This is a genomic window from Entomobacter blattae, from assembly GCF_014672835.1.
GTDB classification, from domain to species: Bacteria; Pseudomonadota; Alphaproteobacteria; order Acetobacterales; family Acetobacteraceae; genus Entomobacter; species Entomobacter blattae.
The window spans coordinates 385,001-500,343 of the sequence record NZ_CP060244.1 but is presented as its reverse complement, the minus strand read 5'-3'; the positions used below and the strand labels follow the sequence as shown (position 1 = coordinate 500,343).

Sequence of the window (115,343 nt, the reverse complement as noted above, 5' to 3'; positions counted from 1 at the left end):
TATTATCGGCAGGGCGGAATTTTATCGGCGATTCTTAGGGAGATGGCGCGGGAGAAGGCCTAAAATTATTGAACGAAAAAGTGTTATGGAAGAGGAAATGGAAAAATAGCGTTTGTAGTTTTTCTAAAACTGTGTCTTTCATGTCAAAAAAATGAATAAAACAAATAATAAGAGAAAGGTGCTCTATACGACTGACTATAAAGTAAATAAATTCAAGACGTCAAAATACTCAGACTTTGAGAGTTGAGCATTTGTTTTTGGGTTTAAGCCCGTTCAGTTTCTGTTTAAAGATATATTGAGGGAGAGAATTAATGGGAGATTCTGACGTTTTAAAGGCATTGGCGCGGCTAATGCTTGGATGGTTATACGTCTATTTTGGTTATATAAAGCTTGCCGTATTTGGTATTGCTGGTACAACAGGGTATATGGAGTCCCTTCATCTTCCTATGCCAGCAATTGCAGCTGTCGCTGCCATTGTTATTGAGCTAGGCTTAGGGACAGTTTTTGTTCTTGGTCTTTGCACCCGTTGGTTAGCGCTGCTCTTTACGCTTTACTCTGTGGTCACAGCGGTGACAGGCCATCAATACTGGACAATGACAGAAATGATGCCCCATCTCGATGCCATGGAGCATTTCTGGAAGAATGTTGCCATTGCAGGTGGTTTTCTTATGTTCTTTATTTATCCTCGTTGTTCCATTTCTCTTGATAGACTTTTGTTTAAAAATAATTAGTCTATCTTAGCTTTTGTTCGACTTTATTCTGGGGTTTTTGGATTCTTTAAGAGTTTTTATAGGTCATACCCCAGAATAGATTGCAAATATATTGTAAATTAGGATGAAATAGACTACACTAACCAAAATTTACTTTCCGTGTTGTTGGGGGGTGGCCAAATGGTCACCTTTTTTATTGTGAGTAAGAGTTTGATTAGCCAGACTGGCCTAGAAAGAGATATTGCAAATCTTGTTGCTCCCACTTTGGAAGATATGGGGTACGAACTGGTACGAGTCTCTGTCTTGGGGAAAGAAGTGCCCACCATTCAGATTATGGCGGATAAAGCCGATGGGTCCCTGATTTCTATAGAGGATTGTGAGGCTATTAGCCATGCTGTAGGGGCTGTTATGGATGTCGAAGACCCCCTTCCAGGAGCTTGGAATCTGGAGGTTTCTTCTGCGGGAATAGACCGTCCTTTGGTGCGCCTGAAGGATTGGCAGCGTTTTGCTGGCCATATTGCCAAGGTGGAGTTGGAATTGCCAATAGAAGGGCGTAAACGGTTTAGGGGTTATATTTATTCAGTAGAGGATCAGCAGGTCAGTTTGCGCCTTGACAATGGAGAGACTGTTTCCTTTTTATTTCCAAACCTCCGTAAGGCACGTTTGGTGCTAACGGATGATTTAATAGAAGCGTCGTCACGAATGGTTGGGGTCAAGAAAAACTAAATCAGCCTTACTTGTTGTAAATAGGCTGTCATTTGTTAAGTGAGAGGTATTATGGATACGTCTGTTGTTCGTCCGGAGCTCCTTTTTGTTGCTGAAGCAGTCGCAAGGGAAAAATCCATTGACCGAGAAGAAGTTCTTGAAGCCATGGAGCAAGCCATTCAAAAAGCGGGGCGGGCAAAATATGGCCACGAAAAGGATATTCGGGCCAATATAGACCGCAAAACAGGCGAGGTTCGCCTTTCTCGATGGACCCAGGTGGTAGAGCATGCTGAAAACGAAGATACGCAGATACCTGTGGCCATTGCTCGCAAATTTCAACCTGAAATTGAAGTTGGGGAATATTTGGTAGACCCTCTGCCCCCAATTGATTTTGGACGAATCGCTGCTCAAACAGCAAAACAGGTTATTGTTCAACGCGTTAGGGAGTACGAGCGCAAGAAACAATATGAAGATTTTAAAGATCGGGTCGGCGAAGTGGTGAACGGAACTGTCAAACGCACGGAATACGGGAACCTGATGGTTGAGATTGGGAGTGCAGAAGCATTACTTCGTCGAGATGAGCTTATCCCTCGTGAGAGTTTTCGCAACTCCGATCGTGTAAGGGCTTATATTTATGATGTGCGCAATGAGTCCCGTGGACCACAAATTTTTCTCTCCCGCACTCATCCAGCCTTTTTAGCAAAGCTTTTTGCCCAGGAAGTGCCAGAGATTTACGACGGAATTATCGAAATTAAGGCTGTTGCGCGGGATCCAGGGTCTCGTGCCAAAATGGCTGTGACCTCCAAAGATTCTTCTATTGACCCTGTCGGGGCATGTGTTGGGGTAAAAGGTACACGTGTGCAGGCCGTTGTGCAGGAACTTCAAGGGGAGAAAATCGATATCGTGCCATGGAATGCGAATCCTGCCACTTTTGTGGTGAATGCCCTGGCTCCGGCAGAGGTGAGTAAGGTTGTTATGGACGAAGAGGCTGGCCGGGTTGAAGTGGTTGTTCCTGATGAGCAGCTCAGCTTAGCGATTGGGCGGCGGGGGCAGAATGTGCGTCTGGCAAGCCAGCTTACTCGCTGGGATATTGATATTTTAACAGAAGTTGAAGAATCTGAGCGTCGCCAGGAAGAGTTCATGCGAAGGACAAAACTCTTTGTTGAAAGCTTGGATGTCGATGATGTTATCGCAGGGCTTCTGGTAACAGAGGGGTTCTATACAATTGAGGAATTAGCCTTTTCTCCTCCAGAAGAGCTCGCAGAAATTGAAGGGTTTGATGAAACCCTGGCGGGTGAACTGGTGCAACGGGCCGAGGCCTTCCTTGTTAAAAAGGAAGAAGAGCTCGATGATAAACGCAAAGCCTTGGGTGTTACTGATGAGGTGGCCGCTATTGAGCATTTTACGGCGCAAATGCTTGTAACATTAGGAGGGAAGGGGGTTAAAACCCTTGATGATCTTGGTGATTTGGCCAGCGATGAATTGCTGGAAATTGTGGGGGAAGAGGCATTTTCCCAAGAAATTGCCAATGAGATTATTATGGCAGCCCGTGCCAGCTGGTTTGAGTCAGAAGAGGGGACGTCATAAAAAAATAGGGATTTATCAATATTATCAGTAAAAAAGAAAACAGGAACCAGAATGGGTCTTGACCTAACAGCAGAAAAGCTTATGTCTTTAACGCAGCAACGAGAGAAAAAGTCTGAGCGCCGTTGTATTGTTACAAAAGACATTCTGCCACCAGAGCAGATGTTACGGTTCGTCATCTCCCCTGAAGGGGTAGTGGTTCCTGATTTTAGCAGAAAGTTGCCAGGAAGAGGTTTTTGGTTGAATCCCACGCGAGAAATATTGCATACTGCCCTTAAACAAAAAGCGTTTGATAGGGTAGCAAAGCGTAGGGTTGTTCTGCCAGAAAATTTGGAAGAGATTTTAAAAAAAGGCTTTTTGGGAAGAATTCTGGAAAAAATTGGTTTGGCCCGTAAATCAGGCCAGGCAGTCAGTGGATTTACAAAAGTTCGGGAGTGGGTAGTTCAAGGGCGGGCAAACCTGGTTATACAGGCCAGCGATGGTAGTGCAGCAGAGCGTAACAGGGTGCTTTCAGGGCATTCAGAAATTAAGGTTGTAGCCGTCATACCCGCTGTGGAAATAGGAAAAATATTTGGGCGAGAGCATGCTGTGCACGCAGCAATTTTGAAGGGTACCTTGGCAGATCAACTCCAAGGTGAGGTGGAACGCTATATTGGGCTGGTTGGCTAGTTTTCTTGGTAAAAGAAGGGCCTCCCACCAGGATGAGAACAGGCAGAGAATATGAGTGAAAGTAAAGACCAAGAAAAAGCTAAGGGGCGTTTGTCTTTACGCCCAACAACTCTCGAGGGAAGGGAAGCGGGCCATACGGTAGATGCTGGTTCTGTAAGGCAGAGCTTTAGCCACGGGCGGTCGAAGGTTGTACAGGTAGAGGTTAGAAAAAAACGGAGTGTTCCCCCTGCAGCAGCGGGGGGAAGAAGGTTATCGGCGCTTTCAAAAAACAATGGAAAGGCCAGAGCCCTGACAGCTGAAGAGCTTGCGACACGTCAACGCGTGCTTGAAGAGCAGAAAGAGGCGCAAAAGCGTGCAGAAGAGCGCCTGGAGCAGGAGAAGATCTCTATTCTGTCCGCTGCGGAAGAAGAAAGAAAACGAGAAAAAGAGCAGTCTGCCCTCTCTAAAGAGGAGGTTTTTTCTTCTGCTTCTTCTGTTGAAGAAGAAACTTCTCCGTCAATTGCCGCCAAAGCTGTTTCTGAAAAGAAAGATCTCTCAGAAAAAATGTCTGAGGGCGTCAGTAAAGACTTATCTACTGATGAGGGAGAAAGTTCTGCCCAGCCTGGTGAAGAGAGCCAGTTCTCTGAAAATGATGAAGGCGCAAAGCTGGGTGAAATAACGTTAGCTCCTCGGCCAAAAAGGTTAAGGCCGTTAGCAGAACGGGCCATCATGCCTGCCACTCCTTCAGTAATCCAGGCCGATAAGAATGCTGTCAAAGCTAGGAGCAAATCCCAACCCATGGAGAATGATGGGGGAGAAAGTGCTTCGACCAAGGTACGTGCTCATGCAGAGACTTTACGGATGAAGGCTCCAAAGAACCAGGACTTTGATGAAGAAGGCCGGGGTTCTTTGCGCAAGGCTGGTGGTGCACCCGCAAAAAAATCCAATGGCTCACGCCGGAGTGGTGAGGGGAAACGCCTGGGTCGTATAGATGTGCAGGCTGCTATTGATGGAGATGATGACAAGACGCGTTCTCTGGCCTCGGTTCGCAGGCAAAGGGAGCGTGAGCGTCGCCAGGCTGAGCTGGAAAGGTTACGCTCCGATCAGGTTCGTGTGGTTCGTGAGGTGGTTTTACCTGAGACAATTACTGTTCAAGAGTTGGCTAACCGTATGGCTGCTCGCCAGGGTGAGGTTATTAAAGCCCTTATGAAGATGGGGGTCATGGCGACAGGGCCACAAATTATTGATGCCGATACTGCAGAGCTCGTGGTAGAAGAATTTGGCCATCGGGTTCGTCGGGTGGCTGAGAGTGACGTGGAAATCGGGATTGAGGGGATTGAAGATACCCCTGATCAGCTCAAGAAACGCCCTCCTGTCATTACCATTATGGGCCATGTTGACCATGGAAAAACCTCACTTTTGGATGCCTTGCGGACAACCGATGTTGTAGCAGGGGAAGCTGGTGGAATAACCCAACATATTGGGGCTTACCAGGTGACAATGGAAAATGGGGAAAAGATTACCTTCCTTGATACACCCGGTCACGAAGCTTTTACCTCCATGCGCATCAGGGGGGCTTCGGTAACAGATATTGTGGTGTTGGTGGTTGCGGCCGATGATGGGGTTATGCCTCAGACTGTAGAGGCCATTAAGCATGCCAAGGCCGCTAATGCCCCTATTATTGTTGCGATTAATAAATGTGACAAGCCTGATGCGAAGCCAGATCGTGTTCGTCAAGAGCTTCTGAATTACGAGATTGTGGTGGAAGCTATGGGGGGAGATACACAGGACGTAGAAATTTCTGCCAAAAAACGTGTAGGCTTAAAAGAATTAGAGGAGGCCATTCTTCTTCAGGCTGAAATTCTCGATCTTAAAGCCAACCCTAACCGCGTTGCAGAAGGAACCGTTATTGAAAGCCGTTTGGATAGGGGGCGTGGACCTGTTGCGACGGTTCTGGTTCAAAAAGGCACTTTACACCAAGGCGAAATTGTTGTGGCTGGTACAGAATGGGGTCGTGTTAGGGCTATGCTGGATGATAAAGGCCGCCAGCAGAAGCTTGCTGGGCCTTCCGTTCCGGTTGAGCTGCTTGGGATTACCGGCGTTCCTTCTGCTGGGGAACCTTTTGTGGTTGTGGAAAATGAAACCCGCGCTCGTGAGATTTCTGAATTCCGCCAACGCAAGAAAAAAGAAAAGCTAGCGGCTCAGCAAACAGCTGCTCGTGGTACAATGGATCAGATGTTTGCGCGTATTCAAGCTGGCGAACAAAAAGAAGTCGTCGTTCTGATTAAGGCTGATGTTCAGGGTTCTGCAGAGGCCATTCAGGCAACGGTTTTGAAGTTGGAACATGCAGAAGTAAAATTGCGGGTTGTGAATTCCGCTGTTGGTCAAATTACAGAAAGTGATGTGCAGCTGGCCAAGGCTTCAGATTCGATTATCATAGCCTTTAACGTGCGGGCAACCAGCCAGGCGAGGGAGCTCGCTGATGCAGAAGGGGTTGATATACGTTATTACTCTGTGATTTACCAAGTCGCAGATGATATTGAGCAGCTTATCAAAGGAAAGGTCGCCCCTAAACATAGGGAGAAATTCCTTGGTTATGCAGAAATACGCAAGGTGTTTGAAATTAGCAAAATTGGTAAGGTTGCCGGGTGTTTCGTTACCGAGGGTGTTGTAAAGCGTGGGTGTGGGGTTCGTCTCTTGAGGGATAATGTGGTCATTCATGAGGGTGAACTTAGCCAGCTTAAGCGCTTTAAGGATGATGTTCGGGAAGTCAATCGTGGCTATGAGTGTGGTTTATCCTTTACTGGGTATAACGATATTCGGGAAGGCGACGTGGTCGAATGCTATGAAATGGAAGTTATTCCAGCTTAAATTTATATTAGCTTTGACAGATAGAGAGAATAGATGAAACACGACTTATGGCAGTCGTCGGCCTCGCAAACGGCTTCTGGGCGTTCCCAGAGGCAATTGCGAGTGGCGGAGGAGATCCGTCATATATTGGCTGACTTGTTTATTAAAACAGAATTTCGGGATCCAGACCTTGTTAATGAGACTATTACTGTAACAGAGGTCAGAGTTTCACCGGATCTTAACCATGCAACCGTATTCGTCTCTAGATTAGGGCAAAAGGATGTGGAGGTTCTTCTTCCTGGCCTTAAGCGGGTGGCATCTTTTTTGCGCACCTCTTTGGGGCGCACTTTACGGTTAAGAACTGTTCCAGAGCTGCATTTTCAGCCTGATACCTCGCTAGATTATGCAATGGAAGTAGAAACCTTGCTTAAAGATCCTAAAGTGATGAGAGATATTACGAACAAACAAGTAAAAGGCTAGAGGAGTAAACGGTCTTTCTTTCTTGAGTTCAATTCTTACAAACAAAGCCTCTTTCCTAAAAGGAAGAGGCTTTATTGTTGATAGAAAATCGTATTGTTTTTTATGGTAAAGTGATACGGTCCGCTAGTTGTGTCAGGAGATTTTGCCCCATTTTTACGGTATCATCATCTGTAGCCGTTGGCCCGTGTGCAGTGAAATTGCCACTTTGGCGGGTCACCGGGATGGCCTGGTTTTTGGGAATAAGAGCCCAAGTCGCACTGAGTGTTCCATTCCCCTCCTCAGTGATGTCAAAACGGTTAATATTAATTTGGAGCGTATAGTTATATTCCTCCAATAATGGCTGGCTTGTTACATATAGGTTGAGATGTCGTTGGGCCAGCCTTGCAGTGATCAGGTCAGTAGCCCCAATGGAAAAGCGGCTTGCCAGTCGGCCTTCGCTGCTATGATCAAGAAGAACACCTCGCCGAACAGTAATATCAACGGTATCGAGGTAACTTGGCACTGCGACACGACTGACGGCAACCACGGTAGAGCTACTGGAGATGGGCAGGGCCCCTGTGGCAATAGCAGGCGAACCCAAGGTATAGAGTTTAATAGGGGGTGAGGCACACGCACTTATAGCGCCAAGAAGCAGAAAGGAAAAAATTTTAAAGGGTTTTACGTGTATCATTGGCGGCGTCCCATTAAAAGGAGTTGTGGGTTACGTTCGATTTCATTGGCAAACCCACGAAGGGATGCGGCGGTAGCGGCCAGATCATTAATACCAGCATTGAGATTCATACGTATTGTAGAACGGGGAGAAGAGATTTCCTGTAAGGCTTTGATCACCACTTGCGAATCCTTGATGGTCTGGTTTGAAGTAACAAGGAGGGTATGAAGTTCAGCCCCTCTCGCATTAATTTGGGTATCACTGTTTTTTGCCAGACGAGAGAGGTTGACCAATGTTAAGTCAAGCTTTTGGCTAACATCTCCCATCACGGTTTCTGATTTGCTTAGGGCCTTGTGAGCTTCCTCGGATGTTCCTTTAAAGCTTGCCAAAAGGTCTGGTAGGGTTGTGTCAAGCTTGTCTGCGAGGGACTTAATACTATGAAGAGAATTAACCAGGTTATGGGAAATTTCTTGTAAAGGGAGTTGGCTGATCTGTTTTGTAACCTGCTCGAAGGTAGAAGGTTCCGTTGGAATTTCCGGAAGAGAGGTAACATTTGGATGAAAGACAGGGGCAACGTCTCTTGCAAAATCAAGGTTAATTTGTGATTGGCCCGTTACAAAACTTTGCAAATTGAGCTGGGCCCGTAAGCCCAGTTCAATAAGCCTGGAAAACCGAATAGGAGAATCGTTTTCCGTATCCTTGTCTCGGCCGGTTACAGTAATTTTTGAAGGGTCGAGCTGAACAATAACGGGAATATAGGCAGTATGGGCTTTTCGGTCAAACTTAATGCTGATACTTTGAACAGAACCTACCTTTACCCCACGAAAAGTCACAGGGGCGCCTATACTCAGGCCGCTGATAGAGTCTTGGAAAACAACAGCGGCTCGGAAAGGCGATGAAAAAATATTAAATTTTCCAAAAAAGAAGATAACGCTTAAAAGGAGTATAAACCCACCCAGTACAAAAGCGCCAACAGTAGTTTTATTTGGTGATCCCATTAGACAGTTACCTTTATTCGTTATTTTCGAGACGTTCGCGGTTCATGAAAGCCGAGATAATTGGATTGGTACTATGCTCTTTTAAATATTCTGGTGCACCCAAGCCAATGGACGTTTTTGTTTCCGCATCGAGAAAAACACCGTCATCGACAATTGAAAACAAACTAGGCAGTTCGTGGCTAACCATAACAATGGTGGTACCCAATCCATCGCGAATGTTAAGGATAAGGTCATCAAGCCGTTTGGAGGTAATCGGATCCAGACCCGCTGAAGGCTCATCAAAAAACAGCACATCGGGGTCCAGGGCAAGGGCACGCGCTAAGCCTGCCCGTTTACGCATTCCCCCACTGAGTTCTGAAGGGTAAAGGTCAATCGCATAGTCCAACCCCACAAGAGCCAGTTTTAAGGCCACAAGTTTGCGGATATTTTGAGGGCTGATTTTTGTAAACATTTGTAAGGGAAGGGCCACATTCTCCCCAACGGTAAGAGAACTCCAAAGTGCAGGGTTTTGAAAAAGCACGCCAAACCGACGGCTAATTTTATCTCGCTCCTGTAAAGGGGTTTTCCAGAAATTTTTATCGCCAACAAAAAAGGCTCCTGCTTTGGGCTGTAAAAGGCCGATCATGGATTTCATGACGGTGCTTTTTCCACACCCACTAGGTCCCATAATGGCAAATATACTACCCTTTTTAATAGAAAAATTCAGATCATGCTGTACTATTTTACTTCCGAATCCCAAGGTCATATTCTGGACTTTTAATATGATATCTGGGTCTTTATGCGAAGAATTCTCGGCAGCCTGGAGAGAATTAGGTACGGCGGTCATTATATTCCAACCATATCAGCGATAACAGCAAAAACGGCATCAAGCGCAATTACACCAACAATACCCACAACAACGGCCTTTGTCGCAGCAATTCCTACATCAGCAGCGCTTCTGCCGGCAATAAGGCCAATACGGCAGCTGGAAATACCAATAAAGGCGCCAAATACAATACTTTTAGTAAAGCCAAAAACAAATTGGCTGAAAGTCACAGCTCCTAAAATGGCATTGATATAGCCAATAAGCGGATTCCCCAGCATAATGGCAATAATGGTATAGCCGCCAATTAACCCAATAAGACAGCCAAAAAGGTAGAGAATGGGCAGCATAAACACAAGCCCGATCATCGCTGGCAGAATAATATATTCTGAAACCGGAATTCCCATCACTGTTAAGGCATCAATTTCTTCGTTACCGAGCATGGTTGAAATTCTGGCTGCATAAGAGCCGCCTGTTCGTCCAGCCATAACAATGGCTGTCATGACAGGGGTCATTTCTCTAACCAGGGCAATACCAATCATGTTGGGGGTATAGGCTTCGGCGGCAAAACGCTGGAGCTGCAATGTTCCCACAAAAGCGAGAATGGCCCCGATCAGGAAATTGACAACCCCTACAATAATCAAGGCCGATGGCCCAGAATCCTGAAGATTTTGCCAAATATCTACTGTTCGTAGCTTGGCTTTTCGTAAAAAGGCCTTGTGAAGACCCATGAGACTTTGCCAAAAAATTAGGGAATTGGCACCAATTTCTGTTATCGCGAAAAGGGAGACATCTCCTAGCCACGCCAGTGGTGAGAGTTTTTTACGCTCTGTTGGATGGACGGTGTTGGTGTGGTCAGGAAGCAATTCAAACAGTTTTCGGGCGGAGTCTGTGATGCTGCTATGGTTGAAGGAAAGATGGGCATCTGCCGCCACCTGTTTTACTTCCCATAAAAAAGCAATTAAAGCAGTATCCCATTCTTGTATATTGTGCATATCAATATTAACGGGAACCCCTTGATGGGCTTCCTTGAAGCCATCTTCCGGGAAAGGTGGAATTTTGTTGGCCTTGGCTAACCACACGCCTGAGAGAACTAACGTATTCTTTCCTGAAGCGGTATCTAACGACCAGTCTGGCTGGGTTGAAGGCATAATTCTATTCCGAAAACAAAAAATTATAGATTTTGGTTTATAATAACCCGGTTATTTGTGCAAAATAAAATTTTACTCATAGTCTATTTTCACATTAACTAAAATTTAATAATTTTATCATGATGGTTAAAAAATATATCGCAGGCTCATTATCTTTGTCCACTCGTCATCTTTGTCCACTCGTCATCTTTGGCCAACGGGGGATCATCAAGGTAAGGATAGCTTCTATAGATAGACCTTAAGATAATAGGCCTTATAGCAGAAGGGGTAAATCATGTTACCTTGGCATATCCCTTTTTGAACTCTTATCGGCAAAGTTGGGTTTTGTCTTAAATAAAATACGATTATAAATATAATAGCGCCTTTTGGGGAGAATTTTGTAGTGATCATAAAAGAACGATGAGACGGCGGAGGGGCGAAGATATTCATGGCTGGCTTGTGGTGGATAAGCCGCTCAATATCAGTTCTGCTGCGGTAGTAGGCCAATTGCAAAAATATTTTAATGCTAAAAAAGTCGGTCATGGTGGGACGTTGGATCCGTTGGCATCCGGTTTGCTTCCCATTGCTTTTGGGCGAGCCACAAAAACAGTCCCTTACGTTATGGATGGCCTGAAAACTTACCGATTTACCCTAAAAATGGGGGAAGCACGTGATACAGACGATGCAGAAGGAAAAGTGATTGCGGTCTCCGATAAACGTCCCAGTGATCATGACCTCCACAAGGCCCTTGAGAATTTTCAAGGAACGATTATGCAAATTCCCCCGATCTATTCTGCATTAAAGGTTGGTGGGAAGAGGGCTTATGCGCTGGCCCGTGCCGGACAGGAGCTAGATATGGTGGCTCGGCCTGCCTATATCGACAGTTTCAAGCTTATTGAGCGCCTCACTGCAGATCTGGCGGTTTTTGAGGTGGTCTCAGGCAAGGGGGTCTATATGCGAGCTTTGGCCCGGGATATCGCCAAAAGCTGCGGGACAGTTGGCCATATTGTGGCATTAAGGAGACTGCATATTGGCCCTTTTTCAGAAAGCCATGCGATTTTACTGGACAAAATCCTTTTAAATGAAGAAAAAGAACAGACTCTGTCATTACTTTACCCTGTTTTAGTCGCGCTGGCCGACATCCCGGCGGTGTCTTTATCAGATGGTGAAGTGTTGCGTTTGAGAAATGGCCAGGCCTTAAACCTCCATCTCCAACAAGACCGTTTGCTACAGCTCTCTCCAGAGAAGGGGAAGGTTGTTCGAGCAATGAATGGGCAAGAGGTCATAGGATTGTGCTCTCTTGAAGAGGGATGGCTCAAGCCGAATCGGATTTTATAAAAGATATGAAAAGATGAAGGAGAGTATTGATGTCGATTACAGCGAACCGCCGCCAGGAATTGATAGGGGAATATAAACAAGGTGAGAAAGACACCGGTTCTCCAGAAGTGCAGGTAGCGCTTTTGAGTGAGCGCATTGTTAACCTGACTGAACATTTAAAAACCCATGCCAAGGATTTCCACTCACGTCGTGGGTTGCTTATTCTGGTTGGCCGCAGACGGAGTTTGCTGGACTACGTAAAGCGTAAAGATGTTGCACGTTACGAAGCTCTTATTCAGCGTTTAGGCTTGCGTCGGTAAATTTTGGGTTAGGTCCCCTTAGATTTTGCAGGCTGTCTTTGGTCAGTTACACATTCTTTACGCTTTATGGCTTGATTGGGATGGGTAAGTGTGGTGAAGTCAGCCTGTTTCAGCTCTGGAGAAAATCCGCTTTATCTCATGAGGTATCAGCGTTTCAGGCCACATGGTGCATTCTTAAAAGATTGTCCCACCATGCCGTCCGAGACGTTGAGAAAGGAACAACTGATGTTCCGTAGGATTTTGGCAGAATTTTCTTGAGAGTATGAATTGTTTAGTAAAATTATTTGGTAAATTTTTTATTCTATAAGCAGAACAGAAAACCAGCTCTATCAGCTATCACTGTTTATGCTGCATGAAAGAGGAATATGTTTAACTACTACCGCAAGGAAATTCAATGGGGTGGACGTCCCCTTATTCTTGAAACCGGCAAAATTGCCCGCCAGGCCGATGGCGCTGTCATGGCAACTTATGGGGACACCATTGTTCTGTGTACAGCTGTGGGGGCAAAATCGGTAAAACCTGGTCAGGATTTTTTTCCGCTAACCGTCAACTATCAGGAAAAGGCCTTTGCTGCAGGGAAAATTCCAGGGGGTTTTTTTAAGCGTGAAGGACGCCCCAGTGAAAATGAAACGCTCGTTTCTCGTCTGATTGACCGCCCCATTCGGCCGCTTTTTCCTGAAAACTTCAAAAATGAAGTTCAGGTTATTGCGACAGTCCTGAGCCATGATATGGAAAATGATCCCGATATCGTAGCCCTGATCGGGTGTTCTGCGGCGCTAACGCTTTCTGGTATTCCGTTTTTCGGCCCTGTAGCCGGTTGTAAAGTAGGCTATAAAGATGGCGCCTATATTCTGAATCCTACTTTAGAAGAACGGAAAACTTCACAGCTGGATTTGGTTGTGGCGGGCACAGCAGAAGGTGTTCTGATGGTTGAGTCCGAAGCAAAGGAACTCAGTGAGGAGATAATGCTGGGGGCTGTAACTTTTGGCCATGAGGCAAGCCAGGCTGTCATTGATGCTATTATTTCCTTGGCTGAACATGCGGCAAAACAGCCTTGGGATTTACCAGAGCCAACAGATGAAGAGCTTTCTCTTAAAGCGAGGGTGGAATCTCTGGCTCGTAAGCCTTTGATGAAAGCTTATAAGGAAAAAGCCAAACAGGCACGGCATGAAAAAATTGATGCTGTTAAAAAAAGCGTCATCGAAAAGCTGGATAGTGAGGAGCTGGATGGAGAGTCTGCTCTGCCTTTTCTTAAAGATCTGGAAGCCGATATTGTTCGTACCGCAATTCTGGAAACTGGAAATCGTATAGATGGCCGAGACCTGGTTACCGTTCGGCCCATTATATCAGAAGTAGGGGTTTTACCGCGTGCGCATGGTTCTGCCTTATTCACCCGGGGTGAAACTCAGGCGCTGGTAGTGGCCACTTTGGGGACAAGCCAAGATGAGCAGGTGGTTGATGCGCTTGAAGGTGAGAGCCGTTCTAACTTTATGCTTCACTATAATTTTCCGCCTTACTCTGTTGGCGAGTGTGGGCGGATTGGCTCTCCCGGGCGGCGGGAAATTGGCCATGGTAAACTAGCCTGGCGGGCCATTCATCCTTTACTGCCGGAAAAAGAAAGCTTCCCTTATACAATGCGTATTGTTTCTGAAATTACAGAAAGCAATGGCTCTTCTTCCATGGCAACAGTTTGTGGAACATCCCTGGCGTTAATGGATGCTGGCGTGCCTTTACATCGCCCAGTGGCTGGAATTGCCATGGGGTTGATTAAAGAGGGGGAAGGGTTTGCCGTTCTTACCGATATTCTCGGTGATGAAGACCATCTCGGCGATATGGACTTTAAGGTTGCCGGAACAGACCGTGGTGTTACGGCCTTGCAGATGGATATTAAAATTACATCCATCACGGCTGAAATTATGAAAATTGCCTTAGAGCAGGCCCGTGCAGGGCGGATGCATATTCTGGAGGAAATGGCCAAGGCCCTTACAGAGGGGCGGGAGCAGGTTGCTGCTACAGCACCACGCATTACCATTATTACCGTGCCAAAAGAAAAAATCCGCGATGTGATTGGAACAGGTGGTAAAACCATTCGCGAAATTGTGGAATATTCCGGTGCTAAAATCGATATTAGCGATGATGGTACTGTGAAAATTGCTTCCACCTCAGAAGAGCAAACCCAAAAAGCAGTGGAGCGGATTCAGTCTTTAACGATGGAACCCGAAGTGGGTATGGTTTATGCTGGTAAGGTTGTAAAAACAGCTGATTTTGGTGCCTTTGTGAATTTTATGGGTGCGCGTGATGGCTTGGTTCATATTTCTGAACTGGCCGCAGGGCGTGTGGCCAAAACAACAGATGTTGTTAATATGGGCGATACGGTTTGGGTCAAGGTTATCGGGTTTGATGATCGCGGCAAAATCAAGCTTTCAATGCGGGTTGTTGACCAGCAGACCGGTAAAGATATCAGCAAGGAAGTTGGCGCCAAACCTACCCGTACACGGGAATAACCCATTGTAACAAGGGTATGGAAAGGCGGTATTCCTATGGTTGTTATCCCTATTCAAAGCTGGTTTTGTTTGTGTATGGGTTATAACCTCCATAGGGGTTTCAAAGGGTCTGTTTTGCTCTAAGGGGCGTAAAAGGGAATGAGAGCGATCAATACGATTCGCATGGGAGGCATTGAGGTTCTACCTTTAATTGAAGGTGGAAAAGGGATTTCTGCTTCTACAGGACTTTCAGCAGGGCACTGGGCTTCGACTGGGGGGGTTGGTACCCTTTCAGCTGTTAATGCGGATAGTTATGATGGGAATGGGAACATTATCCCGCAGATCTATAAGGCAAAGACCCGCCGAGAGCGGCAGCTGGAATTGATTGATTATGCGGTAGAAGGGGGGATTGCCCAGGTTGAAATTGCTCATGAGCTTTCTGGGGGACGGGGGCGGGTGCATGCCAATTTCCTTTGGGAAATGGGTGCTGCTGAAACCATTGTCACGCGTATCCTCGAATCGACTAAAGGTCTGGTTCATGGCCTGACATGTGGGGCAGGAATGCCCTATAGGCTTTCAGATATCGCTGCAAAATTTAATATTTATTATTATCCAATTGTCTCATCTGGCCGTGCCTTTCAAGCATTATGGAAGCGTTCCTACCATAAAACGGGGGAACTGCTAGGAGGGGTGGTTTATGAGGACCCCTGGCGGGCAGGTGGTCATAATGGTCTGTCTAATAGTGAAAACCCGCTAGAACCTCAAGATGCGTATCCTCGCGTTGTAGAGTTGCGCCGGGTCATGACTCTTCTGGGGTTAAAAGATGTACCTATTATTATGGCAGGGGGGGTATGGTGGTTGGAGGAATGGGAACACTGGCTAGATAATCCAGAGATTGGCCCTGTAGCTTTTCAGTTTGGTACACGCCCCCTTCTTACAAAAGAAAGCCCCATTCCCATGGCTTGGAAAAGGCGTTTGAGAACCTTAAAGAAAGGGGATGTGTATTTAAATCGCTTTTCCCCTACGGGATTTTATTCTTCAGCTGTGAATAATGCCTTTATTCAAGAACTCAGGGAGCGCTCAGAAAGACAGGTCGCCTATTCTTCTGAGCCTACAGATCTTCATACTGTACCCTATGGGGTAGGCCCACGAAAAAGGCTGGTTTTTATCACGCCTGAAGATGTGGTACGAATACAGGAATGGGAAAAAGAGGGGTTTACCGAGGCATTACGAACACCCGACTCGACCCTAGTTTTTGTTGCTCCTGAAAAGGCCTACGAAATTCAGCAAGATCAGGCCAATTGTATGGGGTGTCTTTCGGAATGCCGTTTTTCTAATTGGCAGCAGAAAGCGCCCAATTATACAACAGGGCGCCGGGCGGATCCTCGTTCTTTCTGTATTCAAAAAACCCTGCAGACGATTGCCCATATTGAAGGTGATGGTGGTGAAGAGATAGCTGACCATAACCTTATGTTTGGCGGTACAAATGCCTGGCGTTTCGCAGAAGATCCCTTCTATGCCAATGGTTATATCCCTACAGTAAAAGAACTCATCGAGCGGATTTTAACAGGGAAATAGATCCAATCTTGTTTTTTATAAAACTCGTTCTATTCTAATAGACTGTCCTTTTAAAAGCGGCGGTGAGGAATGGTGCTTACCTTACACACCCTAAAACACAGTGAAGAGGGGTGACCAGGTTTTTGATCCCTGGCCATTCTGCTTTCTCTCCAAGGAAGAGTCGTTACAGATCCTTAGGGGTTGTCTGTAAAGGCCATGCTTGCGCCTAAGGCTAGGATTTCCTCTGTCATCTGATGGTCTGAGACTCGGTATGGAAGGACTATTCTTGGAAGCAGAAAATGATGCCAACCGTTTTCTTCTTTCATGCTCATCTTTCCATTAAGGGGTCTATCACGTTATTTCTGTCGCGCTACTTTTGTGAGGGTGCGGAAAGTCTCGGTGACAGATAGGGTATTCTGAGTATTCCTGTAGATGACGGGGTGATATCTCAGATTGGAGAAGTTATTACGCATACCAATTCTGCTAAATGGTTATCCGTGAAGGAATGGTTTGCCCTGGAAAAGACCTTCTCGCCTCTAGAAGCTTACGATTGAGAGAGACGATCCTAAACAAGGGATGATTTTTAGAGCCGCAGAACGTATGCCATAAATACGCAAGAGGGCAATGGAGAAGAGAACCTCGTAAAAAAGAGCAAAAGGCTTTCCACCAAAAGAGTTATGAAAGGTGGGGTTTTTGCGCGCTCACTTACTCGCATGCTGAAGTATCCCTAACCCGTAGCAATGATTGGTTAAAATAGGGGACTTACCCCATGCGTGTTATTCTGCTTAATTTATGAGGAGAAGGGGGGTGTAACAAACATTTTCTTATAGTTTCTGGTGTTTCTTTGTCAGCTAGTATTCCATTTGGGTGGCAAAACCCGGCACCTCTAGTGTTTGGTTGTATAAGGGAAAGGGGTTATCTGAGTTCACGATAACTCTCTTACCATATAATTCCCTCATCATGGAGCCAAAGGGCATCAGTGATTACTATTTTGTCGAGGGAATGGCTTCGGTTTTTTAAACATCTTGGGCAATCCCGTAGTCTATCCGTTCATGATCTCTTTTCGAGGTCAGCCGGTTTGGTTCTTGGCCATAGGGGAAGGGAAACCAGAAAAACCCTTGTCATAAGGGTGAAAAAATCTGAACGCTTGCTAAAGTGGGCTTTCAATAAGAAGACAGGCAATGAAACAGAATTCATCGAGGGTATGCTTCAGAATCCTTTTTCGGGGGGATATAACGATAATAGCGGTAAAACCCTATAGGCGTAATGGGGCAAAGCCGGTAAGCTTAAGTTCCAGTGTTGAGTTTGAAAAATAATAAAAACTCTTCTCAATATTACCCTGCCTCATCCGAGAATGCTTCCTCAACCCTGAAAAGCAAGCCTTCCTCTGGCTGTCATGTGCACTATTGACTCTTTTTGGGTAACGGAATGATAGGCAAAATCTTGAGTAACAGAGCGAGGCGCTGAACGTTATTTTCTCCTTCGGCACCATAAATCATAGTGGGATGGAGCAGAACACCCTTTCGGTTTGACTGGAGAAAGGCTTTTTCATCGGCTATAACTCCCTTCCCATTCTAGCATGCTCTCACCATTGGCGGGAGCTAGGCCAAAAGGGGAAAGAAGGGATGATGTTCTCCTAACAACGCTTCATCCTCACTGAAGACCTGCTCAAAATTTATATTCCAATCTCCTGATCATGCCAAACTCATAAGCGGACTTTCACAGCTAGGGGACACAGCCAGGGGATGTGAATTATAATGATGCTAGGGGAGATTATGGGTTGTTAAGATGTTGAGGCTCGGAATGAAAGTGGGCCATAGCCTTTGCTCCAATATCTTGGCGCCAAATACCATCTTGCCAGTGGATTTTCTCAATCGCTTGGTAGGCTTTTTTAAGGGCTTCACGCAGCGTTGGCGCTGTGGCACAAACGCTGAGTACGCGCCCTCCATTGCCGATAAGGGTATTGTGCTCATTATATTTGGTGGCGGCCTGGAAAATAAAGACATCTGGTAGAGAAGCGGCCTCTTGGAGGCCCGTGATTGGCGAGCCTGTGGCAGGTTTCCCAGGATATCCTCTTCCTGCCAAGACTATGCAGGCGGAAAAATCTTCTGAAAATTGAACAAGTTTTGTGGGGAGGTGTCCTTGCGCTACCCCATAAAGAGCTTCCAGAAGGTCGCTTTTAAGACGGATAAGAAGGGTTTGTGCTTCGGGGTCACCAAAACGGGTATTATATTCAATCAATTTCGGGCCATTTTGGGTGAGCATGAGGCCAGCAAAAATAATACCTCGAAAGGGGATACCACGGCGTTTCATTTCCGTAAGCATAGGAGTAATGACACTTTGAAGGGCTTTTTGCTGAGCCTTATGGTCAAAAAAAGGTGGAGGAGAAATGGCTCCCATCCCTCCGGTATTGGGGCCGGTATCGTTCTCTCCAATTCTTTTATGGTCTTGGGCTGCCCCGATGAGAGAGGCACTCTGGCCATCACAAAACGCAAAAAGGGAGACTTCTTCCCCTTGTAAAAACTCTTCTATAACGATGGAATGCCCCGCATGGCCAACTGTTTTGCCATCCATCATATCCGATATTGCTGCTAGAGCCTCCTCTCGGGTGGAGGCAATGATGACGCCTTTTCCTGCAGCAAGTCCATCGGCTTTAATCACCATGGGAAGGGGATGTGTTTGGGCATAGGAAAGGGCATCGACCTTGTTGGTAAATTGTTTCCATTGGGCGGTGGGAATATGGGCAGAATCACAAATGGTTTTGGTAAAATGCTTGCTTCCCTCCAATTGTGCAGCCTGCTGGGTAGGACCAGCACAAAGAATACCAGCTTGAATACACAAATCGGCCAGGCCAGCCACTAAAGGAGCTTCGGGACCTGGAACAACCAGATCAATCTTTTCTGCCTGGGCAAATTTTATAAGGGCAGGAACATCTTCAGCCTGAATGGGAATATTTTGCCCTAAGGATTCAGTGCCTGGATTACCTGGGGCTATAAACAGCTTTTCCAATAAAGGGGATTGGGCAATTGCCGCTGCCATAGCATGTTCACGTGCTCCAGACCCAACCAGCAAGACCTTCATAATGTTCTCCCCAATGCTTAAGGACTAGTGGAAATTATTTTAGAAAACAGGTATTCTTTTCTTGGTAATGGTAGAGAGATGTAGCATATTCTGCCCCTATGAACGAAGAGATATTTCCCCCCCCATCCCAACTTGAAGCCGATAATATCCCGCAATATAGCGTGTCTGAAATTTCAGGCTCTATTAAGCGTGTGCTTGAAGGAGCGTTTGGGCGAATACGGGTGAGGGGAGAAATTACGGAGTTCAAGAAATATTCCTCTGGCCATATGTATTTTTCATTAAAAGATGAAGGAGGAAAGATTGCCGCCGTGATCTGGCGTGGCGTGGCATCGCGCTTAAAGCTGACACCTGAAAATGGGTTGGAAGTGGTTGCGACAGGGAAAATTTCTTCCTATGGCGAACGCTCATCTTACCAGTTAATGGTCGATATGCTGGATTATGCTGGTGAAGGGGCTATTTTGGCCCGTATCGAACGATTACGGCTTAAGCTTGCCGAGGAAGGGATTTTTGATGAAGCGCATAAACGCCCCCTTCCTTTCTTACCGAACGTTATCGGGGTTATAACATCTCTGCAAGGGGCAGTGCTGCATGATATCCAGATTACTTTGGCCCGGCGGTTTTCGCGACATCTTATAATATGGCCAGTCGCTGTCCAGGGTGCAGGCGCAGCAGAACAAATTGCCGCTGCGGTAGAGGGGTTCAATATCATGGCAGAAAAAGAAGCCATACCCCGTGTTGACCTGTTAATTGTGGCTCGTGGGGGGGGCTCTCTTGAAGACCTCATGGCCTTTAATGACGAGGCCGTGGTCAGGGCTGTTGCGGCCTCTCATATCCCTGTTATTTCAGCAGTTGGACATGAAACAGATACCACCCTGATAGATTTTGTTGCCGATCGTAGGGCCCCCACTCCTACGGCTGCAGCAGAAATTGCTGTGCCCATTTATACAGATCTTCTGGCGGATCTTACCCAAAAGCAGGCTCGGTTGATGGGGGGAATAGGGAAAACCTTGCAGCAGGCGCATTTGCGTTTAAGCCGGATGGAGTCCGCCTTGCCCGATCTTCCTGCGATTTTGCAGGGTTTTCGCATGCGTCTGGATGATCGTAGCCACAGGTTGGGTCTTGCTCTGCCCATTTTGATAGAAAGAAAAAAAACGCAACTGGAAAGATCTGGAAAAGAGCTTATCGGATCTTTTCAGGGAATAGAGCGCAACAGGCACAAAGTTTTTCTTCTCCATGCTCGCCTTGAAGGCGCCATGCAAGGGTGCTTGCAGCTGGCTGAACGGAAATATCAACGATGCTCGCTTGCTCCTTCACTTTTACAAATGGTTTTACGACACTCTCAGGCGCGTTTACAGACAGCCTCTTCCGTATTGGAGGCGACCTCTCCGTTAGCGGTGTTATCGCGGGGGTATGTGGCTGTTAAAAACATCAGTGGGAAAATGGTTGTGGCCGCAAAGGGAATACGAGCAGGGGCCAAACTGATACTGGTTTTTGCAGATGGCAAAAAAACTGTTACAGTTCAGAAGGATCCTGCAAAAAATGCACAGCAGAACCTAGAATTGTAATTTGGTAGAGAAGAGCAAGTCCATTATAAAGGAAAAACTTTATCATAGCGAATGGGTGCAAGCCTCTTTTGTGACAGGGAAAACTTTTTTAGCCAAAGAAGCAAGGAGCTAGGCTTTTTTAGAGTGATGAACATTCTGGAGTTATGATAAGCAGGCACAAAAACATAATATATTTCAAGGATATGTTTTGTGGAAACGATGTTGAGTGAGTTTAATATATTTGGTGTATTTATTGCCCCTGTCGCTGTGTATGCAGTTGCTGCGCTTTTTGTTTTCCTCATTGTCAGAAACCTTATTCGTCTCTTGGGCTTAGCTGGGTGGTTTTGGCATTTTTCCTTGTTTGAAGTCTCACTTTATGCATGCATTGTCTGTTTGTTGGTGAAATATCTGTAGGGCGATCTCTATTATGGAAAGAGTTTAAGCGATACTATGTTAGTGTTTAAAGCGATCGTTCGTATTGGATTAACCCTTTTTGTTGTAACTTCGGCTATATTTTTAGCCATAGAGCTGTGGCAAACCTATATGTTGGCCCCATGGACACGCGATGGTCGCGTGCGGGTGTATGTGGTAGATATTGCCCCGGAAGTGGAAGGTACGGTTGTTCGCCTGCCTGTCGTTGATAACCAATATGTCCATAAGGGAGATCCTCTTTTTGTGCTTGATCCGGTTCGTTTCCGAATTGCCGTTCGGGCAGCCCAAGCTAGCCTTGACCGTGCTGAAGAACAGCTTAAGATTAACCAAAGGAATTCTCGCCGCCGCATGGGGCTGGGGGGAATTGTTTCTGCAGAAGAGCAGGAAAATTTTAACACAACCGCAGCCATTTCTGTTGCAGAGGTTAATGCGGCCAGGGCCAATCTGGACAAGGCCAAGATCGACCTTCAGCGTTCTGTGCTCTATTCCCCTGTGAATGGATATGTTACAAACCTTAACTTACGGGTGGGAGATTTTGTAACGGTGGGGCAAAGGCGTCTTGCCGTTATCGACTCCGATTCCTTTTGGGTAAATGCTTATTTTGAAGAGACAAAAATGTGGGGCGTTCATGTGGGGGATGCCGTAAGGGTAAAGCTTATGGGATATAAGCAGATCATTCCTGGCCACGTGGTGAGTATTGCCCGCGGGATTAACGACCAAAACAGCAATCCAGATGGGTTGGGCTTACAAGATGTTAACCCCATTTTTACCTGGGTACGGTTGGCACAGCGTATTCCCGTTCGCGTGCATTTGGACCATGTTCCTGAAACGATTGCCCTGACTGCCGGAATGACAGCAACGGTTGTTGTTGGCCCAGAGGACAGAAATCGAAGAGGTTGGCTTACAACCTGGTTGCAATATCATTTATAAGAACAAAAAACGAGCTGCTGTGTTTGAAATTTTTAAACAAAAAACAAAAAAAAACATTCTTGCGCTAGGAACATCTTTTGTTCTGTCGGCCTGTACTGTTGGTCCCAATTTTGAACCCGACCACATGAAGTTACCCGAAAATTGGAAAGAGCACAAAGCCACTCCTGAAGAGATTGAACGTACGAATAAGGAGATGATCTCCTGGTGGTCGTTGTTTCATGATCCCCTTTTGGACCAATTGGTAAAAAGGGCGGTGGAGGGGAACTATAATTTACAAATTGCTGGCCAACGTATTCTTGCTGCCAAGGCCATGAGAGATCGTTATACGGCTGAGTGGTATCCTCAAGGGGAAGTGGTGACTTCGGGCGGTGTGGATCGGTTTTCAACATCTCTGGGAAATTGGCCTATTGCTGGTTATCCAAGCACATATCCCTTTATGGCGTATGGCCCAAACGTTACCTGGCAGCTGGATGTTTTTGGTCGTATTCGCAGAGAGGTAGAAGCCCAAGAAGATGTTATCGGGCAGAATATAGAAGCCCGCCGCAGTGTGATGGTCACGATTCTGGCTGAATTAGCCAGTGATTACATGCTCTTGCGTTCCACCCAGCTCCAGTTAAAAATTGCTGATGACAATATTAGAGTTGCCCAGGACAACGTCAATCTTGTCAGTAAGCTTTACCAAAAAGGGGTGGGCAATACTTTGCAGATTGCCCAGGCCAATTCGGAATTACATGCCCAACTTGGGGCAAGAGAGCCGTTAAAAACAAGGATTTCCCAGGTTACGCATGCAATTGATGTTCTGCTTGGTCAGATGCCAGGGACGTCCGAAGATATGCTTAAAATTGCAGGCCCAATGCCGGTCGTGCCAGAACTCCCCGCGACGCTTCCTACCATTGTCGTAGCAAACCGCCCAGATATCCGCCAGGCTGAAAGGCGGTATGCCGAAGCTATGGCTCGTATTGGGGTGGCTGTTTCCAATATGTATCCCAATTTCACCTTGCCTTTATCTTTTCAACCGCAATTTTCAGCTTTTCATCAGTTTTTTAATGCGTCGAGTTTCTTTTGGCAGTTTATTCTCTCTATTTCCACTCCCATCATGCAGGGGGGAAAATTAACGGCAGAAGTCCAGTCTGCACAGGCAGAGGCAGAAGCCACTAGGCTGGCCTATCGACAGACAATTTTGACAGCGTTTAAGGAGGTAGAGGATGCTTTTGCAGCTTGGAACGATGACGAAGAACGGGAAAAGTTTTTGCGAAGATCTTCTGAAGACAGTCAGTTAGCGAGCGATCGGGCGAAAAAACTGTATAAAGCTGGTCTTACGGGCTATTTAGAAGTGCTTACAACCCAACGTACAGCACTTTCTGCACAAAATGCTCATGTTTTATCGCGGCTAGAGCGTTTACAAGATGCCGTAAGGTTATATTCTGCCTTAGGGGCAGGGTGGCGTGGAATAGCCTTAACGAGCACAGAACTTCCCATTAACACGACAGAGCAAAATATATTGGCAAAAGCATTTACCCAGTAAACTTATCAGTAAGACGTAAACTCATAAGCAAGGCAAAAAGGGTGAAGTTTTGAGTGCGGATTTAGAGCCCGTGGTGGAGCAAAATCTTCTAGGCAGACAATCTCTCTCTAGGCACACAAAGAGTACAGCATGGCCGAAACAGAGAAGACCCCAAAGATAAGAACAAAAAGAACCTTGCCCGTACTTTTATAGGGTTTAAGGGCGGGGATGGTGAAGAGAGCATAAGCGGGCATTATAAAAAGCAATATCGCAATGATAGGCCCACCCAGTGTTTCTATAATGGTGAGAATTCCAGGGTTGAGAGTAGCCACTAGCCAGCATGTGATAATAATAAACACCACTGAAATACGCTCAACATTTTGTTGTATAAAAGGATATTTTTGGGCGTTCAGACCCGTCAGGATAAGGCTATTTATTCCCTCTCGTGCACCAAGGAAATGGCCTAGAAACGACTTTGATATCGCAACAATCGCCACAAGGGGTGCAATGATGGCAATAAGTGGAGCATTAAAATGGTTGGCCATATAGGTGAGAATGGAAATATTCTGTTGCTTGGCCTCTGCCAGGTCAGCAGGGCTTAAACTTAGGACACAGCTCAAAACAAAGAATGATACGGTTATGACCATCATCAAGGTTGCGTATCGTAAAATTTGTGCACATTTCTGGGCAGCCCGGTCTTTATATTCCTGTTTCTTGACAACAGTAAAAGAGGAAATGATGGGCGAGAAATTAAAAGAAAAGACCATAACCGGCAATAGCAGCCATAATGATCCCAAAGTCTGGCTCGTACTAACGGGCGCAGAAAGGGCTACTATTGACCAATAGGGGGTAAGATATAATGAGAAAAGGAGGAGGGTAATCACAAACGGAAAAACCAGTAGGCTCATAGCCCTTACGATAATGTGTGTGCCCATGTGGGCAATGCAGGCCAGAAATAAAACAAGGCTAAGGGCCAGCAAGGGCCTAGCAGGTGGGACTAATCCAAGCTGGTTCAGCATAAAGCTTTGCACGGTATTGGTTATGGCCACACTATACACTAGCAGAATGGGGAAAATGGCAAAGAAATAGAGAAAAGTAATAAGGTGGCCTATTTTTTTTCCAAAAAATTCCTTAACCACATCTGTAATATCTGCGGAATTCCCTTTTCCGGCCAGCACAAAACGGTTTAATCCCAAGTGGGAGTAATAGGTCATGGGGTAAGCCAAGCATATCATAAAAATAAGGGGAATAAGCCCCCCCATTCCGGCATTAATGGGTAAAAACAGTATGCCAGCACCAATGGCTGTGCCGTAAAGGCTCAGCATCCATGAGGTATCAGATTTTTTCCAAGGAAGAGATGGAGAAACTGGTTTGGACTGCGAAGAAGATAACAAAATAGAACCGTAAGCCCAAAAAGGTCATTCTTTTTCCCCAAAAAAGAGAAAAGGGGAGCAAAGAATAAAAAAGATACATGAAAATTGGTGCGAACTGCGGGACTTGAACCCGCACGCCCTAAACGGACCCGAGATTTTAAGTCTCGTGCGTCTACCATTCCGCCAAGCTCGCATGGTGGTACACTCTCTAGCATATTCTTATGCCGACGCAAATACCCAAATGGAGGATAATCTTCATGTGGTTTTTATTTTTTAAGGTTTTCCAGCTTTTAATAACGCAAGACCGTGTTTTTTCAGCCAGAGCTCTGCCTCTTTTCTGTTTGGGGCAAGTTTATCAACCAGCTGCCAGAAAAGAGGACCGTGGTTGAGATGTTGTGTATGAGCCAATTCATGAGACATCACGTAATGAAGGATAAGTTCTGGTGCAAGGATAAGGCGCCATGAGAGGCGAATAGCTCCTGTACTGGAGCAGCTCCCCCACCGGGAGACGGTCTCTGTGATAGAAAGTTTTTTAAAGGGAAGTCCGTGTTCCTCAGAAAGGGTTCTGAGGCGGGGATATATAATGGTATAGGCGTGGGTTTTTAAAAAATCATACACACGGCGGCTAAGAAAGCTGGTTTCTCCACTGACATAAATTTTATGATTTTCAATCCAAACGCCTCTTCGAGCTGTAGGAGAATGGCAAATAGTATATCTATGCCCTACGATGGAAACGACCTCTCCATTTTGAAAAGATATGGCAGGAGAAGCCTTCGCTAAATGGAGCTGGTTGAGCAGCCATGCCTGATTTTGCCTCACAAAGGCCCTTCCTTTATCCTGAAAGGAAGGGGCTGGTACTACAACTATAATGGTATTGAATATGGGGTGGATATGGAGGCTTATTCTTCTTGCGCGCTTGATAATTTTCCATTGAAGGGGATAGAGATTACCCTCAAGGGCAAGAAACTCTTGGGGGTAGGCTTCTTTTTTGCTCTTTTTGGGAGATAAGCGAGGAGGGGGGAAGAGTGGTGGGATGTGGTGCATCATATGCAGAGGAATGTTAGGTCTTTTTTTTCTTCTGGGTTTTTTTTCTGTGGGGCCAGGTAACGATATGATCCTCTAATGGGCCTGCGTGGTGTTCGCTAATACAGCGCCCTTTTACAGATATCCCCGCTTCAATAACTGAGTCTATCCTGCCCGAAATAAGAGGATGCCAGGGGGGAAGGTCTTGGCCTTCTTGCAGGAGTCGGTAGGCACAGGTGGGGGGAAGCCAGTCTATGGTTTTCAGGTTTTCAGGAGTGAGCTCGATACAATCAGGAACATAATTATGTCGACGAGAGTAGTGGCGACATTGGCCTGTTTTGGTGTTCAGCAAAAAACACGAAACCTCTGTGTAGTGGATCTTTTCTGTTTCTTCATCTCTAAGCTTATGTAAACAGCATTGACCACATCGGTCACATAGGGATTCCCATTCCTCCCTACTCAGCTGCTCTAAAGAACGGGAACGCCAGAAAAAAGGTTCAGACATAACAGGGGATCAGGACTAAAGGAATTTTTAAACTGGATTTTTTAAGGAGAAGAAAACCATACCATAAACCTTCTTTGAAGGTCACTATAATGGTTTTGCCAGAAATTTTGATCGATTTGAAAAGACGGGGGTAAGAGCTTCTTGGTGGTAGTATGATCTGGCTTTTCAATTGAAGGGGGGTCTTTGTCAGCAGCTTTGGTAGAGAGTGTAAACAGCTTGTTGAACAAGGTTTGCTGGCGGGGTGCGGAAATAAACGTTACGACATTATCAAGGCCTGATGCCAGCGGGCGCCCGTAAGGGGCCGGAACGCTCCAGGCCAGGTTTGTAACAAGGCTTTCGTTTTTCTGGATGCCTAATTTATTTTGAGCATTTACATTATAAGCCTCTATTTCTTCTGCAGCCGCACTGGTCATTAAAACCTGTCCTTCTCGCAGAAGGGTAAGGGAATCAGTATAAGAAGACCACCAACTAATGTAAGGTCGAATTTGGTTCAATTTCCGAAAAGCCCTTCTTACACCAGCAGATGTTGAGAGCACGGCGTAGATATCTTCTGGGGCAACGTTATCAGCCAGCAAGGCAATTTCCAGGGTTCCTTTAGCGCCTTTAAAAAGGCCTCTACGACCTGGATTTCGGCTAATATCCCAAAAATCCCGCCAGTTAGGCTTCCGGTTAAAACGTTTTGTATCCCAACTTAAGACAAGATGAATGGGTACGGCTGTATTTTTAATGATGCACGGCGAAATGGTACTGGCAAGCGCATTATCTGGCGTGGAGGAAGGATGTTTAGGGCTGCTTTCCGGGAGAGCTGTGTTGGTGAATTGATCCATTTGGATCAAAAGCCCTTTTTGGCAGGCGATATCAATGTCACTTTCATCCATCATAACAAGATCGGCGGCATTTTTCCCATGAATAATGATATCTTGGAGAACCTCCAGCTGACCAGACCATGTTGCGATATTAAGACGGGGGGAAGAATGAAGGGTCGTAAATGGCAAAAAAAGACTTAGCCGTTGGGCTTCCTGCAAGGCTCCGCTAATCGTCATGACTTTGATGGGGCTATCGCTTGTTTTTTTGGTACGAGAGGCAGCAACCTGTGTGGAAAAGAGAGAAGAGAGAAGAGAAAAAGAAAATAAAAAGCGGGAAAAGCGGGGTAACATACTAACCAGTTTTATTATGGTGTTTTATATTTTATGCAAAATACTTAATCTTTATAAGTTATATAGAAAAATAAATTATATAGAAAAGCATGGCCTAAATAGAAAAAAATAGCCATACTTCAACCTATCGACATCCCCACAAAAAGGCAAGCTGCTTTCCTCTATAGAAAGGGTTATCAGGGCAGATTTTATGGTGGTTCAGTTAAAAACTTTAATAAAAACAAACGAAAACAGAAATGGTTTGGCAAGGCAGGCCGTGTGATTTCTGGCTTATTGACAGGTGTGGTTGAAATAGAGTTAATAATATGCACTAAAAATACATATAAAATTATTTCTGAAGATAGATTGCTACTCGTGAAACTCTATTTTATCAACGTTATGCTGTGTTGGGATAAGACAGGCTTCTGGCTACCCATTGATTGACAGAATAAAGTGAAGGAACGCCGAAATGAAGGTAATAGAGCAGGGTAAATCTGTTATAGACTCTCAGTTAGAGTATTTAAAATATTCGGGGTTCCGAATAGGTCAGCAAGGGTTGTATTGTTGTGTAGCAGCTGTGTTTGGCGTGTTTTTTCTTATTTCTCTTCATGCCTTATTCTGGACTGTTATGATGAGCGTTTTATATTTGCCCGCTTGGCTTGCAGCTCTCATTGTGTTGTTTTTTGATGGTATTGTCGCTGTATTTTTTATTTTTCTTGCTCGAAATAAAAAAGCCTCGGAAGCTGAAGTTATGGTGTTGAAGCAAAGGGATAACGCCTGGGATGGCTTTAAAGAGTCTTTGGCCTTTACTGCATTTTTAGGTGCAACTGCAGGGCCACTTGGGCGTTTTCTTTTAAAAAGTATTATGAATTTAGTAATAAAGAAAATAAGCGGAAAGCATAAAAAAAATAAGAATTAATTTCTGTTTTTTTTGTGAAATGGGTTATTATTACTTTAAGGTTCGTTAATAATATTATATTTATTGGTAAAATTTATTTTTTATATAATAATACGGTGTAAACTCAATATTGTTGCTAATTTAGTACAAACACATTTATTAAGCGAAATAATTGTTGTTTTTTAATTTTTTTTATAGATTTTTTCTTAATATCAGAATATAAAATATTATAAATACAATCTAAGGTAGCAATTATGCGTATTCTGCTCGTAGAAGATGATCTTGCGATGCAGCACTCAGTCTCTAAGGCGCTTGATTTGGTAGGTTTCGTAGTAGAGTGCTGTTCGACCAATCAGGAAGGTCTGGAAAGAATTAAATATTATGACTATGATGTCATAATCGTTGATCTGACCGAAGATACTCTTGGTGAGGACCTGATTAGAAAGATCAGGGGCTGTCAGATTGATAGTCCTATCATATGCCTCTCATCAGTGGATAAAGCTCAGATCAAGGTAGGTGTTTTTGCCGCTGGTGCAGATGATTATCTGGTCAAACCTTTTGCCTCGGTAGAGTTGGTGGCACGGGTACAGGCTGTTTTGCGCAGATTTCATGGGTTTAGTGAATCTGTTTTAAAGGTGGGAGATGTCCATCTCAACCTTAACACCAAAGAAGCCGCTATTGGTGATATGCCCTTGCACCTTACTGGGAAAGAAAGTGCTATTCTTGAATTGCTTATGCTCAGGAAAGGGACTGTTCTCAGTAAAGAGACTTTTTTGAATCATCTTTATGGGGGAATGGATGAGCCCGAAATAAAGATTGTTGACGTTTTTATCTGTAAAATCAGGAAAAAAATGCAACAAGTGGGTTTGCATAACGCCATCACCACCCTATGGGGCCGAGGCTATATGCTAAGAGAGGAAAATGCCATGCGTTACCCTTACAAAAAACGTGATGCCCAACAGCTGTCTTCTTCGCTTTCCATGGAAGCCGATTAGGAAGAGAGGTCTTTCCTTAACTTTTATGACATGAGAACATGACCGTTTAAACCTTAATAAGCAAGGTTTAAACGGTAAATTGTTCGGCAATAATTCTTTCTGCCAAACTATGGTTTTGGTCAAAGAGTACGCTGATATAGGCGCTTTTATCTTCTTTGACGCCCACGGTTACGACATTTCTGATTTCTGTAAAATCAGCTACGGCCGCAACAGGGCGTTTTTCAGGCTCTAAGACAGTGAATTCTACATCTGATGAAGAAGGTAAAAGAGCCCCTCTCCATCTCCTCGGTCTAAAGGCACTAATGGGAGTTAACGGTAAGAGCTCTGCAGAGAGGGGAACAATCGGGCCATGACTGGAGAGATTATAGGCCGTAGAGCCCGCAGGGGTTGCTATAAGTACCCCATCTGCCACTAGTTCTTCAAGCCTAACCGTATTATCGACTGTAATTTTTATTTTGGCTGTTTGGCGGGTTTGCCGGAACAGGTAAACGTCATTGAGGGCCAAGGCTTCCTCTACCGTACCCGAAGCGCTTACGGCGTACATACGCAAGGGATGAAGAAATGATTCTTGTGAATTAACCAGGCGTTGGGGAAGATTTTCAAAAAATGGGGGGTTCATAAGGAAGCCTACGGAACCACTATTAACCCCGTAAACGGGAAGGGAAAGAAAAAAATTCTTGTGTAAGGTTTCCAGCATAAAGCCGTCACCCCCAATACTGATAATAACTTCTGCCTCTTCTGGTGCGAAGTTGCCATAAAGGGCTGTAAATTTCTTTCTATATTGTTGGGCAAGGGGGGTAGGAGCGGCAACAAACGCAAGACGCGTTGGAGGTGTTTTTGGTTTTCTTGAAAGAGGTTGCGGTGCAGATGATAGCGTAGGATCCATAGACGGAGCGCTTCCTGTACGGAAAAAACAGTCTTATTCTCATTGAAAGGAGATAAAGATAATCAAACACTAGCAGGTTTATAAGGCTCCCACTAGGGGAGATAGGTTATATCTTGAGTAGCTTTCATATAAAAAACCCATTGTTAATGGGGTTGTGATTATGGTGAGAGGTTTTTGCTGAGGATTGTACTGTTTGTTAAAGCAAAAGTCCAGAATGCCATACTGCTTGCCCTAAAATGTTTGGTAAAGGAAAACTCTCTGTTGGCGCTGTAGAGATTACCTGGGAGGGGTAGCGATCATTGTCATTCATCAAGCGTATTTCTCCCGAGGCTAATAAAATAAGCCGCTTTACTAAAATAGTGTTGTTGACCACAAGCGTATAGATGGCGCCATCTACGATTTGGGTACTCGTTGTATCAATCAGTAAAATATCATGATGGCGCAAGGTCGGTTCCATAGTTTGCCCTAATCCTGTTAACGCTAATAAACTGTTTGGCGGACGAGGTATTGTACTATCAAGCCAGTTTTGCTGAAAATGGCAATAACCATGCACGTTTGTACGAGTTATAATATCAGTATAAACGGCCGAAGAGATTTTGTAATAGGGGATATTCGTATACCCTTCAGGTGCTTGAATTGTTGTGGGATTGAAGCCGTAATGCATCATATGGACATTGACTGGCTGGGGAGATTGCTGCGGAAAGGTAGTGTCTGGAATAGCTTTACCTGTGGCAAGCCATTCTATTGTGATATTGCAAATTTTACATAATTCAATAGCTGTAGAAAGCTTGAAGTCGCGCCCACTCATATAACTATTTAATGTACTAAGGGGAATTCCGCTGAGTTGGGCAACCTTAAGGTTACCGCCCGCGTTTTTTACGGCCTGGCGCAAACGCGCTACGCGTTCATGAGCTTGGATATCTGATTGCGTCTTTTCCACCGTAGCTTTGGCGTGGGTAATAATGTTGTGAGACATATTAATCAGAAACTACACTATATTTGTAAATTTTTTGAAATATGTTTTGCATATTTATCAAGAAAGGCTTTCAAAAATACATTTTTATATATTATATGATTTATGATAGTAAACTATTAACGAATCTATAAAAACAGATAACACCTTTAATTTTAAGGGAATGGTGGGGCTGGCTGTAAAATATGAATTTTTTCCTTCTTCCGTTATTAAAACCTGAAGTTACTACGAATAAGTTAACAAAAACTAATTTTCAAAATTTTCTTGAACAGAAAGCGGCGTTTCAAGAAATGAATAGAAGATTTAAATGTAACCTAATGAATGGCCTGTGTGAATAATGACCAGAGAAAAAAAAGGCCGTATCCCTTCTGTTAAGGTAAAAAATAGCTCCTCACACGCTAATCCCATTGATGTATATGTTGGAAGGCGTATTCGCCAACGGCGAATGTTTCTTGGAATCTCGCAAGAAAAATTGGGTGAGGCCTTGGGGCTGACTTTCCAACAGGTGCAAAAATACGAGAAGGCCATAAACCGGGTTGGTGCTTCACGTTTGTTTGATTTATCAAGGGTGTTAGGGGTTGGTATCTCCTTCTTTTTTGAAGATGCTGAACATGAAGCTTTTGATATATCTTCCCTTTCAACTGAGCAACAAAGCGGTATCTGGGTTGTGCATGAGGAGAAAAAATCATTCTCTCGAAAAGGAGCCGTAAATACCTTGGTAGAAGATAAGCATGCATTTGACACATTATTTTTTTCAAGTAAAGAAACGATAGATCTTTTAAAGGCTTACTATAAAATTGAGGATCAGAATATAAGAAAAAAGATCCTTGAACTTGTAAAGACCTTGTCCATAAAATAATTCGTTACCATCATTCCCGCTTTAAAACGCGATCAACCATGAAAGAAGAGAGTTTACTGGTTGTAAAGCTATGATAAAGTGCTTTTTCGTTATAGTGGTAGGTAACCCATTCTAGAAAAGGTATTTTTCCTTCTGCCTCATTCATATAGTGGTAAAAAAAGGCATCAAGTATGCCAGTTCTAGAGCGATTAAAGTGCCCGAATTGCCAATGCAGTTGCTTAAGGGCATCGGCAGCGCGACCCCCTTCAAAAAGAATGACCAGTCCGGATGCTAAACCGGCTCTATCGGCGCCTGACTTGCAGTGCATTAACATAGGAAATTCAATCGTTTTGTAAATTTCTGAAAAACGCAGAATACGATCTCTATGAGGGGCACCACGACTTTCAAAAGCCATATCAATATGGGAAAGCTTTATATCTTGACTTGCTTGCCGGGACAGGGCATCTGAGCCGCACATTCTATGTCCGCGCAGGTTGATGAGGGTTTTGAGCTGGTAGGTTTCCGCCATTTTTTTCAGCCGTCTTGGCGTGGGGTGATTACTACGGTAAACTTTTTCCTCAATGACGGGAGAGAAATTAGTCCAGACAAGCCGAAAAATAGCGTGATCGAGAAATAGACTATCCTTCCAGGCATGCAGATAGTCTTTTTTTGTAATGAGTGGCCCTTTAAACATAGCGTATGATGTGTTGATTGGCTGATCTTAAGGGAAAAGAAAGGGAATAAACTGAGGATTATTCCCCTATAAAGGAGCATACTGCGCTAGCTTACTCTCAGGGCCAGGGCAGGGGAAAGAGCATTAACTAAAGATTTTTTGAGCTTCTTTGTTTCCCAGAATATCCAATGCAATAAGAGCCTCGGCAATTTGTATGGCATTTAAAGCTGCCCCTTTGCGCAAATTGTCTGAAACACACCAGAAGGAAAGGCCATTTTTCACGGTTGGGTCAACCCGTAAACGCGAAACATACGAAGCATCTTCCCCCACACATTCCAAGGGGGTGACATAACCACCATCTTCCCTTTTATCATGAAGGATAACCCCTGGCGAAGCATTTAATGTTTTGCGGGCCAGGGCAAGGTCAACTGGATCTTCGAACTCCACATTGACAGATTCACCATGGCCAATAAAAACAGGAACTCGTACACAGGTGGCGCTTACGGAAATATCCGGGTCGAGAATTTTTTTGGTCTCAACCATCATTTTCCATTCTTCTTTGGTAAAGCCATCTTCCATGAAGCGGTCGATATGGGGGATACAGTTAAAGGCAATCTGCTTGGTAAATTGTTCAGGCTTTATGGCATCTCCTACCAAGCTGGCCCGTGTTTGGTGAAGGAGTTCATCCATGCCACTCTTTCCAGCGCCTCCGGTAGCCTGATAGGTTGAGACCACGACCCTTTTTATGGTAAAAAGATCGTGCAAGGGTTTAAGGGCAACCACCATTTGTATGGTAGAGCAGTTGGGGTTGGCAACAATACCTCGTTTTATTTTCTTGAGGGCCTCGGGGTTGACCTCTGGCACAACGAGGGGAACATCAGGCTCCATTCGGAAATAGGAGGTATTGTCAACAACAATACAGCCTGCCTGAGCTGCTTTTGGCGCATAAACAGAGGAGACTGAGGCCCCAGGAGAAAATAAGGCTACATCCCATCCTTTGAAATCAAAGTTTTCGAGGCTTTGAACTTTCAGAACCCTATCTTCACCAAAGGAAACTTCACGCCCTGCCGAGCGGCTGGAAGCAAGGGCTACAATATCTTTTATAGGAAATTGCCTTTCTGCCAGGGTTTTTAGCATTTCTCTGCCAACAGCACCTGTCGCACCAACAACGGCAACACGATAAGACATTTTTATGCTTCCTTGTGTATGGTCTTTTGAATCTGCAAGATGGAATAGTTGTTAATACTATATAATTTTTTACTTATATACCACATTATAAAGTTACAACACTTTATTTATTAAGAGAAGTTCAGCAGGAGGCAAAGAGTGGAGGGATGATAGCGAGAGCAGGGATAATTCTAAGCCCAGATGATTCTTTGGAAATATGACGACTCCTTGGGAATATCCGGTGTCAGCATAAACGAAGGCGCGCTATAAAGTTTTGAAATATGCAATAACAATAAAGAGTAAACACCCCATATCTTGCTCTCACCAGGTTTTGTTACAGTCCGATATGGGGAGGGTTTTTAAAGGGTGAGCTTTAGTGGGTCAGAAGAGAGATTTTTTTTGTAAAAGCAGAGAGTTTATGGCGGAATAGTTCACTTTGCGCCTTGCTATCGCGGTGCATGTAATTAAGCTGTATGGAAAAGCGGGGGCCTACATAGGTATGGTAGCCGTGCCATGAAGTGGAACTATTGGGAAAGACCACCAAAGTGCCGTTTACCGGACGAATTTCTGCACTATAATCATCAAGATTGTCAGGGGAATTCAAGAAACGTAGGCAACCGTGGTGGCTGTCCCATTTGGGGCTATCTTCATTCAGAAAAAGAAGGATGGTAACTTTTTTAGAAAGAGAGTCTGTATGGATTTGTCCGTCCTTTTCTCGGCTATATCCGCGTAAGGTGAGCATTGATGGAGCATTGGCAACATCAATGGAAAATTTTTTGCTGATGGCTTCGCGCAGTTTAGGGCTTTCCATTTCAGCAATTAAAGCTTTCATGGGGGCAGAAAGGGAAAGGGCCCCTGGCGGGTATGAGCCCCCTTTAGAGATTGTAGGAAGGGCGGGAAGAATTTTTTTTAAATTTTCTGAGTTAAGAAAGTGGGGAACAACAATATGAGGGGAAGGCTTTGTGGCAATAGGAGCTTCCTCAAAAGCTTGGTAGTTCAGGGTAATAAGGGGTGTGATGCTGGCCATTTTGCCTCTCTTTAAAGGGGGTTAGTTGTAAAAAACAACCATCCTTGCTTCTGAACCATAGTGGGAGCAAGCCCATAGGGGGAGAAAGCAGGGGAAACATAGTTAGGAATGTACTTCAGGATAGACGATACTCTTCATAAGAAAAATAAAAAATTTGATCAATTTTTATAAAAAATTCCTATGTAATAGTGATGAGGAAATAAATGAATTTTGCCATTATTTTAGCAGCTCTCTATGATAGAGGCTTTGACTCTGAAAGGGAATAATGATCACTTTTTATTTCCAAGAAATACAAAAGAAAACTTGAAAGAGTGGTTTGCTGCAGGAGATGGAATGGGAAGGGTAAGAGGGGATAAGAAGAAGCTTTATAAAAGCTCTCTTCTCCCATAGCAATCCCGCCTCTGGCAAGAGAGGCTTCGTTTGTTGGGTTGGAAGGTTTGGGAGTGTGCCTGATTGGAGTGATAGGCCTTTTAGGAAGGCTGCCGTGTAATAAATGCCGTCTGGCATAAGATAGCGTGAAAATAATGCTGAAGAAGTTGTTAGGAAAGGGGCTTTATGTCCGGTAAAGATGTTCTGATGGAGGCATTGAATGCTGAAAATGCCGCCTATGTGGCCGAGCAATATTTACAGTGGGCAAAAGACCCCCACACGGTTGACCTCACCTTTGCCCAATTTTTTAAAAATCTTGGCGATGAAGCCTCTGTGGTGTTTGAAGATGCACTAGGGGCTTCATGGTCATCTTTATCAAGGGGAAGAGAGGCAAAAGAAGAGGACCAGGGCGTGCTCGGGCCGGCAAAGGACGCTTCGCAAGCGCTCCAAAATCAAGAGGCTGTATCAGATAGTGTCTATGCTCTTCAGTTGGTAAGAGCTTATCGAGTGAATGGGCATCTTGAGGCCCAGCTCGATCCTTTAGGGTTACAACGCTCGCAAGTTCATCCTGATTTGGCTCTACAGACCTATGGCTTTAGTGAGCATGATTTGGATCGTCCTGTTTTTACAGGCAATAGTACCCAAGACCTCTTAAAAAGTGAAGTGGTCACCATACGTCAGCTTTATCAGGCCCTTCGTACAGTCTATTGCGGTGCTGTAGGGGCCGAGTTTATGCATATACAGAATGTGGAGCAGCGGCGGTGGCTCATGCATCGGTTAGAAAAGGCAGAATGGTTACAAAACAGGCCCCGAGAAGACCAGTTAGCTATTCTTGCCCAGTTGACAGAAGCGGAAGCTTTTGAAGTTTTTTGTCAGAAAAAATATGTAGGCACTAAACGTTTTGGGCTGGAGGGAGGGGAAAGTAGCATTGTGGCCCTTCATGCTATTATTGATCGGGTTGTCTCTGGGGGCGTTCGTTCTGTAGATTTGGGAATGGCTCATAGAGGCCGATTGAATACGTTAGCCAATGTGGTTGGCAAGCCCTATGAGGCGATTTTTTCCGAATTTTCTGGTACTTCTACCCAACCAGATGGTTTGCTGGGGGCTGGAGATGTGAAATACCATCTTGGGGCGCAGGCAACCCGTACGATCAATGGCCATGAAGTGACATTGGTGCTCCACCCCAATCCTTCTCATCTGGAAGCTGTGGACCCGGTTGTGGTTGGCAGTGTCAGGGCTATTCAAGATGCTGATAGTGAGCCTCATAGCCGTTATCGGCATATGGCACTGCTTATCCATGGGGATGCCGCTTTTTCCGGTCAGGGCGTTGTTTACGAGACCATGGCCATGTCCCAGTTAATCGGCTATCGTACAGGGGGAACAATCCATGTGGTTATTAATAACCAGATCGGGTTTACAACGGTTTCGGCCCATGCCTTTTCTGGTCAGTATTGTACAGATATTGCAAAATCTGTGCAGGCTCCCATTCTTCATGTGAATGGGGATAACCCAGAAACTGTACAATATTGTGCTCAATTAGCAGCAGATTTCCGCCAGAAATTTGCAGCAGATATAGTTTTAGAAATTGTCTGTTATCGTAGGCATGGGCATAATGAGGCTGATGAGCCGTCCTTTACCCAACCGGTTATGTATCAGGCCATTCATTCTCACCCTAGTACGCGCAATCTTTATGCCCAACATCTTGTGCAGGAAGGAGCCTTAACTGCGGGAGAGGTGCAGACGTTATGGGAGATGTTTTATCATCGGTTGGAAGAGGCCTATCAGAAAACCCAAAATTTCCAGCGTCAGCCTGTTCAGGCCAGTGCGTTAGCCTGGGCTGGTCAGGGTAGGCAGGGAGAAGACTCGAGCAGCCCGGTAACAGGGGTTGCTGAGGAAACCTTGCAGAAAATTGGGGTGGCGTTAAATACCCGCCCGGAAGGATTTTCTGTCCATCCGAAAATTGTACGCCAAATGAAGGCTCGATCAGAGATTTTTCGTCAGAATGGCCCTATAGACTGGGCTACAGCCGAGGCCCTGGCTTTTGGGAGCCTATTGTTGGAGGGGGCTCGAGTCAGGCTTTCTGGTGAAGATTGCCAAAGGGGAACCTTTAGCCAACGCCATGCGGTGTTGATCGATCAAAAAAACCAGAATGAATATATGCCCCTTAATAACATTGCTCCTGGGCAGGCCTCCTTTGAGGTGTATAATTCCTTGCTTTCAGAGTTTGGGGTTTTGGGTTTTGAGTATGGTTACTCTCTTTATAGCCCGGGGGTTTTGGTCTTGTGGGAAGCCCAGTTTGGTGACTTTTCAAACGGTGCACAGGTTATTATTGATCAGTTTTTGGCCTCGGGTGAGTCCAAATGGCAACGTTTTTCAGGCTTGGTCATGCTCTTACCCCATGGATATGAAGGCCAAGGCCCCGAACATTCTTCTGCCAGGGTCGAGCGGTTTTTGCAGCTTTGTGCACAAAATAATATCCAAGTTTGCATGCCCACCACGCCTGCCAATTATTTTCACCTTCTGAGGCGGCAATTATGCCAATCTGTACGGAAGCCTTTGGTGGTGATGACGCCTAAGTCACTCTTGCGCAATACCCTAGTGACCTCTTCTTTGAAAGAAATGCAGACGAATACGGCGTTCCAGGCGGTTATACAAACATCACTGGGCAGCAAACCAGTCAGGCGCGTTGTCGTCTGTTCGGGTAAGGTTTACTATGATTTGCTTGTTGCCAGTCAGGAAAGACAGGTTGATGATATTGTGCTAGTTCGCCTAGAGCAGTTCTTTCCCTTTCCCTTACAGGAAATGACGAGAATTCTTGCCCATTATCCTGAGTCTGAAATGATGTGGTGCCAGGAAGAACCACAAAATATGGGAGGATGGTTTTTTGTTGAACCTTATCTGGAATCCATCCTTTTGTCCTTAGGCCGTAAGGAGTATTTCCCTCTCGGGGGCCCATATTCGACACGGTTTGCTTATGCCGGCCGTAAAGCTGCGGCAAGTCCTGCTGCGGGGTTATTAAGTATTCACCAGCAAGAGCAGCAAGCATTGTTGGAAAAAGCTCTATTGTAAAAAGCCCTATTATAAAATGTGCTATGATGAGACTGTAAGCGCAGTTATGGTGCTTTAAATGGGTGCATTTTAGATGGGGTACATAGGGTTAGATAGGGTACATAGAGAATGGGTTGTATTGAAAAGATAAGCCCTGGCAAAAGGGGTCGCCAAAAAATATGATAAAGTCAGTAGAGATAAAGCCCAGAGAACAGACCAAAACAGTAAGCCAGAACAAGGCGATGATGAGAGTAAAAATAGGGAATGGATATGTCGGTTGAAATTAAGGTTCCAGAGTTAGGGGAAAGTATTACAACAGCTCTTGTGGCCCGCTGGTTAAAGCAGCCAGGTGAGGGTGTTAAGGTGGATGACCCCCTTGTTGAACTAGAAACTGATAAGGTGAGTATTGAAATCCCTGCCCCCGTTTCAGGCATAATGGGAGATATTTACGTCAATGAAGGCGAAGAAGTTGAGGTGGGTGCCCTCTTGGCTATGATGACAGCAGGAGAGGCTCCATCTCCTGAAGAGGATGATCCCCGTAAACAGGTTCATCGCCCATCAGGTGGGGTGCACCCGCCCCAGCCTAATGTTGGCTTGGTTTCGCGCCCGGCACCTGCCCCCAATCCTGAGGATCTGCAGAAAGGTCCTCAGGATTATGATGGAACGGGAACGGCTTTTTCTCCTCATCCCATGCCCGCTGCCAAAAATTTAATGCAAGAACATGGGGTAGAAGTGGGGGCCATTACTTCTCCAACAGGTCGGGGGGGGCGCATTACCAAGGCCGATGTTTTGGCGTTTCTGGAACGTGAAAAACATTCGGTTGCTAGCCAGCAAGCTGGGGTTGGAGAAGGGAAAGCTTCTCGGGAGTCAAAGCCTGTAGGGTCAAGAGAAGAGCGTGTGAAAATGACGCGTTTGCGGGCAACCATTGCGCGCCGGTTGAAAGAGGCCCAAAATACAGCGGCCATTCTAACAACTTTTAATGAAGTGGATATGTCCGCTATTATTGGCTTGCGTAAAAAATACAAAGAGCCTTTTGAAAAGCGCCATCAGGGTGCACGTCTTGGTTTTATGTCCTTTTTTGTGAGGGCTGCTGTCAAGGCTTTGGCAGAATTTCCCGTGCTGAATGCTGAAATTGATGGGGAAGATATTATTTATCGTGATTTTATGAATATTGGCATTGCTGTGGGGGGGGCAAATGGGTTGGTTGTGCCTGTCTTGTGCAGGGCAGAGCAACTATCATTTGCTGAAATAGAGGCCGGTATTACGCAATTGGGCCAAAAGGCTCGGGCCGGCCAGCTTAAGCTTGAGGAATTGGCGGGGGGAACTTTTTCCATCACCAATGGCGGTATTTATGGTTCCATGATGTCTACTCCCATTTTAAACGCGCCCCAATCGGCTATTTTGGGAATGCATAGTATAAAAGAGCGCCCCATGGCTGTAGAAGGACAAGTGGTGATACGCCCCATGATGTATTTGGCCCTCTCTTATGATCACCGTATTGTAGATGGTAAAGAGGCTGTAAGTTTTCTGGTTAAAATTAAGGACTATGTTGAAGATCCTATGCGCCTCTTGCTTGATGTATAGCCTTTGCATTGCGGGAGGTTACGTTTGTTTTTTGCTCCATCCAAAAGAGGCTTTATGTAGATGGTAGATATTATCTATTAAGAAGAATGTTTTTTATGGTTTAGGTTAATTGACAACTATATTGTAAAAACTTCTCTATTTGCGTGGGACAAGAGATATGGTGGAATCATTAGAGGTTATGGATATTGTGGTACCAGCCCTTGGTGAGGGGATAGAACAGGCCAAGCTTGGGCGTTGGGTAAAAAATAGTGGTGATGCGGTTAAGGTGGGTGAATTAGTCGCTGAACTGGAAACCGATAAGGTAACTGTAGAGATTGTGGCCCTCCATAGTGGGACATTAGGGGAGATCGTTGCTCAGGAAGGGGCATTTGTTAAAGAAGGGCAGGTGCTGGCGAAGCTGGATGTTAAAGATTCTGCAGAGAACGAGCCCGCCCAGTTTCATTCCCCAGATATAGCCGATCAGGCACAGGCACCTGCTACCATACAATCTTCCTCTGAGCAGACCTCTTCTGAGGCAGCGCCTTTTGTTGACCATACGGGGGCTTCAAGCCCTGCTGATAAAGAAAATATTTTTGATCTGGCCGTTATCGGCGGGGGACCTGGGGGGTATGCGTGTGCCATACGGGCAGCTCAGCTGGGTATGAAGGTGGCGTGTATTGAAAAACGTACCACTTTGGGGGGGACTTGTTTGAATGTGGGTTGTATTCCTTCAAAGGCGCTGTTGCAGTCTTCTGAAAATTATCATGCCCTCATGCATGACTTTGCAGGGCATGGCATTGAGGCAGACTCTGTAAAAATCAGTATTGAGAAAATGCAGCAAAGAAAGGCTTCTGTCGTTGAGGCTAATGTCAAGGGGGTAGAGTTTCTCTTTCGTAAAAATAATGTCACCTGGATTAAGGGTGAAGGCGTGATCGAGAGCCAAGGCCGCATTCGCGTAGAAGACCGTATCATTGAAGCCAGTAAGATTGTTATTGCCACAGGGAGTGAAAGTGCAGATCTCCCAGGGATAAAGATTGATGAGGTCGATATAGTCACTTCAACGGGAGCGTTGGCTTTTTCAGAGGTTCCCCAACGGTTAGCTGTTATTGGTGGCGGGGTAATTGGGGTTGAGCTGGGCAGTGTTTGGAAGCGCTTGGGTGCTGAAGTCACGGTGATTGAATATGCAGACCATCTTATTAATGGATATGATGGAGAAATTGTTACCCTGTTTGAGCGTTTAATGAAAAAACAGGGCATGGCCCTTAAAATGTCCTCTCGGGTGATAGAAATCGAAAGAAAGGATAATGGCCTTGTCTTGCAAGTCGAGCATGTTAAAAAGGGCACCTATTCAGAAGTGACTGTCGATAAGGTTTTGGTCGCTGTGGGCCGTAAAGCCTATACGGCTCGGTTAGGGCTAGAAAAAGTAGGCGTTGTGCTGGATGAGCGAGGCCGCATTAAGACCGATGCGCATTTTGCAACCTCTGTTCCAGGTCTTTATGCCATAGGCGATGTTATTGCTGGTCCAATGCTGGCGCATAAAGCCTCAGAAGAAGGGGTTGCTGTGGCAGAGCATCTTGCAGGAAAGCCTTTCCATATTGATTATAATATTATCCCGGCTGTAATTTATACATGGCCAGAAGTTGCTTTTGTCGGTAAGACTGAAGAGGCCCTTAAGGCGGCCGGGCAGGATTATAAAGTGGGTAAATTTCCTTTTACTGCCAGTGGTAGGGCTCGGGCCTTGGGCACAACAGAAGGGATGGTAAAAATTTTGGCTGATGCGAAAACAGATCAGGTTTTAGGGGTTCATATTCTGGGTCCTACGGCTAGTGAGTTGATCGCAGAGGTTACCATGGCTATGGCTTTTGATGCGTCTTCTGAAGATATTGCTAGCGTTTGCCATGCGCACCCTACATTGAGTGAAGCCGTAAAGGAGGCGGCTTTGGCTGTAACAGGTCGGGCTATCCATATTTAGCCATAATTCTGTTGACAATTTTACGAAATGTTCTTTTCCTCACCTTTAGGTGAGGAAGGCTTTTGAAGAAACCTTTTCTCTTGTGGAGTGTTTCGAAACTGTGTCAAAGACAGTTTTTCTTTGGTGTTTATTTTCCTCTCCACGGGGGAGGGGTCTTTAGCTTTTTTGTGGATATGTTTTTGAAGTTCGTCATGCCTTTACATATTAGAAATGATCAGTATCCCTATAACTTTATAAAAAACCTTATGCGGGTTTCCAGCATTGGGCTGTTGGTTTTGGTCTATGGCCATGGGTATGGGAGGGCTGCCATAGAGACCGCTCATTCAGAAATATCATCGCATAATGAGGAAGACAGAAAAGAGAGCCAAAAAGATTTTCATAAAAAGCAAGAGAATGCAGGGCTAAAGGCAGCGTCTACGTCAGAGAAGGTGGCAGAAGCCAAACCGGCCTTTTCGCCTGATCCCTTAGAAGGAGGGAGTGCTCCTGTTGAGATTCCTCCTTTGCCCTCCTTAGGCGAGAAAGAAGCGGAAATTGAGGCAGTTCACCTTGCCAAGCAGATGCGCCACGATATTCCCCACTTTAAAGCTTATAGCTCTTCGCAAAAGCAACACTGGATTGCCATGGCAAAAGCCATGATCAAGGCCACCCAAACCCCAATTGAGCGCCCTCAGATTCTTACGGTGGTAGATCGTAACCCACATGCCCAGGCCTTAGCCTTTATTCTTGCTCAACCAGAGGGGAGTTGGCTTGTTTTAGGGGGAACGCATGTTTCTACTGGCCAATCTGGCCGCAAATATTACTATATCACTCCTACGGGGGTATTCCATAATACGACCGAGCGCTTGGGCTATCGTGCATTGGGAACGAAGAATGAAAATGGCGTACGTGGCATTGGCTTAAAAGGGATGAGGGTATGGGATATGGGGTGGCAGTGGGCAGAGAAAGGGTGGCTTTCGAGCCGTGAAAAGGGCCAGATTCGCCTAGAGATACACGCTACAGACCCTGCCTTGCTGGAGTGGAAAATTGGGCATCCTGCATCCGAAGGGTGTATCCGTCTTCCAACGGCTGTAAATGTGTTTATGGATAAGCACGGTCTTATAGATGTTCTTTACGAGCAAGCTGCCAGTTATGATATACGCTTTCGTGCGCTTTTACCGAAAGATCGCATTCCTAGCCTTATTGCGGGGGATGCGCTGGTGGTGGTAGACTCGGCAGAGCACGTTCAACAGCCTACGTATGAAGATCATGTATGATGCTTGTTCTCACTATGGGAGACCCCGCAGGAATTAGTGCAGAAATTACGGCCAAAGCCTGGGCCAAGCTTCGGGAAACCGAAGTGGCCTTCGCCTTGGTTGGTGACCCTTTGTGGTTTTCTAGTATGTGCCCCGATACCCCTATTGTTGTGGTAGAAGAATCCCTTGGGGATGCGAGAAGGGTGTTTAAAAATGCTGTTCCTTGCATTCCTGTTGTGCTTAAACACCCTGCCCAGGCAGGGATTCCCTCTGTTAAGAATGCCCCCAGTGTGGTGGAAAGCATTGAAAAGGCCGTTGTCTTAACTCTTTCCGGAAAAGCTCAGGCCGTTGTGACCAACCCTATTAGCAAAACAACCCTTTGCCAGGCGGGCTTTATGTATCCTGGCCATACAGAGTTTATCTCTTCTTTGTGTGGTGCTGAGCGTGAGGAAGTGATGATGATGGTGGGGCCAACCCTAAAGGTTGCTTTAACCAGCGTGCACGTGCCGTTAAGACAGGCGATAGACGGGTTAACAATCGAACGCCTTGTTTTTGTTGGTAGGAAAACATGGCGTGCTCTTAAGGAGGATTTTGGAATTCCTCACCCACGGTTGGCCATAGCAGGGTTAAATCCCCATGCTGGAGAAAGTGGATATATGGGGCGTGAAGAAATTGAGATTGTTGTCCCTGCCATAACAACGCTCAGGGCAGAAGGAATAGATATTTCTGGCCCATGGGCTGCCGATAGCATGTTTACACCATTTTCTCGCAAACAGTACGATGCAGCGGTATGTCTTTATCACGATCAGGGGCTTATTCCGTTTAAAACGGTTGAAATGGACCTGGGAGTGAATGTTACGACTGGTTTACCCTTGGTAAGGACCTCGCCTGATCATGGAACGGCCTTTAACATTGCTGGTCATGGCTTGGCTGATGAAACCAGCCTTGTTGAGGCGTTGAAGACAGCGGTAGAAATTGCAGCAACACGGAAAAAATACCACGAAGCCATGTTGGCAAATAGCCAGTAAAGGGGTGGAGATCGCGTGCAGGGGAAAAAACGCCTTGGGGTGAATATTGACCACGTTGCAACATTACGAAATGCCCGTGGAGAAGGGTATCCTAATCTTATTCATGCAGCAGAAATTGCCATACAAGCTGGTGCTGATGGAATTACTGCTCACTTGCGTGAAGATAGACGCCATATTCGTGATGAAGATGTGTTTCTCTTAAAAGAAAAGCTTTCTGTTCCCCTTAATCTGGAAATGGCAGCCACCGAGGAGATGGTTGGGGTTGCCCAGCGTTTAAGGCCTCATGCCTGTTGTATAGTCCCTGAACGTAGAGAGGAGCTGACCACGGAAGGGGGGTTAGATGTCCTTGCCCTTAAGGAGAGGCTGAAAGAGCAGATCCCCCTCCTTCAGCAGGCAGGTGTGCGGGTTTCGCTTTTTGTGGCCCCCAATGATAGGCAGCTGGAAATGGCTGCTCAATTGGGTGCAGATGTTGTAGAGCTTCATACGGGCGTTTACTCTCATGCCCCTGCCCAAGAGCTTTCTGTAATAGCTAAGGCGGCCCGCAAGGCCTATCAATTAGGGCTGGAAGTGCATGCGGGCCACGGGTTAACATTTGGCAATGTGGCTGCCATTGCGGCTCTACCAGAAGTGCAGGAATTAAATATTGGTCATTTTATCATTGCACAGTCTGTGTTTGATGGATTGTCGGCTGTTGTCCATCATATGAAGCATCTTATAACCAACGCTGAGAACGAAAACACATCTCTCCTCTAAAATCCTTTTTTGAGGAGAATAAAGAAAACGGGGGTCTTCCCCTCCTTCTAGCATCCGGGCAAACCAATATAAGGCTGCATCCGGGTCGAGACCTACGAACAGACTTATGCAAAGCAGAGATAAGGTTATAGTGCTCCTCCCTGTCTCGATCATAAGCGATGGCACGATGAGAGATGAGGAACGGGTCGTTTATTCTTTCAGTGCATTTTAAAAGAGTGCCTATTTTTGTATGGCATCTGTTTTCGGCGTAGATTTTGATGTCGAAGCCGGGAGGATGGTATTGGGGGAAGGAGGCAGCCAAGCAGGTGTAACTGGAATTTTTACGGTTTTTGGCGCATTGGGGTTAGGGGTGTTATAAATAGCTTCGTAGGGAAGCTTTGCTACAGGGGGAGAGGAGAAGCTAGAAACTGAGTCTTCCTGTTCATCATTCAGGGTTGTCGTTGTTGGTTCAGGTTGGCGCATACAGCCCCTAATGATATAAACGCAGTATCCCTCATCTCCAACCCATTCATCATTGTCTCCTGAATAGTGTAATTCCACAACCTTGTCGTTAACAACCCGGAAGTGGGCACTACAACTACTGCCTGGATTAGTCACATTGATTGAAGCAATATTGAATGGGCTTATGCTGAAGCCTCCAGCTGTAGCCTTAAAATTATAGGTGAGGAGCTTTGTCGTATCGCTTAGTTTTGTTGTTGTAGCAGGTGGGGCCGCACAGGCGTTAAGGTCATTGACCGACATGCCCACCATACTGATTTGGGCTTGATGGGCAAGGAGAGAGTCATCATATCCACATTGGGTCAGGAGTAGATGACCCAAAAGGAGGCTAATTTTTACAGGTCTGAGCATTTTCACGCTGTGTATTTACTAAAGAAGGTCAAATAATGAACCATACTGATGAGAAAAAATTAATAAATTCCTTTTTTACATCTTTTCCCATTACGGCTATCGTGGCTTCTGAGTTGACTAAGAAGTTGGCGCATCCCGAAAGGCAGGGGGTTAGCATTCTTTTTTTGTGGGGGAGGCAATGCCCGAATTGCGATAATGCCAAACAGGCCTTACTCATAAACCCCCAAGCCTTTCAATGGCCAGATGTGCAGTGGTATCATTGCAATGTCTATGAAGATTCTGATATGGCAACCCGCTTTAGCCTGCACGGCATCCCAGTCTTTATGGTTTATGCTCATAGTCAGAAAAAACAGTTGCAAAAACCTGTTGGTCGTATAACAGGGTGGCCAGGGGCAAAAGCTTTTCAGCAGGCCATAGAAGAGGTAAGAAGAAAAGTGCAGGAAGAGAGTCTATCTTAACTGGTTTTTCCTGCGTATCCGTAGCTCTACAAAAGGCTTTGCCGTTAGGGTTTTTCTATTAAGAGAAAACCAGGAAAAGAGATAGAGGGAATGTAATGTTAGAAAAAGGATCTTATCATGAGTGATCAGGAAATGTCTGTATCGGAGTTGTCTCGTGTGCAAACATGTCTTCGCCGTCTGTTAGGAGCAGCAGGGTTAAAGGTGAGCCCGCCCCCTCGTCCTGGGCTTTCCGTTGAGGTTTCTGTAGGGGGGGAAGTTATTGGAACCCTATATAAGGATAACGAGGATGGAGAAACCTCCTACGATTTGCACATAACTGTGCTGGAGGAAGACCTTCCTCCACAATAAGAGTTACAGCCCCCGCCTTTTCCAGAGGCCTCAAAAAAGGACATTGGGTACACTGGAAAAAGGCAAAGGGTCATTCTTACAGGTTAGCTATGGATACTGTTTGCTGAAGCTTCCATGACGCGGTTGCTTTTCTTATTGGGAGTAGGCAGAAGAATCTTAACAATTTTCCAACGCCATTTCTGGATTTTCATTTCAATTTCCATGGGTGTTTCATTTTCATGCCCAGGAACACTTACATCGACAATAAAGGTTGTTGGAGATATAAAATGGGCAAACCCGTTCATATGCATACCCTGGTGGGCAGAGGGAGTTTTAGGGGTGCTGTTGGTTTCAGTGGGGAAGAATTGTTTGACAATGGTGCCAAGATTTTCCTGGGTGACCCGTATTTTTATAGCATTTGAAACGGCTTTCGTTGCAAAGGAAGAGCCAAAATCAGGTAAATCAGCGCTATCTTCACTGACGGTATGAATGCCATAAGTGTTTGAAAGCATGGTTGAGGCCTGCCCCTGCAGGCTATCGCATAGGCTGTGCCAGTTTATGCTTTTCCCCAATGTGGGCATATCGTTATTTTCTACGGCCGAAGCGATAGACCATAGGGCAAAGTACGGCGAAACCAAATATAAGCTAGAAGCAGCAATAAGGGCACTGACAGAAACAACAAGTGTTTTTCGTTTGCGGGAACCAATACCCAAGAGGGCTGGACGCAGACGACCTGTAAAAAAAATGGGTAGGTGAGAGCGCAGCATGGAATGAGAGCCTCTAAATGAAGTGTTTAACCGAAAAACACGAAATTAATAAAACACACCAAAAGTAACGAAATATTACATTATGAGTTATAACAGCTTTTATCAGTTTTTATAACAGAAAAACACCTCTATTCATGAATTTTCCAAAAGCTGGTTTTGAAGAGATAAACTGTAGTTTGATACTATAGTTTCACGATTGGCAATAAATATTATAATAGAGGGTCATGAGGTAAAAAAGAAGTATGGAAATAGAGCTTTCAGAGGAAGAAATAGAGCGCTATTCACGGCATATTTTGCTTAAGGAAGTTGGCGCAAGTGGACAGATGGCCCTTAAGCGTTCACGGGTTCTTGTTATAGGGGCTGGTGGGCTGGGCTCTCCTGTTGCTCTTTATTTGGCAGCAGCTGGAGTAGGACGAATCGGCCTGGTTGATGAAGATACGGTGGACCTCTCCAACCTTCAGCGTCAGATCCTGCACAGTTCTGCCACTGTAGGGATGCCCAAGGTGAGCTCTGCAGCCACGATGATTAAGGCGATTAACCCCAATGTAAAGGTCGAGACCTATCCTGTTAGGATAACACCAGAGAATGCGGGGGAGATTATTGCCCATTATGATATTATCTGTGACGGGAGTGATAATTTTTCTACCCGATATTTGTTAAACGATGCCTGTTTTTTTGCAAAAAAACCACTGGTTTCGGCGGCAGTTCTTCGTTTCGAGGGGCAGATATCAGCTTTTTCTGCCTATAAGGAAGGGCCATGCTACAGATGCCTCTACCCGTATCCGCCTCCGCCTGGACAGATTCCCTCTTGCTCAGAGGCTGGTATTCTGGGGGCTGTTACGGGGGTATTGGGTACTTTACAGGCTACAGAAATCCTTAAGGAAATTATGGGGTTGGGGGAATCTTTGCGCGGCAAAGTTTTAACGTGGAATGCATTGAGTATGAAATTCCGCACTTTGATCCTCCCTAAAAATCCCTCTTGTCCCCTTTGTGGAGAGACTCCTACGATCAACACGCTCATGACATAAAGGATTCTGGATATAAAGGATTCTGAAAAACTGATGAAGGGCAAAAAGGAGCAACTCAGGAGATGTGCGGTCAGGCAAGGGCCAGTAAACTATAACACGTTAAACTAGAAGGAGTGCCAGAAAGAGTGCCAGAAGGAGTAAGAGCGAAATGACAGAACAACAAGGGCCCCCTCTTACGGGTTCCCCATTAGGGATTTTGTTGCTCAGCAATAGTTATGAGAAAGCTCATTACGGTTTTATTCTCGCTGCGGGGGCCTTGGCTAGCAATAGGCCGGTTATTATGTTTGCCACAAACTTTGCTATTTATAGTCTTACCCCACAATGGCGTAATCTGGAAGGAAGCCAGATGGAAAATACGCATATGCTGAGCAATGGGGTTGCTGGTCTAGAAGAGTTAAGGCAGGCTGTTATTGAATTGGAGGGGCAGCTTTATGCGTGTGAGGCCGGGATGCATGTGGCTTCCATCAAGGCAGACACCTTATTGCCAGCAGTCCAGGTTTGCGGCGTGGTCACTTTTTTGGAAAAAACAAAGAGTGGGCAGCTTATTAGTCTTTGATCAAAATGAAGCCATAGACAAAATGAAACCATAAAAATGGCTTTAATCTCGTATGTTCAGAAAAGGCCTGCGATCGGAAAACCAGGAAGTAGCCCTTGCTGCGCCAGGGTAAACTGTATAAAAACCAGAATGGTGATAATAAAAATATTCGCCTGAAATAAGGATAGGGCAAAGGATTATGAAATCCAGCTGGATAAGAAAAGGTATAGTGTTTGTTACCATGGCGTTGGCTATGGATCTATCTGCAGGGTACTGGAAGGAAGGGTTGTCTGCGCCGGTGAAGGAAAGGGCAACCAAAGAAAAGGCCAAGTTGCACAAGAAAAAGCACCATAAGGCTGCTCGTTCTGAGGAAAGCCCTCATAAAAAAGCTGCGGACAGCACCGCGGTAGAAGAAAAGGCTGTTAAAAAGGAAGGGGCAAAAAAGCATAAGAAACACCATCGCGGTCAATCTGCTACAGTCCATAAAAAGAGAGAAAAACATCCTTCTGCTCCTATAAAAGCCATCCGCAAAAGATCTCTCCCACCGCCAGAGAAGCAAAATCTTCCAGACGAGGGGGATTCCAACGCTCCTTCTAAGGATAATCCTGAGCAACCTACTCCGGCAGTAGATGTTAATAAGGGAACTGTAACCGGGCTGCCCCTGCCTCGTTTTGCCTCCCTAAGGGCAGATGAAGTCAACTGGCGGGTGGGGCCTGGTAGCCGCTATCCTATCCAGTGGGTTTACCATCGAAGGGGAATGCCTGTGCGTATCTTGCGGGAGTTTGATGTTTGGCGTTTGATAGAAGATGCAGAAGGCCAAAAAGGCTGGGTGCACCAGGCAACATTGGTGGGGCGCAGAAGCTTTATTATCCCTGGTGAGAAATTCTCCTCTGACCTTTCTTTAGCAGCGCCTGCCTCTTCTGAAAACAAAGCGAATACCCTTTCCGGGCAGACGGATGCCCAGCTGGTGGGATATGTCTCTGATATGGCATCTATTCAAAAAGATAAAGAGGGTGTAGTTATGTATGCGCAGGCAGATGAACACTCAACGCCTGTTGCTGTATTAAAGCCTGGTACAACAGGCGTGCTAGAACATTGTGCTACTGGATCTGCCTGGTGCCAGGTTAAGGTTAAGCAGCATGAGGGCTGGTTACCCCGTTCTGCATTTTGGGGAATTTCTGCAGATGAAACCCTTCCGTAAATGTGGAACCAGTTTTTATAGAGAATTAAAAGTATTTTAAAGCCATTTAGGTATTTGGAATTATAGATTATCCTTTGCATTTAGGAGTTTTTAATGATTTTGAAACAACATCCTTTACTGTCACGTAAAACAAAAATTGTTTCTACCCTAGGCCCGGCCACATCCACCCGTGAGCTGATCGGCAAGCTGATTGATGCTGGCGCAAATGTTTTTCGTCTGAATTTTTCCCATGGTAATCATGCTGACCATGCAGAACGCCACAGAATTATTCGTGATCTGGAAGCAGAAAAAGGGATCCCTATCGGTATTTTAGCCGATGTTCAAGGGCCTAAATTACGGGTTGGCCGTTTTGAAAAAGGCAAGGTTCAACTCCAAAAAGGCGATCATTTTCGCTTGGATCTTAATGATGCATTGGGCGATGCAACGCGGGTCAAGCTTCCTCACCCAGAAATTATCAAGGCAGCGGAAGTAGGCTCCAATCTGTTGGTAGATGATGGCAAGATGCGTTTGACCGTTCAAGCAAAGGGGAGTGATTATCTCGATACCATTGTGGCTGTAAGTGGTTTTATATCGGATAATAAAGGTGTTAACGTTCCTGATGTGGTTTTACCTATTCCAGCCTTAACAGAAAAAGACCGCAAAGACCTAGCTTTTGCCCTGGAGATGGGGATTGAGTATGTTGGGTTATCTTTTGTTCAGCGTGTAGAAGATGTTCAGGAAGCCAAAGATATTATCAAAGGTCGGGCATGGGTTGTTTCCAAATTAGAGAAACCGCAGGCCATTAATAATCTTGAAGCCATTATGGATCTGACAGATGGGGTCATGGTAGCGCGTGGGGACCTTGGTGTTGAATGTCCACCAGAAGCCGTGCCCCTTATTCAGAAAAATATTATTCGGGAGGCCCGTAAACGTGGCAAGCCTGTTATTGTTGCCACCCAAATGCTTGAAAGCATGATTACCACCCCCACTCCAACCCGTGCAGAAGCTTCTGACGTGGCCACTGCTGTATTTGATGGCGCTGATGCCGTGATGCTTTCGGCAGAAACAGCCTCTGGCGGCTATCCTGTCGAAGCAGTTTCTATGATGAGGCGGATTATTGTTGAAGTTGAAAAAGACATGGACTGGCAAAAACATGTCAAACGTCAGTCCGTCGCCATAGGGTCTACTGTTGAGGAATCCATTGCGAGCGCTGCGGAGGATATATCAGAAAAAATACAGGCCAGGGCGATTGTGGCTTTTACCTTAAGTGGGCGGGCAGCTCTTCAGGTTTCTAGGCAGCGTCCATTTACGCCTATTATTGCTCTGCCCTCCTCAGATATTATTTCTCGCCGGCTCGCAGTTGTTTGGGGGGTTCAAGGGCTTTCTGTTGGTCAGGAAATTCCTGTGCATACGATAGAAGATGTTGTTAACCAGAGTATAGAGGCTGCTATTACCCAAGGTGCTCAAAAGGGTGATCGTATTGTCGTGGTCGGTGGTTTACCATTCGGTGTGGCTGGCTCTACGAATACCTTGCGTGTGGCTACCATCTCATAACGTTGGTTGCCCAATAGAGAGAAGTAAAAACGGTGGTGTGTTTTAAGACAGCCGCCGTTTTATTTTTTAAGAGTTATCAATTAGAGGAGAGCTTCTAGCTTCCGCAACTCTCGGAGCACGTCAAGCGTGTGGATTGTTGCTCCGCCATCTTGTGGGAGGGAACCATCAACACGGCAGCCAATACTTCATCGTCTCCCCTGGTCTGACCCTTGAGAAGCCTCGTGGAGCAGCGCATAGCGTTCAGCGGCCAGATATTGCTCGTAGGTCATCGAATTCCCTGTCACGCAGGGGCTCTATCGCTCCTACTCAGTGTTGAAGGGGTCTTATTTTTTTGCCATGGGCAACATAATTCGGATTGTCGTGCCATGGCCTTCAGCGGAGGCGAGGTTGATATATCCTTCTGATTGTCTAACGAAACCGTAAGACATGGAAAGGCCTAACCCACTCCCGTGCCCTAAGGGGCGCATGGTAAAAAATGGATCGAACGCTCTGGCAAGAGTATGAGCAGACATGCCTTCGCCGGTGTCGATAATATAGAGGACAGCATAATATCCAGGGGCAATATTGATTGAAGTATAAGCGCTGGCCTGCTCTTGGTTGATAACACAATTCTTCGTTTTAAAGGTAAGGGTTCCCCCTTTTGGCATGGCATCATAGGCATTTTCGCAAATATTGAGTAAGGCGCTCTCAAGCTTTTGGGGGTCACAAAATACTTCCCCTGTCGCTAGAAGTTCTGTTTTAATATGTATCATGCACTCTGGTGTGGAGGGGTAAAGAGTTTGAAGCTTGTGAGCAAGACCAAGAACGGTCTCGTTAAGGTTGAGAGGGCGGGGCATAAGGGTTTGCTGGCGCGAAAAGGAAAGAAGATGATTGGTAATGGCCGCTGCCCTGTTGGCCGCATTATGGGCTTCGGCAATGTAGTGGGGAAGAGTATCATAACGTTTTTGCGCAACGCGTAAGCCCATTAATTCCAAATTACCTGTAATTCCTGAGAGGATGTTGTTAAAATCATGGGCCAGGCCTCCAATAATCTGCTCGATCGCCTTAGTGGTGGTGTTGCGGTGGGTGGTCTCTGTTTCTGGGGTAATGGGGTTAGCTATAACAACCAATATGCCTTTTACATATCCTTTACTGTCCTCTATGGGGCTGTAGTGAATATCCACCCACAGATCGTTACGGGGAGCTTCTGAAGGGTGCTCAACGTTTCTGAAACACTGGTTAGAAATAACAACGGGTTTTTGAGCGTGAATTTCCTCATCTATATATTTTTGCAAGGAGGCAAGCTCAGGCCAGGCTTCTGCTCCAGGTAGGCCTAAAATATCAGGGTGCCGACTGGCAGAAAATTGGGCATAGGTGTCATTGTAAAGAAGGATGTGCTCTTTCCCCCACCGTATTGCCATAGGGAGGGAGGAAGCAAGAATAAGGTTAAGGGTAGAGACTAGCAAAGGGGGCCATGTTTCCCTTGCACCCAGTGGGGTTACGGACCAGTCTTTGGCTCTGATCTGCTCTTTCATGGAAAGGGTTTTGGCAGGCGGCACAGGAAACCTCTGTTTCGGTTAAGGGTTTAAGCCTATTCTTGGGGAGGGGCAGATAGGATAGTAAAGCGGCTATGCCTGTTTATTGTCAATGAGAGAGTGGCGAATGCGCCGCCCCCTTTCAATTCTGTCCATAATAAACTCACTATCTTCCCATCTTATAGCCCGTGCCATGGCTTGGGCATCTTCCATAAAACGGGCCAACATTTCCAGAAGGGCCTCTTTATTATTCAGAAAAATGTCTCGCCACATGATGGGGTCAGAAGAGGCGATACGGGTAAAATCACGAAAGCCAGAAGCAGCATAATCGAGAACTTCCGAGCGTGTTTCATCGGCCAGGTCATCAGCCGTGCTGCATATGGTAAAGGCCAAAAGATGGGGAAGATGGCTGACCATGGCACAAACCTTATCATGATGGATGGGATCCATCCTGCGGGTTTTAGCACCTGTTTTTTGCCAGAGGGTTTCAATTTTTCTGGTGGCATTTTCCCGTTCCTGAGGAAGGGGGGAAAGCGTTCTTTCCTTCTGTGTTTCTGTAGTTACAGTTTCAATATTAGGGGTAATCAGGCACCAGCGATTTTCAAACAAGGTGGAAAAGCCAGCATCTGGGCCGGAGAACTCTGTACCCGCCATGGGATGGGTAGGAATAAAAAAGATATCAGGCCTTAAAAAAGGGCTGACAGCTCGAATGACGGAAACTTTTGTAGACCCTACTTCTGAGAGGAGGGTGCCGGGAGAAAGCAGGGGAATGATTTGTTCTGTCACTTCTCCCATTGCTCCAACCGGAATGCACAAAATGACCCCATCAGCCCCCTCTACAGCGGCAGCTAACTCAGTATGGACTTCATCGGCAATGCCCAGTTGGGTAACATGGGCACAAACCTGGGGGTTGTGATCTGTTGTAACCAGGGTACGAGCAATTGTGCGATCAAGACATGCTCTGCGCAATAATGAGGAGCCAATAAGTCCAGGGCCTATTATAACAAGCCGTTCAAAAAGAGGGGATATGGGAGAGTCTTGCATGGAATGATGGGGGCTTAATGGAAAGTCATTTCTGGGATTTTTGCCTCTTTTGGGGTATAAAAAGGCAAATGGCTGTCCTCTTCTGAAGAGGGAGAGGATGAGGAATTTTTTAATAGCGGGTGCTTTTCATCGGGGCCATTATTCTTGATGGTCATAAACTCCATAATCTGCCAGCCGATAAGGGCAGGGATACCAATGCTGATATCGCGGGCCCGCCGAAGAAGAGAGACACTTAAAGATAAATCGGCGTTAATACCGTAAACGGCTCCAAGCGAGATATAGGCAGCCTCCTGGATTCCAAGACTCCCTGGAACAATAAACAAGATAGAGGTAATGGCACAGGTGATGGCCTCTATCGCCAATACATCTAGAAAGCCGAGAGGAACCCCAAGAAAGTGGAAAGCCGTCCAGGTGCTCCCCGTATTGGCGATCCAGGCAATAGCATGATAGAAAGCACTTTTCCCAACCTGGTGAGGGTTGCTCCAAGCCTGGTCAAGGTGGGCCTGAAAGTTGCCAACCCCATTGACCACCAGGTTTTGCCATGGCCCGGCAATATGTTTTCCCAGAAAGTGGGCAGCTTGCTTGATAAGGTTATAGCTGTGTTGTTGTGCCCATACAAAGGCAGTCACGGCAATCACCATAACCACAACGCCTGTAAGGCCTGTCCAGGCGAGGTTAAGGCCAGGGTGGAGTACTACTAGAAAAAATACGCCCAGTACTACATAAAAGGCCAGGCCCAACACTTCTGTGGTAATATCAATAACATTGGCACTGGCCGCTTCCAGCCATCCAATCTTGGGACGGTTTTTGGACTTTGAAACCATCAGGATCGTCGCCCGTATGCTAATAATAAGTCCTCCCAGGAAGGAAAAAGGCAAACACGCTATCGCAGCTTCGCGGACTAGTCGTGCTCCTGTAAGGTTAAGAAAGCCATATTGGGGACACGCGGCTTGCCAGGCCTTTCCCAAGATAAGGTCAACACCGAGTTGCCATAAAATGAGAAGGATAAAGCCACATAGCCCAATAGAAAAAAAGGCCTGGGCAACGACATCAAACCCCACCCATGCTGTGATGGCTGTAACGATACAAAGGCCCAGAAAAAAGAGAATAGCGGAAAGTTTTTTCAAGTTCTTATCGACTCTGGTAGTAGGGAGTGATTGGCAAAAATGCCAAAAGAGAGTAAAAGTCCAAAATTAAAGAGAATAGCCATTTATCCCGCAATACCCCGTTGTAAAAAGGTTAGACAGGGGCGTTTTGGTATTGGCAGAACACTAGACAAAAACACGTTCTCCGGAAAGTTTTTTTTGTCGTTTAAAACATATTGTTATCTTAAATGGGCAATTGGTCGATAAAATTGGCTGAAAGGTTTTTCTCAACATCATGGGTCATTCTACGTTAATAACGGGTGCAACGGGTTTTGTTGGCTCTGCTGTCGCGCGTGCTCTTCACAAAAGGGGTCATCAGCTTCGCTTTCTTGTACGTCACGAGAGCGATTTAAGGAATATTGCCGATATAGAAGGAGAACGTGTTGAGGGGGATTTACTGGATTTTGAGAGCCTGACAAAAGCTGTGCAAGGCTGCAGATACGTTTTTCATGTTGCTGCAGATTACAGGCTTTGGGTGCCGGATCCAGCCCGCATGATGCGTGCGAATGTTATCGCAACGATCAAGCTTATGAAAGCAGCCCATCACGCTGGGGTTGAACGGATTGTGTATTGTTCTTCTGTGGCAGCCCTTGGGCTTAAGGAAGATGGCAGCAGTGCTGATGAAACAACACCGGTCTGCCCCGAGAAGATTGTTGGGGTTTATAAACAGTCTAAATACAGGGCAGAGCAAGCTGTACTCTCTCTTTATAGAGAGACAAAACTCCCGGTGGTGATTGTTAACCCCTCAACCCCCATTGGCCCGCGTGATATCAAGCCCACACCTACAGGGCGGATGATAGTCGATTGCGCCAATGGCAAAATGCCGGCCTATGTGGATACGGGCCTGAATATTGTTCATGTGGATGATGTGGCGGAAGGGCATTGTTTGGCCTTGGAAAGGGGACGACTGGGGGAAAAATATATTCTGGGTGGCGAAAACTACACCCTTAAAGAGCTGTTTAACCTTATTGCTGGTATGGTGGATGTAAGGCCCCCCTTGATGGAAGTATCGCAGAAAACGGTTTGGCCCATTGCTGTTATTTCGGAATGGATAGCCCGCATTGCCCCTATTGAGCCACGTGTGACACGCGAAATGCTGTTAATGTCTCGTAAGAAAATGTTTTTCTCCTCCCATAAAGCGGAGCACGATTTGGGTTATTCAGCCCGTTCGGCCAGCCTTGCTGTTGCCGATGCCATAGAGTGGTTTTGTACGCATGGAATGGTTAAAAAAAAGTGGCGTTGAGAAAGGCACACAAGCCCTTGCATGGGGTTGATTTGTGGGGTGGAATAGGGTGGTTAAAGGGTCAGATCGCCTTTACGGTATTTCAGAAAAACTATTGGCAGGTAGGGTTATAGAAAGGGGATGGAGCATTGGAGCGGCAAGGATTGGAACGGCACAGATCACAGAATTTAAAGGATAATCCATGGGGCAGAGAGGATGTAACATCGACTAAAACCGCTAGGGATGAGAATTTTCCTGTTGGTTCATGGTTGATCGATCAATCCAGACGGCCCTTTGTGCATGCTTATTATCAGTTTGCCCGTGTTGCTGACGATATTTCAGATTCTTCCCGTCTTTCCCCTGAAGAGAAAATAGCCCGGCTTAACGCCCTGGAGGACGTGGTTTTAGGGCGGGTCTCTCCTCCTTTATCGCGGACTGATGCTGCCTCGGCCGTGGCTTTGGCCCAGCAGCTTAAAGGAAGCCGTGTTCAATCCTCAACAGCAACAGATCTGTTGATAGCCTTCCGTCAGGATTCTATAAAGCTCCTTTATGCTAATTGGTATGAACTGTTAGAGTATTGTCGGTATTCTGCAAATCCTGTTGGGCGGTTTCTTTTACAGCTCCATGGAGAGAAGAGCGCTGTCTTTGCTTATTCCGATGCCTTATGCACTGCTCTTCAGGTTTTAAATCATCTGCAGGACTGCAAGAAAGATTGGAAAAATCTGGGCCGGTGTTATATTCCTCAGGATTGGATGGCAGAAGAGGGTGTAAAGATAGAAGATGTTCTGGCAGATTATACCTCTGTCCCTCTTCGGCTGGTTTTTAACCGCATGCTCGATGAGGTTGATGCCTTCAACCGGCAGGCTAGCTTGTTACTCGGTGTTGTGCGCAACCGCAGGATGCGTCTGGAAAGTGCTGTGATTGTCAGTCTTTCTAAAAGATTGGCCTCTCGCCTTCGTAATCAAGATCCTTTGGCGGGGCGTGTCAAGCTTACCAAGCTTGATTTTGCTATGGCAGCTCTTAAGGCATTGCGGTGGTTATCATCAAAACCCTCGTAAGAGGGGAGAATGTCCTGTCATTTTTATAAAGCCTATTGATCTTTGTCTTATATTATAAGATACGACAATATAAATTTTAGGCACGAAAAGCTGTGGAGCAAATTGTGACGGTGCATGCTGCTGAAGAGATCAGTAAGAATAAAGAAGAGTACATCCTCCTTGATCGAGCAAAAACAAGGAACACTGGCAATGGGGTCTGTACTCCAGAAGATGTTCGTGCGGTGGCAGAAATTGTCAAACAAGCTGGCACTTCTTTTGCCAAAGGCATGCAGAGCCTGTCCCTAACGCGTCGTATTGGGATGTACGCTCTCTATGCCTTTTGCCGTGTGGTTGATGATATTGCCGATGAGGACGGCCCTGAAGAGGAAAAGATTGAGGCCCTTCAAGCTTGGAAAAAGCGGATTTCAGCCCTTTTTTCTGGGCAAACAGGCGATTCTCTCGATAGGGTCTTGTTGTTTGCTATCCGTCGCTATGGTCTTGCACAACAGGACTTTAACGATGTGATTGATGGAATGGAAATGGATGCCCAAACGGCTATCATAGCACCAGATGAGGCAACCCTTGATCTTTATTGTGATCGGGTTGCTTCAGCGGTTGGGCGTCTTTCTGTGCGGATTTTTGGTGAGCCTTCACCGTTGGGAAGCAAGGTCGCTTATCATTTGGGCCGTGCTTTACAGATTACGAATATTTTACGTGATCTGGGGGAAGATGCCCAACGGGGTAGGTTGTATTTACCAGCAGAGTTATTGGCCCGTTATGGCATTCCTAAAGATCCTTATGAAGCACTCTACCATGAAAATTTATCAGATGTATGCCGCATCATGGCGCTTCGAGCTCAGGACCATTTTCGTGAAGCCTATAAAGTTATGGCTCAGTGTGATAAAAAGGCAATGCGTCCAGCACGGTTAATGGCGTTTGCTTATGAGGCTCTTCTGAAGGCCCAGAAGAAAAAAGGCTGGAATAATACGGGCAAGTCAGTTTCCTTGGCCCCTTGGCAAAAATTAGGGATAGCTGTAAAAAGTCTATTGGCTTAAAGGGTATTTTGTCAGACCATGGTTGCACATATACATGTCCTGGGCGGGGGGTTGGCTGGTCTTTCCGCTGCAACCCGTATGGCAACTCAGAGTAGGCGGGTTACTCTTTACGAGGCAGCGCGTGCCTTGGGCGGGCGGGCGCGTTCATATTATGATAGTCAGCTCGGGAGCAGGATTGACAATGGCAATCATCTCATTCTCTCTGGCAATCAGGCTGTCATGGCCTATTTGGAAAGAATAGGCAGTAAAACCAGCCTGTATGTTTCTGGAAAACCGCAATTTCCCTTTTATGATCTTGGCACGCACAAACAATGGACATTGTTGCTTTCCAAAGGGCGATTCCCTTTTTGGCTTTTTTCTTCTTCACAGCGTATACCGGGGGTAAGGCTAAAGGAATATGCCACTTTTCTGAAATTGCTGCGGGCGGATCATACCGTAACCGTTGCAGAGTGTTTGAGAGAAGGGAACTTAGCTCACCTTCTTTTAACGCCTTTGGCCATTTCTGCATTGAATACCCCGCTGGATAAAGCCAGTGCGCAGTTATTTGCCTCTATTTTACGCCAAAGTGTTATCGCAGGCGGGGGGCACTGTCTGCCGCTTTTTCCGCAAGAGGGGCTGTCAGAAACATTTGTGGAACCAGCGATAAATTTTCTAAAATTTATGGGCGCAGAGGTGAGAGAGGCTACGCGCGTAACAGGGTGTGAAATTGCAGAAAACCGCATTGTTAGCCTCTTTTTTTCCTCTGGTGAGCGTGTACTGGTTGAAAAAAATGATTACGTGGTGAGTACCCTTCCTCCTTGGGTTGCTCGGGAGGTTTTTTCGCCTCATGTGGCAGGATTTACCGCCCCCGATGAGTATGAAAGCATCTTGAATGTCCATTATCGTCTTCCCCAAGAGCTCTCGCTTTGTGGGGTGCTGGCAGAAAGCCGTTTTTGTGGGGTAAGTGGCGGGATGGTCGAGTGGATTTTTATTCGTAACGGCATTATTTCTATTACCGTTAGTGCTGCAAACCGCTATATCAATCTTTCCCAGAGCGAGGTAGAAGAAAAGATATGGGGCGAAGTGAAAACTGTACTGGGTAAGGGGTTTAGGCTTTCCTTACCGGATACACCCCCTTTTGCAAGGTTGGTGTGGGAGAAAAGGGCTACTTTTGCAGCTACCCCCCATCAGGATACCAAGCGGCCGTCTGCGAAAACATCGCTCTCCAATCTTGTTTTGGCTGGAGATTGGACAGATACGGGTTTGCCTTCCACTATAGAAGGTGCCATAAGGTCTGGAATGCGTGCGGCAGAGGCATGTTCTGTTTAGTTTTTTCAACCCAAGGGAGCGTATAGGAAACAGGATGATGGGCATGAGGATCCCTATGTTTGCAGAAGTGGTTTGTTTAGGTTGTAAAGGGCAAAAATAATGGACGATACAAACTGGAGCAGGCTTGACGATGCTGTAAGGAAAGCCCATGGCGTTCTGATGGATAAGCAAGAAGGCGACGGCTACTGGGTTTTTGAGCTGGAGGCGGATTGCACCATTCCTGCTGAATATGTCCTGCTGGAACATTATATGGACCGGATTGATGAAGAGCTCCAGGTTAAAATAGGGCGCTATCTTCGTCGTATTCAAGGTGAGCACGGTGGATGGCCGCTTTATTACGATGGCAAGTTTGATATGTCGGCCTCGGTTAAAGCCTATTTTGCCTTGAAAGCCATTGGCGATAGCCCCGATGAACCCCATATGGTTAGAGCACGCAAAGCGATATTGCAGCATGGTGGGGCCGAAAGAAGCAATGTTTTTACCCGTTTCCAATTAGCTTTGTATGGGGAGGTTCCTTGGGAGGCAACCCCCGTGATGCCAATTGAGATGTTTTTACTTCCCCGTAAGGCGGTTTTCTCTGTCTGGAATATGTCTTACTGGTCGCGGACAGTGGTGGCACCCCTGTTAGTGCTAGCAGCCCTTAAACCCAAAGCAGTTAACCCCAGAAACATTACAGTGCAGGAGCTTTTTACCCGCCCGCCTTCTTTGATTAAGGATTGGATCAGGGGACCATATCGATCTCGTTGGGGGCATGTTTTCAAAGCTGTAGATGTGGCGATACGGCCCTTGGAAAAACGTTCACCCAAATGGCTGCGGGAAAAAGCCATAAAAGTTACGGTCGATTTCATTATGGAGCGTTTGAATGCAGAAGATGGGCTGGGAGCCATTTACCCAGCCATGGCCAATGCCGTTATGATGCTAAAGGCGCTCGGTATTCCAGATGAGGACCCACGGTCGGTCGCAGCGTGGAAAGCCATGCGGAGATTGATTGTCGACTATGGAGATGAGGCCTATTGCCAGCCATGTTTCTCCCCTATTTGGGATACCGGGTTGGCTGGGCATGCCATGCTGGAAGCAGCCTCAGGCCCAGAGGGTGTTCAACCAGAGGAGACGGCTGAACGGATGACCAAAGCAGCTGAATGGCTGCTGAGCAAACAAATCCTTGATGTAAAAGGAGATTGGGCACTTAATAACCCCACCCTTCCTCCTGGCGGGTGGGCTTTCCAGTATGAGAACGATTATTATCCCGATGTGGATGATACGGCTGTGGTTGGAATGATGCTTCACAGGGATGGTAATCCTGCCTATGAGGAAGCCATTGAGCGGGCCCGCCATTGGATTGTGGGGATGCAAAGCAGCAATGGAGGCTGGGGAGCGTTTGATATAGATAACAACGTCTATGTGCTTAACCATATTCCGTTTGCTGATCATGGGGCTTTGTTGGATCCGCCTACAGCTGATGTGACAGCACGGTGTATTTCTTTTCTTGCTCAGCTTGGCCATAAGGAAGATCGTCCAGTTATTGCACGCGGGGTGGAATATCTTCGTGCAGAACAGGAAGCGGATGGTTCGTGGTTTGGTCGGTGGGGCACGAATTATATTTATGGCACATGGTCTGTGTTATGTGCGTTGAATGCTGCAGGAGTTTCCCCTACCGATCCTGCTGTTGAACGTGCTGTTGAATGGTTAAAATCTGTACAACGAGAAGATGGTGGCTGGGGCGAGGGGGAGTCGAGCTATGAAGGGGGGCCTCGCGGTCAATATAAGGAAAGTCTTCCTTCGCAGACAGCCTGGGCCCTTCTCGGGCTTATGGCAGCTGGCCATAGGGATGACCCTGAAGTTCAAAAGGGTGTGGCCTATCTCGTAGAGACCCAGAAAGAGGATGGAACCTGGGAAGAGGAACCCTATAATGCCGTAGGATTTCCAAAGGTTTTTTATCTCAAATACCACGGATATAGCCAGTTTTTCCCGCTTATGGCCATGTCACGATATAAAAATCTTGGTCACACCAACTCTCGTCATGTACAATACGGTCTTTAATTTATGAAGCTTGGTATTGTGGTAGGAATGCAGAGTGAGGCACGCCTTGCCAGGCAGTTTGCCCCAACGGCACGGATCGTCCCCAGTGGGGCAACTTTTCTGGGTGCACAAGGGGCCGTAAAAGCATTGTTAAAGTTTCGGTGTAATGCTGTTTTATCCTTCGGTTTGGCTGCGGGGTTGTCTCCTATACAAAAAGCTGGAACTGTAATTATCCCTCACACTGTCTGGCATAAGGGGACTGCTTGGGAGGTTGATAAAACCCTGTGGCATAGGGTTGGGGGTAAGGCCTTATCTGTTAATAATAACGATATCGTGCATGTTGACCATATCGTTGCCAGTGCGGCGGAAAAGCGCAACCTGGCCTTGCGTTATCCCTCTTGTGTGGCGTTGGATATGGAAAGTGGGATAGTGGCAGAACAGTGCCATGCAGCGGGTATTCCCTTTGCGGTCGTGCGTGTCATTTGTGATGATGCTAAGCGCTCACTTCCCCCTCTTGTGCAGGGTGTTCTTTCGCAGCAAGGCCATATACAGGCTCAAAGCATTCTTACCAGCCTGCTCTTTTATCCTTGGCAAATACCTTCCTTGATAGGCTTGGCGTTTGAATCAGCGCGGGCAGAAGCGGCTTTAAAGCGTCATATCCAAAAAATGACTTTACAATCATAGTTCGGTCAGAAAAGCTGGGTAGGCTGTTGTTCGGATGTTTCCTATGGAGGAATAGGGAATGTTTTCCGAATAAAGGTTTAGTGAACACAAAAGGAGTTATTATGATGGAACTTGCTAAAAATTTTTTAGGCATTTTTACCATGGCATCAATTTTAGGGATGGCTATGGGGGCTGCCCAGGCCAGTGAGGTCAAGTTTGATATTCCCGGACAGAATAAAGTAGAGACAACAGCTGCACGTTATATCTGCAAAAAATCCTCCTTACCTTTACCCGTAAAAATTTTTCGTGTGTCGTATATTAATGCTGGTCCTACATCAATTGCTATTGTCCCCGTTAAGGATGGCGCAACAGTTTTTTCAAATGTGGTGGCTGCCAGTGGGGCTCGCTATGTGGCGGGGCAGTTTGAATGGTGGGTCAATAAAGACGGCGCGACTTTTACTGACGTTAATAATAAAAACGCAACGGCAAGTTGCACAGAAGTTAAAAATCCTAAGGCAAAAGAAAATAGTCAGTAAAAATAAAAAGGCTTATTGAAATAGAGAGGTTTTTTATAAAATATCCTCCCCTTTTTATTCAGGGGAGGATATTTTGTGGGGAGTTAACCGTGGCAATTACAACCCTGATGGTTGCACCCTGTGGAATGAGAATGGTGGTTTGAGCATTCTTCGCAGCAGTAAAACTGCCCGTTCTTTTGTATGGCCTTTGAGGAATCGACCATACAGACACAGTCTTTACAAGAGCATTTGGTTTTTTGGGACATGGTGGCCATTTTACTTTCCTTTTAAAAAGAGTGAACTCAAAAAGATAGCCCACTTCTTATAGAAATGAAATAGAAGATGAGAAGTTTTTAGGAGTTAGAAATTTATTGGCTCTTGGTGGTATTCAATAAAAAGGTCAAATGGTGCAGCCAGAGTCTGGTGTTGAATGGCAGAGAAGCAAAGGCAATATATGTGTTTAAAAGCGCTTATTTAGGGCAGCCTAAAGGGCTTTTCTTCCTTTTTTATGAAAAAGCTAATAACTTTTATGAAAAGCTAATAACTAGGGTGCTTCCAAGTCTCTGCTAATAAGACTAGTCTTTATTTGGAGTTTTGAGAGCTCTTTTGGGCGTATTTGCCCCTCAAACAATCCCTATCCTCATGTTCATACGCTCATACGTCAAAAGTTTCGGTTTGTCGGATGAAACGATAAGCCATGGGGGTTTGGAAGAGGTACAACTCTCTCAGTAAGGGCTTTGCTTGTGGAAGAATTGGCCTGCCATTTTTTGGAAATATGCTGACTTTTTTATAGGGCTCTCAGAGGTTTTTTGATATAGGAGCGGTTTTGAAGTTTTAAAGAAAAGTAAAAACATCCTCTTTTTTAAGTCTGGATTTTGGGGCCTTGGCATTATAGTCTTCGCTGCTATGATAACCCAGGCTAACAAGAAGGGTGCTCGTTAGCCCTTTTTCTTTTAACCCGAGTTCTTGATCTAGAATTGCGGCGTTAAAACCCTCCATCGGGGTTGCATCAATTCCCAGGGCTGAAGCGCCCATTAATAGATACCCCAAGGCAATATAGATTTGTGCAGTCATCCAATTGCCGATGTCATGCTGTTGACTATGGAGTTCAATAAAAAATTTACGGGCTTGAAAAGCCTTGTCCCTTGCTTCGGAGGTGGGATAGCGCTTATCGGCATATTCTTGGTCTAAAACTTTAGTAAGGTTTTCATCTTTATAGTCAATCAGTCGGCATAAAACGACAACATGCGAGGCATTGATAATGTTGGGGGTATTAAAAGCAAACGAATCGTTGGTGGATTTGGTTATGCGTTCCTTGCTGGCTGAAGTGCCTGCAATAAAGAAGTGCCAGGGCTGGGAATTAATGGAAGAAGGGGTAAGGTGGAGAACCTGTAGCAGCTTTGTTATATCGTGTTCAGGGATGGTTTTGGTATTGTCATAGGCTTTGGTGGTGTAGCGTTTGCTAGCAATATTAACAATGTCCATAGAATTCTATTCTTTCCAGTTAAATACGAGGTAGCGAGCGCATGATTTTCAAGGCGCTTTTTTATTTAGAGTAAAATGGGGTGTAGAGGCGAAGGAGTCAAATAGTGCAGTGGTAAAATTATAAAAAATAGACTGGAAAAGCCCTTCAAAATATTTCATTTCTCTTTAGAGTTTAGAGTTTAGAGTTTAGAGTTTAGAGTTTAGAGTTTAGAGTTTAGAGTTTAGAGTTTAGAGTTTAGAGTTTAGAGTTTAGAGTTTAGAGTTTAGAGTTTAGAGTTTAGAGTTTAGAGTTTAGAGTTTAGAGTTTAGAGTTTAGAGTTTAGAGTTTAGAGTTTAGAGTTTAGAGTTTAGAGTTTAGAGTTTAGAGTTTAGAGTTTAGAGTTTAGAGTTTAGAGTTTAGAGTTTAGAGTTTAGAGTTTAGAGTTTAGAGTTTAGAGTTGGCATAAAAATGCCATAGACTGGTCCCAACGGCAGCCATGGTCAAAATAGCTGGAAAATAAAGGGATTTCCCAGAAAGTATAATAAGGATGGCCACCATTCCAACAACACCACAGGCGAGAAATTTTTGCCATAGCTGTGTGGTCAGCTTGAAAAGGGCGGCAGAGGCCAGAGCGTAAAGCAAGAGGAGATTTTGTCCGGCCAGGGCGAAGATCTTCCCAAGGCCAATATTAAAAAAACCATCTAAAACCAGCACGGTGCTTGTGGCAGCCCATGTAAAAACAAGGGCATGAGTGGGAATTGTGTGAGAGAGCCTGCCGAAGACTGAGGGGATAATTTTGTCTTTCCCCAGGGAATAGACCAAGCGGGAGATAGCCCAAATTCCCCCGAAAAGATTAGCTATAATCAATAGGGTTGCAGTGCAGGAAAGAACAATATGTCCGTAACTTCCAAGTATGGGATAGAGGATCTCATAAAAGGGGGTGTTAAAATTCTGCCTGAGATGGGAGAGAGAGACAAGAATAGCAATAGAGCTGTAGAGAAAGATAGCGATTATATAGGAAAAAACCATGGCCTTGGGGAAATCCCGAGCAGGGTTTTTAAACTCTTCCGCACTTGTCGAGCCAACCTCCCAACCGGTAAAGGCAAAAAAAATGGTCATATAAGGATGAAGGAGCCCCAGGAGGGTTACGGGTTCGTGGGAAATAGGCGAAATATCCTGCGGCGAGGGGGGTGGGTAAAGAAAAAGGCTGATATACCCCAAAACCATAAGGCCTATAAGGATAAAAAGAAGCAAAGCGCCAATAAATTCAAGGGTTTTGGTTATGGTCTTTCCTGAGAAGAGGTGCGTTAAGCTCATGATGAGAACAAGGCCAAATGCATAAAGATGGGGGTGGGTAGGCAAGATAAGAGAAAGATAGAAGCCCCCCGTTAAAGCAGTACCGGGCATGCCAATCAGTACGGCGCCCAGAAAAAGATAAGCGGCTATGCGCAAGCCAATGGGGCCAAAGGCCCGAGACGCGTAGGTGGTTATTCCTCCTGCGCTAGGAAAATCTTTTCCCAGAAGAATAAAGACCAGGAGCAGGGGGAAAACACTTGCCGAGCAGATGAGCCATGCCGCTACCGAAGATTGACCTAATTGATGGTAAATCAGGCCTGGCAACACCAGTAACCCAGCCCCTATGACAATATTCAGAAAAAAAAGGGTGCCGCTGAATAAGGTAAGGGATTTATGTAACCTCTCTGCATGGGGCAGGGGTGAGGGAACCGTCAAAAAAAGTCTCCTTATTGGAAGGTGTTAGATTATCAGAATGTGCCCGAGGGTAGATTATTCGGTGAGTAAGGGATAAAGGCTCAACACTAACAAAATTCCCATAGCGATATTAAAAACTCGGTAATGAAAAGAGTTTTGCAGGAGTTTTTGAATAATGGTTCCCCCATAGGCCCATGAGCATAGGCAAAAAAAGGTTATGATTGTGTAGGCTGTAATCATGATAGGAAGAATAAGGTAATAGTGGGCGAGGGGGACATAAAGGGTTGTCGCAGCAACCGCCATAATAATGGCTTTGGGATTAACCCATTGGTATAATACGGCCTGTATGAAGGAGATAGGGGTAGAGGATGTTGGTGCGTTTTCAAAATGAGGGTGGGCATTCGCAATTTTCCATGCCAACCATAGCAGGTAAAGAGCTCCTCCATAACGCAGAAGCGTATAAAAAATGGGCCAGCGCGTAAAAATAACGCCGCCACCCAAGCCAAATACAGCCACCATAAAGGCAAAGCCCAGAGAGACTCCCCAAATATGGGGAAGGCTTTTCTGAAAACCAAAATTAGCGCCAGAAGCGAGAACCATAACGTTATTGGGGCCAGGCGTAATGGCGCTGATAACAGCAAAGGTCAAAAACCCAATGGAGAGAAAATGCATATAGGCAGGCTTTCTTTGGGGGAGGGACAGCAGAAAGTTAGGGATGACGTTTAAGATGGAGTCGGGCATTGGGAACGTTAAAATCTACTGAAGCTCCGTGATAGGCCGTACAACCTCGGCTTTGGCTTAAAAAGCTCAGTATGTTGCCCCGTTTTTTAAATGTTACTGTGCAACTTGGGAGGGCAGGATCCTGTCCGTTTGATGAGGGGGATCCGTTTGTAATGGAAATTTCGTTTCTGCTGACTTTGGCAGGGCCGGTAACACCGCCCGTTCCTTCATTAAAAGCAACGGAAACAGTTCCCCAAAAGCTGTTTTCACTGAGAGGTCGTAATACAACCAGGTAATGCCCTTTGGCCCCGACATATTCTTTATCAGTGGGGCGAAGAAGTGTTTTTTCAGTTTTTCTTAAATCTACTCCTGCAAACATATTTTCCATTTCGCTTACAGGGTCATGCGGAGAGGATTCCTTGGGAGAGGCTTCTTTCTTTTCAGGTTCAGGTGAGGGCGGGGGGGTGTTTTTCTGTTCAGAAATAGGTGGGGCGTTTGGGTCAACCTGTGTTTTATTAATTTGCAATAATACTGAGAGCTTTGAGGTACCATTTTGTTGGGGGGTAAGGGTTACCTCAAAGACGGCATCATTAATGGTGTTGTCCGAAGCATAAATTTGGCCAGTGCAAAGGATACGGTTGGGAGAGGGGGCTGTTTTTGTTGTGTGATCAATTTTGACGAATCGTTTTTCAATGAGCCGGTTCATGGGGAAATTATTGAACTGGCTGGTTACTTCCTGAATGACAAAAGAGGAATCACACGCAAGAATGTGAGAGGAGTGTTCCATTGGGACATTGGGTGAAGGCGCAGGAGCGTTTTGCTGTTCCTGAATAATATTTTGTTTGGGAGTAAAGAGATACAGACCGAGCAAGAAGGCTCCCATCCCGCAGAAAAAACTTATAAGAATTCGTAGCCGTTTGCTGAGGGTTCCAAGGGGCAGTAGGAAACGCGTAGTTTGTGAAGGCTTCGCAAAATGCTCGGCATTAGAGGAGGGCGCTGAAGTTGGAGAAGTATGCTTTTGAGGGTGGGTTTCTGGCTTTGCGGTAACGGCGAGGGATTCAGCGGAGTCTTCTTGGGAGAGGTGCGCTGTCAGAGGTGTTTCGGCAAGTGGTTTCCAATGGTCTCCAAACGCTTCCGTCCAAACCAGGGTATCAGGAAGGATAACGCCCGATTGGATAAGAAAGGCCATTTCCTCGGCATTTTTAGGGCCGATTGTTTCATCGGTGTTCTGTTTTTGGTAGAACCATTCGTTATCATTACTCACAGGGAACCTCGGTCATTTGGAAAAACAAGCCCTTTTTATGCTAAAATCTAGTGTAATGTGTCTGTAAGGGTAAAAAAAGATTTCGGCAGGCAATTTCTGGAAAAATTGTTATATAATTTACAGTTTGTAAAATCATGGTGAGTAAAAGCCAATAGAACGGAAGAGCGATGATAAAAAAGACCTTATTTTTTATGGCATCCTGTTTTGTTTTCTCTAGCCTATATCTTTCAACGGGGGGTAGTGCCTGGGCGGCGGGCACCCTTCAGCTTTGTGATATTGCACAGGGGAAAATAAGAATGTGCCAAGGGCTTTACAGTGGCAGTGCTGTTGTAAACACAACAGGCACTCATTACCAGCGCTGCTCAGTTGCTCTTGGGAAGAAACAGAGCTGCTCAGGGCCTTATACAGGGGAGTCTGTCTTATTTTCCCCTCAGGGAGAATATGAACTGTGCTTTTTAAAAAAAGGGTATGTCACCAGCTGTCAGCCTCATTTTACGGGCCATGTTGTGGTTGAGCGTCACTAAAGTGAGTTTTCATGGCCCTGAGAGGATAGCCTCTGAGAGGGTGATGGGCCATAGATATCAAATATGGCGGCATTCTTTTATAGAATTTTTCTTTATAGAATGAGGGAGAATAGAATAACCTTGGACAACCGTTATGGTCGGAGTAAGAGGATTCGAACCTCCGGCCCCTGCGTCCCGAACGCAGTGCTCTACCAGGCTGAGCTATACTCCGTAAATCTCTCATTATTTTAGGTATACTGGCCCTGTATAAGGCTGACAAGGGGGGATTATTAGCAGGCAATCATCGGTGAAAACGGCATCAGAGCATCTGACTATTATGAACAATATTACGATTGCGGATTTCTATGATACCGTCACGAGAGGACACCATCATGAGATGGTTTCAACCATGGATTGCTCAGCACTAGTTGGAAAGATCATTCTGAAGTTTTGACCTGCTCTAATCGTTAGATGTTTTTAAGGCAAAATCTGTCATTGTATTCAGGAGGGTCACCAACAAAGGGTTACCATTCTTTATGGTTTTTATAGGCCTTCCTGAAGGCTCATCAATATATGTACTTAAACTAAAAGCGCTTGGAAGAGAAGCGTTTAACTTTGTAGCGCCTTCCGGTGAAATATCCAATTTACGAATGCTTAAAACCGTTCGCTCCCGATGCAAAACACCATTCATGTCATGGTTTTCTGCCATAAGGCGGATTATTAACTCTAACTCTTTTTGGATCTGGCCGAAAGCTTCCTGCACCGCTCCCTGAATGATATGGTTACGATTTTGCAAGGCCTGATTAATCTTTGCTTCTCCTATAAGGATAAGGGAGTTCTCTCTTTAATATTTAATTTTCTAAGGGCAGTCAGGCTATCGGGCACAATGGTAAAATAGGAAAAAACGGAGCGCTCGGCAAATTCCTGCTCAACACTCTGTTTAATCATCATGCAAAAAGGTTTGGTCCAACCAAGCGTATCTATAAAGATTATAGGTTTGTTATGCAGGCCAATTTGCCGCCAAGTGAGAACTTCTATAGCTTCATCATAAGTACCAAGTCCCCCTGGTAAAATAATAAAAGCATCTGCACGAGAGTACATGGCGTATTTGCGCTCGTGCATAGTAGCCGTTATGGTGAGCGCTGTAGCACTCTCATTAATGTCTTCCCGGTCTTTCAGAAATTGCGGGATAACCCCGTATACTTCGCCCTTTTCCTTCATAGCAGCGTTGGCAACCACGCCCATCAATCCTCTTTGACCGCCCCCATAGACAATTTTAATATGGGCTTTCCCAAGGGCTGCTCCCAGGGTTTCTGCTGTTTTTTTAAATTCCGGGTGAAGACCAAAACGCGATCCGCAGAATAGGGCTACGGTATGGATTGAGGTGCTCATGAAGGGTCACAACTTTCTGAAAGTGTTTGGATGTAGTGCAATCCCGAATAGAGAGGAAGCTTTTGAGTAGGCATAGCAGCCACAAGAAAAGTCTTGCAAGGAGAATTTATGGGGAGGTTTCTCTCTGGCACAAGCAATGGTTCCAGTAAACTTGGGAATCTCCTAGATCTGCATTAATGCGCCGTTTAATTCTCTGGATATAATGCTCCATACTCCGGCAGATATAATGAAGGATCTTTGCATCATCCCAATCAATATTTTTTATTGCTCCATTCCAAACCACCTGCTGGCCTTTCGTATCAACATACCGTTCTTCAGGAATGTCAAAACGATGGGGGTCTGTATAATTTGGGCCTAGCTTTTCAGGGCGAACAAAGCTCTTTACAAGGCTATTATCCCCCAGTTCAGTTGTGGAATGAGCCCTAAATGCCTCAACGGTTGTATTGCGCGGGCGCACAACCCGATCTGAGCTCCCATAAATACACCAACTAACCGCTACACCGTCCGCATGCTCAAACTGGTCAAAAAAACAACCAATATTCTCCATATGAACAGGATAAAAATATTCATCCCCATCCAAATAACCAATCCATAAGTTTTATTCTCCAGCTTCGTAGAGCATTAAAATATTCTTCCCTAGTTTTCGTCGGAGAGAAAATACAAATTATAGGAAGAATCGGAGGAAGTTGCGAGGTGGTTTGTGGCCATCATGGGGTTATTATGGGGGGAGAGAGGGGTGTTTTTGATGAGATTTGTTAAAGCCAGCCTTGCTCTCTTATTTCCAGCGTTGTTATATTTTTTACGAAGAAACGATTATAAAAGTTCTTTTTCAAAAACTATGCTAGTTTTAGAAAGGAAAGACGTATATCGTTTTTTAAAATAAATATTGAATTTTTATAATGAATGAAGCGGGGTTTCTCCCTCTTTGTGATCAAAGCGGTTGAATGGAGTAAAGAGATGGGTTTGTTAGTTGATGGAAAATGGCATGATCAATGGTATGATACTTCCAAAACGGAAGGGCGTTTTATTCGCCAAGATAGCCAGTTCCGAAACTGGATAACACCCGATGGTTCTGCAGGGCCAAGTGGTGAAGCAGGCTTTGTGGCTGAACCCAACCGGTATCACTTATATGTTTCCTTAGCGTGCCCTTGGGCTAATCGAACATTAATTATGCGTAACCTGAAAGGGTTACAGGATATAATTTCGATTTCTGTAGTACACTGGCTAATGGTGGAGCATGGCTGGACTTTTCAGGAAGGGCCAGGCGTTATCCCTGATCCCATTTTTCATGCCCGTTATATGTACGATATTTATAAGGCTGCAGATGCCCATTATACAGGGCGGGTCACCGTGCCCCTGTTATGGGACAAGAAGACAGGCAAGATTGTTAATAACGAATCGTCTGAAATTATGCGGATCTTTAATACGGGATTTGATCAGGTGGGGGCCAAGAAAGGGGATTATTACCCTCAGGAGTACCGCCAGGAAATAGATGCCCTGAATGCCCGTGTTTACGATCTCGTTAATAATGGGGTTTATAAGGCTGGTTTCGCTACAACTCAGGCTGCCTATGAAGAGGCAGTTTACCCATTGTTTGAAATGTTGGATGAGTTGGAAAAACGCCTTTCTTCTTCCGAATATCTTATCGGAAATCAGCTCACCGAAGCCGACATTCGGCTTTTTACCACGCTTGTGCGGTTTGACCCGGTATATGTAGGTCATTTCAAATGTAATATCCGCCGTATTGCAGACTACCCTGCTTTGTCTGCCTATACGCGCAAATTGCATGCCATGCCTGAAATTGCCTCAACGGTTAATTTTGAGCATATCAAAAAACATTATTATCAAAGCCATAAAACCATTAATCCGACAGGGGTTGTACCCGTTGGACCTGCTGAAACGGCCTAAGTATAGCTCTAAGTATAGAGAGGACGTATCTTCTTATTGATGCTTATGGATGGTGATCGGCTCTTGGGGTTTATTACCTGTTTTAGAAGAAACGTGGACAATTGGCTAAAGATGGCGTGTGGAACCAGAATGTTTCATTTTCATAAGAACTCTTCTTGGTGAACACGCCATTGCCGAGCGTCTTGCCCCGCTCACCTGGTGTTAAACCAACAGCTCGAAGAGTAAGGCCAAAACAAGAATATAGTGAGAAACAAAGTTTTCTTGTTGTGAACCAGCGCCTCTATAGCTGTTTGAAAAAAACTCGTAAGCTACACTTTTCTTAATTGGCCACTTTATTTCAATTCCTTGATGACGAAATTTCCATCATTAAGAGCTATGGTTTGGAAGGGTATTTAAAGATATTGGGTATAAAGCTTGTTCGGATCCCTTATGGAGAACAGGGATGTTTCTGAAATAATAAGGCCAATCGGAAGGAACTTTGAGGGTGGATAGTCTGAATTCCCCTTGTCGGTAAAAAATTTTCCATTGCTGTAGTTTCATATCTCTATTTCGGCAAAATCCACCTTAACAAAATCGGCCCCGTTTCCTACGAAACAGGGCTTTCATTGGGCTGTTATAAAATGGGCTGGGTATTGCAAAATCATATCATACGGAATTTCTGGCTCACTGTGTCTACTTGATCGCTTGCTTGATCGTATCCTCTCTTGAAATAAAGTTATTTTTGGAAGGGACAGAAACTGAAAGTCACAAGCAGATTTCTATAGCCTTTATCTACCAAAAGGATCGGTTTCTGGTTGTGAGTGAGGTACAGCCCCGAGAGTTCACTCTCTTTTTGTTCTTGGGTGTTTTGGTAGGAGCTTGGTTGTATCGGTAGAGTTCTCAAAAGGCCAAGCTTTTTATCGTAGCATGATATCGTAGGCCATCAGAGGAAGAACCAAGTGTTGCTCTGCTGAACCAGATTCAAGGGCGGAACATATGGGCACGGGACAGGGCATGTTTGAAAGCAATGAGGAGACTGGTTTGCTGATAAAGGGTGTTTTCTTGTCGAATTTGGGAAGGCCTATAAGGCCAAGCGTCGTTTTGTGATTAAGAACGATGGAACGGGGAAAGAGACGGATGATCTTATTCCCAAAGAGAAACATATTTCTGTTTTCAAATGCCTTATTAACTTTGTGCAAAGGCAACGGATTGTGAGAACAGTCATCATTTCCCTTTGTCTTTGCACTACGCAGTCTCTTGTGAATGGAGAGTTTCGAATAGAAATATAAGGAATCTACCGTGGGTTATTCTTCGTAGATTATTTTTCTCTTTTCGTCTTCTCTCTTTTCATCGCTCCAACACAGCTTTTCTTTTTTTCTGGTTCTTGTTATATCGCCATGCTCTGGCTATGGGGTGAAATTTGATAGGGTTATACAGCCAGAAGCTTAGAGAGGTAAGTTTCCAGCTTTACCCGTACGGGCATAATATAGGTGTTGGCGTTATGGGCGGTCAGGGTGTTCATAATAGCCTGACCTAAGCTGATATTGGCTTCCATGGTGGGAAGAAAGCCAGACGGAAAGATAACATTATTCGTATTTTCCCAGTATGCTTGGGAGTTTTCTCCAATGACGGGGCATATCCCCCAAAAAACATTTTTGCCTTCCATCCAATCCATACAGGTTTTAAGGTAATGGGTATCAAAAAAAGGCTGCGTAAAAAACCCATCGGCTCCAGCATCTTCTTTCCGTTGAATGGCTGCCATCTCCTCTTTAGGTGAGCGTCGGTAAGGGTCAAAGGCGGCATAGACTTTCAAATGGGGGAGTTCTTTTTTATAGCGCCGTATAATAGCCTCACTCGTGTGAGAGTAAATGCGGCGTTGCATATTTTTCGGGGGATCCCCTTTAATCACCAGGACCTCCTTAAGCTCTGGCCTATCATGGCCAGGTAAAGGGGCGAGAGGATTAATGTCAATAGCCCTGATATGGGGGATGCAACTGGAGAAGAAAGCAGAAACCTTGCTGCAGGCATCATAACTGCGTAATGAAAACTGGAGCAGGTCTGGAATGTTAATGGTGCAGATGTCGGGGCAGAGGGTCTGAATGGTCTTGGCCTCTGACAAAAGTACATCCTGGCTGCGGGGAACAAGTTCTATTGAGATACGTGTCACACCATGTCCTGTTATGAAAAAGATAGCCATATAACTAAAAAACCTGTTATTTTCTGGAGGAAAAAAAACAGGCTTGCAAGTCATAAATGAAAAGTGGTGGAGAAAAATTTACTCATCATGTTAGCTCTTTATATAAAATGTATGGCAATGGTGGCAGCGCTTCATCATTTTCCCCCGCGGGTACTTCCCTCTATTTACCAGGTTGAAGGGGGACAGGTGGGAACTGTTCATAATAATGCCAACAACACACAAGATCTTGGTGTTATGCAGGTGAATACACGCTGGATTGTTCCCCTTATGCAGGCCACAGGAACCTCTGGGCGGGAAGTATACACCCGCCTGCGTGATGATGCCTGTTACAATATTGCTGCTGCTGGTGCCATATTGGATCAATATAGGCAGGAAGCAAAAGGCAACATGTTAAGGGCCATAGGGTATTATCATTCTCATACACCGCTGCTAGGTAGCGTCTATCAGCTAAAAGTGATTTTGGCAGCAGAAGGCCGTCGTTTACCGAAGGCTACGGCAGCTGGAGTATCTTCTGGTGGGGTTCAGGGGTCAGCTGGGCGGCTTTCTCCTTATCAGCGTCGCTTGCGAAAGGCAGGGGTACAGTTTACGCCCGTAACTGCACATAGATCTTATAAAAAGGGCGCCTATCAAGGGTAAGAGGATAGATGGTTTTTTTCATTACCGCTGGGAATACCAGACCGTTGAGAGTGCCAGAACACGAGAGTGCTAGTTCATGGTCATGATCCATGTAGGGTTTTTTAATCTTTTGTATCGAGCTGTAATTCTGCTGCAGTCAGGGTATTTCTGAGCAAGCAGGCAATGGTCATAGGGCCTACCCCCCCCGGTACAGGCGTAATACGGCCCGCCACCCCTAGAGCTTCCTCGAAAGTAACATCTCCTACTAAGCGTGTTTTTCCATCTTCAGTGGGAATGCGGGTGATACCCACATCAATAATCGTTGCACCGGGTTTAATCCAGTGACGTCGAACCAATTCTTTATTCCCGGTAGCAACCACCAAGATATCGCCTTGCTGTGCTATTTCAGCGGGGTTTCGGGTATCGATATGAGCAATGCTTACCGTGCACCCTTGCTGGAGGAGAAGTTGGGCCATAGGTTTACCCACCAGATTGGAGGCTCCTACAACTACAGCGTGTAACCCTCGCATAGATTCAATTTCTGATTGCAACAACAAAAGGCAGCCAAGGGGGGTGCAGGGAATAATACCGCCCGGCAGGTTTAAGGCGAGCTTGCCAGCATTGGTGGCATGTAAACCATCAACATCCTTGTGAGGAGCAATGCCCTGGATAATTGTTGTCGGGTTAATGCCTTCGGGGAGGGGGAGCTGAACAAGAATACCGTGGATTTCAGGGTCGTTATTCAATCGCTCGACTAAGGTGAGGAGATGCGCTTCAGATGTTGAAGCCGGAAGCATGTGCATGAAGGAACGCATGCCGGCTTTATGGGTTTGTATAGCCTTGTTTCGTACATAGACCTCACTGGCAGGATCATTGCCCACCAATATCACTGCCAAGCCAGGGGTTGTTTGATGGTGTTGTTGAAAAAGACTTACTTTTTCCCTGATTTCTTCTGTCACCCTTGCGGCATGGGCTTTACCATCAATAATTTTAGTTTGTATAGGGGAGGTCTGTGTCTTCATGGTTTAATGTTGGACCTGTCTGCTGATATCAAGACGGTGTGATGATTGATAAAGAGAAAATGGGCCAGGTCAGTGAAAGGGTGTCATCACCATTTTAGCCCGGTGAAAGAGGATATTCTTTCTATAAAAGCTGTTAGAGCTCCTTTTGCAAGGAGGGTAGGGCGGGAGATTCTAGCGCATTTTCCGGTTGCAGGGAATGGGCCCAGCGTACTGATATTGCTGCGGCAATGGCATTCCCAATAACATTGGTAGCCGTGCGAGCCATATCCAGAAAGTGATCAATCCCAATAATCAGCATCAGTCCTGCTTCTGGCAATCCAAAATTGGGGATAACAGCGGCAATCATAACTAGAGAAGCACGGGGCACTCCGGCTACTCCTTTGCTGCTGATAAACATGACCAGCAGCATGGTAATTTGTTGCTGTAAGCTCATTTCAATACCATAGGCCTGCGCAATGAAGAGGGCTGCAAAGGATTCGAAGACCATACTGCCATCAAGGTTAAAGCTATATCCCAGCGGAATAACAAACCCACTGATTTTTGGCGGGACACCCCATTCCTCAAGCTTTTCCATGAGAAGGGGAAAAACAGATTCGCTACTGGCCGTGGCATATCCCAAAAGTAAGGGTTCGGTAATTTGCTTGATAAGAGAGAAAACTCTCTTCCCCAGCATCATATAACCGGCACCAATAAGGACAATCCATAAAACCAACACAACTCCATAGAATTCCAGCAGAAACACGCCAAAATGCTCAAGGATTCCTGCACCGCTGCGGGCAGTGGCTTCCATAATGGCTGCAAAAACGGCAATGGGGGCTGTGAGCATGACCATATCCGTCATACGCAGCATAATATGCGCTAGCCCATCAACTGCTTCGTGGATACGCTGAGCGGTTTCTTTGGGGAGGGCCGTAATGCCAATACCGAACATGATGGCGAACACCACGAGTTCCAGAATATCGTTGCGGGCCATGGCATCCATAACGCTGGTGGGCACGATATGAATAAAAAACTGGGTGATATTAAACTTTCCGTGGCTTGAAAGAGTAGAATCCAATGTTTGCGGTAAGGAAGAAGATCTAAAGCCAAGCCCAGGTTGTAAGATATTGGCTGCAATCAGGCCTATGGTAAGGGAAACAAGAGAGGCAGCGGCAAACCATATCATAACCCGTATGCCAATTCGGCCCACATCTTTTGTATCTCCCAAACCGCCAATTCCGGCCGCGAGAGTGGCAAAAACCAGCGGGGCGATAATCATTTTGATGAGGCGCAGGAAGATTGTAACAATAATATTGGCAAAAAAAGTAGAGGATTTGGCAATATCTGGTCCTAGGGCATGACAGATGATGCCAGTAATTCCGCCTAACACCATCCCAAGCAGAATAAGACGTGTTCGGTGTGCAGCTGTGCTTTTTTGAACAGGTGCCTGAGCCATATCTGTATTTCCCGAAAAAATAGGTTGTCTATCTTCTTTCAGGTCTACAGGCTTTGGTTAATAAACTGAAGAGCAATGCGCAATTTTTTGTAATTTTATTTTTGTAATTTTAGATGAGTTTTTTTGCGCAAAGTACACCATAAGCAGCAATGCTGACCATACAAACAATCTCGCCCCGTTCAATCATGTTGGTCATTTCTGAGAGGGGAAAGGTCTTTGTCATCATGTCTATTTCAGTGCTTTCGCGCTGTGTGGCATGCTGGGAGAGGCCCGTTGCCAAAAAAACATGCCCTTTCTGGTTGGAGTAGCCTGCCCCTTGGTAGAAGCTCCCAACATTTTGAATATGTTGGGCACGAAGGCCGGTTTCTTCCTCTAGCTCGCCACGAGCGACATCTTCCGGCGCGGCCGTAGGGTTAAGTTCCCACATTCCCATGGGAAGTTCCCATAAGCTCTTGTCTACAGGGTAGCGGTATTGATTAACAAGGGTAACGGTTTTTCCTTCGGGGCCGTCTCCCAGAGGGAAAATCACAGCAAACTCTCCTCGTTCTACAATGCCGTATAGCCCTTCCTTTCCATTAGGGTAAAGGAGGATATCTTCACGAATTTTAAGCCACCTATTTTCGTAGGCGGTACGGGTTGAGAGAATTGTTGTCCCGTTGGATGTTTTTTTGAGTGCCATCATAAGCCTTAAAGTCTGAAAAAAAGAGAAGTGTTTCAATACTGGATAGAAAACGGCTTTAAAATTGTTTGGAGTTGCTAAAATTCAAATCTAACAGGGCTGAAAAAGCGAGAAGACGGCAATTAAGATCTTACTCCTACAGATAATAAGAGATTATGGAAATTTAAAGGCGCAGGGATTGTTCAGGGGCTCTTTGAAAGACCTCAACGAAAGACCTTATCAACTTTATCACTGGGGAAATGCCGTAAACAAGCCTTAAGCGTAAACAAGCCATAAGTATAAAAGATATGAGTATGGTTTTTATGGCCGAAACAGGGTTGGGAATGCCGTAGAGATTGGCCTTTTTATTTCTTAGTGAAGAACCCTTTATAGGGAGCCGTGCAAAAAACCCAGCGCCGGTAAGGGGCGCCATTGCTTGGGAAGCTCATTGCGAGAGAATGGTGTAATAGTGTAGAAAGGGACAGGCTGTTGAGAGTTTTGCAAAAAATTTGTATAAGCTGTAACCTGTTGCCTACGCCATTGGCAGTCGGCTTGGGCGGCTTCAAATGTGGAATATATACTGGCTACAACTTTTTTCTTGCCGACCAGCGCTATAACCGCCCAGATTTCCCCTTTCCGGCGTGAACGGATAGGGACGATATTGCTCATGGAATTATCTCCTTTCCTCTCCTATTTCGGTGTGGCTTTCCCTTGTGAGCTCTATGAGAGACTGATAAGAAAGAGCAATAAAGCCTTCCAAAGTGCGTATTAAGACTTTCATCATTCCCGCACAGAATTCCTTCAGTGGTCCTTTTGTTTTTGTGCGGGATTTTACAGCAATATGGGAGGCTTTTTATAAAAAACAGTACAGATTAGGGAAATTTTTGTCGAAAGGGTGGTTTTTGAAAAGGTTTTGCGTTACTTTTAAAGTTAGGGTTGTGGAGAATAAAATTTCATGCTTCGTCTCGTTGTTACACTTGTTTTTCTTGTGCTATTAATTGCCTTTAATATTTTTAATCAGGATAAATTTCCGATTAATCTGTTTTTTACCACAAAAGATGCTTCTGTGGGGGTTGTTGTTCTTATTGTTGCTGTTTTATTCTTTTTCCTGGGGGCCTTTATCTTATGGCTCTCTGCCATGAAGCAGTGGAAAAGGGCCCGTAAGGCAGAACAGAAAAATACCACCTTGGAAGAGCAGATTGCAGAAATTCAGGCAAAAATGGCCTCTTTGCCTGTTACGCAGCCTTCTGTCGGGGGAGGGGTGTTGCAGCCTGTTAAGGATAATCTAGCCGGGCCCAGTGGGGCACCTTCGGCGTGAATAGCCATAAAACAAAGCTGATTGTCGCTTTAGACACGAAAGATGCTGATGAGGCTGAGCGATGGGCCACCCAGGTTGGCCCCTATGCGGATATTATAAAAATTGGCCTTGAGTTTTCGTATGCTTGTGGTTTGCGGGCAGTGAGTAAGCTAGGGGAAGGCCGAAAGATTTTTCTTGACCTTAAATTGCATGATATTCCTAATACAGTCGCCTCTGCAATAGGTAGTGTTTCCATTGTTAAGCCAGATATGCTTACGGTGCACGCTTCAGGGGGAAGTGCCATGGTAAAAGCGGCCAGAAATGCTCTTGAAGAGCATTTCTCCCCTGAGGAAAGACCTTTACTCTTGGCCGTTACTGTGCTGACCAGTCTAGATCGCTTGGCCTATCAGGAGACAGTGGCTTGTGGTGGCCCGCGGGGGCAGGTTTTAAGGTTAGGGGAGCTGGCTATGGTTTCTGGGGCAGATGGTCTGGTCTGTTCCCCTCAGGAAATTAGCTTGTTGCGTAGCCGGTTGGGTTCAACACCTAAATTAATTGTACCGGGAATCCGCCCAGCAGGGGCGGGGAATGGGGATCAGAAACGGGTGATGACCCCTGCTGAGGCTCGCGATGCGGGAGCGGACTGGATTGTTGTGGGAAGACCTATCACCCGTTCGGAAGATCCAGCTGCAGCAGCAGAGGCGATTGCCAAGGAGTTGGAAGGGTAGGAAGTTTTTGACGGTAAAGGTAAAAATTTGCGGTTTGAATACTTCCGCTGCGCTCAAGGCCGCTATCGAATATGGGGCTGATTGGGTGGGTTTTGTTTTTTTCTCCCGTTCTCCTCGTTATGTCTCCCCACAGCAAGCGGCTGCATTATGGCAAGAAGCCGCTTTACGTTGTGAGGACTCTTCCCAACACGGGATGAGAGCCTTGCCGAAAATTGTGGGGTTGTTTGTAGGGGCCAGTTGGCAGGAAATAGATTCGGCCCGTTCTTTTCTTCCTATTGATATTGTCCAGTATTATGGAAAAGTAGACTATGTTAGGGCAATTCAAAAGCAGCTCTCTCTTCCTGTCTGGCACTCTTGCGGGATTTCTACTGTAGATGACCTCCCCTTGGAGACTCCAGCGAACGGATTGGTGGTTGAAGCTAAAACACAGAAGGAAGACCCCTTGCCAGGTGGGATGGGCCATAGTTTTGATTGGAGCTTAACCGCGCAATGGCAAGCCCCAGTTCCCTGGTTGCTTGCAGGCGGATTAACAGCAAAAAATGTGCAAACAGCCCTTAAGCAGTCCATGGCACGAGCAGTGGATGTTTCATCAGGTGTGGAAACAGCTCCAGGGAAAAAAGAACCCGCCTTGATCCGCGATTTTATTATGGCTGCAAAAAAGGGTTTACCCCCTCCTGCTTAAGCCTATAGGCATTGGCTTACTCTGTTTACTTATTAGTTTACTTATTACGGCTTATCTGATTGCAGCATGAGGGTTTGGTACATGCTTTAATTTCATTGCTGATAGCTTGCATGAGTTCAGGATTGGCCTTTTTTATTTGTAAGGCCCGTAATAAGGAGGAGGTCGTAGGAACGGGCGTGCTTTCCCAGTGTTCCAAAAAAACAAGATCAGCAGCCATGTTCTTGCCATGGGTGGCCATCGCTTTGCGGGCTGCATGTGTTTTCGGTTGATTTAAAGAATAGAGAGTCATGCACTTTCATACCTTAATTATATTTTTATTAATAAACATATAATTTTTGTAATGGTTTATTATTTTTGTAAAAAATTAGCTAATTTTATAAAAGCGACATTTTTATGTGGGATTAATCACATTTTATTGAGATCAATTATAATTGAGACCCAAGTCATTAGTAGCATCATGCCGATTAATACATGATATTTTATAAAATATAGTTAATTTCAAAAAATAGAGTGGAAATACTAGAATAAATACCTTTAATTTCTTGTGATAAGGGTGAATGAGTTCCTAATAAACTTTTCCATAATGGCTATTTTATGGAACCCTTGCCTTCATTTTACAATATACCCTTCTTCTTCAATGGCTTCTTTGATCTCCTTTACATTCCCAGCTCCATTCACATGCACTTCTCCCTTTTTGAGGTCTACAGTTACGCCCTCAACTCCTTTTAGGGCACTCACCGCGTCTGTTACTGTTTGGGCACAATGGTTGCATGTCATTCCTTCTACTTGGAAAGTCTGTGTCATAAATCATTCCTTCTTAAATAAATTGTTATCGTTACGAGTGTCTTTCTTGTATTTGTGTATAAAGAAAAATATGTAAAGAACAGGCGGAAATAAAAACATCTCTACAGCTCTGTTTTTTGATGAAGATGGAAACACCAATGGATAAAGCGCTCTTTCACTCTCAAGAAAGTGAAGGCTCTTCACAAGAAGAGACCAGTATGGATTTTTCAATTGAAGGGATGACATGTGCCTCTTGTGTTAGGCGTGTTGAAAAGGCCATCCAGCATGTTGAGGGAGTCAAGGGTGCCAGTGTAAATTTTACAACCGAGCAGGCTCGGGTTTATTTGGCAACTTCTGCACAACAACATCTGTTGGCAATCCAGGAAGCTGTTGAACAGGCTGTAAGCAAAAAGGGCTACAAAGCTTATTATATTAACCGAGAAAATCCTTCTACGGTGGGGGAGTATCAATCCCGTATGGCGGAGCGGGAACAAAGAGACCAAGCCCATTTAGTTTGGGCGATAGTGTTCACTATTCCGTTGGTTCTCTCTATGTTTTTGGAATATGCAACTTCCACGCCCATGTTACCTGGGTGGATTCAGTTTTTGCTGGCAACCCCTGTACAGTTTTGGTTGGGGGCTCGTTTTTATAAAGCTGGCTTCCGGTCGATTGTTTCAGGCTCAAGCAATATGGATGTGTTGGTAGCCTTAGGCTCTACAGCCGCTTGGGGGCTTAGCACGTATATCCTTATTAAAAGCTTTTTTGGGCCTGTCTCCTCCATGGGATTTTATTATGAAAGTTCAGCCTTAATCATTACCTTTATTTTGCTGGGTCAATGGCTTGAGCATGCTACCCGTAGAAAAGCAGCTCTTTCTGTGCAGTCTTTACAATCAATGCGCCCTGCGGTGGTGCATGTTGAAGCGCCAGAGGAGCCCACAGGTTATGTTGATAGGGCGTTGGCTGAAGTTAAAGTGCATGATCGGCTGGTGGTTCTGCCTGGAGATATTTTTCCAGTCGATGGAAAGGTTGTTGCGGGTTCAGCCTATGTTGATGAAGCGATGCTAACGGGGGAGAGCGATGCGGTAGAAAAAAATATTGGAGATGAAGTCACAGAAGGGACCACTAACCTCGATAGCCACCTTGTTGTTGAAGTGTTACGACTGGGGAAAGAAACACGCCTGGCTGCCATTATCCGTCTTATTGAAACGGCACAGGCCTCGAAAGCGCCTTTAGAGAAACTGGTGGATCGTCTGAGTGCTGTTTTTGTTCCTATTGTCATTGGGGTAGCTGTCTTAACATTTTTAGGTTGGGTTGTGGCTGGTGCTCCGTGGCATGATGCGTTAATTAATGCCGCTTCTGTTCTGGTGATTGCTTGTCCATGTGCGTTGGGTTTGGCTACCCCTACGGCTTTTGCTGCTGGAAATGGGGCAGCTGCTCGGGCTGGAATACTCATCCGTGATGCAGAAGTTATGCAGGAAGCCTCTCAGGTGGGGTTTGTGGCCTTTGATAAGACAGGTACCCTAACCGAGGGTCTTCCGGGTGTGGTAAGGATCTGTCCCATAAAAACGAACGACGGTGAAAAAACGATGGAGGAGGGGCGGATGATACACCTTATGGGCTCCCTTTCCAAATATAGTGAACATCCTCTTTCTCAGGCCCTTACTGCAGCAGCACTTGAGAAAAAAGTTTTGTTGGATGAGGTTGTGAATTTCAAGGTGTTACGTCAAGAAGGGCGGGGCGTTGAGGGGACTATTAATGGAATAACCTATATTTTTGGGAATACCCGATTAATGAATTTTTACGGGTTTACCCCTCAGGAGCTTGAGGGCATTGGACTATCTGAGGACGAGGAGAATCTAACGGTTTCCTATTTGGCCATGCGCTCGCATGATATAAGGAGCAAGCCTGTCCTTCTTGGTGCTGTCTTGTTTGACGATAAGGTCCGCAATGAAGCCCAGGAGACGCTCAAGGACTTAAAAAATATGGGCATACAAACAGCTATGCTGACCGGTGATGGTAAAAATATTGCTTACCGTATTGCAAAAAATGTGGGTTTGGAAACGGTTTACGCCGCTCTCTCTCCAGAAGAAAAACAAGAAATACTGCAATCTTTACGTCAGAACGATCAACGAGCACCCTATCCGAAAATTGCCATGGTTGGGGATGGGATTAATGATGCTCCCGCACTGGCTGCAGCGGATGTGGGTATTGCGATTGCAAGTGGAACAGGGGCGGCTGTGCAGGCAGCCAGTGTAACCCTGATGCGCTCAGACCTGCTCTTGGTGCCCGATACTTTAGAGATTTCCCGGCTGACTAGCAAAAGAATCCGTCAAGGGTTGTTTTGGGCCTTTGTTTATAACGTTATTGGTATTCCCCTTGCGGCAAGTGGTGCCTTAAGCCCCGCTGTGGCGGGGGGGGCTATGGCTTTAAGCAGTGTGTGTGTTGTAGCTAACGCCAGTCGTCTATTGCGCTGGAAAGGTAAAGCCCATCAGTATAAGGGTACCCCTTGTTATTTAGGAAAAGACGCTGTTTTATAGAATGGGTCTTGGACAGGATCGGGAAAGCTAACGATTGGTTTCCTACGCCATTTCAGCATTATCTTCTGCTGGGGGAAAGATTCTTACTCGTTCGTTCATGAACGCTTATATGACCTCTCGACCAGATAGCTTTACAAGACAATCCAACAAGAGATCTTCTTTTTTGATCTTTAATACGAAATAGAACACGAGAACAAGAAATTTTTGCTCAGCAGGCGGCGGCTGAATATGCACTGGCTAAACTGAGCTTACGGGCTGAATTGGCCAATAATTATATTTTGTTATGGGGAATGGATGTCCAAAACGCTGTTTATGATGAATCAATAGTCTTTATGATAGCCTATTATGAAAAGGCTGTTCACCTCACGAAGATACGCCAGCAAGGTGCGATCTCTTCTGGAATTGATTCTTGGAAATGACTGACTAGTGAATGGTGTTCTATCCACAGCGATACTAACTGCCATAGTGGAAGAAGGGGCTGCTTTTTGCAAAAAAGTTCCCTTTTTGTACTTGATGAGGTGTGCTTACAGCAAAGCCATCAATAAGGGGGTGAAAGGATAAGGCTAAAGCCAACAAAAGGCAGGGACGAGAAGAAGGCAGAAGGAGTGATGGAGAATATATTGGGCACGGGTCATCGGCCAGAAAGGTTTTGCTTTCTCCAAAAAGGGAGGTGGATGGCTTTTACTCTTTTCTGAATTTCTGGATGATAGCACGGAGTGGCGCGGTGATACGCCACGAGGTTGAGTTGAGTATTGCCTGGAGTTGATGGTGTAGCATGGCATTTTCAGCTTTAATGTGCTGGAATGTGTTCTGAACTTCCTGTTGGGCAAGGTGCTCTTTTTCTGCAAAGGAGCCGGGAATGGGGTCTTTGGCTTTCTCAAGAAGGGTCTTCCAGCTGGCGACGAGTTTTTCTTTATTTTCTTCTGGGGTTAAGTGCAAGATAAACTCAAACCCTGGTGGGTCGCTGTCAACAAAGTCAGCACAGGCGAGATGAAGAATATTGTTTTCTGCTAAGGGAATCATCAATTGAGCAAAATGGCGCGGGGTTAACACCCAGCAATGGACATCTTCGTAATGGTGAGGGTTCAGCGTTCTCTGTCCCCACATTAGTACTTCTGAAAAGGGAAATTGGGCATGAAGATCTTTGCCTTTTAGGGGGCCGGTAAAAAGGGCGGGGAGATCGACTTCAGAGTCGGTTATCTTGTTTAAGGCAAAGTCTAGAACCATGGAAGTGTCTGGATAGCGCAGGTTTTTCATCCAGGCGGCCATCAAGTCAGCCAGGCGGGTTAATTGGCGATTCATATCAAAGGAATAACGCGCATCGGGGATAACAAGGCGAAGTTCGCCCTGAGGTTTTAAGACTTCCCGGATTTCTTCCATCCAGCCAACCAGGTTTGGTACATGTTCTGCAACGTGAGAGGCAAAAACATAGTCAAACGTCCCACTAACACAGTCTCTAAGCCTTTTTTCTTGCCATACCACATCAACATGGACAAGACTTTCAGGGTCAAGGCCAGGGTCCCAGGCAAATTGTTTTTTGAGCCCTTCGGTAGAAAGATGGTCGGCATAAAGCACTTCTCCTTCTTCTCGATGAATAACCGGGCTGCTAAGAGCTCCAATTTCCAGACATCGTACAGAACGGAAATCAATACCCTTTCGCAAATTTTGATGCCGTAATAGCACGATGCCAGACATGGATTTATTCCCAATCGTTAAGTCAAAGAGTTTTACTAAGTTAAAGGGCTTTACAAATGTGGATAAGAGTTATGGCTGAAGGTGCATACCCAGCTTGTTTATAAGGGCCCTGTCATGGTTTTGGGCAGGGTTAGGTTCTGTTAGTAGCTTTTCCCCGTAGAAGATAGAATTGGCACCGGCAAAAAAACACATGGCCTGGAGCTCATCTGTCATGTTGGTGCGCCCTGCTGCCATGCGGACATAGCTGGTAGGCATCATGATACGGGCTGTAGCAATAGTACGAACAAATTCTAGCGGGTCTATATCATCGTTGAGCTCAAGGGGGGTGCCCTTCACCTTGATCAGAAGGTTAATGGGCACACTTTCCGGATGTTTGGGAAGATTGGCTAGGGTGAGTAGGAGAGAGGCCCGGTCAGAAACATCTTCTCCCATGCCGATAATGCCACCGCAACAAATGTTAATACCTGCTTCTCTAACAAGCTCCAAGGTATCCAACCTGTCTTGATAGGTGCGGGTGGTGATAATTTGCTGGTAATATTCTTCAGAAGTATCAAGGTTATGATTGTAATAATCTAGGCCTGCATTTTTGAGCTGGGCGGTTTGGGTTGCAGAGAGCATGCCAAGAGTGACGCATGTCTCCATCCCCAAGGCTTTAACGCCTTCAATCATCTGGCAAACCGTCTCCATATCCCTTTCTTTGGGAGAGCGCCAGGCTGCTCCCATGCAAAAGCGCCTTGCACCGGCCTCTTTGGCTTTACGGGCCTCCTGCAAAACGGTTTCTATAGCCATAAGGCGGCTGGCCGGGGTTGGCTCCTCATGCTGAGCACTTTGGGGACAGTAGGCACAATCTTCGGGACACCCCCCTGTTTTGATGGAGAGCAGAGAGGAAATCTGTATGGCGTTGGGGTCAAAAAACCGGCGATGGAGGGTATGGGCCTGAAAAAGAAGATCCATAAGGGGAGATGCCAAAAGGGCCTCTACCTCGTCATGTTGCCAGTTATGGCGGAGGAAAACCTCTTCTGGGGAGGGACGAAGGGAAGCAGGGATAGTATGAAGGGATCCATCGGCAGACATGTCGGATATTCCTGAGTTTAAGGACTGAAGGGCAAGAAGAAAAAGTTGATGGTTTATTCTCTCTTGTCATCCAATAGAAATAGGTGCATTCCTAAAAGCATACCATCATGAACGATTTTCACCATAAAAAACAGATATAAGGAAATATCTTTTGGAAAAAAGGTTGCAGGGGAAGGGGCCCATAGGATATTTTTCAGTTCCGTTATAGGAGGTAGAGATGAAGCGTTGGGATATGGATAAACTGGACTGGGGCAAGTTCCGCAAAGATAAGGTCGATCCAGATATTGTCCCCATCATAAAGGCCGCATCTGTTGTTGAACGAAACAGTGTGGAATATGTTATTTACCTGAAAAATGTTTTTGCTGATGATCCAGAAATTATTGCTGCGGTAGAAGATTGGGCCGTTGAGGAAATACAGCATGGGGATGCCCTAGGCAAATGGGCCTCTCTTGCGGATCCAACATGGGATTATCAAGAGGCTTTTGCCCGTTACCAGAAAAATTTTTCCCTTAAGCTGGATGTCGATTCCTCCATTCGTGGCTCAAAGACTGGCGAACTCATTGCCCGTAGCATGGTAGAAACAGGAACATCCTCTTTTTATACTGCTTTGGGGGATTCCACAGAAGAGCCAGCTCTGAAGGAGCTTTGCCGTTTGATAGCAGCAGATGAATTACGGCATTACAAATTATTCTATGACCAGATGAACCGTTATATGAAACGTGAGCAGCTTAATAGGTGGCAGCGTGCACGGATTGCTTTGGGGCGTGTTGCTGAAAGTGAAGATGATGAACTGGCGACAGCCTATCATACCACAAACAATCCCCCTAACATGCCCTATGTTCATAAACGCAATATAGCGGCCTATATGTCCCGGGCGATGCAATATTACCAGCCCCATCATTTCAGGCGGGTTGTGTCCATGATCTGCAAAGTCATTGGGTTTACACCATCAGACCGTGTGAATAAAATTCTTTCCTACATGGTTTATTACTTGGTTAGCAAAAGGCAGCATTATTATAAAAAACTAACTCTTTAAGCCCATTTTTAAGTGTTTTTCTTATTTGGTTTGGTCGGGCCGGGCTGCCTGGCCAGATTTAAACTCGCAAGATTGAAAATGGTCTTCGCTAAAACTGTGCCTAGAGGCAAAGACTCAACCGCTCAGGAGTGGTGTTGTGTGGCGTGTCATTGATAGTTTTGGGGTTGAAAAGAGCGTGTGTAAGCTTGTCGAAAGTGGGGGAATAGGGGTCGAAAATTTGGGATGATCAGTTATTTTAGGGATAAATTATGAATTTTAGATTGGGTTACATCAATACCTTACGCCATGAACTGAACGCTGCGGTAATCCTGCGCGTGCTTGATGCTTATGGTATTGATACCGACCTAACAACCGGTGAGGGCAGAGAGCTGGCCTCCATGTTTGCAAAAGGCGAGCTGGATATGGTGGTCTCCCTCTGGCTGCCCGATTATGACGCAGCTCTTTTCCCAATAGCAGATAGTGAACTGATTGGGGATTTATATACTTCCAGTCTTTGTATTGCTGGCCCGAACACAGGGGGGGTAGAAAATTGTAAAGCTCTGATGGGCTTGCAAAATGCCAAACTCTATGTGGCTGATGGTTATCGGCAATGGGTCGGGCACTTTCTTGATCGTTACGAACTATTGCCTTCCCAGATCGAGCTTCTGTCCCTTCCTGAGCAAGATGAACAGTTTAGTACTCGTATCGGTAAAGAGGCCCATAGCTATTATTGCTGGCCAGAGGGCTCCTTCCTTGCCTCTTTAGCAGGCAAGGCGCTAGCTGATCCGTTAAGGGTTCTGCCTGTGTCGCAAAAAGCCCAGCTTCTTATTCATCGCTCTTCTCGCAAGAATTTTGATAGTGATCTATTTGATGAGCTAGAAGGGTTGTTGCTGGGGCAAAAGGTATTATTTGCCCTAGAGGAAGCGGTCATCCAGAAGGGGATGACTCCTGCCGAGGCTGCTGAAGCCTGGCAACGAGGCCGGTTGATTGGCCGTTAGGGCACTAATAAGTGAGGTTAAATTCCCTTAGGGCTGTTACCCATTCCTATTAACGCACCATCATAAAAATAAGGGCAAGCTGGTATGGATCAAGATGTAGAAGCAGGGCTAAAGGCCCAATATGAAGCTTATCCTTATCCTGCTCGCAACCCGATGGAGGAAACAAAACGCCTGTTTATCGGTACACCCAGTCACTTGCGGGAAATTGATTATTGGGTCTTTGGGGCTCAACGCCTGCAAAATAGTCCTTTTCGTGCTCTTATTGCGGGCTGCGGCACGGGAGATGGCGCCATTATGCTGGCCCAGCAACTGGCCCGTAGCCGTCAAGCAGAGGTTATCTGTCTTGATCGTTCAAAAGCAGCCTTGGAAATTGCCCGTAAACGGGCTGAAGTTCGTAAATTGGACAATATCTCTTTTCATCAAGCCGCTATCGAGGATTTACCCGACTTAAATCTTGGAAGTTTTGATTATATTGATTGCTGTGGTGTTCTCCATCATTTGGCCGACCCAGCTCTAGGGCTTTCTGTTTTGAAAAATGGGCTTTCTCCAGGTGGAGGCATGGGTTTAATGGTGTATGCCCCTTATGGCCGAACAGGGGTTTATATGGTTCAGGATGTCTTGCGCAGACTGACGTCAATTGAAGAGCCTCCAGAAAAACGCCTCGATGTGGCCCGGCGCGTGATGAAAAATTTACCCGCTACGGCATGGCTAAGGTTTAATGGCAATTTTGGGGATCATTTAACAGGGGGCGATGCAGGCCTCTATGACCTTTTGCTGAATCCCAGGGATCGGGCCTATACTGTCGATGCGTTTGTTTTGTTACTGGAACAGGCTGGTTTGGCGATCAAAACCTTTATGGAACCAGCCCGTTATAACCCTTTGCTTTTTTTACCCGATGCTCGGTTAAAGGAACGTATTGGCCTTTTGTCCTGGCAGGAGCAAGCAGCTATGGCAGAGGAGGTTTGTGGGAACATGGCTACCCATGTTGTCTATGTGCAAAAACAAGGGGAAGAGACGCCCTTGCTTGACCCTTCTTCAGACGAGGCCATTCCCATCATGCGGGAGATGCCAGCAGAGGTTTTGGCAAAACAGATCAGACCTGATGGCCGTATGGTTGCAGAGTTTGGAACCCTTCAGGTCTTATTGCCCGTGCCCGCCTATGCCCAGACAGTGTTGGGATTGATAGATGGCGTGCGGACCGTAGGTGAGATAAAGGCCATTTTGGCTGGTAGAGGGATTTCTACTGTCAAGTTTGAAAAGATATGGAAAGAGACATTTACGTTTTTTTCCTCCTTGAACAAGGTTTTGCTGAGGGCTCCTGCATAAGGAGACCCTTGTCTTCCACAAAACTGGCCGACCATGACCCTCTGGGGGCCTGCATATTTGGGACCTCGCATAGCAGATCATCAAGTTTTGCACCTCTAAGGTCAATCGTTCCTTTAACCCCGTTCCCTTCAATGGGGATACGGCTTTTACTTTCAGGGGACGGAGTAGACACTGGCTGGCTGCTTAAGCCAGCGAGAGGTGCCTTATTGGTAGAGAGACCCATCATAAGAAGAGAGGGCTCATAGCGGCAAGGTTATCGTGATTAAGGAGTGTGTTTGGAATGACAGAAAGGATAAGTGGAATGCAAGGCAGCTTCGTTATCCGAAGGAATTCTGGATGGATGAGCCAAAACGTTCCCATATGCCATGCCTGAAATACTCCAAAATCAAAGTCTGATAGAGAAGGGTCCGATAGAGGAGGGGGCAATAGAGAAGGGCTCAATAAAGGGTAAGTCTCTTTCTTCCCCTTGGGGGTATGAGGCGGTGATTATTATTTTTGGTGCCGCGCATCGCCCCAACGGGCAGGTTCGGAATGTTATGCGCCATCGTGTGGAACGGGCAGTCTCTTATGCTTCTTTCCTTCGGGCTCAAGGGTATCGGCGTATTCTGTACATACCCACAGGGGGTGTTACGGGGAAAAAATACCACCAGACCCATAGTGAGGCCCAAAGCATGCAGTGCTTGCTGGTAGAAAATCATGTTAAGCCAGAGGATATATTTTGTGAAAACCACGCGCTTGATACGCTCGATTCTGTAAAAATTTGCTCTGCTTTACTGGCCAGACTGCTTCCCTCTGAAAGCATTTCTTTTGAAAATCATTTTTTTGATAGGATTTTACGTCATCGTCTATATCATCACCTCTATCATCGTTCTGGGCATCGTTCTGGGAAAAAAACAGGTTATAGGGTTGTTCTGGTAAGTAGTGCCTATCATATCATTCGTTGTTGGGTTCTTATGCGGTTATTAGGCTGGAAGTGCGTGGGGGTTTGGCCCAACGTTCCTGCTGCACCGCGTAAACTTAGGCGTTGGTATTGGCGCCTAAGAGAAATACCGGCCCTTTTATATGATTGTACCATGCTGGTTCTGGGCAGGGTTTGGCAAAAAATACGGCAGGAACCGTTTTAAAATGGAGGTGGAGAAAGGAAAAACCTCATTATAAAAAGGGAGTATTTGTTTGCAGCTTGCCAGGAAACTGGTATGAAGGCAGCGGCGAGTAAAAACTCTGAGAACCATAGCCGTCATTTTATATTTTATGGAGAAAGACATTTAGCATGTCTGTGTATGCGTTTATTTTCCCTGGACAAGGCAGCCAATATGTTGGTATGGGCCGCGATCTCGCTGCGAGTTTTGCCTCAGCCCGTGAGGTTTTTGACGAGGTTGATGATGCTTTATCCTTCCGGCTCTCCAGGCTTATGTTTAATGGACCGATGGAAGAGCTGACACTCTCAGCAAATGCACAGCCGGCCTTAATGGCGGTTTCTATGGCAGTTATGAGGGTATTGGTGGTCGAAGGGGGGATAGACCCAAAACGGATTGTAACGGCTTATGCTGGCCATTCTTTGGGAGAATATTCTGCATTGATTGCAGCCCAATGTCTTGATATTGCGACAGCCGCACGTCTTCTTCGCCTGCGTGGAGAGGCGATGCAGAAAGCCTGCGAGAAGAGGGAAAGTGGCATGGCTGCCCTGTTAGGGGTGGATCTGGCACAAGCTCAGGACATTTGCCAGGAAGCGCAAGAAAGTGAACCGGCGGGGAGTGTTGTTGAAATTGCTAACGATAATGGCGGCGGCCAGGTTGTTATTTCTGGCGATCTGGATGCCGTAAAAAATGCAGTCGAAAAAGCCAAAGCCCGTGGGGTAAGAAGGGCATTATTGTTACCTGTTTCTGGAGCGTTCCATAGCAGTTTAATGGCGCCTGCAGCAAAGATCGTCGAAGAAGCCCTTAGAAAAGTGCATTTTCACACACCAGTTCTCCCTGTGGTGATGAATGTTGTGGCAGATTATGTGCGAGATGCTTCCAAAATTTCTCACCTCCTTGTAAAACAGGTGACAGGTACTGTGCGCTGGCGAGAATCCATGGAGTTTATGCTTGAGCATAATATCGATTCTTTTGTAGAGATCGGTGCAGGGAAGGTCCTTTCTGGCCTGGTTAAACGTATTGCCCCTGATGCAGACTCCTATACCGTAGGCACACCAGAAGAGGTCGAGGCCATTCTGAAAATATTTTAGTACGCTTCTTAGACCTTTTAATTCCCGTAGGGAAGTTTGGCGTTCATAGGGCAAAGCGCGCTCTTACCAGTCAGGGTAGGATAGCGTTTATAGCAGGGTTTTATAGCAGTTAAGGTATCGTTAATATGTCCGTAATCTTGGGAAGAGGATAATCCAGATGTTCAGGTTAGATGGAAAGCTGGCTCTTGTAACGGGTGCTTCTGGCGGGATAGGCGCTGAACTTGCTCGTAAACTCCATGCCCAAGGGGCAGAGGTGGTGCTTTCAGGGTCTCGCCAGGAAGTTTTGGCAGAAATAGCAGCGTCAATCGGGAGCGAGCGGGTTCATAGTCTAGTGGCCGATCTTTCTGATAAGGCCGCGGTAGAAACCCTCATTGCGGATGCAGAGCGCCTCGCCCATGGCCGCCCATTGGATATTTTGGTAAATAATGCGGGGATTACCCGTGATACCCTTGCGATTCGCATGAAAGATGAAGACTGGGCTAAGGTATTGGAAATGGATCTTTCCATACCATTTTATCTCAGCCGTTCTGCTTTAAAGGGGATGTTAAAGCGTCGTTCAGGGCGTATTATCAACATTGCTTCCATTATTGGAATGACAGGGAATGCTGGCCAGGCTAATTATGCAGCTGCAAAAGCTGGTATGATCGGTATGAGTAAGTCCTTGGCCAAAGAGGCCGGAAGCAGGGGAGTAACGGTAAATGTTGTCGCTCCAGGCTTTATTGATACGGCCATGACACAAAATTTACCAGAAGAGTATAAAAAACAGCTAGAAGTTTCTATTCCTCTTGCAAAAATTGGAAAACCCAAAGATGTTGCCGCTGCTGTCGTCTATCTTGCTTCAGAGGAAGCAGCATGGGTTACGGGAAGTACGTTGCATGTTAATGGTGGAATGGGTATGTTTTAACGCAGAGGCCTATCAATAAGAATATGGCAAAAATGTTATAGCGTTTGTTTTTTTGAAGAAAAATATCGAAAATACAGCATAGAGGTTTGTATCTTAGTGGTAGCAGCTATAAAAACTCGCGAAATATCCTTTCGCCTTCTTTACATGAAGCTGTTAATTTCATAAGAAGCGAAGTGCTATGCTGCTTTAACAGCTGGTTACCCTGTTAGGGGTTGCCAGGTTTTAACTCAAGCCGCCCTCTTGGGGGAGGTATACAGGAATAAATGACACATGAGCGAAATCGCTGACAAAGTTAAAAAAATTGTTGTAGAACATCTTGGTGTAGAAGAAGGCAAGGTGACACCTGAAGCGTCTTTTATCGATGATCTTGGTGCAGACAGTTTGGATACTGTGGAGCTGGTTATGGCTTTTGAAGAAGCCTTCAATGTAGAAATTCCTGAAGAGGCTGCCGAAAAGATTTCTACAGTCAAGGATGCCATTGATTATATAGAAAAACAGAAAGCTTCTTAATTTTACTTTCGATTCGTTTCTGAACGGTAAGGAGCAGAGTGGTAATGCGTTCATCAGGAATGGTTCCTGGAAATAGGCGTGTTGTTATTACAGGTATGGGAATAGTCAGCCCTCTTGGTGTGGGGCTTGGTCATGTCTGGAAGCGCCTGATTGCTGGTGAAAGTGGGGTCGGCCGGATCAAGGCGTTTGACCCTTCTGATTTGGCGGGGCAAGTTGCCGGAGAAGTGCCAGAAGGGATGCGCTCAGAAGGGAAGCTGAATCTTTCTGAATGGATTCCGGTTAAAGACCAGAAAAAAATGGATCGCTTCATTCATCTTGGTATGGTCGCTGCAGAAGAGGCTGTGGAAGATTCTGGTTGGAAGCCCCAAACAGAAGAGGAGTGCTGCGCTACCGGGGTCATGATTGGTTCTGGCATTGGGGGATTAAAAACCATTTATGATGCCTCCATTACCGTTCACGAAGGGAAGGCGCGACGGCTTTCTCCATTTTTTATTCCCTCTGCTTTGATCAACCTGGTCTCGGGGCATGTTTCTATTAAATATGGCTTTAAAGGTCCTAATCATTCTGTGGTGACGGCTTGTGCCACGGGTGTGCATGCCATAGGGGATGCTGCGCGGCTGATCATGCTCAATGATGCTGATGTCATGGTGGCCGGGGGGGCAGAGGCCGCTGTCTGTGCTTTAGGGATTGCGGGTTTTTGCTCGGCAAGGGCTCTTTCGACAGGCTTTAATGAGACTCCGCAGGAGGCCTCTCGCCCATGGGATAAAGATCGTGATGGTTTCGTGATGGGCGAAGGCGCTGGCGTTGTTGTTCTTGAGGAATACGAACACGCGAAAGCTCGTGGCGCAAAGATTTATGCCGAAGTGGTTGGCTATGGTATGTCAGGAGATGCCTACCATATTACAGCACCAGCGGAAGGGCATAGTGGTGCTCTAAGAGCTATGCAGGCGGCGTTGAGAAGTGCAGGTGTTACCCCTGAAGAGATCCAGTATGTGAATGCTCATGGAACATCTACCATGGCCGATGACTTGGAACTGGGTGCTGTAGAGCGTTTATTTGGCGATGCGTCAAAAAAATTGGCGATGTCTTCAACCAAGTCTGCAACGGGCCATCTTTTGGGGGCAGCCGGTGCCATAGAGGCCATTTTTTCTGTTATGGCGATTCAAGACAATGTCGTTCCACCAACCTTAAACCTTTATTCTCCTTCCAGGGAAAGCGTTATAGACAGGGTTGCCCATACTGCTCAGGAGCGTCGGGTTGATATGGCTCTTTCTAATAGTTTTGGTTTTGGTGGAACGAATGCCAGCATTATTGTCAAACGGGTATAAGGTGTTTTATAGGTTTTCATCTTGTATTTGAAAAGGGAATCTGTGCGTAAAACGCTCTTAATTCTTTTTGCTATTATCTTGTGTGGTATGGCAGGAATAGGGGTTACGGCATATTCCCTTTATTTTAGACCAGGGCCTTATGGCGAGGCCAAAAATGTTGTGATCCCCTCAGGGGGGATTAAGAAAACTTTATTATCCCTTCAGGGTGAAGGACTTATTCATAAAGGTTTTTTTTCGGCCAGCCTCTTTAAAATTGCTGCATTATTAACCCGACAGGAAGGAAAAATTCATGCAGCAGAGCTTGCCTTTCCTGCCCATGCCAGTATTCAGCAAATTTTAAGTATTTTGCGGTTTGGCAAACCCGTTCGCCATGAGCTGACCATACCTGAAGGTTTAACACATCAGCAGATTAGTCACATTATTAATGGGGCCCCTTTTTTAGAGGGGCAGATAGAATTAAAAGAAGAGGCCGAAATACTTCCTCAAACCTATGCTTATATTTGGGGTATGTCCCGTATGCAACTTGTGCAGAAAATGCGGATAGCCCAAAAGAATATGGTTCAGAAAATATGGGAGAACAGGGAAAAATCTATTCCCTTATCAACGCCAGGGCAGCTGGTTATTCTTGCTTCTATTGTTGAAAAAGAGACGGCTCTCCCAGCAGAGCGCGCCATGATTGCCCGTGTCTTCTTAAACCGTTTGCAAATGGGAATGAAGCTACAGTCAGATCCTACCGTTATTTACGGGTTATCAAACGGAAATAGTCTTGGAAGGCCATTAAAGCACGATGACCTTTTAGTGGAAACCCCCTATAATACCTACGTTATTACAGGTTTACCCCCGCATCCTATTTGTGCTCCAGGTGCGGCTTCCTTACAGGCGGTTGCCCATCCAGCATCTGGTCCTTGGCTGTATTTTGTTGGAGATGGGAATGGAAAGCATAATTTTTCAACAACTCTTAAGGAGCACAATCACAATGTTTCTCTTTTAAAGGCAACAAAACAGCATCTTTTAAAGTGAAAAATGGTTTTTGGGGTTTGGGTATAGAATTTATGGCTTAAGGTTAACGGGTTGCTTAGTGCTGGAGTGGGAAGATTTGCCTTTCGACGTTCCAAGGGGCGTGGTTTTAACCTGTCGGGAATAAGATTTCTCAGGGTCGTAATTGTCAGGATAAGGGCCTGAAGAGGGTGTAGAAGAGGCTTCGCCCCCTGAAGAAGAGGTGCTGTCGTCATCAGCCGATGAAGAGGTGCTTCCTCCAGCGCTGTATTTATTTAAGATAGCTCTTAAAGGGTCGGCTCCTGGGTTATTAACACGCATTGTGATCAAAATATCTTCTGGACCCACCTGCTGATGGTAATAACTGTGGTTAGAACCGCTATCTATTCCTAATTTTACGCCTTTGAGTGAGACACCTGCAAACAGGCCCTTGGCCTTTTGTTGGGCAATAATGTCTGACCCTGTTTCAGAAGAACCACCCATACTGGCGAGAGAGGCTGAAGCATCAGCTCCCATGTGCATTTGGTGGTCCATAAGGTCTCTTAGGCCTTTACGGGACATAATAAAGAAAATGGCTTGGGAGTCCTGCACACCAAGTTGAAGGCCAAAAGAGCCACCACTTAAGGTATAAAAGGCTGGATCAGACCAAGATCCCTTAGCATCTCTTGCTAAGAGCACACAATTACCATCAGTTCCTCCGAAAACCAATGATAGCCTAAAAACAGAAGGGCATATCATGATGCCTTTGGAGTTTTGGAGGTTTTTGCGCAAATCAGCGACGTTGTTTTTATCGTCTCCACGAGAGGCTACGAAGAAATCTTGCACCGTTAGGGCTGCCTTATCGACAACAGACTGTTGATCAGTAATATCGTCATCATCGTCATCATTGCTTGCCGCCCAGGCAGGGGACAGAACCGTTGTACCCCATAAAAGTAGGCTCAACGCCAGAAGAGAGGAAATGCGTGATGAGAAAGACTTAAGCGCCATGAAGCCTCGCAATATTGGTAGAAGAAGGGAGATAAGAAAGGTTTTATTGCCCGATAATACCAAGCCATATAACCATAATATACCTGCATATAACAGATATATGGCAGTTTCTGGTCAAAAATCAAAAACTATATCCAAGAGCATTTCCCAACTGTTCTGCAACACCAGGTGCGGCAGCAAGAATACTGATTCCGCGTTCTAGACCACCGTGCTGGATAAAAGGGGTCACGCGTGCGCCCGCTTCTTCAAGGAGCACCAGGGCTGCTGCAACATCCCATAAATTGATGACGATCTCTAGATAGCCATCCAGCCGGCCAGAGGCAACATCTGCGAGTGCCAAAGCGCCAGAGCCACTGGAGCGGGGCATAGCGCCAAGTTCAAGCATGGCTTGCATTTTTTCAAGGTAGGTTTTTGTTGTCGTATAGGGGCTCCACCCCATTTCAAACATGGCTGTTGAGGGGTCTGTTACGGTTGAAGCTGAAATGCGTGCTCCATTCAGGAATGCGCCTTTTCCTTTCTGGGCGTAGTAGGTCTCGTGCTGGATAGGGGCTTCGATAATGCCACCAACAGGCGTATCACCGTCCATAAGGCCAAGGGAGATACACCACCGGTTACGGCCCCGTCCGTAGTTGGAGGTTCCATCAATTGGATCTACAACCCAGCGCAAGGCCCCAGAGCGGGTTTGGCCGTTTTCCTCACCTTGAAAGCCATCATCTGGAAAGAGATTTTTGATTTGTTCGCCAATAAAGTTTTCTACAGCACCATCAGCTTCTGTAACCCAGTCTTGCATCTGTTTGAGCTTGCCGGTAGGACCACCTGGTGGTGGGCGCATGTCCATGGCAATTTTTGCTGCGTGTTTAACAATGGTTTGGGCCGCTTCTAGGCGTTTTGTTATGGAAGAGGTCATGGAAGGGGAATCCGTTATTCTATGGGCAAAAATGCTGTTAGAGACAATATCATGAAACCGCTACGGTGGTTATATCAGGATTTATGAGTAAAAAAAGAGCATTCAGGAAAGAGAGAAAGAATAAAATAAAGGCATAGGAATAAAAATGCGGCAACAGGCTTAATTTTTTCTATAAATTTCAAAAAATTCAATAAAATCATCATCATTATTTTGCTTTCTCTGCTATAAAAACAATAAAGATTAAAGAGTGGTTCGATGACCTACGGCAGCGTCGAGAATGTTTGTTGGAGGAGGCCTTGTATGGGTGTAAGTTTTGGTGAAATATTGTGGAGTTTTAAGAAGCCACGCCAACAGGGGTCGTGGATAGCCTTTTCCGTTTTATGGCTTTGCAGTATCCCGCTTTCTGTCCATGCTGAATCTGCCCATGCTGAAGAAGACATTCCTCTAGAAGCCCGTAAGGTAAAGGACGGCACCGAGGTTCATGCTGTAACGCAAAAAAATGAACCGGGCAGTTTTTCACAATGGGTGGAGGGCATTACCGTCCATGGGCAGGTGGAAGGGGGGATTATAGCCAACCCGGCCCGCCCGGAAGATGGGTTGAATTTTGGGTCATTGCTGACTGATCACGCCAATCAGGCCCAGCTCAATCAAATGACCTTAACAATTGCAAAAGATCTTGATCCCCAATTAAACAAGGACTACCAGCTGGGGTTTGATATCCAGTTGCTTTATGGGTCGGATGCACGGTATTTTCATCTTCTGGGGATGGATACAAATATGATTACTCAACGCTACCAGCTTATTCCTTCCGAGGCCTATTTAACTGGCCATCTGCCGTGGCTTACTGAAGGAGGGGTTGATGTTAAAGCCGGTATTATGACAGCCATTATGGGGGTAGAAGGGTTAGATCCCACAACACGCCCTTTTTATAGCCTGGCTTATACCTCTAATTATTCTGTGCCATTTGAGCATTTAGGAATTCTTACAACATTTCATGTCGATGAGACGTTCGATGTTGTCACAGGCATAGATAGTGGTAACCAAACCACCATTGGTTCTGGTGATAATAACGGGGAGCCTGCAGGCTATTTTGGGGTCACGCTCAATAACTTGGCAGGAGGAGATTTAACCATTGTGCAGTTAAGCCGGATCGGCCCAGAAAACCCTACCCGTACTTTTGGCCCCCGTGCCAACTCAGCCATGCGGTATTGGAACGATATTGATGTGACCTATAAACTCTCTGAAGAGGCAACCTTAACAGGAGAAGTCAATTACCTTCATGATGAGGGGTTGCGTGCAGATGTTTACAGTTTTGTAGGCTTTATGGCGTATAAGCTTGATCCGGAGCTAACATTCAATTTGCGTACAGAACTCTACAGGGATAACACAGGGGCATTTGTCTCTAACTTTCAAACAAATACGGGCTATACTCGTGCCTTGCGGGGGATTAGTGTTCCTTCTGTGTCAGCACCGCCCACCACTTACGGAGCCCTTACGCTGGGATTGACCTACAAACCGGATTTAGGGCATTTCTCTGATGTTTTTTCCTTATTTGAAATCCGTCCCGAAATCCGTTTTGATCGTTCCCTCAATGGCACACGGCCCTTTAATGCAAGCCGTAACGCTGGGCAGTTTACCTTTGGGGGGGATGCTGTTATTGGTTTTTGAGAGAAGCCCCAAAGCTTGAGAGTATGGATATTTTTATTGAATTGTGAAGACAAACTTATTACGCTGACTGTCACCAACAGCAGTGATAGCCAACAAGAGTGACGATGGTCATCAATATTTTTATGATGGTATTTTTATAACGATATTTTAAAGGGTATTATGAGTAATCAGATTGGAATTGTAGCGATTTTGGATTTTAAAGAGGGCGGTTTGGAAAAAGCCCTTCCTGCAATTAAAGCTTGTGTAAAGGGCTCTCAGCAAGAAGAGGGGAATGTATTTTATACAGCCCATCGTGAGTCAGCTCATCCTGAGCGGATTATTTTTGTTGAACGATGGAAAAACCAACACGCTATTGATCAACATGGGAAAACCACTCATTTTCAGAATCTGGTGGGAGCTGTAACACCTTTGTTGAGTAAGCCAATGGTGCTGCATTTTCTTGATGAAATAGAGGTTGAATAAATAGCAGTGCCGCTATGGTCTGATATTTGGCGGGTTGGTGTTGTTGATGCTCCTATAGAAGCAATAATCGCTAAAGGGGGAGTGGGTAAATTTTCTGTCCACTGGCTTGAGGAAATGCCCCCTTTAAGTTTTTTGGCAGATCCGTTTGGGCTTTGGCAGAATGGCTTGCTCTATGTTTTTGTTGAGGCTTATGACTATGCCTCTCGCAAAGGTAGAATAGACCTTGTGGTGCTTGATAAAACATTTAAGCCCGTTCAGCCACGGCGCACGGTTTTATCTGAACCGTGGCATCTCTCCTATCCCTTTGTTTTTGAATGGGAAGGCACCTTTTATATGTTGCCCGAGGCGTTTCGGTCTGGGCAGGTAAGTTTATATCGGGCTGTTTCTTTTCCTGATAAATGGGAAAAGGTTGAAGCCTTTCAATTTCCAGAGAATGCAATCGATGCTTCACCCTTGTTTTGGCAGAACCAATGGTGGATGTTTTATACTCCCGTTGGGGCAAAGATGGAAAAACAGAGTGTTTTACAAATTGCCTCTGCCCCGCATTTATATGGACCATGGAAGACGATATCCCATGAACCGGTAAGGCGAAATATAACTAGTAGCAGGCCAGGAGGAACACCCTTTTTTACAAAGGAAGGAGGGCTTGTTCTTCCCACACAAAATTGCCAGAAAACCTATGGTGGTGGCATTACCCCTTTACATATTATAGACTTATCAAGCGTTTTCTTTTCTGCTCGTAGTGGTGTTTCGCTCAGCCTGCCTCACTCTAGCGGGCTTTATCGCGATGGTATGCATACCCTTTCCGCTGTGGGTGATGTAACGCTGGTTGATGTAAAAAAAATCCAGTTTTCGCCCCAATCTTTAGGGCTAGATATTAAAAGGAAAATCAAGAGATTTTCTCCCTTTTAGGATCATTGTGTTACGGTAAATTCTATTGCGGTACAGGGCCTGGTTTCAGGGATTGCGGGTTCTGTTGCATTGGTGACTGCTGCCTTTGGTGCGGGGTTATGGGATTGACGATCTGTTTGTTTGCTACAACTTTCTGCAACTAATCCTGACAGGCCTTTTTCATCAAGTGCTGGTAGGGCTGTTGCGCTTATATGTGCTAATGCAGTAGGTCTTACGCCCTGTTCGTACGGGCTTTGTGAATGTTTTGGCCCTTCTTATTTTTTCAACCCAGTTTCGCCATGTTTTGGGGGCAAACTGGCAAACCTATCTGATAATCGCCTTGGGAAGAGTATAAACATTATCCCAAAAAATCCTATCCAAGGGTGGTTCCTACCTTCTATAATATCATGTGTAATGTCAGGAGTAGCTGAAATTATTGAGTATTATTATAGCCAATTTTAAGGAAGAGCTGCCTGTTTTTGACGATTTTGCTTCTACCTATGGTGCCTGAAGGGTTTGATTGGATACAGCACCAGTATGAAGGCTCATTCCGCGTTTTGGATTATATTGTTGTTTCGGGCTATATTGTTAATAAAAGGGGTATGAGCTGTGCTCTTTTCTGCAAGCAACATCAAGCTCATCGTTCTATAACATGGATCGCTGTTTTAAGATAATCATTCAGGAACCAAAGGCAACATCTGTTAAGGGTTTTGAGAGGGTCTTTTTTCCTCGTTGGGATTAGCTCAGTAATGGCCCGAGTCGAGAAAGAATTTGGTTCCCTGTTTTTTCAAAATTTTCAGCACTGTAAGCCGTAAGGATTTCTTCTCTGGCTTTTCGTCCCATGGTAGCGAGAGAGCTTGGATCAGAAAGGATATTCAGGAGAACCTTGGCCAGGGCTTGGGCATCTCCAGGGGGGACGAGATATCCTGTTTCTCCATTTTTTACGCTGTAGGCCAATTGTCCAACCTGAGAGGCAATAACAGGTAAACCGGCTTGCATAGCTTCGTGTGCTGCCACACAAAATCCCTCTGAACGCGATGGTTGAACATAGACGTGAAGGGTGGAGAGGAATTCTTCTGGTTGAGGGGTAAAGGGAAGAAGCGTGATATGGAAGGGTTTAGAAAGGGAAGATTTAAGCGTGTTAATTCTATTTTGCAGGGATACCCTTTCGTCTCCTTCCCCGCAGATAGTGAGTTGGAATTCATGCCATATATCTTGAGAATCAAGGAGAAGGGCTAAGGCCTCCAGTAAGATATTATACCCCTTTACGGGATGTAGTCGCCCAAGTGAGCCGATACGAACAACCTGGCCCTTTTCCCAAGGGCTGGCAAGCGGTGCTGCTGGGTTGGCTTTAAATATTGGCCACGTGACCAGTTTATTTTTGGGGATGGCCAGGCGCTTATGGGTAAGGTCGGTAATGGCTTGGGAGTCTCCAATCCATAAGGCAGGGATGCGCTTCAAAAGCCGTAGCAAGGTCAGATTTGCTGGTTTCAGGTAACCTGCATGTTGCCAACTGACAACTTGAATATGGCATAAAAGCCCTACTATTTGCCCCAGGAGAGTAGCCCGCGTAAGAGATGTCCAGATAAGATTGGGATGGTAGTCCTTTATTTTAAAATATAACCAAAAAAAGGCTGCCAGGTTGTTCTCTTCCTTTCCAGTGCGTACATGGACAGGTGTGCCTGTGCGTTTAATATTTTCCAAGGCTTTACCATCTCTCAAGGTAAGGGCAAAAACCTCAACCGTATAGCCGTTATTTTTCATAATCTCTATAAGAGAAGGGAGGGGAAGAGCAGCTCCCCCTCCCTCCAGAGAGTTAATGACATACGCAATTTTCGGGAAAAATTCTGGCACTGGTGATTTATATTCCACAGAGGTTAGGCAGGAAGGGAAGGGTTAAGCAAATTATTTTTAAAGATCTTGTCTGCAAGTTCCAGGTCTGCAGGTTTGTCCATATCAATGGCTGCAAATCCTGTATCTAATACTGTAAGCTGTGCAGTAGCTCCCGTCAAACGCTGTATGGCCTGACAGATCGCTTTTCTATTAAGCCGTTTGACAAGATAGAGGACTAACGTTCTAAAACCCAAAAGCTGTGCCATTTTTAAGGGGTTTTTACGCTCTGCTTCAAGTTTTTGCCAAAAACGAACAACACTTAAAGCCTTTTCGGTGTTGAGCATGAAGAGATTACAGCCGGAGAACTGGCCATCGGCAAGTTTTAGATAGGTCCGCTGGGTTTCAAAGGGCAGGTCTTTAAGAATATGCTCACGGCTGGTAATGGCTGCGGCAATATCGGTGGGGTTCTTTTGCTGAAGAGTAATAAAATTATGTACCCAATCGGCCTGAAGTAAAGCATGATCAGCTGTAGTGACCAATAAAGGCGTACCAAGCCGGTGTAAGCCTGCGAGAACGCTTGCACTTGGGCCAGAATGAGCGGTTATAAAATCATATCCTTCCAATTCTGCTTTTTGTAGAAGGGAAGGATCTTCTGAGCAAATGGAAATGGTGCCAATGTAGGGGAGGCTCGCGAGGGTTTTCACAACACGTGTAACCATAGGCACACCCTGAATGGGAAGAAGGGCCTTATGAGAAACTCCCCCATGAATGGCCAATCTATCTTTTGGACCCTGGCGAGTTCCAGCTAAAACAAGCGCATTAATGCGGTGGTGAGCATTAAAGCCTGGTAAGGAATAAGCTGTCATTCTGTGAGTTTACTTTTGATACTTTTGTTGGCTTGTATCACCATCGGGTTTGTCTTTAGGAGGCGCGCCCGTCATTTGCATGACCCAAGGGTAGCGTTTGGCTTCTTCTAAATCGTAGCCAAGATTAAAGACGGTTGGGCTTTTTGGGCCTTCCTTTGCAGAGCGGAAGTAGGAGCCTACCAGAATATCGGGGATAAAATTGGTGATGCCCTGGTTCCAATTTTCATCGTGAAAATGGTGGAGGAGATGGCGTTGTTTAATAAGTTGGACAAATTTTGAACGAGGCTTGTAATTTAAGTGCTGGATGCAGTGAAAAAATTCGTACCAGCAGGTTTGGTAAAGGCTTACGCCTATTGCTGCGGCAATGCCACTAAGGCCCCCACTAAAATACCCAATGGGGCCTGCTATAATGGCAATGGTTGGAAGAGTTGTTACCGGGGAGCCGAACAGAACCTCTAAAAGATGAGGGTCCTGATGGTGATCGAAATGGATTCGTTTCCAAGTCCGGGCGGTCCATTTATTTTTATACAGGATTCGGCTGTGCAATACAAAGCGGTGCAAAATGTACCAAATAACAGGAAACCCCACCAACATAATGACCGTGGGAAGGAGAATATTCATCCATCCATCAAAGCTATATATTACCGCTACGATGCTGCAAAGGATAAGAACCATATAGAGGTTAATGGTGGGATAGGTGAGATAGGCTTTCCAAAGCTGGGGAAGGTCCATTTTCCCAAGATCATAGCTTCGCCCTTGCCGTAAGAATATGGAGCTGATTGAGCGGGAAGTATGTGATGTGTCAGACATTATTTTTCTTCAATCCTTAGGAGAATAGTCGTGATGGCCAGGCTGAATATAATAATGCCTGGGATGATAGCCAAAAAAGATGGTAAGGTCCCTGCAGCACCGAGAGCCCTTAAAATTCCCTGAAAAACTATGAATAACAACCCCCCTCCTAAACACCAAACAGGAAGCCAGCTTCGTGTGCCCGTCCGCGGTGGTATGTAAATGACTGGCAACGCCAATAATAGCATAACTAGAAAAGAGATAGGAAGTAATAGTCGATCTAGCAAGCTTGTGAAAAAATAGCTTTCGGGTAATCTGGAAGGAAGGTTCCCAGAGATCGCCCTGAGCATGTTGCGGATAGAATATGGCGGATGATCCATGGAGAGAAAAACCATTTCCTGAGGGGAAATACCAAGATCAACCCGCTGAAGTGGAGGGGGAGAGGGGAGAAGGGTTATAGTGTCTGCAGTGTCCTTACTTTCTGTAACGGCATCAACAGTTATATCCACTGCATGGGTTTTATTGAGAATCCAATGATTTTGCTCAAATAAAGCTGTTTTAGCGTGTATGATCTGGGTGAGCGTTTTATTTTCATCACGGTTATAAATACTGATATTGTTGATGGTCTTTCCACCGTTTTGAATAAAACCTATCTTAACCAGCCTGTTTTTAGATCTAAACCAAAAAGGCTTAGCCTTTTCCGGTTGAAGGTCGGTTTTATTCCACCATGTTGCTAGGGCCAGTTCGGCTCTTGGGGTGATTTGGTCGTTAATAAGGGCGCAAAGGATGCCGAGTCCAAGGGTTGCCGGCAAAAGCAGCTTGACCAGCTGAAGGGTAGAGAGGCCCGTTCCACGCAGAATGGCAATTTCATTATTGATTGTCAGACGTGAAAAAGTAATGAGGGCCCCGATCAGTATACTGATCGGCAGGCTAAACCCTAGCAAAAGGGGAAACCTTAAGCTTGCGTAAAGAAGTACTCCCTTAACCCCCAAATGGCGGTGGATAATCTGTCCTGTCGCTTCAAGGAGGGTTAAAATTTCCATTAAGGCAGCCAAAATCATGGCTACACCAATAACTTTAGAGAGAAAATTGTAGGTAAGATAGCGAAGTAAAACAGAGTTTAATGCTTTGCTTCGGGATCTTTTAAAAAAGGAAAATGCCATGATTATGAAGGGGTATGGGGGTAATGGCCTTGTTTGCGTTTAAGAAATTTCCGGATATGGGCAGAGAGAAAGCCAACTCTCCCGCCTGATTTGTAATAGAGCAGATAAAGGCATAAAAAAGAAAAAATCAGGTAAGGAAGCCAGATTACGGCAAAAGGTGTGTGCTTACCAGAAGAAACAAGATTGGCTCCTAATTGTAGAATGTTATCATACCCAATTAAAGTAAGGGCCAGAAAAAATAACCCATTGTTACGTTTTTGTCTTTTAGAAGAAATGGCAAGTGCAGTGGCCAGCATGGGAATAAAAGGAAAAGAAAGCGTCCTTACAAGACGGAAATGGTATTCTCCACGTAAATCGCTGTGGGAAATGGTATTTTTTTCTGCCTTCATTGCTTGTTTGAGTTCAGGCAAGGTCAGCTCCCTCTCATCATCGCCTCGGCTTCTAAAAGCAGGGATATGATTTTGCTGGGAGAGAATTTTCGTAGTGTGAGAAAAGTTGGTAATGGTTGGGCGATGGTCCTCTTCTTGGGTAATGATGCGGCCGTCGAATAGGTCGATCTCGACTTTTGAGCGGTCTGAGGAGAGAATGAGGTTACCTTTTGTAGCGGTAATCGTTCGTTTAATGGCTTTTCCCGAAGCGCTGGTGCTGTCATCTTCTATAAAAACATGAGAGAGAAGGCTGCCATGTTTTTTTACACTCTCAGCAGTAATCATAAGATTTTTATTGGGGCTTACAATCATTTTTGCCTGCAGATGAGGAACCCACCCCGAATGGCTAGCAAAATAAAAAGCTGCCCTATAATCATAACGGGCATAGGGCTGGATAAAACCATAAAGGAAGAGGCTGGCAATGCCAAAAACAATACCCATGACAATGTAAGAACGGGTAATTTGTAAGAGGGAAAGCCCGCTGCTCATCATAGTATCAATTTCATTGTTGAGGTTTAGGCGGCGAACAACAGAATAGATGCTTACACAGAGGGCAGAGGGCAAGGCAAGCCCAAGGTAATGGGGAACAAGATCTGTAAGCATTCCTAAAAAACGGCTAAAAGGGTTATAGGAATCAGCAAGGAGATTAAAGAGCAATAACAGCCGTTCCATCAGGAGTGCAACAAGGACAACGCTGAGAGAAATGATAAAGGGCGATAGGCTTTGAAGGATAACGTAGCGGTCAACCAGGCTAGGTTTGATCCAGAAGAAAATCCGTGATGGAGTCATGCGTTAGGGTCTTAACGTGCAACGGGCATTATAAACGTGGAATGTTTAAAAACATGCATGGTATGTTCTGGACTGAGTTGCCGGGTCATAACATCAATCTTCCATGATGAGGACTCACGTGAAATGGTGATATGGTTCCATGCTGCGCGTTTGTTAGGGTTTGTTGTAAGGTGCGAGGCAGAAGAAATTCCTATAACTGGTATTGGGTTAGGGGCATCAAGCATAACCTGGGTAATTTTATGGGAATGCCCATGCAGTACCAACTCAGCCCCATATTGGGCTAGAATACTACAAAATTTTTTTTGATCAATGAGCGATTTGCGGCGGGCAACTTGACCTTTAAGGGGGGGATGGTGGAGCATAACAATTCGGCAAAGCCCTTCCTGCTTGGTCAGAGAGAGCTTAAATTCCAATTGCTGAATCTGGTTTTCGCCAATTTCCCCAGTGGCCATAAAGGGAAGAGTAGGGAGGGCTGTATTAACCTCAATAAGCGCTATGGGGCCAAGGCGTGTAACAAAGGGTAATGAATTTTGTTCACACATCATCCAGCGTTGCCATTTGAGAATACCTTCCTGAGGAGGGACAGCTACCATGGCATCGTGATTGCCACAAACAAGGCGGGTTTGGGGAAAGCCTGAATGCTCAAGCCATTCAGCGGCCGAAGAAAATTCTTGCGGAAGGGCCATGTTTGTCAGGTCTCCACTGATGGCCACCAGGTTTGGTGCGCATTGGAGGATATCCTTCCTTATTGTATCTGTAATCGTTTTTAGGTAATGATGGCGGCGCCTCAGTTGCCATGATAGGTAGCTTAATGCTCGTTTATTCAGAAACTGTTTGAATAAGAGCCCTTCTGTGGGAAGGGGAAGATGGATGTCTGAAAGGTGAGCAAGGGTAAAGTTATTCACAAGATACAGCCCATAGAGGTAAAGCGGATATTTTTGTTTAGCTGAATTTACCTTTTTTCTATAGGGAAAAATAATTTTCTTTCTTTGTTTTTACTTTGAAAAAAACAGCTAAAGAGTGTCAGAGTTCTATCAATAATCAGGAATGGCCGTGAGTAGTAATTTTGCACTGATACGTAATCCACGTAGTCGGAAAAATGTAAACGACCCGGATAATTTCCGCAAGGAAGCCCAAGATTACCTAGGAAAATGGTTTGTAGAGCCACCTTCTCGGGAATCGATCATTGAAGCTGTCCAGGACATGAGCCGCCAGGAAGTGGACTGTATTGCAGTTGATGGAGGCGATGGTACGGTGAGTGATGTTTTAACCGCCATTTACCATGCTTATGATGATGAGGCCTTGCCGGCAGTTGCTATTCTTCCATCAGGAAATACAAACCTTATTGCCTCAGATGTAGGTTTTGGCCAAAGGGGGTTGTCTGCTCTTAAGCGCCTTGAGGAGCTGTGTGAAAACAAAACCATGCGTTACAATGTCAGGCGCCGGCATGCCTTAGGTGTGCGTTGGAGTGACCCTGCCAGGCCAGCTGTGCTGGGGATGTTTCATGGGATGGCGGCCTATACGCGGGCGATAGAGATTGCCCATAAGCCAGCTATTCTTGATCATTTCTCCCATGAGATGGCCGTTGCCATTACTTTGGCTTCGGCTTTTGGAAAGCTGATTTTTCGTAAAACCCGTGACGAATGGATGAAAGGGGAGAAAGTATTTATGGCCAAAAACCAGGAGAATGGCCAAGAGGACTATTGCTTTTTGTTTCTTTCAACGACGCTTAACCAACTTACAAAATCCATATGGCCTTTCTGGAACGAGAAGGAAGGGGGCATTCATTATCTTAAGGTTAAGGATCATCCTCCCCACTTACTGGCTGCCAGTGCAGCGCTGCTGACGGGTCGTTCTCCTGCCTGGTTAAGAAAAAATCGCCATTACGATAGTGGTACAGCCCACCAGATTACCTTAAAAATGTCTCACGACTTTGTTTTAGACGGAGAAGTGATGGAAAGTGGAGCCGATGGGATTACCCATCTCTTTTCGGGCCCCTTGTTTGATTTTATTCAGGCCTGATGCACAAAACAGGGTACGAACACATGAAAAACGCCCCCTCTACCCCGCTTGCGCGCATCCTTATACAAGAGCTTTTGCATAGGCCCATTCACCCTTATGCAGAGGAGCTTATTCAAACCATATTAGGCAAAAGCCAACCGTTGGGGGTGCTTTTTTATGGTTCTGCTATCGAAAAGGATGACCCTGATGGTATTTTGGATTTTTATGTCATTGTCAATAAAGTCTCCGATTGGCCCGGTTCAGTTTTAAAGCATTTCGGGAATAGGGTACTGCCGCCAAATGTAGAATATTATGAATGCCAGATTCGAGGGCAAGTGATTCGCGCGAAAGTTGCTATTATAACCCTCAAGCAGTTTTATAAAATGAGTGGTCGATATTCCTATGATATAACAATTTGGGCACGGTTTGCTCAACCTGCCCGGTTGGTATGGGTCAATAACCCTAAAGCTGCTGATGCCATCTTGGTCTGTCTTATTCGATGTGTAAAAACGGCAACCTTCTGGGCGGCGGTGTTAGGGTCAAGAGAAGGGAAAGGTGAGGCTTTTTGGTATTCCCTGTTCCAGAAGACTTACCAGGCGGAATTGCGGATGGAGGATAACAATCGTCCTCGTATTCTGTTGGAAAGGAAAGAAGAGCGTTACACTTATTTTTTAAGGGAGGGGTGGAAAGCCCAAAACATTCCTTTTCAGGAGAAGGATGGGGTCTTTTCTCCTTTAATTGAAAAAGAGAAAAAACAGGCCTTGTTTCAAAGGTGGCTTGCGCGTTCAAAAAAGGGAAAGCCCTTAAATTTATTGCGGATTTTAAAGGCAGTTTTTACTTTTGAAGGCGGGGTTGACTACGTCGCGTGGAAAATTTTTCGCCATCAAAATATAAAAATTACACTTTCCAATTTTGAGCGGCGCCATCCTGTCCTCGCATCCCCGAGCCTATTATATAAACTTGTTAAATCACGAGCCCTTAAATTTCACCAGGGTAAAAACAAGGGGTAAGGGTTTTGAATTCTTAAAAACCCCGCTATCAAAAATTTATAAAGGATGCACTCTAGCTCAAGCTTTTAGCTATTTCCTTGAAAATGGAAATCGTTTTGCTGATTTGTTCTGGGGTATGGGCAGCAGAAACACTGGAGCGGAGGAGAGGATGTCTATCAGGCGTGGCAGGGGGAAGGCTGAGATTTACATAGACTCCGTTTTCTAAAAGTTTGTTCCAGAAGGCTACCGCTTGGGGGATATCCTCAAGAACAACAGAGACAACAGGGCTGATCTGCTCCCCAGTTTGAAGGCCCGCTTCACGTAGGCCGTTAAAAAGTTGTGCAGAGTTATCTTTAAGTTTTTGGCGTAATTCTGGTTTTTCGGCAATGACACGAAGTGAGGCCAGAGTCGCTGCAATAATTTCAGTGGGGAGGGAAGCCGTAAACATATAGGGGCGTGAAGAAAGGCGGATAAGCTCAACTTCTGGATGAGGAGAAATACAATACCCCCCTACCGTTCCAAAGCTTTTGGAGAAGGTACCAGTGATAAAATCAATATCATCTTCTACTCCGGCCTCTTCTGCAACACCACGGCCATGTTTGCCCAATACGCCAAAAGAGTGGGCCTCATCAACCAGTAAGGCCGCTCCTGTTTCATGCTTAACATGGACAAACTCCTTAATGGGGACAATATCACCCATCATGGAATAAATACCTTCGGTCACAACAAGGCGGGCGCCTGGCTCGTTTTCCACGCGTTTCAGGCGCTTATATAAATCATCAGCATCATTATGGCGGAAACGTATCACCTGGGCTTGTCCGAGTCGGCTTCCATCATAGATACTGGCATGGCAATCTGCATCCAAGAAAAGGTAATCGTCTTTTCCTGCCAGAGCGGAGATTGTTCCTAAATTGGCTTGATAGCCTGTTGAAAAAACAAGGCAATGCTTACGATTGAAATAGGCAGCAAGGGCCAGTTCCAGTTTTTTGTGAAGAGAAAAAGTGCCATTGGCAATGCGTGACCCCGTCGTGCCAACTCCAAAAATACGTGCAGCTTCGATAGCAGCTTCAATGGATTCTGGGCACTGACTTAACCCTAGGTAGTTATTCGTGCCAAAAAGAAGGGTTTCTCTCCCCTCAATAATCCCCACTGTTGAGGAAAGCGGGCGTTCTATAAGAACAGCAAAAGGGTTACGTTGCCCATTTTCCGTAAGCTGGGAAAAGGAATTTTGCAGAGACGTGTATTTTTCGAAGAGAGAAGGTGGTTTTGGCATTTAGGCTGCCTGTTTGATAGAGACAATACTACGGGCAAGATCATTAATCGTGCGGATATCTGTTAGGCGGTCAAGAGGGACAGAAACATCAAGCTTATCTTCTATTTCCATAACAAAATTCATAACAGCCAGAGAATCAAAGGCCAGATCCTCAACAATCTTACTTTCTCCGTTAATGGTGCGGGGAACTTTAGGATTGGCGAGCAAGGTTTCGATAATGAGCGTGGATACGCTTTCTACTGTGTCGGTATCAGTCATTTTTTCTCACTTAAAGAACCTTACAGGAAATCGTTAACGAAAGATACCATATAAGGCTTCGGGATAATTTACAATCGAATTGGGTAACCTGGATCGTGTTGGAGGTTAAATTATAAAACAGGAAGGGGCTCTTTGAGCTCAAATTCTCCAGCAAGCAACATGGCTTTGGCTTTAGCGCGCGTAAGCTTGCCCGAAGAGGTTTGGGGAAGACTGTGAGGAGGAACAAGGATAACCTGAATATCCACACTGTGCTGGCGCCTGAAAAGGGTAATTAATTCTTCACGCAGGGCTTGGCGCTCATCTGGGTCAGAGGCTCGGCATTGCACAAGGGCAACGACCTTTTCTTCCGTACCACATTCAAGTGAGAAGACGGCGACATCCCTGCTTCGGAGGAGAGGAATAGCCGTTTCAGCGGCCCATTCCAGATCCTGGGGCCAGATATTACGGCCGTTGATAATAATCAGGTCTTTCGCACGGCCTGTAACAACAATTTGGCCATCAAGCATATAGCCCAAATCTCCGGTATCCAGCCATCCTTCATGATCAAGAACGCGCCGCGTTTCATCGGGGCGGTTAAAATATCCTGCCATTAGGCTTGGACCGCGTACAAAAATACGTCCGACCTGCCGTTCAGGTAACGAACGCCCATTACTAGCACGGATATTGACTTCATGCTTTGGTAAGATGGGGCCACAGAGAACAAAAGTACGAAGGTTACGGGCCGGATCGTTGCTGGGCACAGCCATCTCAGATTTTTCAAGGGCATTGAGGTCTATGGTATCGGTTTGCATCCCTTTACCTAACGGGGCAAAGCTCAGGGCCAGAGTGGCTTCAGCCATGCCATAGCTGGCAACAAAAGCATTCGGATCAAAGCCAGAGGATTCAAAGCGTTCTGCAAACTCTTCCAGAATATGGGGTCTAATCATATCCCCGCCAATCCCTGCAGCCCGCCATGAGGAAAGGTCAAAGCTTGCTGTTAAAGCACGTCTGGTACATAATTCGTAACCAAAAGAGGGGCTATAGGAAAGGGTGCCTTTATTTCGGTCAATCAAATCAAGCCAAACATGCGGCCTGCGGGCAAATTCACGTGTGGGCAGTAAATCCAGAGACAGCTGGCAACTCATAGGGGTTAGAAAAAAACCAACCAGCCCCATATCATGGTAAAGGGGTAACCAGGAGACACACCGATCCCCTTTTTCTTGTACTTCCAACCCATATTTGGCAATGGCATGGGCATTAGCCATAAAAGCTTTTTGGGTTACGGCAATACCTATGGGGAAGCGGGTGCTTCCTGAAGAGAATTGCAGATAAGATAGGTGGTCAGCCTCCACATGAGGAAGTGTAACTTCTGCGGGGGAAAGGGCAAAAATTTCTTGAGGGGCACCCCCGAAAACAAGGCCCAACTCCTGAGTGATTTCCTTTGTCCAAGAGGCAATCACCGGTGGAATAATAACAGCACAAGCTCCGGCATTTTTTATCATGCCCCGTAAAGTTTCTATATAGCTCTCATGGCCAGAGAAAGCGACAGGCAAGGGTAAGGGAGCAGGAACAAGCCCAGCGTACTGGCACCCAAAAAATATGCGCGCAAAATCGCCATCGCTTTCGGCAATAATGGCAACCCTATCCCCAGGTTTTAGGTTAAGTGAGAGGAGCTTTCTGGCGGTTTCTTTGGCCTGAGAGGCAAGATCCTTGTAGGGAAGTGCTTCCAGCAGGACCCCTTTACCAGAGTAAAAATTAAACCCGGAAGTCCCTTGGGCAGCGTAATCTAGGGCTTCTGTAAGCGTAGAGAAGTCGCCGAGACGCCGTTTAAGATGGGAAGGCGTAGGGGTCGGATGACTTGTTTGTTCCACTATAACTACTATCCTGAATAATTTATCGACTAAAGAGAAGACTGTTAAAGGTTTTTACCCAGAAAATCTACAATAGCTCTGGCAGCCTTTGGAGCTGTTGGTAGTTTAAGCGAACTGAAAGTTTCCTGTATATAGTGTTCCTGAAGAGAGGAATAGTGGTGTTGGTTGGAAAAAACATTTTTAACCTGCTCAATAATATTATCAGCATTGTCACTTACTTCACCGAGCTCCCAGAACCGGTAATTAGGGTTACTGTGCCATTGGACCTTATGTGCATTTAAAAAAAGGCATGGGCGTGGCGTTGTAAGAAATTCCGCAACCTGGCTGCTAACATCCCCGATGTACATATCGGCCATTTGAGTGTATGTCATATCAACGCTTTTATAGCTGCCAAGATCTATAAGGAGGTGATCATAACGAGAAAATTGCGAAAAATAAGCAAGCTCCTTCTTGCTTGGTGGATCAAAAAGACGAAAGTGTGGAGCAAAAATAAAGTTATATTCTTTTTGCTCCGCGAATTGTTGTAATATTTCTATACCAAATTTCTTCCAGGAAGAAAGAGAATTTTTAAAATGAGGATTATAAAGAACGATAGGAGCGTTATTGTTGAAAAGAGGTTTTCTTTTATTTCTCATTTTTTCAACAAGGTCGAATTTTGCATAAATTCCCTCAACATATCTTCCAGGTTTTAAGGTACCATTCGCTTCCAGCCTCTTTTTCAGCTTCTTTCCAGCAAAAAGAATAAAGTCGAAGTTTTTTGTATCTTTGGCAAAGCCAATGGCCCTATCGCCAGCTCCGTGACGTGTCCAGATGAGTTTTGGGTGTTTTACGCCCATTGTTTTTAGGTAAAGACTGGTGCGTTCAGGAACCACTATGGCATCAAAAGTTGAAAAATTACGCCTATTTAGCCATAGAGCAGCCATTTTGGTTAAAACATCATATCCCGCTGTAGAAATACGATTTCTAAGAATTTTGGGCAAATAAAGCAAATCATAGTGCACATGGGCAGTAGGATAATAGCGAGAGAGCGATTTTACATATTCAAGATGAGAGTCTGTCAGGCAGGCCACATGAACTTCCAATTCTGGAAATAAGATGGCCATTTCCATGGCAATAGGAAGGGAATGTAAGGTTTGGTGGGGTTGGGCTATATAAGAAAATAGAATCCGCATAGGGTGCTCTTGTCCAGATTCTAGCGATTCTTTAAGACAAAAAGCAGCTGGAGAATGAGAAGGAAAAGAGTAGAAAATATAGTGGCAGGCCCTATCCCTAATAAACCAAAATGGTGGATAGTAATAATAAGGAGTAATAAAAATAAAAAGGTGGTAAGCCCGCGTGCAATAAGGGTAAGACGTGTTTTTCGCGTTGTGATAAGAAGGGGCTCTAAAGGAAGTCCCCAGATCGTGATAACTTCTGCGCCCAAGAGCCAGAACATCAGATTTGCAGCCTGGGGATTGTTGGCTTTATGGAGAATAAAAGCTAACAGAGGGGTGCCAATATAATGGGCCAACAACATGAGAAGTGTGGCCACACCGCCGGCGAGCAAGGTAATTTGAAAAGCAAGCCGATAGAGTTTTTTGGTTTTTTTATCATGCCAGAGCTTGGTCATCTCTGGGTAGAGGGTATTTTCAATAAGGCCAGCTGGTTTGGCAAAAGCGGCTGCCATTTTGTTGGCAATTTGGTATATCCCTGCGCTTGTTGGTCCTAAAAGACTTCCAACAATAACCGTTACCAACTGGCCAGACGCTAGGTAGAGCGTTGTGTTGATGTTGGTGGTAAAGGCAAAGCTCCATACTTTATCCAACCCCTTGGTCATATCCT

Annotated in this window: 108 protein-coding genes, 2 tRNA genes and 4 pseudogenes (2 of these 114 running past the window's edge); 60 read left to right on the top strand and 54 right to left on the bottom strand. The window is 45.6% G+C overall.

Annotated elements, in window-relative coordinates:
- From acnA to rbfA, 8 genes and pseudogenes are all read left to right on the top strand, one after another.
- Positions 1-63: the final stretch of an aconitate hydratase AcnA gene (gene acnA, locus JGUZn3_RS02275; RefSeq protein WP_203414141.1), read on the top strand. Its footprint begins 2,634 nt before the window's first position; 63 of the gene's 2,697 nt are visible here — the last part of the coding sequence; the start codon falls outside the window, past its left edge; it ends in the stop codon at positions 61-63.
- A 248-nt stretch (positions 64-311) separates the two neighbouring features.
- Positions 312-731, top strand: coding sequence for a DoxX family protein (locus tag JGUZn3_RS02270; protein WP_203414140.1), 420 nt, complete (start codon positions 312-314; stop codon positions 729-731).
- Positions 732-890: 159 nt separating this feature from the next.
- A complete protein-coding gene (rimP, locus tag JGUZn3_RS02265; RefSeq protein WP_203414139.1) occupies positions 891-1,436 on the top strand; it encodes a ribosome maturation factor RimP in 546 nt (181 codons plus the stop codon).
- 51 nt (positions 1,437-1,487) lie between these two features.
- Positions 1,488-3,002 (top strand): transcription termination factor NusA, encoded by a 1,515-nt coding sequence (gene nusA, locus JGUZn3_RS02260; protein ID WP_203414138.1) that lies wholly within the window; start codon positions 1,488-1,490, stop codon positions 3,000-3,002.
- Between the two features lie 51 nt (positions 3,003-3,053).
- Complete coding sequence (locus JGUZn3_RS02255) at positions 3,054-3,668, top strand: RNA-binding protein (protein WP_238996865.1); 615 nt, start codon at positions 3,054-3,056, stop codon at positions 3,666-3,668.
- Between the two features lie 51 nt (positions 3,669-3,719).
- Positions 3,720-4,391 (top strand): annotated as a pseudogene (locus tag JGUZn3_RS12780) (translation initiation factor IF-2 associated domain-containing protein); the annotation flags it as partial.
- A gap of 168 nt (positions 4,392-4,559) precedes the next feature.
- A pseudogene (gene infB, locus JGUZn3_RS02250) lies at positions 4,560-6,518 on the top strand (translation initiation factor IF-2); the annotation flags it as partial.
- A 33-nt stretch (positions 6,519-6,551) separates the two neighbouring features.
- Positions 6,552-6,977: a 30S ribosome-binding factor RbfA gene (gene rbfA, locus JGUZn3_RS02245; protein ID WP_203414136.1), complete on the top strand. Its 426-nt coding sequence runs from the start codon at positions 6,552-6,554 to the stop codon at positions 6,975-6,977.
- A gap of 100 nt (positions 6,978-7,077) precedes the next feature.
- On the opposite strand, the gene JGUZn3_RS02240 is transcribed toward rbfA, so the two are convergent.
- From JGUZn3_RS02240 to JGUZn3_RS02225, 4 genes are read right to left on the bottom strand one after another with little or no spacing between them, the layout of a single operon-like run.
- Positions 7,078-7,647: a PqiC family protein gene (locus JGUZn3_RS02240; RefSeq protein ID WP_203414135.1), complete on the bottom strand. Its 570-nt coding sequence runs from the start codon at positions 7,645-7,647 to the stop codon at positions 7,078-7,080.
- Positions 7,644-8,624: an MlaD family protein gene (locus JGUZn3_RS02235; RefSeq protein WP_203414134.1), complete on the bottom strand. Its 981-nt coding sequence runs from the start codon at positions 8,622-8,624 to the stop codon at positions 7,644-7,646. The genes JGUZn3_RS02240 and JGUZn3_RS02235 overlap by 4 nt, the downstream gene beginning before the upstream one ends.
- 13 nt (positions 8,625-8,637) lie before the next feature.
- A complete protein-coding gene (locus JGUZn3_RS02230) occupies positions 8,638-9,450 on the bottom strand; it encodes an ABC transporter ATP-binding protein (protein ID WP_203414133.1) in 813 nt (270 codons plus the stop codon).
- Entirely contained in the window at positions 9,450-10,577 is a 1,128-nt protein-coding gene (locus JGUZn3_RS02225; protein WP_203414132.1) for an ABC transporter permease, read from the bottom strand. The genes JGUZn3_RS02230 and JGUZn3_RS02225 overlap by 1 nt, the downstream gene beginning before the upstream one ends.
- A gap of 399 nt (positions 10,578-10,976) precedes the next feature.
- On the opposite strand from JGUZn3_RS02225, the gene truB reads away from it, so the two are divergent.
- From truB to JGUZn3_RS02205, 4 genes are all read left to right on the top strand, one after another.
- On the top strand, positions 10,977-11,894 hold the full coding sequence (gene truB, locus JGUZn3_RS02220) for a tRNA pseudouridine(55) synthase TruB (protein ID WP_203414131.1): 918 nt from the start codon (positions 10,977-10,979) through the stop codon (positions 11,892-11,894).
- Positions 11,895-11,923: 29 nt separating this feature from the next.
- Complete coding sequence (gene rpsO / locus JGUZn3_RS02215; protein WP_203414130.1) at positions 11,924-12,193, top strand: 30S ribosomal protein S15; 270 nt, start codon at positions 11,924-11,926, stop codon at positions 12,191-12,193.
- Between the two features lie 365 nt (positions 12,194-12,558).
- On the top strand, positions 12,559-14,697 hold the full coding sequence (gene pnp / locus JGUZn3_RS02210; protein ID WP_203414129.1) for a polyribonucleotide nucleotidyltransferase: 2,139 nt from the start codon (positions 12,559-12,561) through the stop codon (positions 14,695-14,697).
- A gap of 138 nt (positions 14,698-14,835) precedes the next feature.
- On the top strand, positions 14,836-16,254 hold the full coding sequence (locus tag JGUZn3_RS02205) for an NAD(P)H-dependent flavin oxidoreductase (protein ID WP_203414128.1): 1,419 nt from the start codon (positions 14,836-14,838) through the stop codon (positions 16,252-16,254).
- 173 nt (positions 16,255-16,427) lie between these two features.
- Here the strand turns inward: JGUZn3_RS02205 and JGUZn3_RS12555 are convergent, their stop codons facing one another.
- From JGUZn3_RS12555 to purD, 3 genes and pseudogenes are all read right to left on the bottom strand, one after another.
- Positions 16,428-16,559 (bottom strand): hypothetical protein, encoded by a 132-nt coding sequence (locus tag JGUZn3_RS12555; protein ID WP_275402849.1) that lies wholly within the window; start codon positions 16,557-16,559, stop codon positions 16,428-16,430.
- A gap of 1,092 nt (positions 16,560-17,651) precedes the next feature.
- A pseudogene (locus JGUZn3_RS12245) lies at positions 17,652-17,807 on the bottom strand (NADH-ubiquinone oxidoreductase); the annotation flags it as partial.
- Positions 17,808-18,006: 199 nt separating this feature from the next.
- Positions 18,007-19,314: a phosphoribosylamine--glycine ligase gene (gene purD / locus JGUZn3_RS02200; RefSeq protein WP_203414127.1), complete on the bottom strand. Its 1,308-nt coding sequence runs from the start codon at positions 19,312-19,314 to the stop codon at positions 18,007-18,009.
- A gap of 98 nt (positions 19,315-19,412) precedes the next feature.
- Between purD and xseA the strand changes: the two genes are divergently transcribed.
- From xseA to JGUZn3_RS02180, 4 genes are all read left to right on the top strand, one after another.
- Positions 19,413-20,879: an exodeoxyribonuclease VII large subunit gene (xseA, locus tag JGUZn3_RS02195; protein WP_203414126.1), complete on the top strand. Its 1,467-nt coding sequence runs from the start codon at positions 19,413-19,415 to the stop codon at positions 20,877-20,879.
- Positions 20,880-21,077: 198 nt separating this feature from the next.
- Positions 21,078-21,272, top strand: coding sequence for a DUF1656 domain-containing protein (locus tag JGUZn3_RS02190; protein WP_203414749.1), 195 nt, complete (start codon positions 21,078-21,080; stop codon positions 21,270-21,272).
- A gap of 36 nt (positions 21,273-21,308) precedes the next feature.
- Positions 21,309-22,220 (top strand): HlyD family efflux transporter periplasmic adaptor subunit, encoded by a 912-nt coding sequence (locus JGUZn3_RS02185; RefSeq protein ID WP_203414125.1) that lies wholly within the window; start codon positions 21,309-21,311, stop codon positions 22,218-22,220.
- 19 nt (positions 22,221-22,239) lie between these two features.
- A complete protein-coding gene (locus tag JGUZn3_RS02180; RefSeq protein ID WP_238996864.1) occupies positions 22,240-23,745 on the top strand; it encodes an efflux transporter outer membrane subunit in 1,506 nt (501 codons plus the stop codon).
- A gap of 107 nt (positions 23,746-23,852) precedes the next feature.
- On the opposite strand, the gene JGUZn3_RS02175 is transcribed toward JGUZn3_RS02180, so the two are convergent.
- The 5 genes from JGUZn3_RS02175 to JGUZn3_RS02155 all read right to left on the bottom strand — a co-directional run bounded on the left by JGUZn3_RS02175 (position 23,853) and on the right by JGUZn3_RS02155 (position 27,782).
- Complete coding sequence (locus JGUZn3_RS02175) at positions 23,853-25,118, bottom strand: aromatic amino acid transport family protein (protein ID WP_275402848.1); 1,266 nt, start codon at positions 25,116-25,118, stop codon at positions 23,853-23,855.
- A gap of 85 nt (positions 25,119-25,203) precedes the next feature.
- Positions 25,204-25,290 (bottom strand) — tRNA-Leu (locus JGUZn3_RS02170).
- Between the two features lie 80 nt (positions 25,291-25,370).
- Positions 25,371-26,144 (bottom strand): M48 family metallopeptidase, encoded by a 774-nt coding sequence (locus tag JGUZn3_RS02165; RefSeq protein WP_203414124.1) that lies wholly within the window; start codon positions 26,142-26,144, stop codon positions 25,371-25,373.
- Positions 26,145-26,157: 13 nt separating this feature from the next.
- Positions 26,158-26,625, bottom strand: coding sequence for a YcgN family cysteine cluster protein (locus JGUZn3_RS02160; RefSeq protein WP_203414123.1), 468 nt, complete (start codon positions 26,623-26,625; stop codon positions 26,158-26,160).
- 41 nt (positions 26,626-26,666) lie between these two features.
- Positions 26,667-27,782: an extracellular solute-binding protein gene (locus JGUZn3_RS02155; protein ID WP_203414122.1), complete on the bottom strand. Its 1,116-nt coding sequence runs from the start codon at positions 27,780-27,782 to the stop codon at positions 26,667-26,669.
- 607 nt (positions 27,783-28,389) lie between these two features.
- On the opposite strand from JGUZn3_RS02155, the gene JGUZn3_RS12240 reads away from it, so the two are divergent.
- Both JGUZn3_RS12240 and JGUZn3_RS02145 read left to right on the top strand, forming a co-directional pair.
- Positions 28,390-28,680 carry a hypothetical protein gene (locus JGUZn3_RS12240; RefSeq protein WP_238996863.1) on the top strand — a complete coding sequence of 97 codons (291 nt, stop codon included), beginning with the start codon at positions 28,390-28,392 and terminating at the stop codon, positions 28,678-28,680.
- A gap of 233 nt (positions 28,681-28,913) precedes the next feature.
- Entirely contained in the window at positions 28,914-29,654 is a 741-nt protein-coding gene (locus JGUZn3_RS02145) for a response regulator transcription factor (RefSeq protein ID WP_203414120.1), read from the top strand.
- 67 nt (positions 29,655-29,721) lie between these two features.
- Here JGUZn3_RS02145 and JGUZn3_RS02140 read toward each other — a convergent pair whose 3' ends face one another.
- Complete coding sequence (locus JGUZn3_RS02140) at positions 29,722-30,540, bottom strand: NAD kinase (protein WP_203414119.1); 819 nt, start codon at positions 30,538-30,540, stop codon at positions 29,722-29,724.
- Positions 30,541-30,736: 196 nt separating this feature from the next.
- Complete coding sequence (locus JGUZn3_RS02135) at positions 30,737-31,516, bottom strand: LexA family transcriptional regulator (protein WP_203414118.1); 780 nt, start codon at positions 31,514-31,516, stop codon at positions 30,737-30,739.
- A gap of 334 nt (positions 31,517-31,850) precedes the next feature.
- Between JGUZn3_RS02135 and JGUZn3_RS02130 the strand changes: the two genes are divergently transcribed.
- The gene (locus tag JGUZn3_RS02130; RefSeq protein WP_203414117.1) at positions 31,851-32,372 is read left to right on the top strand and encodes a helix-turn-helix domain-containing protein; all 522 of its coding nucleotides are present in this window, start codon (positions 31,851-31,853) and stop codon (positions 32,370-32,372) included.
- A 10-nt stretch (positions 32,373-32,382) separates the two neighbouring features.
- Here the strand turns inward: JGUZn3_RS02130 and JGUZn3_RS02125 are convergent, their stop codons facing one another.
- From JGUZn3_RS02125 to JGUZn3_RS02115, 3 genes are all read right to left on the bottom strand, one after another.
- A complete protein-coding gene (locus JGUZn3_RS02125) occupies positions 32,383-33,045 on the bottom strand; it encodes a protein-tyrosine phosphatase family protein (RefSeq protein WP_203414116.1) in 663 nt (220 codons plus the stop codon).
- A 123-nt stretch (positions 33,046-33,168) separates the two neighbouring features.
- Positions 33,169-34,212 (bottom strand): aspartate-semialdehyde dehydrogenase, encoded by a 1,044-nt coding sequence (locus tag JGUZn3_RS02120; RefSeq protein ID WP_203414115.1) that lies wholly within the window; start codon positions 34,210-34,212, stop codon positions 33,169-33,171.
- Between the two features lie 352 nt (positions 34,213-34,564).
- Positions 34,565-35,218 (bottom strand): 2OG-Fe(II) oxygenase, encoded by a 654-nt coding sequence (locus JGUZn3_RS02115; protein WP_203414114.1) that lies wholly within the window; start codon positions 35,216-35,218, stop codon positions 34,565-34,567.
- A gap of 555 nt (positions 35,219-35,773) precedes the next feature.
- Between JGUZn3_RS02115 and JGUZn3_RS02110 the strand changes: the two genes are divergently transcribed.
- The 6 genes from JGUZn3_RS02110 to JGUZn3_RS02085 all read left to right on the top strand — a co-directional run bounded on the left by JGUZn3_RS02110 (position 35,774) and on the right by JGUZn3_RS02085 (position 45,183).
- The gene (locus tag JGUZn3_RS02110; RefSeq protein ID WP_203414113.1) at positions 35,774-38,656 is read left to right on the top strand and encodes a 2-oxoglutarate dehydrogenase E1 component; all 2,883 of its coding nucleotides are present in this window, start codon (positions 35,774-35,776) and stop codon (positions 38,654-38,656) included.
- Between the two features lie 249 nt (positions 38,657-38,905).
- Positions 38,906-40,219, top strand: a complete 1,314-nt coding sequence (odhB, locus tag JGUZn3_RS02105) for a 2-oxoglutarate dehydrogenase complex dihydrolipoyllysine-residue succinyltransferase (RefSeq protein ID WP_203414112.1) — start codon at positions 38,906-38,908, stop codon at positions 40,217-40,219.
- A gap of 157 nt (positions 40,220-40,376) precedes the next feature.
- Entirely contained in the window at positions 40,377-42,170 is a 1,794-nt protein-coding gene (gene lpdA, locus JGUZn3_RS02100) for a dihydrolipoyl dehydrogenase (RefSeq protein WP_238996862.1), read from the top strand.
- A gap of 191 nt (positions 42,171-42,361) precedes the next feature.
- Positions 42,362-43,423, top strand: a complete 1,062-nt coding sequence (locus JGUZn3_RS02095; RefSeq protein WP_203414111.1) for a L,D-transpeptidase family protein — start codon at positions 42,362-42,364, stop codon at positions 43,421-43,423.
- Entirely contained in the window at positions 43,423-44,430 is a 1,008-nt protein-coding gene (pdxA, locus tag JGUZn3_RS02090) for a 4-hydroxythreonine-4-phosphate dehydrogenase PdxA (protein WP_203414745.1), read from the top strand. The genes JGUZn3_RS02095 and pdxA overlap by 1 nt, the downstream gene beginning before the upstream one ends.
- A gap of 15 nt (positions 44,431-44,445) precedes the next feature.
- Complete coding sequence (locus JGUZn3_RS02085; protein WP_203414110.1) at positions 44,446-45,183, top strand: pyridoxine 5'-phosphate synthase; 738 nt, start codon at positions 44,446-44,448, stop codon at positions 45,181-45,183.
- A gap of 21 nt (positions 45,184-45,204) precedes the next feature.
- On the opposite strand, the pseudogene JGUZn3_RS02080 reads toward JGUZn3_RS02085, so the two are convergent.
- Together JGUZn3_RS02080 and JGUZn3_RS02075 are read right to left on the bottom strand one after the other, a co-directional pair.
- A pseudogene (locus JGUZn3_RS02080) lies at positions 45,205-45,361 on the bottom strand (AAA family ATPase); the annotation flags it as partial.
- A gap of 41 nt (positions 45,362-45,402) precedes the next feature.
- Entirely contained in the window at positions 45,403-46,002 is a 600-nt protein-coding gene (locus JGUZn3_RS02075; protein WP_203414109.1) for a hypothetical protein, read from the bottom strand.
- A gap of 65 nt (positions 46,003-46,067) precedes the next feature.
- Here JGUZn3_RS02075 and JGUZn3_RS02070 point away from each other — a divergent pair, with 65 nt between their 5' ends.
- Both JGUZn3_RS02070 and JGUZn3_RS02065 read left to right on the top strand, forming a co-directional pair.
- Positions 46,068-46,490: a thioredoxin family protein gene (locus JGUZn3_RS02070; protein WP_203414108.1), complete on the top strand. Its 423-nt coding sequence runs from the start codon at positions 46,068-46,070 to the stop codon at positions 46,488-46,490.
- A 117-nt stretch (positions 46,491-46,607) separates the two neighbouring features.
- Entirely contained in the window at positions 46,608-46,838 is a 231-nt protein-coding gene (locus tag JGUZn3_RS02065; RefSeq protein WP_203414107.1) for a DUF3126 family protein, read from the top strand.
- A gap of 83 nt (positions 46,839-46,921) precedes the next feature.
- Here the strand turns inward: JGUZn3_RS02065 and JGUZn3_RS02060 are convergent, their stop codons facing one another.
- On the bottom strand, positions 46,922-47,584 hold the full coding sequence (locus JGUZn3_RS02060) for a DUF2939 domain-containing protein (protein WP_203414106.1): 663 nt from the start codon (positions 47,582-47,584) through the stop codon (positions 46,922-46,924).
- Positions 47,585-47,832: 248 nt separating this feature from the next.
- Between JGUZn3_RS02060 and JGUZn3_RS02055 the strand changes: the two genes are divergently transcribed.
- The 4 genes from JGUZn3_RS02055 (at position 47,833) to pyk (ending at position 51,881) form a co-directional block, all read left to right on the top strand.
- On the top strand, positions 47,833-48,612 hold the full coding sequence (locus JGUZn3_RS02055; RefSeq protein ID WP_203414744.1) for a HesA/MoeB/ThiF family protein: 780 nt from the start codon (positions 47,833-47,835) through the stop codon (positions 48,610-48,612).
- Positions 48,613-48,760: 148 nt separating this feature from the next.
- On the top strand, positions 48,761-49,168 hold the full coding sequence (locus JGUZn3_RS02050) for a DsrE/DsrF/DrsH-like family protein (protein WP_203414105.1): 408 nt from the start codon (positions 48,761-48,763) through the stop codon (positions 49,166-49,168).
- A 178-nt stretch (positions 49,169-49,346) separates the two neighbouring features.
- A complete protein-coding gene (locus JGUZn3_RS02045) occupies positions 49,347-50,348 on the top strand; it encodes an SH3 domain-containing protein (protein WP_203414104.1) in 1,002 nt (333 codons plus the stop codon).
- Positions 50,349-50,441: 93 nt separating this feature from the next.
- A complete protein-coding gene (gene pyk, locus JGUZn3_RS02040; RefSeq protein WP_203414103.1) occupies positions 50,442-51,881 on the top strand; it encodes a pyruvate kinase in 1,440 nt (479 codons plus the stop codon).
- Positions 51,882-52,204: 323 nt separating this feature from the next.
- On the opposite strand, the gene JGUZn3_RS02035 is transcribed toward pyk, so the two are convergent.
- From JGUZn3_RS02035 to JGUZn3_RS02025, 3 genes are all read right to left on the bottom strand, one after another.
- Entirely contained in the window at positions 52,205-53,419 is a 1,215-nt protein-coding gene (locus JGUZn3_RS02035; RefSeq protein WP_203414102.1) for a two-component system sensor histidine kinase NtrB, read from the bottom strand.
- A gap of 69 nt (positions 53,420-53,488) precedes the next feature.
- On the bottom strand, positions 53,489-54,439 hold the full coding sequence (locus tag JGUZn3_RS02030) for a prephenate dehydrogenase/arogenate dehydrogenase family protein (RefSeq protein ID WP_203414101.1): 951 nt from the start codon (positions 54,437-54,439) through the stop codon (positions 53,489-53,491).
- 14 nt (positions 54,440-54,453) lie between these two features.
- Positions 54,454-55,566, bottom strand: coding sequence for a lysylphosphatidylglycerol synthase domain-containing protein (locus JGUZn3_RS02025; protein WP_203414100.1), 1,113 nt, complete (start codon positions 55,564-55,566; stop codon positions 54,454-54,456).
- A gap of 253 nt (positions 55,567-55,819) precedes the next feature.
- On the opposite strand from JGUZn3_RS02025, the gene hpnA reads away from it, so the two are divergent.
- The 7 genes from hpnA (at position 55,820) to JGUZn3_RS01990 (ending at position 63,424) form a co-directional block, all read left to right on the top strand.
- A complete protein-coding gene (hpnA, locus tag JGUZn3_RS02020; RefSeq protein WP_203414099.1) occupies positions 55,820-56,827 on the top strand; it encodes a hopanoid-associated sugar epimerase in 1,008 nt (335 codons plus the stop codon).
- A 143-nt stretch (positions 56,828-56,970) separates the two neighbouring features.
- A complete protein-coding gene (gene hpnC, locus JGUZn3_RS02015; protein ID WP_203414098.1) occupies positions 56,971-57,864 on the top strand; it encodes a squalene synthase HpnC in 894 nt (297 codons plus the stop codon).
- A 152-nt stretch (positions 57,865-58,016) separates the two neighbouring features.
- Positions 58,017-58,898: a presqualene diphosphate synthase HpnD gene (hpnD, locus tag JGUZn3_RS02010; RefSeq protein ID WP_408871762.1), complete on the top strand. Its 882-nt coding sequence runs from the start codon at positions 58,017-58,019 to the stop codon at positions 58,896-58,898.
- 18 nt (positions 58,899-58,916) lie between these two features.
- Positions 58,917-60,206 (top strand): hydroxysqualene dehydroxylase HpnE, encoded by a 1,290-nt coding sequence (gene hpnE / locus JGUZn3_RS02005; RefSeq protein ID WP_203414097.1) that lies wholly within the window; start codon positions 58,917-58,919, stop codon positions 60,204-60,206.
- 99 nt (positions 60,207-60,305) lie between these two features.
- Complete coding sequence (gene shc, locus JGUZn3_RS02000) at positions 60,306-62,246, top strand: squalene--hopene cyclase (RefSeq protein WP_203414096.1); 1,941 nt, start codon at positions 60,306-60,308, stop codon at positions 62,244-62,246.
- A gap of 3 nt (positions 62,247-62,249) precedes the next feature.
- On the top strand, positions 62,250-62,909 hold the full coding sequence (locus JGUZn3_RS01995) for a phosphorylase family protein (RefSeq protein ID WP_203414095.1): 660 nt from the start codon (positions 62,250-62,252) through the stop codon (positions 62,907-62,909).
- A gap of 101 nt (positions 62,910-63,010) precedes the next feature.
- Positions 63,011-63,424: an MliC family protein gene (locus JGUZn3_RS01990; protein WP_203414094.1), complete on the top strand. Its 414-nt coding sequence runs from the start codon at positions 63,011-63,013 to the stop codon at positions 63,422-63,424.
- Between the two features lie 83 nt (positions 63,425-63,507).
- Here the strand turns inward: JGUZn3_RS01990 and JGUZn3_RS01985 are convergent, their stop codons facing one another.
- From JGUZn3_RS01985 to JGUZn3_RS01965, 5 genes are all read right to left on the bottom strand, one after another.
- Positions 63,508-63,669, bottom strand: a complete 162-nt coding sequence (locus tag JGUZn3_RS01985) for a metallothionein (protein ID WP_275402863.1) — start codon at positions 63,667-63,669, stop codon at positions 63,508-63,510.
- A 568-nt stretch (positions 63,670-64,237) separates the two neighbouring features.
- Positions 64,238-64,888, bottom strand: coding sequence for an oxygen-insensitive NAD(P)H nitroreductase (gene nfsB, locus JGUZn3_RS01980; RefSeq protein WP_203414092.1), 651 nt, complete (start codon positions 64,886-64,888; stop codon positions 64,238-64,240).
- 424 nt (positions 64,889-65,312) lie between these two features.
- Positions 65,313-66,599: an APC family permease gene (locus JGUZn3_RS01975; protein WP_203414091.1), complete on the bottom strand. Its 1,287-nt coding sequence runs from the start codon at positions 66,597-66,599 to the stop codon at positions 65,313-65,315.
- 54 nt (positions 66,600-66,653) lie between these two features.
- On the bottom strand, positions 66,654-67,250 hold the full coding sequence (locus tag JGUZn3_RS01970; protein WP_203414090.1) for a LysE family translocator: 597 nt from the start codon (positions 67,248-67,250) through the stop codon (positions 66,654-66,656).
- Positions 67,251-67,287: 37 nt separating this feature from the next.
- Complete coding sequence (locus tag JGUZn3_RS01965) at positions 67,288-68,562, bottom strand: DUF4339 domain-containing protein (RefSeq protein WP_203414089.1); 1,275 nt, start codon at positions 68,560-68,562, stop codon at positions 67,288-67,290.
- A 167-nt stretch (positions 68,563-68,729) separates the two neighbouring features.
- On the opposite strand from JGUZn3_RS01965, the gene JGUZn3_RS01960 reads away from it, so the two are divergent.
- The gene (locus JGUZn3_RS01960; protein ID WP_203414088.1) at positions 68,730-69,086 is read left to right on the top strand and encodes a hypothetical protein; all 357 of its coding nucleotides are present in this window, start codon (positions 68,730-68,732) and stop codon (positions 69,084-69,086) included.
- 134 nt (positions 69,087-69,220) lie between these two features.
- Here the strand turns inward: JGUZn3_RS01960 and JGUZn3_RS01955 are convergent.
- The 4 genes from JGUZn3_RS01955 to JGUZn3_RS01940 form a co-directional block, all read right to left on the bottom strand.
- Positions 69,221-69,297: transfer RNA gene (locus JGUZn3_RS01955), tRNA-Pro, on the bottom strand.
- A gap of 228 nt (positions 69,298-69,525) precedes the next feature.
- Entirely contained in the window at positions 69,526-69,861 is a 336-nt protein-coding gene (locus JGUZn3_RS01950; protein ID WP_203414087.1) for a hypothetical protein, read from the bottom strand.
- A 23-nt stretch (positions 69,862-69,884) separates the two neighbouring features.
- Positions 69,885-70,457, bottom strand: coding sequence for an LOG family protein (locus JGUZn3_RS01945; RefSeq protein ID WP_203414086.1), 573 nt, complete (start codon positions 70,455-70,457; stop codon positions 69,885-69,887).
- Positions 70,458-70,563: 106 nt separating this feature from the next.
- Positions 70,564-71,037, bottom strand: a complete 474-nt coding sequence (locus JGUZn3_RS01940; RefSeq protein WP_203414085.1) for a hypothetical protein — start codon at positions 71,035-71,037, stop codon at positions 70,564-70,566.
- A 377-nt stretch (positions 71,038-71,414) separates the two neighbouring features.
- Between JGUZn3_RS01940 and JGUZn3_RS01935 the strand changes: the two genes are divergently transcribed.
- Entirely contained in the window at positions 71,415-72,365 is a 951-nt protein-coding gene (locus JGUZn3_RS01935; protein WP_203414084.1) for a glutathione S-transferase family protein, read from the top strand.
- 1,408 nt (positions 72,366-73,773) lie between these two features.
- Here JGUZn3_RS01935 and JGUZn3_RS01930 read toward each other — a convergent pair.
- Entirely contained in the window at positions 73,774-74,511 is a 738-nt protein-coding gene (locus JGUZn3_RS01930) for a methylenetetrahydrofolate reductase (RefSeq protein WP_238996861.1), read from the bottom strand.
- A 117-nt stretch (positions 74,512-74,628) separates the two neighbouring features.
- Between JGUZn3_RS01930 and JGUZn3_RS01925 the strand changes: the two genes are divergently transcribed.
- Entirely contained in the window at positions 74,629-75,177 is a 549-nt protein-coding gene (locus JGUZn3_RS01925; RefSeq protein WP_238996860.1) for a lytic transglycosylase domain-containing protein, read from the top strand.
- Positions 75,178-75,278: 101 nt separating this feature from the next.
- On the opposite strand, the gene folD is transcribed toward JGUZn3_RS01925, so the two are convergent.
- The 4 genes from folD to JGUZn3_RS01905 all read right to left on the bottom strand — a co-directional run bounded on the left by folD (position 75,279) and on the right by JGUZn3_RS01905 (position 78,940).
- A complete protein-coding gene (gene folD / locus JGUZn3_RS01920; RefSeq protein ID WP_203414082.1) occupies positions 75,279-76,178 on the bottom strand; it encodes a bifunctional methylenetetrahydrofolate dehydrogenase/methenyltetrahydrofolate cyclohydrolase FolD in 900 nt (299 codons plus the stop codon).
- 133 nt (positions 76,179-76,311) lie between these two features.
- Positions 76,312-77,613, bottom strand: a complete 1,302-nt coding sequence (locus JGUZn3_RS01915; RefSeq protein WP_203414081.1) for a dicarboxylate/amino acid:cation symporter — start codon at positions 77,611-77,613, stop codon at positions 76,312-76,314.
- 109 nt (positions 77,614-77,722) lie between these two features.
- On the bottom strand, positions 77,723-78,295 hold the full coding sequence (locus JGUZn3_RS01910) for an NUDIX domain-containing protein (RefSeq protein WP_203414080.1): 573 nt from the start codon (positions 78,293-78,295) through the stop codon (positions 77,723-77,725).
- A gap of 363 nt (positions 78,296-78,658) precedes the next feature.
- Positions 78,659-78,940 carry a hypothetical protein gene (locus tag JGUZn3_RS01905; RefSeq protein ID WP_203414079.1) on the bottom strand — a complete coding sequence of 94 codons (282 nt, stop codon included), beginning with the start codon at positions 78,938-78,940 and terminating at the stop codon, positions 78,659-78,661.
- A gap of 286 nt (positions 78,941-79,226) precedes the next feature.
- Here JGUZn3_RS01905 and JGUZn3_RS01900 point away from each other — a divergent pair, with 286 nt between their 5' ends.
- The 3 genes from JGUZn3_RS01900 to JGUZn3_RS01890 are packed head-to-tail and all read left to right on the top strand — an operon-like array spanning position 79,227 to position 80,975.
- A complete protein-coding gene (locus tag JGUZn3_RS01900; protein ID WP_203414078.1) occupies positions 79,227-79,589 on the top strand; it encodes a LapA family protein in 363 nt (120 codons plus the stop codon).
- Positions 79,586-80,293: an orotidine-5'-phosphate decarboxylase gene (pyrF, locus tag JGUZn3_RS01895; protein WP_203414077.1), complete on the top strand. Its 708-nt coding sequence runs from the start codon at positions 79,586-79,588 to the stop codon at positions 80,291-80,293. The genes JGUZn3_RS01900 and pyrF overlap by 4 nt, the downstream gene beginning before the upstream one ends.
- The gene (locus JGUZn3_RS01890) at positions 80,271-80,975 is read left to right on the top strand and encodes a phosphoribosylanthranilate isomerase (protein WP_338030795.1); all 705 of its coding nucleotides are present in this window, start codon (positions 80,271-80,273) and stop codon (positions 80,973-80,975) included. The genes pyrF and JGUZn3_RS01890 overlap by 23 nt, the downstream gene beginning before the upstream one ends.
- Before the next feature lie 37 nt (positions 80,976-81,012).
- On the opposite strand, the gene JGUZn3_RS01885 is transcribed toward JGUZn3_RS01890, so the two are convergent.
- Both JGUZn3_RS01885 and JGUZn3_RS01880 read right to left on the bottom strand, forming a co-directional pair.
- The gene (locus JGUZn3_RS01885; protein ID WP_203414075.1) at positions 81,013-81,264 is read right to left on the bottom strand and encodes a hypothetical protein; all 252 of its coding nucleotides are present in this window, start codon (positions 81,262-81,264) and stop codon (positions 81,013-81,015) included.
- 320 nt (positions 81,265-81,584) lie between these two features.
- The gene (locus JGUZn3_RS01880; protein ID WP_203414074.1) at positions 81,585-81,779 is read right to left on the bottom strand and encodes a heavy-metal-associated domain-containing protein; all 195 of its coding nucleotides are present in this window, start codon (positions 81,777-81,779) and stop codon (positions 81,585-81,587) included.
- A 137-nt stretch (positions 81,780-81,916) separates the two neighbouring features.
- On the opposite strand from JGUZn3_RS01880, the gene JGUZn3_RS01875 reads away from it, so the two are divergent.
- On the top strand, positions 81,917-84,295 hold the full coding sequence (locus JGUZn3_RS01875; RefSeq protein ID WP_203414073.1) for a heavy metal translocating P-type ATPase: 2,379 nt from the start codon (positions 81,917-81,919) through the stop codon (positions 84,293-84,295).
- 681 nt (positions 84,296-84,976) lie between these two features.
- Here JGUZn3_RS01875 and JGUZn3_RS01870 read toward each other — a convergent pair.
- Complete coding sequence (locus tag JGUZn3_RS01870) at positions 84,977-85,990, bottom strand: methyltransferase domain-containing protein (protein ID WP_203414072.1); 1,014 nt, start codon at positions 85,988-85,990, stop codon at positions 84,977-84,979.
- 69 nt (positions 85,991-86,059) lie between these two features.
- Complete coding sequence (gene bioB, locus JGUZn3_RS01865) at positions 86,060-87,064, bottom strand: biotin synthase BioB (RefSeq protein WP_203414071.1); 1,005 nt, start codon at positions 87,062-87,064, stop codon at positions 86,060-86,062.
- 217 nt (positions 87,065-87,281) lie between these two features.
- Here bioB and JGUZn3_RS01860 point away from each other — a divergent pair, with 217 nt between their 5' ends.
- From JGUZn3_RS01860 to mltG, 9 genes are all read left to right on the top strand, one after another.
- Positions 87,282-88,100: an acyl-ACP desaturase gene (locus tag JGUZn3_RS01860; protein ID WP_203414070.1), complete on the top strand. Its 819-nt coding sequence runs from the start codon at positions 87,282-87,284 to the stop codon at positions 88,098-88,100.
- Positions 88,101-88,348: 248 nt separating this feature from the next.
- The gene (locus tag JGUZn3_RS01855; protein WP_203414069.1) at positions 88,349-89,077 is read left to right on the top strand and encodes a type 2 periplasmic-binding domain-containing protein; all 729 of its coding nucleotides are present in this window, start codon (positions 88,349-88,351) and stop codon (positions 89,075-89,077) included.
- An 84-nt stretch (positions 89,078-89,161) separates the two neighbouring features.
- Positions 89,162-90,403 carry a class I SAM-dependent methyltransferase gene (locus JGUZn3_RS01850; RefSeq protein WP_203414068.1) on the top strand — a complete coding sequence of 414 codons (1,242 nt, stop codon included), beginning with the start codon at positions 89,162-89,164 and terminating at the stop codon, positions 90,401-90,403.
- Positions 90,404-90,768: 365 nt separating this feature from the next.
- Positions 90,769-91,527 (top strand): YdcF family protein, encoded by a 759-nt coding sequence (locus tag JGUZn3_RS01845; RefSeq protein ID WP_203414067.1) that lies wholly within the window; start codon positions 90,769-90,771, stop codon positions 91,525-91,527.
- A 146-nt stretch (positions 91,528-91,673) separates the two neighbouring features.
- The gene (gene fabD / locus JGUZn3_RS01840) at positions 91,674-92,630 is read left to right on the top strand and encodes an ACP S-malonyltransferase (RefSeq protein ID WP_203414066.1); all 957 of its coding nucleotides are present in this window, start codon (positions 91,674-91,676) and stop codon (positions 92,628-92,630) included.
- A gap of 157 nt (positions 92,631-92,787) precedes the next feature.
- Positions 92,788-93,534, top strand: coding sequence for a 3-oxoacyl-[acyl-carrier-protein] reductase (gene fabG / locus JGUZn3_RS01835; RefSeq protein ID WP_203414065.1), 747 nt, complete (start codon positions 92,788-92,790; stop codon positions 93,532-93,534).
- A 270-nt stretch (positions 93,535-93,804) separates the two neighbouring features.
- On the top strand, positions 93,805-94,044 hold the full coding sequence (locus JGUZn3_RS01830) for an acyl carrier protein (RefSeq protein ID WP_203414064.1): 240 nt from the start codon (positions 93,805-93,807) through the stop codon (positions 94,042-94,044).
- Between the two features lie 44 nt (positions 94,045-94,088).
- Positions 94,089-95,372: a beta-ketoacyl-ACP synthase II gene (fabF, locus tag JGUZn3_RS01825; RefSeq protein WP_203414063.1), complete on the top strand. Its 1,284-nt coding sequence runs from the start codon at positions 94,089-94,091 to the stop codon at positions 95,370-95,372.
- A gap of 42 nt (positions 95,373-95,414) precedes the next feature.
- Positions 95,415-96,392: an endolytic transglycosylase MltG gene (gene mltG / locus JGUZn3_RS01820; RefSeq protein ID WP_203414062.1), complete on the top strand. Its 978-nt coding sequence runs from the start codon at positions 95,415-95,417 to the stop codon at positions 96,390-96,392.
- Positions 96,393-96,422: 30 nt separating this feature from the next.
- On the opposite strand, the gene JGUZn3_RS01815 is transcribed toward mltG, so the two are convergent.
- Both JGUZn3_RS01815 and JGUZn3_RS01810 read right to left on the bottom strand, forming a co-directional pair.
- Positions 96,423-97,355 (bottom strand): lipid-binding SYLF domain-containing protein, encoded by a 933-nt coding sequence (locus JGUZn3_RS01815; protein ID WP_203414061.1) that lies wholly within the window; start codon positions 97,353-97,355, stop codon positions 96,423-96,425.
- A 121-nt stretch (positions 97,356-97,476) separates the two neighbouring features.
- Positions 97,477-98,262, bottom strand: coding sequence for an inositol monophosphatase family protein (locus JGUZn3_RS01810; protein ID WP_203414060.1), 786 nt, complete (start codon positions 98,260-98,262; stop codon positions 97,477-97,479).
- A 300-nt stretch (positions 98,263-98,562) separates the two neighbouring features.
- Between JGUZn3_RS01810 and JGUZn3_RS01805 the strand changes: the two genes are divergently transcribed.
- The 4 genes from JGUZn3_RS01805 (at position 98,563) to JGUZn3_RS01790 (ending at position 101,957) form a co-directional block, all read left to right on the top strand.
- Positions 98,563-99,930 carry an outer membrane beta-barrel protein gene (locus JGUZn3_RS01805; protein WP_203414059.1) on the top strand — a complete coding sequence of 456 codons (1,368 nt, stop codon included), beginning with the start codon at positions 98,563-98,565 and terminating at the stop codon, positions 99,928-99,930.
- A 159-nt stretch (positions 99,931-100,089) separates the two neighbouring features.
- Positions 100,090-100,392, top strand: a complete 303-nt coding sequence (locus tag JGUZn3_RS01800; RefSeq protein WP_203414058.1) for a putative quinol monooxygenase — start codon at positions 100,090-100,092, stop codon at positions 100,390-100,392.
- Positions 100,393-100,398: 6 nt separating this feature from the next.
- Positions 100,399-101,304 carry a glucosamine inositolphosphorylceramide transferase family protein gene (locus tag JGUZn3_RS01795; protein ID WP_203414057.1) on the top strand — a complete coding sequence of 302 codons (906 nt, stop codon included), beginning with the start codon at positions 100,399-100,401 and terminating at the stop codon, positions 101,302-101,304.
- 458 nt (positions 101,305-101,762) lie between these two features.
- Positions 101,763-101,957 (top strand): hypothetical protein, encoded by a 195-nt coding sequence (locus JGUZn3_RS01790; protein ID WP_203414056.1) that lies wholly within the window; start codon positions 101,763-101,765, stop codon positions 101,955-101,957.
- Between the two features lie 64 nt (positions 101,958-102,021).
- Here JGUZn3_RS01790 and JGUZn3_RS01785 read toward each other — a convergent pair whose 3' ends face one another.
- The 6 genes from JGUZn3_RS01785 to JGUZn3_RS01760 form a co-directional block, all read right to left on the bottom strand.
- Positions 102,022-103,137 (bottom strand): glycosyltransferase, encoded by a 1,116-nt coding sequence (locus JGUZn3_RS01785; protein WP_238996858.1) that lies wholly within the window; start codon positions 103,135-103,137, stop codon positions 102,022-102,024.
- 23 nt (positions 103,138-103,160) lie between these two features.
- Positions 103,161-103,982 (bottom strand): nucleotidyltransferase family protein, encoded by an 822-nt coding sequence (locus JGUZn3_RS01780; protein WP_203414055.1) that lies wholly within the window; start codon positions 103,980-103,982, stop codon positions 103,161-103,163.
- Between the two features lie 9 nt (positions 103,983-103,991).
- Entirely contained in the window at positions 103,992-104,792 is an 801-nt protein-coding gene (locus tag JGUZn3_RS01775; RefSeq protein ID WP_203414054.1) for a sterol desaturase family protein, read from the bottom strand.
- Entirely contained in the window at positions 104,792-105,832 is a 1,041-nt protein-coding gene (locus JGUZn3_RS01770; protein WP_238996857.1) for an LptF/LptG family permease, read from the bottom strand. The genes JGUZn3_RS01775 and JGUZn3_RS01770 overlap by 1 nt, the downstream gene beginning before the upstream one ends.
- A 104-nt stretch (positions 105,833-105,936) precedes the next feature.
- Complete coding sequence (locus JGUZn3_RS01765) at positions 105,937-107,151, bottom strand: LptF/LptG family permease (protein WP_203414052.1); 1,215 nt, start codon at positions 107,149-107,151, stop codon at positions 105,937-105,939.
- Positions 107,152-107,162: 11 nt separating this feature from the next.
- Positions 107,163-108,056 carry a metallophosphoesterase family protein gene (locus JGUZn3_RS01760; protein ID WP_203414051.1) on the bottom strand — a complete coding sequence of 298 codons (894 nt, stop codon included), beginning with the start codon at positions 108,054-108,056 and terminating at the stop codon, positions 107,163-107,165.
- Positions 108,057-108,204: 148 nt separating this feature from the next.
- On the opposite strand from JGUZn3_RS01760, the gene JGUZn3_RS01755 reads away from it, so the two are divergent.
- Positions 108,205-109,173, top strand: a complete 969-nt coding sequence (locus JGUZn3_RS01755; protein WP_203414050.1) for a diacylglycerol/lipid kinase family protein — start codon at positions 108,205-108,207, stop codon at positions 109,171-109,173.
- Between the two features lie 23 nt (positions 109,174-109,196).
- Positions 109,197-110,162, top strand: a complete 966-nt coding sequence (locus JGUZn3_RS01750) for a hypothetical protein (RefSeq protein WP_203414049.1) — start codon at positions 109,197-109,199, stop codon at positions 110,160-110,162.
- 52 nt (positions 110,163-110,214) lie between these two features.
- On the opposite strand, the gene spt is transcribed toward JGUZn3_RS01750, so the two are convergent.
- From spt to JGUZn3_RS01725, 5 genes are all read right to left on the bottom strand, one after another.
- Positions 110,215-111,414 carry a serine palmitoyltransferase gene (spt, locus tag JGUZn3_RS01745; protein ID WP_203414048.1) on the bottom strand — a complete coding sequence of 400 codons (1,200 nt, stop codon included), beginning with the start codon at positions 111,412-111,414 and terminating at the stop codon, positions 110,215-110,217.
- Positions 111,415-111,672 carry an acyl carrier protein gene (locus tag JGUZn3_RS01740; RefSeq protein WP_203414047.1) on the bottom strand — a complete coding sequence of 86 codons (258 nt, stop codon included), beginning with the start codon at positions 111,670-111,672 and terminating at the stop codon, positions 111,415-111,417. It abuts the gene before it with no gap.
- A gap of 110 nt (positions 111,673-111,782) precedes the next feature.
- The gene (locus tag JGUZn3_RS01735) at positions 111,783-113,522 is read right to left on the bottom strand and encodes a fatty acyl-AMP ligase (protein WP_203414046.1); all 1,740 of its coding nucleotides are present in this window, start codon (positions 113,520-113,522) and stop codon (positions 111,783-111,785) included.
- Between the two features lie 44 nt (positions 113,523-113,566).
- On the bottom strand, positions 113,567-114,694 hold the full coding sequence (locus JGUZn3_RS01730) for a CDP-glycerol glycerophosphotransferase family protein (protein WP_203414045.1): 1,128 nt from the start codon (positions 114,692-114,694) through the stop codon (positions 113,567-113,569).
- Positions 114,695-114,714: 20 nt separating this feature from the next.
- Positions 114,715-115,343, bottom strand: the 3' end of a protein-coding gene (locus JGUZn3_RS01725) for a lipopolysaccharide biosynthesis protein (RefSeq protein ID WP_203414044.1). 754 nt of this gene lie beyond the right edge of the window; only the last 629 of its 1,383 coding nucleotides appear in the window; its start codon lies beyond the right edge, outside the window; the stop codon is at positions 114,715-114,717.

Coding starts and splice junctions, on each gene's coding strand:
- JGUZn3_RS02270 (WP_203414140.1), top strand. CDS start 312: ATGGGAGATTCTGACGTTTTAAAGGCATTGGCGCGGCTAATGCTTGGA.
- rimP (WP_203414139.1), top strand. CDS start 891: ATGGTCACCTTTTTTATTGTGAGTAAGAGTTTGATTAGCCAGACTGGC.
- nusA (WP_203414138.1), top strand. CDS start 1,488: ATGGATACGTCTGTTGTTCGTCCGGAGCTCCTTTTTGTTGCTGAAGCA.
- JGUZn3_RS02255 (WP_238996865.1), top strand. CDS start 3,054: ATGGGTCTTGACCTAACAGCAGAAAAGCTTATGTCTTTAACGCAGCAA.
- rbfA (WP_203414136.1), top strand. CDS start 6,552: ATGAAACACGACTTATGGCAGTCGTCGGCCTCGCAAACGGCTTCTGGG.
- JGUZn3_RS02240 (WP_203414135.1), bottom strand. CDS start 7,647: ATGATACACGTAAAACCCTTTAAAATTTTTTCCTTTCTGCTTCTTGGC.
- JGUZn3_RS02235 (WP_203414134.1), bottom strand. CDS start 8,624: ATGGGATCACCAAATAAAACTACTGTTGGCGCTTTTGTACTGGGTGGG.
- JGUZn3_RS02230 (WP_203414133.1), bottom strand. CDS start 9,450: ATGACCGCCGTACCTAATTCTCTCCAGGCTGCCGAGAATTCTTCGCAT.
- JGUZn3_RS02225 (WP_203414132.1), bottom strand. CDS start 10,577: ATGCCTTCAACCCAGCCAGACTGGTCGTTAGATACCGCTTCAGGAAAG.
- truB (WP_203414131.1), top strand. CDS start 10,977: ATGAGACGGCGGAGGGGCGAAGATATTCATGGCTGGCTTGTGGTGGAT.
- rpsO (WP_203414130.1), top strand. CDS start 11,924: ATGTCGATTACAGCGAACCGCCGCCAGGAATTGATAGGGGAATATAAA.
- pnp (WP_203414129.1), top strand. CDS start 12,559: ATGTTTAACTACTACCGCAAGGAAATTCAATGGGGTGGACGTCCCCTT.
- JGUZn3_RS02205 (WP_203414128.1), top strand. CDS start 14,836: ATGAGAGCGATCAATACGATTCGCATGGGAGGCATTGAGGTTCTACCT.
- JGUZn3_RS12555 (WP_275402849.1), bottom strand. CDS start 16,559: ATGAAAGAAGAAAACGGTTGGCATCATTTTCTGCTTCCAAGAATAGTC.
- purD (WP_203414127.1), bottom strand. CDS start 19,314: ATGAAGGTCTTGCTGGTTGGGTCTGGAGCACGTGAACATGCTATGGCA.
- xseA (WP_203414126.1), top strand. CDS start 19,413: ATGAACGAAGAGATATTTCCCCCCCCATCCCAACTTGAAGCCGATAAT.
- JGUZn3_RS02190 (WP_203414749.1), top strand. CDS start 21,078: ATGTTGAGTGAGTTTAATATATTTGGTGTATTTATTGCCCCTGTCGCT.
- JGUZn3_RS02185 (WP_203414125.1), top strand. CDS start 21,309: ATGTTAGTGTTTAAAGCGATCGTTCGTATTGGATTAACCCTTTTTGTT.
- JGUZn3_RS02165 (WP_203414124.1), bottom strand. CDS start 26,144: ATGATGCACCACATCCCACCACTCTTCCCCCCTCCTCGCTTATCTCCC.
- JGUZn3_RS02160 (WP_203414123.1), bottom strand. CDS start 26,625: ATGTCTGAACCTTTTTTCTGGCGTTCCCGTTCTTTAGAGCAGCTGAGT.
- JGUZn3_RS02155 (WP_203414122.1), bottom strand. CDS start 27,782: ATGTTACCCCGCTTTTCCCGCTTTTTATTTTCTTTTTCTCTTCTCTCT.
- JGUZn3_RS12240 (WP_238996863.1), top strand. CDS start 28,390: ATGATGAGCGTTTTATATTTGCCCGCTTGGCTTGCAGCTCTCATTGTG.
- JGUZn3_RS02145 (WP_203414120.1), top strand. CDS start 28,914: ATGCGTATTCTGCTCGTAGAAGATGATCTTGCGATGCAGCACTCAGTC.
- JGUZn3_RS02140 (WP_203414119.1), bottom strand. CDS start 30,540: ATGGATCCTACGCTATCATCTGCACCGCAACCTCTTTCAAGAAAACCA.
- JGUZn3_RS02135 (WP_203414118.1), bottom strand. CDS start 31,516: ATGTCTCACAACATTATTACCCACGCCAAAGCTACGGTGGAAAAGACG.
- JGUZn3_RS02130 (WP_203414117.1), top strand. CDS start 31,851: ATGACCAGAGAAAAAAAAGGCCGTATCCCTTCTGTTAAGGTAAAAAAT.
- JGUZn3_RS02125 (WP_203414116.1), bottom strand. CDS start 33,045: ATGTTTAAAGGGCCACTCATTACAAAAAAAGACTATCTGCATGCCTGG.
- JGUZn3_RS02120 (WP_203414115.1), bottom strand. CDS start 34,212: ATGTCTTATCGTGTTGCCGTTGTTGGTGCGACAGGTGCTGTTGGCAGA.
- JGUZn3_RS02115 (WP_203414114.1), bottom strand. CDS start 35,218: ATGGCCAGCATCACACCCCTTATTACCCTGAACTACCAAGCTTTTGAG.
- JGUZn3_RS02110 (WP_203414113.1), top strand. CDS start 35,774: ATGTCCGGTAAAGATGTTCTGATGGAGGCATTGAATGCTGAAAATGCC.
- odhB (WP_203414112.1), top strand. CDS start 38,906: ATGTCGGTTGAAATTAAGGTTCCAGAGTTAGGGGAAAGTATTACAACA.
- lpdA (WP_238996862.1), top strand. CDS start 40,377: ATGGTGGAATCATTAGAGGTTATGGATATTGTGGTACCAGCCCTTGGT.
- JGUZn3_RS02095 (WP_203414111.1), top strand. CDS start 42,362: ATGCCTTTACATATTAGAAATGATCAGTATCCCTATAACTTTATAAAA.
- pdxA (WP_203414745.1), top strand. CDS start 43,423: ATGCTTGTTCTCACTATGGGAGACCCCGCAGGAATTAGTGCAGAAATT.
- JGUZn3_RS02070 (WP_203414108.1), top strand. CDS start 46,068: ATGAACCATACTGATGAGAAAAAATTAATAAATTCCTTTTTTACATCT.
- JGUZn3_RS02065 (WP_203414107.1), top strand. CDS start 46,608: ATGAGTGATCAGGAAATGTCTGTATCGGAGTTGTCTCGTGTGCAAACA.
- JGUZn3_RS02060 (WP_203414106.1), bottom strand. CDS start 47,584: ATGCTGCGCTCTCACCTACCCATTTTTTTTACAGGTCGTCTGCGTCCA.
- JGUZn3_RS02050 (WP_203414105.1), top strand. CDS start 48,761: ATGACAGAACAACAAGGGCCCCCTCTTACGGGTTCCCCATTAGGGATT.
- JGUZn3_RS02045 (WP_203414104.1), top strand. CDS start 49,347: ATGAAATCCAGCTGGATAAGAAAAGGTATAGTGTTTGTTACCATGGCG.
- pyk (WP_203414103.1), top strand. CDS start 50,442: ATGATTTTGAAACAACATCCTTTACTGTCACGTAAAACAAAAATTGTT.
- JGUZn3_RS02030 (WP_203414101.1), bottom strand. CDS start 54,439: ATGCAAGACTCTCCCATATCCCCTCTTTTTGAACGGCTTGTTATAATA.
- hpnA (WP_203414099.1), top strand. CDS start 55,820: ATGGGTCATTCTACGTTAATAACGGGTGCAACGGGTTTTGTTGGCTCT.
- hpnE (WP_203414097.1), top strand. CDS start 58,917: ATGGTTGCACATATACATGTCCTGGGCGGGGGGTTGGCTGGTCTTTCC.
- shc (WP_203414096.1), top strand. CDS start 60,306: ATGGACGATACAAACTGGAGCAGGCTTGACGATGCTGTAAGGAAAGCC.
- JGUZn3_RS01995 (WP_203414095.1), top strand. CDS start 62,250: ATGAAGCTTGGTATTGTGGTAGGAATGCAGAGTGAGGCACGCCTTGCC.
- JGUZn3_RS01990 (WP_203414094.1), top strand. CDS start 63,011: ATGATGGAACTTGCTAAAAATTTTTTAGGCATTTTTACCATGGCATCA.
- JGUZn3_RS01985 (WP_275402863.1), bottom strand. CDS start 63,669: ATGTCCCAAAAAACCAAATGCTCTTGTAAAGACTGTGTCTGTATGGTC.
- nfsB (WP_203414092.1), bottom strand. CDS start 64,888: ATGGACATTGTTAATATTGCTAGCAAACGCTACACCACCAAAGCCTAT.
- JGUZn3_RS01970 (WP_203414090.1), bottom strand. CDS start 67,250: ATGCATTTTCTCTCCATTGGGTTTTTGACCTTTGCTGTTATCAGCGCC.
- JGUZn3_RS01960 (WP_203414088.1), top strand. CDS start 68,730: ATGATAAAAAAGACCTTATTTTTTATGGCATCCTGTTTTGTTTTCTCT.
- JGUZn3_RS01945 (WP_203414086.1), bottom strand. CDS start 70,457: ATGAGCACCTCAATCCATACCGTAGCCCTATTCTGCGGATCGCGTTTT.
- JGUZn3_RS01935 (WP_203414084.1), top strand. CDS start 71,415: ATGGGTTTGTTAGTTGATGGAAAATGGCATGATCAATGGTATGATACT.
- JGUZn3_RS01925 (WP_238996860.1), top strand. CDS start 74,629: ATGTTAGCTCTTTATATAAAATGTATGGCAATGGTGGCAGCGCTTCAT.
- folD (WP_203414082.1), bottom strand. CDS start 76,178: ATGAAGACACAGACCTCCCCTATACAAACTAAAATTATTGATGGTAAA.
- JGUZn3_RS01915 (WP_203414081.1), bottom strand. CDS start 77,613: ATGGCTCAGGCACCTGTTCAAAAAAGCACAGCTGCACACCGAACACGT.
- JGUZn3_RS01910 (WP_203414080.1), bottom strand. CDS start 78,295: ATGATGGCACTCAAAAAAACATCCAACGGGACAACAATTCTCTCAACC.
- JGUZn3_RS01905 (WP_203414079.1), bottom strand. CDS start 78,940: ATGAGCAATATCGTCCCTATCCGTTCACGCCGGAAAGGGGAAATCTGG.
- JGUZn3_RS01900 (WP_203414078.1), top strand. CDS start 79,227: ATGCTTCGTCTCGTTGTTACACTTGTTTTTCTTGTGCTATTAATTGCC.
- JGUZn3_RS01885 (WP_203414075.1), bottom strand. CDS start 81,264: ATGACTCTCTATTCTTTAAATCAACCGAAAACACATGCAGCCCGCAAA.
- JGUZn3_RS01880 (WP_203414074.1), bottom strand. CDS start 81,779: ATGACACAGACTTTCCAAGTAGAAGGAATGACATGCAACCATTGTGCC.
- JGUZn3_RS01875 (WP_203414073.1), top strand. CDS start 81,917: ATGGATAAAGCGCTCTTTCACTCTCAAGAAAGTGAAGGCTCTTCACAA.
- JGUZn3_RS01870 (WP_203414072.1), bottom strand. CDS start 85,990: ATGTCTGGCATCGTGCTATTACGGCATCAAAATTTGCGAAAGGGTATT.
- bioB (WP_203414071.1), bottom strand. CDS start 87,064: ATGTCTGCCGATGGATCCCTTCATACTATCCCTGCTTCCCTTCGTCCC.
- JGUZn3_RS01860 (WP_203414070.1), top strand. CDS start 87,282: ATGAAGCGTTGGGATATGGATAAACTGGACTGGGGCAAGTTCCGCAAA.
- JGUZn3_RS01855 (WP_203414069.1), top strand. CDS start 88,349: ATGAATTTTAGATTGGGTTACATCAATACCTTACGCCATGAACTGAAC.
- JGUZn3_RS01850 (WP_203414068.1), top strand. CDS start 89,162: ATGGATCAAGATGTAGAAGCAGGGCTAAAGGCCCAATATGAAGCTTAT.
- JGUZn3_RS01845 (WP_203414067.1), top strand. CDS start 90,769: ATGCCTGAAATACTCCAAAATCAAAGTCTGATAGAGAAGGGTCCGATA.
- fabD (WP_203414066.1), top strand. CDS start 91,674: ATGTCTGTGTATGCGTTTATTTTCCCTGGACAAGGCAGCCAATATGTT.
- fabG (WP_203414065.1), top strand. CDS start 92,788: ATGTTCAGGTTAGATGGAAAGCTGGCTCTTGTAACGGGTGCTTCTGGC.
- JGUZn3_RS01830 (WP_203414064.1), top strand. CDS start 93,805: ATGAGCGAAATCGCTGACAAAGTTAAAAAAATTGTTGTAGAACATCTT.
- fabF (WP_203414063.1), top strand. CDS start 94,089: ATGCGTTCATCAGGAATGGTTCCTGGAAATAGGCGTGTTGTTATTACA.
- JGUZn3_RS01815 (WP_203414061.1), bottom strand. CDS start 97,355: ATGGCGCTTAAGTCTTTCTCATCACGCATTTCCTCTCTTCTGGCGTTG.
- JGUZn3_RS01810 (WP_203414060.1), bottom strand. CDS start 98,262: ATGACCTCTTCCATAACAAAACGCCTAGAAGCGGCCCAAACCATTGTT.
- JGUZn3_RS01805 (WP_203414059.1), top strand. CDS start 98,563: ATGGGTGTAAGTTTTGGTGAAATATTGTGGAGTTTTAAGAAGCCACGC.
- JGUZn3_RS01800 (WP_203414058.1), top strand. CDS start 100,090: ATGAGTAATCAGATTGGAATTGTAGCGATTTTGGATTTTAAAGAGGGC.
- JGUZn3_RS01780 (WP_203414055.1), bottom strand. CDS start 103,982: ATGACAGCTTATTCCTTACCAGGCTTTAATGCTCACCACCGCATTAAT.
- JGUZn3_RS01775 (WP_203414054.1), bottom strand. CDS start 104,792: ATGTCTGACACATCACATACTTCCCGCTCAATCAGCTCCATATTCTTA.
- JGUZn3_RS01770 (WP_238996857.1), bottom strand. CDS start 105,832: ATGATTTTGGCTGCCTTAATGGAAATTTTAACCCTCCTTGAAGCGACA.
- JGUZn3_RS01765 (WP_203414052.1), bottom strand. CDS start 107,151: ATGACTCCATCACGGATTTTCTTCTGGATCAAACCTAGCCTGGTTGAC.
- JGUZn3_RS01750 (WP_203414049.1), top strand. CDS start 109,197: ATGAAAAACGCCCCCTCTACCCCGCTTGCGCGCATCCTTATACAAGAG.
- spt (WP_203414048.1), bottom strand. CDS start 111,414: ATGCCAAAACCACCTTCTCTCTTCGAAAAATACACGTCTCTGCAAAAT.
- JGUZn3_RS01740 (WP_203414047.1), bottom strand. CDS start 111,672: ATGACTGATACCGACACAGTAGAAAGCGTATCCACGCTCATTATCGAA.
- JGUZn3_RS01730 (WP_203414045.1), bottom strand. CDS start 114,694: ATGCGGATTCTATTTTCTTATATAGCCCAACCCCACCAAACCTTACAT.